Consider the following 115343-nt stretch of genomic DNA (forward strand, 5'->3'; position numbering starts at 1 on the left):
CGAAGTCGTCGGGCCAGCGCTGGGCCTGGATGAGGGCCTCGCGGCCACCGTTGGAGCAGCCCTCGAAGTAGGTCTTCTCGGAGTTCCTGCCGTAGCGCTCGCGGATGATGTCCTTGGCGAAGGGCAGCACCCGGTGGATGGAGCGGTCGGCGAAGTCCGCGAGCTTCTCGGAGTCCAGGGCGAAGGCGCCGTCGAAGACCTCGCCGGTGTGACCGCCGTTGGAGGCGATGGCGGCGTAGCCCTGCGCCGTATAGACATCCGTCGGGGCAATCACGCCGTCGAAGCCACCGCCCCCGGAGTAGAGCGTCTTCCCGTTCCAGTCGGTGGGCAGGCGCACCTCGAACTGGAGATCGGCGGGGAGTTTGCCGGTGACCTTGCAGTACTCGGGCAGGGTGCTGGAGGCGGCGACGAGCGTGGCCTCGGTGATGCTGGCGCCCTCGAAGGTCTTCTCGCCGAGGCGATCACAGCGCTGCTGGGCCGTTTGCTCGGGGGGCGTCGGCGGCGGGGTGGTGCAGCCGCCGAGCAACAGCGTCATCGCCACCATTGGTGCCGCCCCCTGCTTCATCTTGTTTCGTCCGCTCATGGTGTCTCCCTGGGATCGTGGTCCGCCCGTATAAGAGCACCGCTGAGGCCAAGGTCGTGCGTGAAGGGCTCGTTCCGCGCCGGAATGGTCAACAGAAACCTCGACCCGCGGAGATGCGCGGAGGGTTCAGCCCTCCTTGAGCCGGTTCATGACCCAGTCCACGAGTTCGTCTTCGCTCTTGCCCGCCAGCGGGATCGCCGCGAGCGCTTGGCCAGTCACCTGACCCTTGGGGAACGTCTTCAGATTACCGGGGGCGTTGTAGCTCTCGGCGTCTGAATGGCTGCCGACGCCAGTGGCGAGGATGAGGTGACGACTCTCGGAGTTGGGGCTGTGCAGCATCTTCCGGATGGAGCCCCGGAGGTCGTCCGCCCATTGCGCCTGAGCCGGCGCGTCCATGCCTCTGAGAAAATGATCGCGCTGCAGGGGCGCCGCGAGCGAGTAAGCCGCGTTCCGGGCATCGGTAGCGTTTTCTCCAGAGCGGATTCCAAGTTTTTGATCTTGGATCTTCCAGAGATCGTCCAGCGAGAGCTGGTGCGTGGAGGGCGGAGAGGAGGTCCGCGGCACGCTCAGTCTTTCCAGGCGCGCCGCCAGGTTTTCGTATCCCTGCGTTGGCGAGGAGGGCGCGGAATTCCTCGGGGACGACGAGGTTGAGTAGACATTGCTCCGCGTGGGCGTGTGCGGGGTCGACGCGTTCAGGGCCGTCAGTCGCGCGAACAGTTGGGCCTCGCTCGGCTGGGAAGTGAAGGCGTCGCGTGGCGGGCTCTCCGTGCTCGTGGTGGGCACGCTGGGCAGGTTCAAGAGCGCGGAGAGGTCAGGCGCAGCGGGGACGTTCTGCGCAGCCTGTTGCGTCGGGGAGTTGCTGCGCGGGGAGTTCGCGGGACTGGTGGTGCGGAGATGGGGGGAGCCGGAGATGCGATCGCTTGGCATGGCGGAGTCCTGGGCAGCAGGGGTTTTGATGAACAGCGTAACGCAACAAGCGCTCGCGGAAGGCTCAGGCCCCGTAGACGTCCCGCGCGGCCGTCAGCGCGGCGCGCAGCTTGTGCTGCCCCGCGTCCTCCGCGAGGGAGCGCATCTCCACCGAGACCCAGTGGCCGTAGTGGACCTCCCGCAGGGCGGCGACGAAGCGCGGGTGGTCCACCGTGCCCGAACCGAGCGGCGCGAGCTGGGACTCGCTCGCGTGGAAGTGGCGGGCCGAGCGCAGGGCCTCGAGGAGCCGATCGTCGAAGGACTCCTGGCTCAGGGTGATGCCGCCCGCGTCCAGGTGCAGGCAGAAGCCCGCGCTGCCCACCTTGCGCACCAGCTCCAGTCCCTCGCGCGAGGTGGTGACGAAGTCACACGCGTACACCGTGGGGTTGGGCTCCACGCACAGTGTGGTGCCGTGCTGAAGCGCCACCTCGCCCAGGGCGTGGAAGAACTCGCAGGCGATCTCCTCGGCCTCGGCGCGCGGTCTCGCCCCGACCTTGCGGTTCTTCGGCGAGCCGAACACCAGCGCCTTCGCCCCGAGCTGTCCCCCGAGTCGGATGATGCCGGAGAGATACTCGCGGGTCGCCGCGCGCGTGGCCGCGTCGTCGAAGATGGTCAGGTCCGCGCGGCCAAAGAGCAGCGCCTGCATGGCCACGATGGGCAGGCCACGCGACTCCCACCACTCCCGGCAGACCCGGATCTCCTCGGGCGTGGCCTTGAGGGGCTCGGACCAGATGGCGGTGGGGGCGAGCTCCACGCCCTGGAAGCCCAGCTCGCGCAGCATGCGCGCCACGTCCTCGTTCTGCTCTCGCGCCCAGGCGATGTTGGAGGCGGCCAGCTTCATCCCCGCGCCTCCTGGGCCCGGGCTCGCTGGGCCGAGGCCACGAAGTCCTTCATGGCCCCGAGCACCTGGCCCCGATCGTACAGGTAGCCATGGTGGCCGCCGAAGAGTGCCGCGTGCTTGCTGCGCATGTCGTAGCGAGGCGCCGCGCCGGGCATCCGCTGCACGAACTCACGCCCGAAGGCCTCACGCGCCAGCTCCTCCACCCCCGTGGGCTCGGTGGCGAGGTTCAACACCTTGAGCCCGTGGCTCAGGGCTCGCTCGATGTCGCGCCAGATGTTGTTCAGGTCGTAGAACTGGAAGACGCCCGCGGTGTTGATGGCCTCCAAGCGGTTGCCGTGGATGAGATCGAAGATGACGTTCTTCTTGAGTCCCGGACCGAACAGACCAGGCAGCCGGACCACGAGCGCGTCGAAGCGCTCCAGGATGAACTGCTCCAGCAGGTGGCGGTTGCGTCCGTAGGCGCCCCCCTTCGACGGGTCGATGGGTGAGTCCTCGTCCACGTCCACCGGGGAGGGATACACGTCCACGGTGGAGATGAGCACCATCTTGCGGGCGCGCACCTCGCGCAGGTCCTCCATCAGCCGCTGGAGGATGGCCAGGTCCTTCTCCGGCTCCGCGTTGGCCTTCCACTTCTCCGCGGGAGCGCCCGCGCTGACGAGCAAATCGAACGAGCGGCCCCGGATGGAGCCGATGTTCTTGGAGTTGTAGAGGTCCGCGAAGGCGTGCTGGCGCAGGAGGTTGCCGCCCACGAAACCGCTATGGCCAATCAGGGCATCAGACACGAGGTTGCTCCGGGTTCCCGGGGTGGTAGCGGTGGAGGCAGGCCTCCATGAGCGTGCGCAGCACCAGCAGGTTGCCGCGCACTCCGCTGATCTTCGTGGGCGTGGGACCGTGTCGCGGGTAGCGGCGAGCCACGGGCAGTTCCGCCACCCGGAAGCCGAGCTCCGGCGCGCGGATGGCCAGGTAGTAGTGCAACTCGTAGCGCGAGAATACCTCGCGGAAGGGCGACACGCGCGGATCCAACAGGAAGCGCCGACTATAGGCACGAAACCCGTTGGTGGTGTCCGTATAGCGCACGCCCGAGGCGAAGCTGATGAGCGGCGCATGGAGCAGCTTGATGCCCAGCCAGCGCATGGGCGGGGTGTTCTCGGCCACGCCGCCGGGGATGAAGCGCGAGCCCTGGAGGTGATCGCCTCCCGCGGCAAGGGCCTCGACGAACCGGGGGATGGCGTCCGGGTCGTCCTTGTTGTTGCCATCGATGGTGATGACGCCTTCGTAGCCCTGCTCCAGCGCATAGGCGAGACCCATGCGCATCTGCGCGCTGAGCTTGCCGGGGCCGGTCTTCACCAGCACGGTGCGCACGCCCAGGGGGCCGACCACGCCGCCCTCCACCGAGCCGTCCGTGCTGCCTCCATCCGCGATGAGCACGTCCACGTCTCGGGTGAAGGGCCGCATGCGCTGAAGTTGCGCGTGCAGCTTCTTGCCCTCGTTGATGACGAAGATGCAGACACAGTAGCGCGAGCGCTTCTCGTGCAGTTCGTTCACCGTGTACGTGGGAACCACCCAGTCCTGGCCCGTCGACTCACCCATGGGACCTCTCCTGCGCGACAATGGATTCCTTGACGATGTTGGTGCGCCGCTCGTCCGCCACGAGCACATTGCTGTTGCGCTCCTCGAGCACGTGGTACAGCGGCCGTTCTCGCGACTCCTCCAGAATGCGGCCCACGTACTCGCAGAGCACGGAGAGGCAGAGGAAGAGCAGGAAGAACATGCCCGAGGACTGCAACGACATCGTCGTCCAGCCCTCGGCCACCCGGTCGCGCAGCAGGTATGTCCCCAGGACATAGCCCATGTAGAGCAGGTTCAGGCCGCTCGCGCCGAGCCCCAGCCAGCTGATCCAGCGCAGAGGGTGCGTGGAGTACGACACCACCATGGCGATGGCCAGTTCCACCGACTCCCAGAAGCCACGGCCCTTGCGCCCCAACCCCTTCCGCCAGACCAGCTCGTAGGGAAAGCTCTGGCTGGAGAAGCCCACGTAGAAGCTCTGCAGCCGCAAGTAGCGGTACTTCTCCTTGATGCGGATGACGGCGTTGACCGCCTGGCGGTTGAGCACCCGGAACTGGGTGGAGTTGGGCTCCAGGCCTCCCTGGAACAGGTGCTTGCCGGCGCCGTAGAACAGCGACGCCCCGATGCGCATCCAGAACGGCTCACCCGAGCGATCCTTGCGCACGCCGAACACCACGCTCGCCCCCGCGCGGGCCTGGGCCACCATGGCGGGAATGAGCCCGGGGGGATCGCACTCGGGCATCATCACCACTGTGAAGTCCCCGATGACCGTGTCCAGGCCCGAGGCGATGGCGATCTCCGCGCCGAAGCGCCGCGACAGCCGGATGTAGCGCACGCACGGGTACTGGGAGAGCTCCTGGGCCACGCGCCGGGCGGTGTCATCCTTCGAGCCGTCATCCACCAGCACCAGCTCGTAGTTGGTGTAGTGGCCCTGCAGCACGGCCATCACCTCGGCGATGAACTCCGGGACGATGGGGCCACAATCGTGGAGCGGCACCACCACCGATACGAAGCAGTCCACGGGTGCCATCAGCTCAGCTCTCCTCGGCCCCTCAAGAGATCGATCTCCTGAAGCACGTCATAGATGTTGTCGATCTTCCCGCCCATGACGCAGACGAGGTTCTTCAGGCCATGGCCCCAGCGGAAGAGGATGGGGCGGCTGTCATCCACCTCGCTGGCGGGCAGCACCGTCTTCACTTCCCACAGCGAGTCCATGTGGCGTGCGTCGCGCAGGGCCGGCATGTACCGGCTCGCGTCCCGGATCATGTACTCGAAGCGCGTGTCGGGCAGGTTGTTCACGAGGTAGTGGTGCGCATCGATCCGGCACCCGTCGGTGCCATCGAACCAGTAGTTGTGCGGGGTGTAGCGCACGTGGCTGAGCGTGTGAAGTCCACGCGAGGGAAAAGGCATGGCCGAGAAGAACGGCCCGCACATGACCGTGACGCCGAAGTCCTTGAGCGGAGCGGGCATGTCGACGAGCGCCATCTCGGTCAACTCGTACTTGAGCGGGAGCGTGGGCAGGTTCGAGTTGGCCAGCACCGGATTGAGCCGGGCATAGGTGCAGTTGAAAACGTAGCGGGCGACCACCTGATCTCCTGCCCCCTTGTCTTGCAAGGACACCTCGATGAGTTCGTCAGCCCGTGCCTGGAGCTTCACGGCCTCGGTGTTGAGGCGGACCTCGAGCCCCGCGGCGCGCAGGTCTCGCCACGTGCGCTGGCGCAGCTTCACGGCGTCGAAGGCGATCTCGCGCACCCGGAAGACGTCCTCGATGAGCGCCGGGTTGAAGAGCGCGCGCACGTCACGGGGCGCGGGCTCGAGTGGGGCGCCAATGCGCGAACAGAACGTGCGGAACTGTTCGGCCGTCACGTGCGAGAAGGTGGTGGCGATTGCGTAGTACTTGTCGAAGCCGTCCACGACGCACTCGGCGTAGTCGCCGACGAAGCGGTCGAAGTTGACGCGCGAGCGCAGGGCGGTGAGCAGGCTACGCGGGTAGTGGTAGCCATTGTGGACGCGTGCCTGGTTCGAGTGCGAGGCGCGCTGCAGCAGCTCCGGCTCCTTCTCCACTACCAGCACGCGGCCCAGGAAGCGAGACAGGCCGAGGGCGAGACTACAGCCGAAGAAGCCGCCTCCAATCACGACCGCGTCGTACTCGCTGGAACCCGTCAAGAGGTGCGTCCCCCCATGGGGGCCCAGCATAGACCATGCAGCACTCCGCCCCGTCAAGCAGACGGGGCGGCCCGCTCCGGCGCCACGCGGGGGGGTCTCAGTCCACCAGCTTGAGGAACCGCACGTCCTTCACGGTGTACAACTCACAACCTTCCACGGAGTTGAAATCCAGGCGCAGGCGCCGCACGGGTGCACCCCTCGCCCAATCCGGGTGCGAGCCCAGCGGCACGAGCAGCGTCCCCGGCCGCGCGTCGAAGAAGAAGGAGTGGGCCTCGGAGAAGTCGCCTCCCGCCTCGGCCCAGAAGACCTGACCCCGGGACCGGCCATCCGGCGCATCCGCGCACTCCAGTTGGAAGGAGACGAAGTCGAACCGCGCGCTCGGGACCGCCTCGGGCAACTCCCAGACCATGAGGGGGTCGGCTCCCGAAGCGCTCAGCAGGCCCTGGGCCGAGGACTGGAGTCCGAACAGCTGGGGCACCCCCGTCACCTCGATGGAGTCCTCCGCGAAGCGCCGCCGCAAGGTCTTGACGCTGTGACCCCAGCTCACCGGGATGCTCTTCAAGTCCTGGAGGTGGAAGACCGACGCGAGTGCCTGGCTGGACGCGGCCGGCTCCTGTTCCAGCTTCAACATCCGGGCCCGATCCTCGCGCAGGAGGAATTGAAACCCGTCGCGCGCGTGGAAGACGTAGCCCCGCTGCACCAACCAGCGGTAGAGCCGGTAGGAGCGCAGCGACGCCGGACCGCCATCAAAGCTCATACGGGGCCCAACCCAGACCACTGGAGGCGGCTCGCGCTCCAGGGCCGCCAGCATCCGCTTCTGGGCCGCGGCCCCGATGGCGGTATAATCCGAGACGTAGCCCGTGGTGACCCGATACCCCAGGTAGTAATAGAAGGACGACAGGTTGGTGAGATCGAAGTACGTCTCCCCGGGAAGCAGCAACGCACCCAGGGTCCCCTTCAGCCGGAGCAGCGGCGCCAGCGCGTCCTGGGGCATGAACATGCGGCCCAGTCTCGGCAGGCCGAGCTGCTCGCCCTCCAGGAGGGGAACCCCCACGGGCACGAGGATGGGGTTGAGCTGCTGGAGCACCTGGGCCCGGGGGGACACGTAGGTGAGCGTGGACTTGAGGCCCAGCAACACGGCGACGCCGAGAATCAGGCCGCCGCGCGCCGCGCGCACGCGGGTCTCGAGCACCAGGCCCAGCGGGATGAGCGAGCCGAGGGTCAGCACCGACATGGCCCCCGTGCGCGACAGGTGTCCGGGATCCATCCGTCCCATGCTGTAGGGAATCATCAACACGAGCAGCAGCAGGCTCACGACGTTCAGCGCCGCCACGCTCCTGCCCTCCCACGAGCCCCGGGGCCACACCCACCGGGCCCGGCAGCTCAACCACCCCAACCCCACCGCGCCGAACAACCAGCCACCAATCCACAGCAGATCCCACATGAGGAACTTCCCGGCGAACCAGCTGGGGACGGCCTGGAGGTACTCGAACCAGGAGATGCCGTAGGCGGTGGCGTTGGCCGAGCCGTTGTCACGGATGAACTCCACGAGGCCCAGCAGATAGCGGGCGCACAAGGCTCCCACGATCGCCACGGCGAGCGCGCCGCCCACGAGCCAGGCCCTGCGCCGCTGCCATAGCTCGCGCCACGCGCCGCTCGCGACACTGCGCCAGGCCATCATCCCGGCCATGGGCAGCGAGGCCACGCCGAGCGCGCCGCCCGTGGACGGATTGTAGAAGCCATGCAGCACCGACAACCCGCCCCACACCAGCAGCCAGGGAATGGGCCGGGCCAGGAGCCAGGGCAGCACGAGGATCAGCAGCACCGGAAGCGCGAGGAAGTGGCGATCTCCCGCCTGCAGCGAGAACACTGCCAGCACGAGCGCCCAGCCGCCACCGACTACCCGGTGCAGCAGGTAGGCCGTGAGCCCCACCACGAGCGACGACCAGATCATGAATCCATGTACGAAGGAGGACGCGGTGCCCTCGAGGAACAGGGCGTTGATGCCGCCGTACACCATGCCGAGCAGCCACTGCAGGGAGATGAAGCCGAAGTAGAAGTCCTGCTTGTTGTCGACGATCTGCTGCCAGGGCGTGAGCAGCTCGCCCAGGTGGAAGTGATCGAGAAACACCAGCGTGCTGAAGACCGGTTGGCGGTGCACCAGGAAGATGCTGACCGCCACGACGAAGGGCCAGGTAATGAGCGTGCGCGGCTCCAGTGGCTCCGGTTCCGCCGGAGGCCGCGTCATTCGCAGACCCACGCTGAACATCGCCGCGAGGATGAAGAGCCCGAGGAGGAACACCGTGAACGCGGGCACGTTCATCCGCGTGATGTGCTCGCCCTGCTGGTAGGCATCCTTCAAGAGCACGAAGAGCAGCAGGGGCGTCAGCGCCTGGGCGCCCAGGACGTACCGCCGCCAGGAGTCACGGCTCCACCGGCGAGACAAGTAGGGGGACAGCACGGTCACCGCGACCATGAGCCCCAGCGCGGACCTGCCCAGCCAGTCCGGCAGATCTGGATTCAAGACGTGGGGAGAGCTCAACTCCTTCAACACATACAGCCCCACGCCGGAGAACCACAGCCCGGCGCCTAGCAACAGGGTGGCCAGGTACTCGAGGGAGAAGGCCTCCAGGTCCTTCACCTTCAGCACGACGCGCGCCCACGCATGGCTCAGGCCCACGCTCGCCGTCAGCACTCCTGCGCCGATCAACTCCTCGCGCGGCGCGGCTCCGCGCGTCACCCAGAGCACCAGGGCGTAGAGGATCGACGCCGCGCCGAGCCACATCGCCAGCGGACCCCGCCGCGACGAGGGCTCCCGGTCCTCGAGCCACGTGAAGCGCAGACGGTTGAGCACGCCCGCCACGACGAAGAAGACGGCGAAGACCAGCAGCAGCGACCCGTAGATGACGGTGAAGTCAAAGTCCTTGTAGGAGTTCGACCACGTAATGCTGCCCACGATGATGTCTGGGTACGACTGCGAACCCGAACGGGACCAGAGGCGCAGCAGGTTCCGCCAGGATTGGTCGAAGAGGAGCCCGCCCAGCACCAGGCTGACGAGCAGGGATGCCGTCGCCACCCTTCGGGAGCGAGGAAGAAGACCAGTCCTCGCGCTCGCAACCGTTGTATCCGCGTGTAGCATCGCGCGGAAGGGAGCATGAGGAGCCGGGACTTGGCAAGCACCGAAGCTCTATCACGGCCCTACCGAGAGTAGGCTCCACGGCGTCTTCGCTCCAGGCGCGGGATCGCGGCCATTTCTGGTCCCCCAAGCAGGCCAAGCAGGGGCGAGGCGGGCCCCGGAGGCTCGAGCCGCCCCAGCCAAGAGCGCCCGGCCCCTGCCGCGCACCTCTTGGGAGCGCGGCCAGGGTCGGCGTGTACCCCAAGGGGCCGAGTGGCTTCCTGGCGCACGGCTCGGGCGGCCCCCAGGCGCATCAGCCTCGTGGTGTGATTTCCTTCCGTCAGTTCCGAGGCGCGGCGAGCAACTGCCCCCCAGCGTCCCCCGTCGTCAAGTTCCACCGTCGCCAGTTCCAGGGAACCGACTACGATGGGCGGCTATGACTCTACTGCTCAGCGCTACTCCCGAATACCTTCAGCAATGCCGCGATGCACAGGCTCGGGAGCAGGCAGCATCGCTGATCGCCACCAACCAGTGGGCCCATGTAGACAAGGCACAGGCGCACCACGATTTCCAGCGTCTCTACGGTGAACTGGCGCCGCTCATTGGCTACAGCGAGCCGTCTTCACCCGCGGTCCAGCAACTGATGGCGCGGCACTACGCGATCGCATCCCGTTTCTATCCCGCGTCACGGCAGGCCTACGTCGGCACTGCGCTCTTCTATGCGGAGAACGCTGACATGAAGGCGTTCCACGATGCCTACCACCCCCGGCTCGTAGAGTTTTTAGGCGAGGCGATGTTCGTCTACGCGCATAGCGAACTTTGAAGGCCCACATGGCCGCATGAGCGCTGAAGCCCTTCTTCCGGTTCCCCGTGCTGACGCACCTGCTGATGGGCCAGCTGATGCCGTTGAACGAGGCGAGGGCCCAGCTCGGTCTGTCCCCCTATCGTGGCCGCTCGGCGCACCTCGTCCAGGCCGCGGCCTCGCCCAAGCTCCACATCATCATGGGCCACCGGAGACTCGCCGGGGGCATTGCGCTGCGCGACAACCAGCTCTTCGTCGGGCCGACGACCGCCAACAGCTCCACGAGCCGCAAGGAAGCGCCGCACGTCGAGCCCGGGACCGTGATCGTCAGCACGACGACGACCCATGCGGACAATGGCTTGTTCCGGCGCGTGTTGGAGGCGGTCTCGCCCATGAACGTCCCCGTGCTCGCCACGGCCGCGGGGGCCCAGGACATCCCCTCCGGCTGGTCATCCCCCTCGTTGGAGACCAGACCCTCAACGCGTCGAGCGCGCGGGGCTAGGGGAACGTGGACGTCGAGAGCATTTCCGCCGCGGCCTAGACTCCTCTCCCCCCATCACTCTTCTGGAGCTCGAGGTGTGGACCTGGCTGTCCCGCTCGTGCACGTCGATGCCGATGTTCTCCATCGCCTCCCCCCACTTCGGCGGTCACGTCCGCGCCGCCGAAGTGAGGGCTCGGTGGGCCTCCACGCACATGGCCGGCCAGCCGCTTCATCACCGCTATACGTCCCGGCTCTACTGCTGCCAGACCGTGACGTTGGAGCTGCCGTTGCTGCCGAAGCCCTCGGTCGCCAGGACCTGATAGTTCATGGTCCCGAGGTTCATGCCCAGGTTGCGCCAGGCGTTGACGTGATTGGCGAAGGTGATGGTGTTGTTGGTGCCAGTGGGGCGCTTGGAGGTCCGCACGCTCCAGTACTGGTAGAAGGTGCGGGTGCCCTCGATGGAGGGGGCGTTGACCCGCTGGGTCCGGAAGATGTTGTAGGTGCCGCCGTCGGTGTTGACGGTGCCCAGGAACGTGGCGCCGCTGCCGGGCGGAGTGAAGCTGCCCCAGTTATCGACGACGTAGTACTCGATCAGCGGGTTCGTCGACCAGCCATAGAGCGTCAGATAGCCGTTCGAGCCGGCGTTGAAGACTCCGGCGTTGTAGCCGACCACCCGGTTGGTCGAGCCCGTGGCCCAGCCCTTCCCAGCCACCATGTTGCCGCTCGAGCCGAGGCTCCAGGTGATGCTGTAGTTGCCATCGCTGCCCAGGTTCAGGCAGCCCGACCCGGAGTCCTTCCACATCGTATAGAAGTACCCGTTGTGGGTGCCCGTTTGATTGTTGCACACGCTCTGTGCCTGCGCGCTTCCAGCAGAAGCCAGGGCGAATACAACAGGCAGAGCATATGACAACACAAGCCTCTTCAGTCGCGTGAGCGTCATTTCGGTCTCCCCAGAATGTCTGTTGTTGATTGTTCTCGGCGCCGTCGGTTCGTGACCCTTGAGGGCGCCATCAATTAATTACATGCGCTTCCCCGTGTGGTCAAGCCTGTTGATTCTGAAAGCAGAACGGGGAGCCAGGTGGCTCCCCGTTCCCTCGCCGTCAGCGCATCGGCTTGATCGTTCGAATCGAACCGTCAGGATTGTAGTTCAGCTCGTTCACCTTGACGTTCCGCAGGTGCGTCTTACCCGAGAGCTGGGTGTCGTGGTAGAACAGCCACCACTTGCCATCGTGCTCGACAATCGAGTGGTGGTTGGTCCAGCCCTGCACCGGCTCCAGGAGCACACCCTGATAGGTGAAGGGTCCGTACGGGTTGTCGGCGACCGCATACACCAGCCGGTGGGTGTCGCCCGTGGAGTAGCTCAGGTAGTAGCGGCCCTGGTGCTTGTGCATCCAGGAGCCCTCGAAAAAGCGCCGGTCGGAATCGCCGCCGAGCAGTGGCTTGCCGGCTTCGTCGACGATGGAGAGATCACGTGGAGCCTCGGCGAACGTCAGCATGTCGGCGTTCATGCGCGCGATCTTGGGCATCAGCGCGGGCTTGTCCGGCTGCTTCAGGTCGGTCACCGAGCCGTTCTGCTCGTAGGTTCCGCTCGCCCAACGCTGCAGTTGGCCGCCCCAGATGCCGCCGAAAATCATGTAGGACTGCCCGTCGGTATCGGTGAACACCGCCGGGTCGATGCTGAAGCTGCCCTTGAGCGGCTCCGGCTCGGCCTTGAACGGCCCCTCTGCCCGGTCAGAGACCGCTACGCCGATGCGGAAGATGTCCTGTTTGTCCTTGGCCGGGAAGTACAGGAAGTACTTGCCGTCCTTGTATGCGGCATCGGGAGCCCAGAGCTGGCGGCCGGCCCAGGGGATGTCCTCGAGCCGCAACACCACGCCATGGTCGGTGACTTCCGCCCCGACGCGCTCCATCGAGAAGACATGGTAGTCGCGCATGGCGAAATGGCTGCCGAGGTCATCCTCGGGCACGCCCGCCTCGATGTCATGGGACGGGTAGAGATAGAGGCGGCCGTTGAAGGCGTGGGCCGAGGGATCGGCGGTGTAGATGCTCGAAATCAGTGGTTGATTCAGGAATTGGGGATCAGCGGGCGTCGCCCGTTGGGCCGTGGCACAACCGCCCGCGGCGGCGCTCAGCAGCCCTGTCGCCGCAGCGGCACGCAGTTTGGTCAGCATGTCGTCTCTCTCCTCTGTGACTGATGAGGTTCAGTCGGCTCGGTGCAATCAGATGTAACGGTTGACCAGGTTTTCCAGCGCCTCCTGCCGTCCGGAAACCGGAGTCACGTCTTCATTACGGCTCAACACGCGCTCGGAGAGCGCTTCCAGTGAGAGGCGACCCTCGAGCGCGTCTCGCCCGAAAGATGTCCGCCAGCCGGCGTAGCGCTCACGAACGGCCTTGGCGAGCCGGTCATCCTCGATCATGCGCGCTGCGACCAGGAGTGCCCGGGCGCAGAGGTCCATTGCTCCGACGTGGCCGTGGAACAGGTCGGTCGGATCGATCGACTGGCGCCGTACCTTGGCGTCGAAGTTCAACCCGCCGGTCGTGAAGCCGCCACCCTGCAGCACCGAGTAGAGCGCGATGGCGGTTTCGGGCAGGTTGTTCGGGAACTGGTCGGTGTCCCAGCCCAGCTGGGGATCCCCCCGGTTCATGTCCAGACTGCCGAAGATGCCGAGCGCCTGGGCCAGAGCGAGCTCGTGCTCGAAGCTGTGGCCGGACAAGGTCGCATGGTTGGCCTCGATGTTGACCTTCACCTCCTTCTCCAGTCCGTAGCGCTTCAGAAAGCCGTAGACCGTTGCCACATCGAAGTCGTACTGGTGCTTGGTGGGCTCGCGCGGCTTGGGTTCGAGAAGGATGGTGCCCGTGAAGCCGATACGGTGCTTGTAGTCCACGACCAGGCTCAAGAAACGCCCGAGCTGGTCGAGCTCCTGCCGCAGATCCGTGTTGAGCAGCGTTTCGTAGCCCTCGCGCCCACCCCACAGGACGTAGTTCTCGCCGCCCAGTTGCAGGGTTGCATCGATCGCCGCCTTGACCTGCGTGGCGGCCATGGCGAACACCTCCGGGTCGGGATTGGTGGCGGCCCCCGCCATGTAGCGACGATGGCTGAAGAGGTTCGCCGTGCCCCACAGCAACTTGACACCGGTGCGTTGCTGGTGTGCGGCGAGGTGTTCCACCATGTGACGGAAGTTGGACAGGCTTTCACGCGGCGTGGCGCCCTCTGGCGCGACATCGCGGTCATGGAAGCAGTAGTACGGGACGCCGAGCCGACTGAGAAAGTCGAACGCGGCCTCGGCCTTGCGCACCGCGAGCTCCATGGGGCTGCCGCCGGTGAACCAGGGCCGCAAGAAGGTTTCGCCCCCAAAAGGGTCCAGCCCTGTCCACACGAAGCTGTGCCAGTAACACACGGCGAACCGCAAATGCTCTTCCATGCGCTTGCCAAGCACGATGCGGTCCTTGTCGTACCAGCGGAAGGCCAGCGGGTTGTTGCTTTCGGGCCCCTCATAACGGATTGGCTTGATCTCGGCGAAATAGCTGCTGCTCATCAGTAGGCCTCCTGCTTTCAGCGGGATGAAATCATCGGGGGTTCAGGCGCTTGAGCGCGGGGTACAGCGCGCGGAAGCGCTCGTGGCGTTGCATCAGGTACTGCCGATGCTCGGGCGCGCGAGGCCGCCAGCGTTGCGCCACGGGGGGAGGGCGGCACACCGCTGCCTCGTCGCCACCCACGGAGAGCCAGGCCAGACGGGCTGCACCGAGGGCCGCACCTGCCTCGCTGCCTTCATGGGTCACAAGCTCGAGGTCGAGCACGTCTGCCAGCAGTTGCGCCCAGCGTTCGCTGCGTGCACCGCCGCCCACCAAGGACAAGCGCTCCACCGCGGTGCCACCCTGCCGCAGGGCGAGCAGGCCATCGCGCAGGCCAAAGCTCACGCCCTCCATCACCGCATACGCCACCGACGCCGCTGCGTGTTCGTTCAACAGGCCAAACAGCACGCCACTGGCATTCGGGTCGTTGTGAGGCGTGCGCTCGCCGGACAGGTACGGAAGGAAGAGCGGCGCATGGTGCATCGCGTCGGGGGTGAGTGAATCGATGTGTGCGAGGAATGCCGACACGTCGGCGTGTCCGGTGAGCCTCGCCGCCCAGGTGAGGCAACTGGCGGCCGACAACATCACGCTCATCTGGTGCCAGCGCCGCGGGAGCGCATGGCAGAATGCGTGGACGGCCGACCGCGGGTTGGGCCGGAATCGGTCATTGCAGACGAAGAGCACGCCCGAAGTGCCGAGCGACAAGAAGCCCTGGCCCGGCTCCACCGAGCCAATGCCCACCGCGCTCGCCGCGTTGTCTCCGGCGCCTCCCGCCACCACCGCGGTCCGCGGGATGCCCCAACGACGGGACCATTGCGGAAGGATCCGCCCGCTCGGCTCGCTCCCCTCGACCAGCCTGGGCATCTGATGCCGGTGCAGGTCGCAGGCCGCGAGGAGCTCATCGGACCAGTCGCGACGGGCAACGTCGAGCCACAGTGTCCCCGCGGCGTCCGACATCTCGCTCACCTTTTCGCCTGTCAGTTGTAGGCGCAGCCAGTCCTTTGGCAGCAAGACGGTGGCGATTTGAGCGAATGCCTCGGGTTCATGGCGCCTCAGCCACAGCAACTTCGGCGCCGTGAACCCTGGCATTGCCAGGTTGCCCGCGAGCTCGGTGAGGCGCGGCGCTCTGCGCATCAGCTCCTCGCATTCGGCGCCGCTGCGTCCGTCGTTCCACAGGATGGCCGGCCTCAGCACCCGGTCGTGCGCATCAACCACCACTGCGCCGTGCATCTGGCCCGACAGCCCAATGGCTTCGACAGCGCGCAGGGCCGCCGGTTGGGCCGCGGCCAGCCCATCCAGGGCGCGGCACGTCGCGTCCCACCATTGCTGGGGGGCCTGCTCCGACCACAGCGGATGCGGTCGCGAGACAGCGAGAGGCTCGCGAGCGGTGGCCACGATCCGTTGGTCACGGTCCAGCAGCAGCACCTTCACTTCAGAGGTACCGAGGTCTATGCCGATGAACATGCTTTGCCCTCTGCCCGGTCAACGAGCACGGTCGGCCTATGCGGGCCCAATGGAGGCCGCGGAGGAAGTGGGCGTCACCTGGGGGAGCGCGGTGGCGTGCTGCCGCTGCGGCGGGCGACCGAGAATGATCATGCTCAGAACGTCGTCTTGCGTCAGGTCCGCCACACGCTCGGTGCTCACCACCTTGCCGTTCTTCATCACGGTCACGCGGTCGCAAACCTCGAAGACGTCCGGCATGTCGTGGCTGATGAGGAAGATGCCGATACCATCGGCTTTCAGGCGACGAATCGTATCCATCACCATGCGTGTCTCCGCCGGGCCGAGGGCCGCGCACGGTTCGTCCATGATCAGGATCCGCGCATTGAAGTAGAGCGCTCGCGCGATCGCCACCGTTTGCCGCTGCCCACCGGACATCGCGCGCACCGGCTTGCGCAGTTCGGTGAAATGGGGATTCAGCCGCTGAATGATTTGTCGCGCCTCGTGCTGCATCCGGGGCGTGTTCAGGGTCCTCCACGGTGTCATCAGCTCGCGGCCGAGGAAGAGGTTGGCCGCGGCATCGAGGTTGTCGGCGAGCGCCAGGGTCTGGTGGATGGTTTCGATGCCCGCGGCACGCGCCTCTCGCGGACTCCCGAAACGCATCGGCCGGCCATTGACGAGGATTTCGCCACTGTCCGGGGGGTACACGCCGGACAGCATCTTGATGAGCGTCGACTTGCCGGCCCCGTTGTGGCCGAGCAGGCCCACCACCTCTCCCGCGTGGAGGTCGCAATTCACTCCATCGACGGCCATGACGCCGCCGAAATGCTTCGTGACCTGGCGAACTTCGACCAGGGGCCGGCGACCATCATGGCCAATCATCGAGTGCTCCGTCGGTTGTAGACCACGTCGAACCACACCGCGGCAATGAGCACCAGGCCGATGAAGATCTGCCGCTTCGCGCTGGAGACATCCATGAGCACCATGCCGTTGTCCAGGCTCTGGATCAGCAGCGCCCCCACCACGCAACCCGCGATCGAGCCCACGCCGCCCGCGAGCGAGGTGCCGCCGATCACCGCCGCGGCAATCACGTACAGCTCCGCCATCTGCCCCATCGAATTCGCCCCCGAATTCAGGCGCGCCGTCGTGATCATCGCCGCCAGTGCGGCGAGCGCGCCCATGAGCATGAAGAGGTAGAGCATCACGCGGAACGTCGGTATACCCGAGAGCAACGCGGCTTCCGGATTGCCGCCCAGTGCAAACAGGTAGCGTCCGAAACGGGTGCGCTCAGCGATGAAGCTCATCACGAACACGACGGTGATGAAGATGAGGACCGGCACCGCGATCCCTTTTCCTACCCGGTTCTGCTGTGCATCGAAGCCGACATCGCTGTTCATCACCGCGACGAACGCTCCAATCGCGCCGCATTGCAACACCACCCGCAGCACGTCGGCCCACAGCGGGGGCTGTTCGGCGCCGTAGAGGGCGCTCGTGCGACGCACGTGCCAGCGATGCCAGACAACGGCGATGCAGGTGAGCACGCCCAGTGCCGAACTCCAACTCACGCCGATCGAACCGGACAAGCCGCCACCGAGGACCTGATAGTTGGTATGCAGCGGCGCGATGGTCTGCCCGTCAGCGACGAGGAAGGCCGCACCGCGATACATCAGGTAGCCGGCCAACGTGACGACGAAGGCAGGCACCTGTCGATAGGCGACCCACCACCCCTGAAAGGCCCCGACGGCGACGCCCGCCGCCACGCCGAGCGCGATGCTCAGCAGCCAGCCCCAGTTGGCTTCCGGAGGAAACCACTGCACCTGGCTGTAAGCGATCAGCATGCCGGTAAAGGCGAGCAGCGAACCCACGGACAGGTCGATCTGCCGGGCTACGATCAGGAACACCATGCCACAGGCCATGATGCCGGTCACGCATGTTTGAATTGACAGGTTGTAGAGATTGCGCGGCGTGAGGAAGGTGCCTTCGGTCAGAGCCGCCAGGGCGGCCCAGACCATGAGCAGCACCAGGACCATTGAACTGAAGCGCGGGTCAAAGCCCGTCTTGCGGAGAAGGATTTGCATCGCGAGGGCGTGTTCTGGGAGAGACGGCCTCGCGGCGCTCGTCGCCGCCGCGAGGCCGAGCGGTTTCTTACCTGCAGGCTTTCGGCGCCTTCGCGCCGCTCGCGCCCGCGCACACCTGCTGTCTGGTGGCCCAACCCGAGTTGAGGACGTGGTCGAGGTTGTCCGCTGTGATAGGTACCGGCTTCAGGAAGACCGCTGGAATGGGCAACTTCTTGGTACCGCCGTTCCAGATGGTCGCGCCCTGAAGTGTCGACGGCTTCGTGCCCTTGGTCATCGCGACCGCGAAATTGGCCGCCGCCTCGCCCAGCACGCGGGTGTCCTTGAACACGGTGACCGTCTGCTCGCCGCGGGCAATCCGGTTCAGCGCTGCGATGTCGGCGTCCTGGCCGGACACCGGGACTCCGGTCAAGCTCTGCGCCTTCAGGGCCGCGACCGCGCCTCCAGCAGCACCGTCATTCGAGGCCACCACCGCGTCGACCTTGTTGGAATTGCGCGTGAGGATCTGCTCCATGTTGCGCTGAGCGACTTCCGGCGACCAACCTTCGGTGTACTGCTCGCCCACCACCTTGATTTTTCCGGCCTGGATGGCGCTTTGCAGGACCTCGAGCTGGCCGCGATGCAGGAAGTCCGAGTTGGGATCGGTCGGCGAGCCCTTGATGAATGCGTAGTTCCCCTGTGGCTTGACCTTCAGCACCTCGCGGGCCTGGATGCGGCCCACTTCGACGTTGTCGAACGTGACATACAGCACCCCTGGGTCCTGGATGAGGCGGTCGTACGCCACCACCGGAATGTTCTCCTGACGAGCCCTCTGCACAGCGGGCAGAATGGCGTCGGAGTCATAAGCAAGCACGATCAGCGCGTTGGCGCCGCGCGAAATCAGGCCCTCCACGTCCGACAGCTGCTTTTCGTTGGAACCCTGCGCGTCGGCGCTGATGTACTTCGCACCAAGCTTCTGCAAGGCCGCCTTGAGCGCGGCCTCGTCGCGCTTCCAGCGCTCTTCCTGGAAGTTGGACCAGGAGACGCCTACCACCAGGCTCTCTGCGTTTGCGACTCTCGGCACGGCTGCCATGACGGCGAGCCACAACAGGGTGGCCCCGCGGTTCAGTCTCATGTGCGTCTCCTCTGGCGCGCCCCCTGGCGCCTTCGCGTTGATATCGCCGAATTGGTTTGTTCGATGAACAAACCATAGAGCCGAACGCCAGGCCCGTCAATCAGGAGAGTAATGGGAATCAGCAGAGGGCCCCCTCATCGCATCATGAGTGCTGTCGCTAGCGAATTCGACATAGCGCGTCATTCATTGCCCGCGTGGCCGTGGCAACCATCGGCCGTGAGCGCGCACGGGCCCGGATGGGAGCTGGAGTACACCATCAAACAGATGGGCTGGCTGCTCTCCAATGCGGGGAACGTCTCACAACTGTTCGCCTCAGGAGTGCCGATGATGCTGACGCAGCGCGCCGAAGCAGAGGTGGTGCTCGACTGGACGATTTTGACTGCGGTTGTATTTTTTTTGTGCACTGCCGATGGTGAAAGCACATCGGCGCTCAACCGAGGCCCAGACGACCCGCGGGGGGATGACGTCAGGCCATCAGGGCTTCATGCAGCACTGCACCCGCGGCGCCCACAGCGCAAGCATTGATGCCGAAGCGGCAATGCCGTACTTCGGTGGTGTGGAAGGCGTACCGCGCCTGCAGCCCCGCGAAGCACTCGCGGGCCGCATCGAGAAAGACCGGGCCGAGCTGTACCATGGGGCCGCCAAGCACGAGGACTGCCGGGTCGAGCATGTTGCAGATGTTCTGCATCAACATGCCCAGATAGCGCCCTGCACGACGCGCGGCCGCCACTGCCGTCGCATCGCCCCCGGCCACCCGACGCGCCAGTTCGTCGATTGGCAGCACGGGGTCTGGGGTGCCCGTAATATCAAGACTGACTGCCCGCTGTGAGATGAAGGTTTCGGAGCAGCCACGGCTACCGCACCGGCACGGCGGTCCGTCGAGTTGCAGCACCGTATGGCCGACTTCCCCTGCCGTGCCGTCATGACCGAGGTGGAGCCGATCGCCGAGAACGATCCCCCCGCCTACGCCAATGCCCATGCTCAGGTAGACGAGTGAGTTCGTCTGGGCGCCAGTTCCAAAGACGTACTCGGACAACGCCGCGGCGTTGGCTTCGTTCAGCACCTTCACCGGCGATTGGCGTACGCCGACTCTCTTCAACGCCTCACACAGCGGCTGCTCGATGTCCTGGTGGTGCCAGCCGAGGTTTGGCACCACGCCCACCCGATGACCGTGCACATCTACGGTTCCTGGAACTCCGACGCTGATCCCCAGGACGCGCCAGCCCTGGGCGCACAGCGAAGCGTCCTGTTGAGCGATGAGCCCGGCAAGCGCCGTGAGCGTGGAGCCCAGGTCCGAGGGCGAATACGGTTGCTGACGAGAGCCGAGCAGTTCCCCCTGGAGGTTGCACGCGACCACGTTCAGGTAGTCCACGCCGATCTCGGCACCTATGAGCGCCAGGCGAGAGGGGTCGAGCCGCAGGGGCGTTGGGCGCCGGCCCACGGCGCTGGATGCGGGCGCCTCGGACTCGCACAACCAGCCCTCGTCGATCAAGTCCTGTACCAGCAGGCTGACGGTGGACTTCGTCAGCCCACTGCGCTTGGCGAGGTCCGCCCGCGACAGGCCCGCCTCCTGCCTCACCAACCGGAGTATCGCTGCACTGTTGATTCGCTTGATGAGGCTCTGATTGCCCGTCAGGGCTTCTGCATGTCCGGAAGGCGGCACGTGAAAAAGGGCGAGAAGGAGTTTATTCGAACATTAGACCAAATGCCTCGGGAAGAGGCCTAGGGAAAAATGGGGGCGCATGGGCGGGTGGCGAGGTGGGTAGCGAGATGGGCGGTTCTCCTCTGAACAGCGCCCCTCACTTTCCCCCCCCCGCCGCGTCCCCGGCCCGAGGGGTGAGCGCCTGCTGCGGACCGCCAGCGCCATCACCCGCGCCATCGATGTGCCCCTGACCCTCGACATGGAGCGCGCACCTCGACGTCGCTGCTCGCCCTCCCGGTGCACCATCGCCTGGCCGCCGGGAAGCCGGACGAGCCGGCGGATCTGATGGAGCTGCACGGCGAGCGCGTGAGCCTCGTGCTCCGCCCCGGCGCCCCCGGACTCCACGGCGGGGCGCGCTGCCGGAGGCGCCCTGCCCGGGGTGCCCGTCGCGAGGGTGATGCACACGCCAGTGCTTGCCGTGGGAACACCGGCTCTGCACGGCGCCCGCTTCGCCGACCTGTTTCTACGCAGTCAGCCCACGCAGGTGCCGCTCCAGGATGGGAATCATTTCCCTCACCTTGGGCGAAGAAAGGCGCTGAGGAGGATAGACAAGGTGCACCGGCGCATACTCCGTGGCCCAATCCGGAAGTACCCGGACGAGCCTCTTCGTGGTGAAGTCTTCCTTGCGCAGGGGTTGGGGCACCAAGGCCAACCCCGCCCCGTGCCTCACGAGGCTCAGGATCCAGGAGAAGGACGTGGACGAGACCACGAAATCCGGCTTCAACCGGACGGCCTCTCCGCCCGCCGAGCGAAGGTGCCACGGCATGTCGCCCTTGTTGCCCTTATTGAGCACGAAGCCGATGCACGGATGCGCCACGAGGTCTCGCGGGTGCTGAATGGCCGAGGCGCCCTGGAGATAGCGGGAGCTCGCCACCACGACCGAGTTTCCCACCCCGAGGCGCTTGGAGCGCAGGCTGGAATCTTCCAGGTGCCCTCCCCGGATGGCGATATCGAATCCCTCGGTGATGAGGTCCACGTAGCGATTGCTTAGATGGGTCTCCACCTTGACCTGAGGATACTTGTTCCGAAACTCGCTCACGGCGGCGGAGACCTCCGAGGACGGAAAATCCGCGGGCGCGCTGATCCTCAAGGTACCGGTGGGCTGCCGCCGGGTCACCGTGGCTCCCTCGAAGGCACCCAGCAGGGTCTGGATCGCGACTTCGGATTCCTTGAAGAAGGCGGCGCCCTTGTCCGTCAGTTTCAACTTCCGGGTGGTTCGGGTCAGGAGACTCACCCCCAGGGTCCTTTCCAGGCCAACCACCCGGTCACTCACGGTGGAGACGGAGAGACCGAGGCTCCGAGCGGCCTTGCTGAAGCTTCCCGCCCTCACCACGTTCACGAAGATCAGCGCTGCATTCAAATCCGGATTCATTTTTCGCCTATCCGGAAAATATATTGAGATTCTTCGCCCTTCTCAAGGGAATCCGTCGGGCCAAGAATGGGGGTATCCAATGAGCGAGACCCCGATGACCAAGACCATTGCGAAGGAATCCATCCAGCAACTCTTTACCGAAGCCCGCACCCACCATTTCTGGCAGGACAAGCCCATCGCGGAGCAGACCCTGCGGGAGCTCTACGAGCTGATGAAATGGGGACCCACGTCGGTGAACTCCGCGCCAGCGAGGATCGTGTTCGTGCGGAGTGAGTCGGAGAAGGCCAGACTCTATCCCGCCTTGATGGGGTCCAACCCCGAGCAGGTGAAATCGGCCCCCGTGACGGCAATCATCGCCTACAATGAGAAGTTCTACGAAGATCTGCCCCGGCTCTTTCCGAGCTATGATGCGAGGCATTTCTTCACCAATGATCCCAAGTTCAGCTACGACACCGCCTTCCGCAACAGCTCCCTCCAGGGCGCCTACTTGATTTTCGCGGCCCGCGCGCTGGGCTTGGACGCCTGCCCCATGTCAGGCTTCGACAATGCGGAAGTGGACAGGGTCTTCTTCTCGGGCACGGCCCTCAAATCGAACTTCATCTGCACGCTCGGGTACGGTGACAGTTCGAAGCTCTACCCGCGGGGACCGCGCCTGGCTTTCGAGGAAGTGTGCACGATTGTTTGATCGCCCCCGTTCCATGGCGGTCACGAGTAAAACAAGGAGGACAGTGATGCTCACTCGAATGGGGAGCCGGTTCACCGCGGTCATGCTGGGACTGGTGCTGGGGGGCGCGGCCCTGGCGAAGGAGCCGGCGAAGCAGCAGGTGAAGGAGTCCTCGAGCAGGTCGGCCATCCCCACGCGACTGGACGCGGTCATCGATGGGGCGCTGGCCGACAAGCGGTTGGTGGGCACGGTGGTCTTGGTGGCTCGGGATGGACAGGTGATCTACCACCGGGCCGCCGGGCAAGCCGACCGCGAGGCGCACGTGCCCATGCGCGAGGACGCCGTCTTCCGGCTCGCGTCGGTGAGCAAGCCCCTGGTGTCCGCGGCGGCGATGGCGCTCGTGGACCAGGGCAAGCTCGGGCTCGAGGATCCGGTGACGAAGTGGCTGCCCACGTTCCGGCCGAAGCTCGAGGATGGCCGCGAGCCCGTCATCACCGTACGGCAGTTGCTCACCCACACGGCGGGACTCGACTATGGCTTCTTCCAGCCGCCGGCGGGCCCCTATGCGCGCGCCGGGGTGTCGGACGGGGTGGATGAGTCCGGGCTGAGCCTGGAGGAGAACCTGCGCCGCCTCGCCTCGGTGCCGCTGGGGTTCGAGCCGGGAACCCGCTGGCACTACTCGCTGTCCATCGACGTGCTGGGCGCGGTGGTGGCGAGCGCGGGCGGCGCGCCCCTGCCCCAGGTCGTCGAGCGGCTCATCACCCGGCCCCTGGGCCTACGTGACACCGGGTTCGTGGCGAAGGTGCCCAAGCGGCTCGCCACGCCCTATGCGGACGGCAAGCCCGAGCCGGTACGCATGGGAGCCCACCACGAGATGAGCGTGGGCGGCGTTTCCTTCCGCTTCGTTCAGGGCCGGGCACTCGATTCGCGCGCGTACCCCTCTGGAGGCGCTGGCATGGTGGGCAGCGCGGGTGAGTTGCTGAAGTTCCTGGAGGCGGTACGCACGGGAGGCGCGCCCTTGTTCCAGTCGTCGGCGACGGCCGCCGCGATGCTCGCGCCCCAGACCGGTACGCTGGAACTCCCCAACGAGCCGGGATGGGCCTTTGGCTTCGGCGGCGCCGTGCTCGTGGATGCCACGAAGGCGGCCACGCCCCAGTCCCCGGGCACCTGGCGGTGGGCCGGCGCGTATGGGCACACATGGTTCGTCGATCCGAGGCGCCGCCTGAGCGTGGTGGCGCTGACGAACACGGCCATCGAGGGCATGTCGGGCGCGTTCCAGCGCGACCTCCGGGATGCCGTCTACGCCGGGCTCGCCGCGGAGGCATCGACTCCCCCCGCCCCCGCTCGGTAGAGGTGTCCGGCCGGCGGCTCAGCCCTCGTAGGTGGTGATGTCCACGTAACTGGGGCAAGCCCATTCGCGTGTTCGGAGAGCCACTTGTACAGCCAGGACTGCTTCCAGCGGGCCTCCTGCGCCGATTCCGCGCCCAGCCTGTCCTTGCCCTCGCTGGTGACGAAGCCCACGGCGGTGCCAGTGGTGTGATTGCTGAAGCCAGGGACGGGTACAGCAACACGCGGTCGACTCGCGCGAAGCCAACCGTCTCCCGGTACAGCGGCACGTTGCCACCGCCTCGGATGAAGGCACCGAAACCTTCCGCCGACACGTAGACGTTGTGCTTGCCCTCCCGGACCACCCGGGCGAGGTAGGCCGCCGCCGCACGGGGCGGGGCAGCGGCGCTTCCGCTCCCGGCGGAGCAAGCCTACCTGAGAGGAGGAGTCAGTTCATGCCCTCCGCGCGGATTGTCCATGGGCATGGAGGGTCATGGCAGGGATGCGGGCTGTTTCCCGGGTGTGTGGTTCTTTATCATCGGCCCCTCTCATGCAGAACGCAGGAGCACCATGAACAAGCCCGAATTTTTCGTCACCCCCGGCTATGGGGACCGCCAGCTCGAGGGCATGCATTACTCCCAGGCGCTGAAGATCGGCAATCGCGTCGAGACCTCGGGTCAGGGCGGCTGGAACGACGACTGGGAATTTCCCGAGTCGCTCACCGAAGAGATCGCCCAGGCGTTTCGCAACGTGGGTCGCACGCTGGCGACCGCGGGGGCGGGCTGGGAGCACGTGGTGCACGTGAACTCGTATCACCTCGGCTTTCCGCCCGAGGTCAACGAGACCATGGTCAGGCTGTTTCGCCACTACATGCCCAATCACGCGCCCATCTGGACTTCGCTCGGCGTCGCGGCGCTGGGCGATCCGACGATGCGGGTCGAGATCCGCGTGACGGCCATCGTGCCCTGACGCGAGCTTGTCCGTGCCGTCGCGCCAGCCCTCGGGCAGGGGCGGCACGGGCGCCATCCTCGCCGCGCCGCCGCGCTACGGGTCGACCGCGGGCGCCGCGTCGCCGAAGGTCTGCCTGACCCAATCGACGAAGACCTTCAACCGGGCATGCTGATGCCGGTTGGGCGGATAGATGACATGGAGCGGCAGCGGCGGGCGCGTCCAGTCTTCCAGCAACGGCACCAGTTCACCCGAATCCAGATAGGGCTGGACACAGCGCCGCAGGTGCTGGCCGATGCCCAGGCCCGCCAGCATCAGCGCGAGCAGGCCGTTGCCTTCGTTGGTCGAGAACTCGGCGGCGACGATGTCGTGGCGTTCGGCGCCTTTCTGGAAGATCAACGGATCGGCCTTGCCGGTGGCGGCGAAGAAGTAACCGGCCCGCAGGTGGTGGCGTTCGAGCTCACGAGGCGTGGCCGGCGTGCCCATGCGTTGCAGATAGACGGGCGACGCGCAGGTGACGTACCGCAACTCGGTGAGCGTGCGCCTGACCATGGCCATATCGCCCAGCTTGCCGGCGCGCAGCACGCAGTCCACCCCTTCGCCCACGATGTTGACCGTGCGGTCGCTGATGCCCAGCGCGATCGTGATGTCGGGATACTCGCGGTGAAAGTCAGCCAGGGCCGGGATCAGCAGCGTGGTGGCGAAGGTGGCCGGCGCATCGACGCGCAGGTGGCCACTGGGCTTGAGCTTCCTGCCGCGCACCGCGTGGTCCATGGCGTCGAGCTCGGCGATCAGGCGCTCGGCGCGGCGGTAGTACTCCAGTCCGTCCGAGGTGACGGCGAGCGCACGGGTGGTGCGATGCATCAGCTTGATGCCGAGATGCTTTTCGAGGTCGGTGACCAGCTTGCTGATCGTCGAGCGCGGCTGGGCCAGCTGGTCGGCCGCGCGGCTGAACGAGCCGGTCTCGACGACGCGCACGAAGGCGCGCATGGCCAGGAGTTGGTTCACGGGAGTGAGCCGCCGAGGGGAAACATACCGGCGGATTCTCCATGAGGATGCACGGGCCCGCGAAGCGCGAAGAGTGTCCGCGAAGAGTGTCAGACGAGCTGCTCCCCCAAGCCATCCTCCCGCGGCAGGAGCACCTCCTGATGCGCACCCCGCGGGGGCTTGCGCGGCGGGGCCACCAGCAGCAAGAGCGCGAGCAGCGCGCACAGGCTCGTCACGACAGGGAGAAGGAAGGGGCGCGACTTCATGGCGAGGGCCATCAAAATGGAAAGGACACCTGGAGCATGTCCAGATGTCCTTGGCACTGTCAGCACTGGCCGAGCCGGGTCAGTCCCGTGCTCGGACGAGCATCAGGTGTTGCAGTCGACGTCGTTGTAGGAGAGGTAGGGCGCACCGGCGACGGCCACCGTCTCGTCGTTGTTGCCGCAGGCCGAGCCGATGGAGGAGGTGTCCTTGGTCGAGATCCACCAGGTGTCGATACCCGTGGAGTCGTTGTCGACGTTACCGGCGGCCAGACCGGAGATGTTGCAGCCGATGCCCGTGGTGCAGCCACCGAGGCCGGGCATGCCCGGGTTCGCGCCCGCGCCCGTGTACGACGGGCTCGTCGGGGGAGCTTCCTTGGGCGTCGCCGAGCCCTGGAACTTCGCGCTGTCCACGGTGATGCAGTTGGCGTTCGCGGTGTCGGTCACGCCCTTCGCATCACGCACGATGCAGGTCTTGCCGGCGGTGCCGAAGTAGTAGGCGTAGCGGTTGCCACGCTCGGGCGAGAAGCCCACCGTCTGCACGTTCTCCGAGTACTTGTCCTTCTCCTGCAGGTAGGCGCGCTGCGAGGTGAACCAGGCCTTCAGGTTGGCCTTGGCCTCACCCTGCTTGGAGCGGGCCTGGAACTTGATGAAGTTCGGGATGGCGATGGCGGCGAGGATGCCGATGATGGCCACCACGATCATGAGCTCGATGAGCGTGAAGCCGCGGTTCTTGCGAACGAAGAGACGGTTCATGGGGTTTCTTTCTCGGAACGGCAGGGGGATGACGGCCGAAGCCGTGACGAATGGATAGCATGATCAGTGCCAGCGTCAAAACACGTTGGGCCGGGCTGCTACGCGCAGGACGTTCGCACTGGACATGGCTTCTATCCAGCCTGTACGCATGCAGATGAGACGGATCCCGCCGTGCCGCCGCGCTGCTCGAACGGGCTGGACGATGATGGAGATGGGTTACCGATGGCCGACTCGCCTCCTGAGCACAACCGCGACGCCCTCGCGGACGTCCCGTCTGGCGACATCGAGCGGGCGCGCGCGCTGCTCGCGAGCGTCCCCAGGGCGCCGCGCAAACCCTCGAAGGAGGCCCGCCGTCTGGTGCTCGCCCTCGCGGGGCCCCAGCGCGTCACGTTCTACTCCAGCCTGGGCTTCCTGCTCGTGGGCCTGCTCCTGTGCGCCATCTTCCAGGCACCTCGGGCGGTGGGCGACCTGCTGCTGGACCAGCACTCCTTCGAGGTCCCCGGCGTCGTCGACTCGGTGGAGGTGGGCAGTCGCAAGCGCAAGCCCCGTCCGCCCGTGTACTGCGCGCGCTTCCACTCGGAGGACGGCGGGCTGGTGGGCCGCAGCTGCGAGCCGGGCGGCAGCTTCCAACCGGGCCAGCGCGTGATCCTCGAGCGCCGCGGAGGCCAGGCCCGCATCCGTGGAACCACCCTCACTCCCATGGGGCGCCTGGGGGGGGCTCGTCCTGCTGTTCCCCCTCGCTGGCGGCGTGGGCCTGCTGCTCGTCTTGCGGACGAACCACCGTGAGTCGCGCGCGGCCCGCGTTGGCATCCCCATTCTCGCGCGGGTGACGTACTTCGGCGACGGAAGGCCGGTGCGGAAGAAGGGGCCGCCGCCCACCGAACTGCGCTGGAGCTTCATCGTGCACGGCGAGCGGTACGAGGGCCGCTTCTCCCTGGACCACGCGTCCGAGTTCGACTTCCTCCCCAGCCGCGACGTCATCGTCGTGCTCTACGACCCGGCGGCTCCGGCCATCAACACCGTCTACGTGCCCTAGTCCTACCTGAGCTGAATCGCGAGCCGGGTGACGGACAACGCCCCGCGTGGCCGTGCCCGTCCGCGCTACCGGAGCCCAGCGAGCGTGTACCCCAAGGGGCCGAGCGGCTTCCTGGCGCACGGCTCGGGCGGCCTCCGGCCGCGGCCCTGCTCGGCTCCTCCGCTCCAGCCCTCACCCGCCACATGACTTCTCTCCCGCCTATACGCGATCTTGCACGCGGCGGCTGTATTCCAGCGCCCCCCGTCGTCAAGTTCCACCGTCGCCAGTTCCAGGGAACCGACTACGATGGGCGGCTATGACTCTACTGCTCAGCGCTACTCCCGAATACCTTCAGCAATGTCGCGATGCTCAGGCTCGGGAGCAGGCAGCATCGCTGACCGCCACCGACCAGTGGGCCCATGTAGACAAGGCACAGGCGCACCACGATTTCCACCCGGCTCGTAGAGTTTTTAGGCGAGGCGATGTTCGTCTACGCGCATAGCGAACTTTGCGAGTGATGGGGTCCGGGCGGCAGCGACGAATCCGAGCCGCAGAGCGCCACCAAGACCGCTTCGGCTTCTACACCTCGGCCGCGTTCCTGCTGGAGCGCATCCTGGCGGAGGTCAGCCGCGTTCGACGCACGCAACGGGACGCAGCGCTTCTCGCGGCTGCTGGCTCGCAACCGGGTGCTGGCGGACGAAGTCCAGCCCTTCACCCTGGACTGACGGAGCGCCGCCACGGCCTCTCGCCGGAGCAATCCCGGCGAGGGCCGCGGCATGGCTACCGGGGATGAATCACTCGACCCAGCAGACCCACTTGTTGGCGGGCCTTTGCTGGCACAGACACTCGGCGATCGCGCCGTCGGGCATGGCACATCCAATCACCGATTCCGGAGTGCAGATCTTGCCGATGACCTCATCACAGGACTTGATGAGCTCGGCGGAGACCTGGCCGGGCTGCTCCAAGACTTCCGCGGAGCCTTCCGGCACTTCGCCTCCGCCGCAGCCCACTCCGAAGATGGAAACGACAGACACAAGCGCGAGCACACGTAGAACCATGAGTCGAACTCCGTTCGCGGGTGGAGCGGCCATGGAACTGCGGGTTCGGACCCGGGTCAAGAATTACCGACAACTCTTTTTTCCTCTGTTTTAAGACGAACCCAGGGATGGCTCAGGCGGGAGGCCGGCTCGGCAGCCGCACGGTGAGGCGGAGTGACGGCCACGACGGAAGGGGTCGAAGAGGTGCGGGAGCACGTCCGCGGGGATGGCCGGCCCCGGGTCGTGCACACTGATGCCGGCCCGGCGGCATTGACCGTCCTCCAGGAACTGGGCGCCTTCGTGACCCGGAGATGGGGAGGTCACGGCGGCCTTCCCCGGTTGAGGCCGAGGGGGGCGTGCTCCTCTGCGTGGCATACCTTCAGCCCTCGATCTTGCGGAAGCGCGGTTGCAGGACCCCCTCGTGCTCGACGTCCTCGAAGAACATCATCTTCGGCCGCACCCAGAACCCGGTGTCGGGATGGAGCTGGCGGTACACCACCAGCTCTTCCTCCGTCTCGCTGTGCCGTGCATAGCAGATCACCTCGTACTCGCCGCCGCGGTAATGGCGGAAGCGTCCGAGGGGCTCTTGAGGCAGGGGCTGCACGGGGGGATGGTGAGACATGAATGTCTTTCTCGCGCTGAAGGTCGAAAGGAACGGTCGCCAGCGCCAGAAAGGGTATCAAAGAACTCGAGCGGCGCGACCCGGCACGACTGAGACACAATGGGGCCATGCCCACCACGTCCTCCCTCGGACTCGAGTACACCCCGCTCGAGCCCCTCTTCCAGGAAGATCCGTTCCCGTTCTACGCGCGGCTGCGCCGCGAGGCCCCTGTCACCTTCGTCCCCGCCTTCCAGCTCTGGCTCGTCAGCCGATACCAGGACGTGATGGCGGTCCTGAAGGATGCCAGGCGCTTCAGCTCACGAGACACGCTCCGTCCCCCCGTCGAGCCTCCCCCCGAGGTGTGGGCCATCCTCGAGTCCGCGGGCTACACGCCGGACTACCCCCTCCTGGGTGATGACCCGCCCGCCCACACGCGCCTGCGCACCCTCCTGGGCAAGGCCTTCACCCTCGCTCGCATCCAATCCCTGGAGCCGCGAATCCGGCGCGTCACCACCACCTGCCTCGACACGCTGACGAGCGGAGAGCGCAACGCCGACATCGTCGCCCGGCTCGCCACCCCCGTGTCCATGTATGTCACGACGGAGTTGCTCGGCATCCCCGAGGCGGACCACGCACGCATCAAGCAGTGGTGCGAGGACGAAAAGCTCTGCTTCACCCCCCTGCCCCTCGAGCAACACCTGCACACCGCACGGGGCGTGGCCAACTTCCGCCTCTACCTGCGCGACCTCGTCGAGGATCGCCGCGAGTCACCACGCGATGACCTCATCTCCTCGATGCTCGAGGCGAGAACCGAGGGGGAGCGCCCCCTCACCACCGAGGAGCTCGTGGCCCTGATCTCCGTGCTCTTGTTCGCCGGCCACGAGACGTCCACCAACCTGCTCACCAACGCGCTCCACCACCTGCTGCGCCACCCCGGCCTCTGGCGGGAGCTGCGCGAGGACACCTCCCTCATCCGCAACGCCATCGAGGAGACGCTGCGCTTCGATCCCCCCATCGTGGGCATGATGCGCACGACGACGGAGCCCGTGGAAATCGCGGGCACGTCGCTGCCCAGGGGGAGCCGGGTGTTCCCCCTCTTCGCCTCCGCCAACCGCGACGAGCAGCTCTTCGAGCAGGGTGAGCGCTTCGACATCCATCGCCCCAACGCCGCGCGCCACCTCGGCCTCGGCCACGGCATCCACTACTGCATCGGCGCACCGCTCGCGCGGCTCGGGGCTCACATCACCCTCGAGCTCATGCTCGAGCGTCTTCCGGACCTGCGCCTGTCTCCCGGCGCGCCCGTCACCTACCTGCCCAGTCTCCTCCACCGCGGGCCCCGCCAGCTCCTCATGGAATGGGGCGCGTAGACTGGTGGCTCCTACAGCGCTGGGAGCGCGGCCAGGGCCGACGTGTACCCCAAGGGGCTGCGCGGCTTCTCCACCGCCTGGCGCACGGCTCGGGCGGCCCCGTCAGCGGCCCTGCTCGGCCCCTCCGCTCCAGTCCACCACCTCTCCACAGGCCTTCAATTGCTCGGTGCCGGTGTCTTCGCAGTTCGTGGCGCCATCGTAACTGGATGAGGGCGATGGGGCCGCCCGACCTGACGAGGGTGCTGCCCGAGAGCGCCTCGGAGTCGCACACCGAGGTCGGACACCCTTTTCGCCTTTTGGTTCCCATGAATCGCGGCTCGCGCATTAGCCGACAGAAGAGAAATCCTTTCGGAGGGAGTCCCCATGAATGTTCGGAGTCTCGGAGCTGTCCTTTTCCTTTTCCTGTCCGCATGTGCCGCGGGAACCGTGGACGATTTCGCGGGCCAGGAGGAGTTCCCGGGTGAGCACCAGGCGCTCGAGGGGGGCGAAGTCTCGCTCTTCCCGGACTCGGCCCGTCCCGCGATCCCCATGGACAGCGATACCGGCGCGGTGGAACTCGGGATGAAGTTTCGCCTGTCCGTCCCGGGTACGATCCGCGGCGTGCGCTTCTTCAAGGGCGGGGCCCAGAATGCCGGCCCGCACCGCGTGAGTCTGTGGAGCCGGGAGGGCTCGAAGCTCGCGGAGGCGAGCTCCACGAACGAGACGACGGCCGGGTGGCAGACGGTGCGTTTTGCTTCACCCGTCAAGGTCAGCGCTGGGACGACCTATGTCGTGTCGTACTATGCCCCGGCCGGACGGTACGGAGCCACGGTGGGCGGATTCAACTCGGAGAAGTCGCGAGGACCCATTCGCGGGCTCGTTTCGGGCGCGGACGGGGTGAACGGCGTCTACCGCTACGGCGGTGGATTTCCGACGCAGGGTTACCAGAACACCGACTACGCAGTGGACGTGGTCTTCCTTCCGGAGGGCACCGAAGAAGACACCCAGGCGCCCAGTTCGCCCGCGGGGCTTGTCGCGTCCGCGGCCTCCTCGACCACCATCAACCTGGGCTGGAACGCCTCGACGGACAATGTCGGTATCGCGGCCTACGATGTCTTCCGCAATGGCGTGAAGATCGCCTCCACGGCGAGCCTCACCTACGCGGACACCGGTCTCACGGCGGACACGAGCTACGGCTACTTCGTGAAGGCGCGGGATGCTGCCGGCAATCTCAGCGCAGCCTCGAACGGTGTCACGGCGACGACCGGGTCCACCTCGACGCCGTCCGGCTTTCCGAACGCGAGCAATACGGGCGTGCCGACGGGAACGCAGCTCACGCCCTACACCGGCCCGTGCACTGTCACCGCGGCCAATATGGTCATCGACTCCAAGACCGTGAACTGCGATCTCGTCATCCGCGCGTCGGGCGTCACGATTCGCAACTCGAAGATCAACGGTACCGTCTCGACCGAAGAGAACTCCACCGGATACTCCTTCACGCTCACCGACTCTCACGTCGACGCGGGTGATCGCATCGTCACGGGGGTGGGGGCCGTGAACTTCACCGCCGTCCGTGTGCACGTGGAGGGGGGCAATCGCTCCATTCACTGCTGGAGAGACTGTGAGATTCGCGATTCCTACGTTCATGGCCAGATGACGGACGAAACGGGAACCGCGCATGAGTCTGGCATCCGGATGGGAAGAAACGCCACCATCCGGCACAACACCATCACGTGCGATGCACCGGACGTGCCGCCCGACGCGGGCTGCTCGGCGGCGCTCACCGGCTACGGCGACTTCGCCCCGGTCGAGAACAACCTGGTGGAGAACAACTACTTCCCGGGCACGACGGGAGGCTTCTGCGCCTATGGCGGGTCATCCCGGGGCAAGCCGTACTCGGACTCGACGAACAACATCCGCTTCATCGGCAACGTTTTCGGTCGCGGTTCGAGCGGACGCTGTGGATATTACGGGGCCATCACCAGCTTCGACACCTCGGAGCCGGGGAACGTCTGGTCCAACAACACCTGGGAGGACGGAACGGTCCTTCTCCCCTCGAACTAGCGAGGGCCCCAGGCATCCCGGAGGTCTCAATCGTGCCGCTCGATCGGGACCTCCACGCCCGTGGCCTCCCAGACGTTTCCCGCGGCGGACAGCTGCGTCCGCGTGCTCACGAGCACGGCACAGTCGAAGACCGTCTGGGCGCCGAAGACGTTGTTGCGCACCACCATGCCTGGAAGGCTCGCTCCGCCCGAATGTCCGAGGTTCACGATGCAACTGCCGCGGTCGAGACGGTTGCGCTCGATTCTCACGTCGCGCGTCGGTCCGTCCTGCTGGTTCACGAAGACCGCCGCGCCGGCTTCTTCACCCGGACCGTGCACATTGCTGTCGTAGATGCCGATGTCGCGCCCCTCGAAGACGCTGATGCCGTACTGGGCGCCCACCGGGTCGAGCGCGTGAATCCACGAGCTCTCCACCCGCGCGCCGGACTTCAGGTTCATCCCGACCACCACCCCGTGCACGTCGAGCCGGCGCGCGGTGAAACCTCCGCCCATCACCCCCCACTGGAGCGTCGAGGACTCCTCGGCGAAGACCTCGATGTCTTCCAGCAAGACGCCCGTCGCCCCCGCCACGCTGATGATGCCGTCAATCTCGCGTGGCACCGGCGCGTGGACCACGCATCGGCGAACGGTGACGTCGTTCGCGCGGATGATCAGCCGACCGCGAATGTCCCGGTCCTCGAACACGGTGCCCGGTGTGTCCAGCACGACGTCCCCCTCGTGCCGGACCAGGGACGAGCCCGCGGGAACTCCGGTGTTCCGCGGACCGGGGAGGGCCGGGTTGGCCCGGCAGGAGACGTTGGCCGGACATGCCTTGCACGCGCCGTCCTCGCACCGGAAGCCATCCGCACATTCGATGGGCTCGGTGCACACGGGCTGCGCGAGCCCGAGATTCTCGAGCACGGAGAGGTGGCCGAAGCTCCGCGTCCCTTCGCTCCAGGAGCCGGCCATCGGGGCTGGAAGGCCGTCTCGGGTCACACGAACGAGTGAAGCGGGGCCACGGTGGCCCGGTGCCGATTCGGCGCGCATCTCGGCCTGGGCGGGGAGGGCGAGCGTCCGTGCCGATGGCTCCAGTGCATAGGTCATTCCGACCGACCAGCCCTGCACGCCGAGTTCCCGGATCGAGACCGTCTCCTCTCTTTCGAGCGCACCCGGCGGAAGGGTCACCCGGACGCGGCCATCGCGGGAGGTGACGGTGCCCCCTTCGCTCCCGATGACGCGAACGTCGGGCCGCCCACGTGCATCGAATAGACCCTCGCCGCACGCACCCGCGAGCAAGGCGAGCGCCGCGACGAGGAGGGGAGCACGCATCAGAGCCGGAAGCCTAACCCGGTGATGGCTTCGAACCCAGGCCGCAGAACAGCCTGGCCATTCAGTTTGAACGAGGCGGCCTGCGCCTCGGCCTCCGTGAACCAGGAGACCCGGCCCGCGAGGGGAAGCGCATAAGAGAGCACCGCACCGGCGCGCCCGCGGAACGCCGTCCCCGCCGACGTGCTCGCCACCGACTGCCTGACCGCATCCGCGCCCAGACGGCCGCCGACCTCGAGCCCCCGGATGGGAAGGCGCCAGAACCACGCGACGTCACCTCCGAGGCTCCGGAGCCCATAGGGCAGCCCGTCATCCAGGCCCCGGCCGTCCTGGTATCTCGCGCGGATCCGCAGCGTCTGGGATGCGCCCACCGCGAGGTCGCCTCCCAGCAGCAGCGCGGGCGCGAGCCCCATGCCCCGAAGTGGAGGCGTGTTGAGGCCGACCGCGGCGAGGAGCTCCAGCTCCCGGCCGAAGCCATTTCCCGGGACCTCGTCGCCTTTCTCCCCGCGCTCGGCGAAAGGACGCTGTGTCATCGTGATCGTCGTGGCTGTCAGCTCCTCCCCGTGCGTGAGCACGAAGGCTGCGGTCCGCACGTCGTCCGCCGTCGTGCGAATCAGGCGGTAGCGTCCGGCACGCAGTGCGAGACGCCGTGGTTTCACCGGGTCCTCGCGGATCTCCAGCACCTCGCCGAGCCCCTCGTCGCGCACGACGAGCCAGCGCTTGTCGGGCTCTGTCCCGGGGGCGAAGACGAGACGCGCATCCGCACGGCGCAGGTCGGCGAGCACGAGGTCGCCCTTGCCCTTCAAGTCCATGGCGTACGTCGGCCGCTGGGCGACTCCCGAGATCTCGGCCGTCTGCGAGACGGTCTTCGCATAGGCGTAGCGATAGGCCTCCTGAAGCGTGATGCGACCATCTCCATCGGCATCCGCCGCACCGCGAAGCCCGGCCGTCAGGTGGTGCGTGAAGAAGCTTCCGCGAAGCTCCGCGCTTTCGAGCGCGTTCTCCCCCGGGCCGGAGGACGCGACGATCGCGGTTCCATCGGGTGAGTCGTCGCTCGTGACGTTGAGCTCGAACCCGCTGGGCAGGGCCTTGGCCCCCTTCGTGGTGACGAGCCCTCCGGACCTGCACGCATCCACGATTGCAAGCCGCACGTGCGCGCGCGAGGCCCCGAGCAGCTTCCGGAGCTCCGCGAAGGCGAGACTCTCTCCCCCGAGCTCCAGGCCTTGCTCCGTGGCATGTCCGGACCAGTAGAAGAGCAACAGCGTTCGCCGCGAGGAGTCACGGGCCGCCCCGGTGATGCGCTGCTCGAGCGCGCGCATCTCGGCGAGAAGCTGCGCGCGGGTGGGGTGATGAAGCACGCGGACGTCCTCTCCGCGAAAGCCCCCGATCTCCCGCAGCGCGTCCGCGAAGCGCGAGGCATCCGCCTCGGCGAAGCGGAGGCGCGAATGACTCGGCGCGCCCACGTTGCTGCCGACCGCGAGGGCAAAGCGCCGCTCGGGCATCTGGGCCATCGCGGAAGCAGCGCAGAAGACCGCGGCGAGCAGCGCGAGCCGGCTCATGGAACGCCTCGCTCGAGCAGCACCGTGGCGGTTCGAGCGCCGGGAATGTGAATCGCCGCGGGGTCACGCACCGGGCTCCCCTGGAGTGCCTGTTCCACGACGGCCCAGCTCAGGGGCTCCTTCGAGATCACCGCCCAGATTCGCTCGGGTCCTTCGGTCGCATCGAGCACCGCGCCGCCTGGAAGCAGCTGCGCACCCTCAACCGCGAGCGGCGTCGTCCCTTCCGCGGGCGCGAGGCGCGAGACGGTGCCCGTCGAGTCGACGGAGGCAATCCAGACGAACGCCCCTGGGCCGGGAGCCACGTGGAAGCGCAGTTCATCTCCTGGGCGTACCCGTTCCCCCTGCGTCGCTGCTCGCGCCTCGCCCTGTCCTCCGATGTAGACGGTGAGCACCTCGCCCTTGGTCGCATAGAGTGGGGCATCCGGCGGCGTCGGGCGGAGGAAGAGCAGGGCTGCTCCGGCGAGGGCCGCTAGCGGCAGCAGTGGCGCCCATCGCCTCACCGACGAGGTCCTTGCCCGGGTCTTCGCCATCAAGCGAGGGCTTTCGCGAGCAAACGCGCGTGCGGCCTTGGCGGCGGACCGCTCCCACGTCTGGCAGTGGGCGCACCCGGCGATGTGCCTGGCGGTCGCGGGGTTCGCGGTGAGCAGATGCTCCTCGAGCGCGAGGTCGCTCGGGCACTGCGCCGTACGTGGTGCGTTCATTCGAAGAGCTCCCGACGTGCATTCGCCAAGAAGAGCTGGATGCGCTTGCCGATCGTCTTGCGCGAGAGGCGAAGAAGCTCGGCGGCTTCCTGCTGGGAGTGGCCGTCGACGAGCACGAGCCACGCGACCATGCGCTCGTGCTCCGTGGCGCAGGAGAGCGCCTTGAGGGCCATCTGCCGGTCGGCCACCTCCGCGAAGCTGTCCGTGGGCGCCGGCGCGTCGTGGTTCAGCTCCGTCCCACTCGCCGTCTCCCAGGCATCGTCTCGCAGCTGGGCGAAGCACACCCGCGTTGCGACCACGTAGACCCAGCGAAGCTGTTCGGGCTCCGGGGGCAGCCGGGAGCGGTGACGGACCAGCTGCATGAAGACCTTCTGACAGGCGTCCGACGCCTCGTCCGGATTGCGCAGGATCTTCAGACAACGGCGGTAGATGGCCGGTCCAAGCCTACGGCAGACCTCGCTGAGGGCATCTCCGTCGTGCATCAGGCAACCCGAGAAGGGGAGGGGGGAAGTCCATCTCGGCGATTGGAGCGTACACCCAGCCTTCGAGCACAGGAAGGCAGAGAAGGTGTCAAAGGACTCGTTGCGAGTCTGACACCCTTCTCGCGGGGGGACTCCTCACCGTCCTCAGCGTTCGGCGATGTCGGCGCTCCGCGGGTACGGGGACGCTCCGACAATCGCGTCCACGGTCCAGCCCCTGTTGGCTCCGTGGCCTTTTTCGTCGCAATCGCCGTCGGTGTGGATGCCCATCAGGTGGCCTTGACGGTTGAGCACGCCAGCGCCGGAGCTCCCTACCAGCTACGCGGCTTCTCCACCGCCTGGCGCACGGCTCGGGCGGCCCCCGACAGCGGCCCTGCTCGACTCCTCCGCTCCAGCCCACCACCTCTCCACAGGCCTTCCATCCTTCCTATGCTCTGCGATCCCCTTCTTCACATGGAACTTCGCGGTGCCGCCGGAGACAGTCGGGCAGGAGTACTCGCAGCTCCAGATCGACGAGTTGAACTGGTCGAAGGTGTCAACGAAGGGAACCGCATTGGCATTGAAGGCAAAGGCCGTGAACAAGGCCAGTGTTGTCTTACCGGTCGCGGATCGCCTGGTGGGCGCGCATCCTGATGCTCGCGACGCTGATTGCGCTTGGGGGTGTTGCTGACGGGCGGATGCCGCCGACCCCTACGCGACCGGCTGCCTCAGGATCGTGCGCAGCTTCGCCGGCTCGACCTTGCGGAAGTCGCTGAGGTAGATCTCGTGGTGCTTGCCGGTCATCGTGAGCCCCTCACCCGGGATGAACTCGTGATGCATCTTCTCGAGCACCGGCGCCTCATCGTCGAACGAGCCGACGTGCAACGTCTGTACGCATCGCCCCTCGTCGAGTATCTCGAGACGCACCTTGTCGAGACTCGTCGGCCGGTCTCCGGCGGCGACCTTGGCGACAGCGGCGTCGAACATCTCGGGCGTGATCCAGTCTGGCACCATGATCATCGCGGTCCAGTCCCACTTGGACTTGTCGCGCGAGGATGTGAACGACGCCATGTTGTCTGACCACCACAGCGCTTCGAGCGGCATCACAACGTAGTCGCGCCCGAGCTGCTGCTTGCTCGCGAATTTGAGTTTGTACGCGACCGGGTATAGCGCGGAGATCGCGTCGGTGTACTCCTGTGCGGTGTTCGGGTCTCCGTGACCGTCCACCATGAGGTACTGCGTCGGTGGAACGTCGATGATCCGGTAGACACCTCGCTTCGCCTGATAGGAATCGAGCGTCTTCTTGAAATCGATCTTCTGCTCGGACATGTCGCTGATTTCGCGGCTCCGCGTTGCGAGCCACATCCTTTCTGATTCAAGGAGGGTCAGGGAGTAGGAGAAGACGGCTTCCGCGTTGCCCGGAAGCGGGCGCTGGGCCGAGCACGTCTCCGTGACGGTGGCAATCCGCTCCTCGATGGCAGCGAGTCTCCGCTCGATCGATCACCTGTTCCAGTTCATGGCCATGACTCGGCTTCTCGAGCAGGCGGCCGAGGATCGTGAGCTCCGCCGGGGTCAGTGCCATGCCGTTATTCTAGCGCAGCCGTCTCGCGGCGGGCAGCCACACGGCCCGCTTCGTCCTCCGGGGCCCGAGAGGGTAAAAGAACTCGAGCGACGCGATCCGGCACAACCCGCGGTGGGAAGGAGAAAGGCGGAAAGCATGGGCGGAGGGCCCGGGCAGTGGCTCAGGACACCCGGACGCGCTTCGGCACCTCGACGTGGTCCAGGTCCCGTACCGCCACCACGTCCTCCACCACCGTCCGCGCCTCCCGCACGAACGCGTGCGTGTCCTCGTAGCGCTGCGAGAAGTGCGCGAGCGCGAGCCGCCGCACCTTCGCGTCCCGCGCCAGCTCCGCCGCCTGCTTCGCCGTCATGTGGAAGTGGTCGTGCGCTTCCTGGTGCTCGCTCTCGAGGTACGTCGACTCGCAGACCAGCAGGTCCACGCCCTCGGCCAGCCGCGCCGCGTTCGCGCACGGGCGCGTGTCCATGATGAACGCGAACGCCTGTCCCTCGCGCTTCTCACCCACGTCCTCCAGACGCACGGTGCGGCCTCCCACCTCCACCACGCCCTTGCGCTGGAGCTCCCCGACGATGGGCCCCGACAGCCCGTGCTCCTGGAGCCGGCTCGCGATGAGCTGCACGCGCGCGTGCTCCTCCAGCCGGAAGCCGAAGGTGTCCACCGAGTGCTCCAGCCGCGCCGCCGAGAGCGTGAAGCCCTTCGTCTCGACGAGCGGACCATCCTTCGTGATGGGCCTGGGCGCGATGGTCGCCTTGTCCGCGAAGATGGTCGCGTGCCGCAGCCGCTCGAAATAGGCCTGCCCCGAGGCCGGGTAGTAGACCTCGACGCAGTGGGGCACCGTGTCCAATGACAGGCGCTGGATGATGCCGGGCAGCCCGAGCGCATGGTCTCCATGGAAGTGGGTGATGCAGATGCGCGTCACCTGGCTCGCCGAGAGCCCCGCGTGCAGCATCTGCCGCTGCGTGCCCTCTCCCGGGTCGAAAAGGATTCCCTCGTCCTCCCAGCGCAGGAAGTAGGCGTTGTGGTTGCGGTGACGCGTCGGCACCTGGCTGGCGGTCCCGAGGACGATGAGCTCCCGATTGGACATGACGTGTCTCCCGCGCGTGGCGCGACTGGTGGGACCCCGGACGGCGCCTTGTCCCCACTCCTGACTTCTAGCCCACCCGCCACGCCCCGCCGTCGCACCGTGGGTTGACCCGGCGCGACTTGTCTCCCGGGATACTTCCCGGCAAACTCTCCACAGGCCTTCAATCCTTCCTATGCTCTGACCGCGTTTCGCTGGGTGCCGCCCTTCGCACAGAGGCTCGTGAGGGATGCCTGGGTGCGATGGGCACTTGAGGAGGTGGGCCTTCACCTGGTCGCTGCCCGCCCGGAGCTCGAGGCCTACCGCCAGCGCTGCGAGGCCCGGCCCACCTTCTAGATCAGTTCCGCGCTGGGACGCGGCAGCACGGAGGGGATGACGACTGACGAGTTATGCTCTCGGATGATCTTCCAACCGGCACCGCTACAACGCCACACAAGGGACGACCGGGTACGGATGCGGGTGACCTTGCCGTCGGCGGCCTCGATGAGCGCCTCGAACTCGAGTGTGGAGGCAGTCAGGTCGCCGGAGCCGGACGCTACTTCCGGGCCGTTGACGACGTGATGGCGCACGCTGCGCAGCGCGGAGAAGCTCGGCTCCCAGAACGTTCCATACTCTTCAGCGCTGTGCGCCACGCGCTTCTGAGGGTCGAAGTCGTCGTAGAGAACGACGTCATGGGCCGAGAAGTCATAATACTTTCCGAGCTTCTCACGGAAGATGAACGGCCCGTCGCCGACCTGCTTCTCCCAGCCGACGAGAATCCACTCACGATGTAGCTCCCCCACGCCGACGGGGCCGCTCGCCGGGCAACTGGAAGAGCCGGCAACCTGCGCGGCTGTCTTGTCAGTCCTCATGATCTTCTCCTCTTGTAGTGACAGCTGCCGCGGGCGCGAGCTCGGCACCGCGGCCCCGTCACGATGAAGAGAATCTACGACAGCCCTCCCCGCACGATTGAGTTATAGATTGTGAATGGACAGGTAAGCGCTGCTTGACAATGTCGGGCGTGCTCACTGTTCCCGGTTCTCTTCGTGCCAGACAGCACGGCGGCCCTTCCGCTCGCTCCCGACTGGGCCGGGCCGCTTCTCCGGGTGGGGCGCCTGCCCGCAGGGGCTCGCCAGTCCCTCGGAGCCCAAGAGGAGGGGGTTGTCGGGGGGGGCCCGGTGCAGGTGGGGGCGCGGACGCGAGCTCCCGGCAGCCCCCCAGCAGCAGGAGCAGGACGCCCATCTGGATCCACGACAATGCCCTCATCTGCTCCCCTTCATGAGCCTGGTGGCACGTTCCTTCAACTCCTGTACGTGCCGAGCGGCCTGCTTCGTCCACTCCACTGCCCAGCCCTTCGAGCCCATGCGCGTGATGGCCGCCCGATGGCCAGGGAGCCAGGCCTGGACGTGGTTCCTCATCCATCCGGCGTTGCCCTGGGGGTCAATCCGGGCGGGGTGCAGGAAGTAGTGGGAAGCGGTGAGCACCACGTTGTCCGCGGTGGCCTTGCCGCTCCACGCGCGTTGGATGACTTTGCCCACGTCCAGCACGGCGCCCGCCGCCAGGGCGGCCGCGAGGGCGTGCAGTGGGTGGTCATCATGGTCCTTGGCCAACTGCGTGTGTGTCGGATTGGTGCTCGAGGGATCGCTCAGGAAGACGGTCTGCGCATCGTCGAGGAGGTTGGCCGCGGATTGGATGTTACCTCCCAGACTGGCCTGGAGGGAGCTCATCACCATGCCCACCGTCTCGCAGCTCAAGGTGGCGAGGGTGGGGTGAGCCTTCTCCAAACCATTCCACCATTTGGACAGGCCGCCCAACGTGTCGCGGGTCTCCATGTATCCCTGATCCTCCAGGATGATCAGGGCGATCTTCGTTGCCGAACTCGTCTCGCCCGGGATGCACGCGTGCTCCTTCTGCATCGATTCGGCGATGCCCAGGGTAAGGCTCGCCATGGTGTCCAGTCCGCCGAACTGACCACTGGTCAGGACCAGGGCGGAGGCATCACCCGCCTTTGCACCCTTGGAGGGCACCCAGGGTTCCACCCAGGCGCCGAGTTGGATGAGCATCAGTTCCACGAAGTTCGTGTGACTGAAGAAGTCCTCCAGGGTGTGCAGCGCATGGCCGAAGTGCCGTAAGCCGTCATCCGTGCGCCCCAGCTTCACGGCCGTGCGCAATTGGGTGCTCATGTAGTGGAAGGCGCTGTAGGACGCCTCCGAGACGAGGTCCCCCGTAGCGCCAGGAATCTGGATGAGGCCGGGCGAATCCTGGCTCGTGAAGATGTAGCTGCGGCCATCGCCAGTCCTCTTTCGGCAACCCACCTGGGTGTAGAGCTGCCGGGAGACCTCGTCCTTGACGTCGGTACCGAAGTTATGACGTGCCAATGCCTGCCAGGTGAGCCCATTCGCGCGGGCGATGCTGTCCAGCGTTTCCCCGTCCTTCACGCGGTGAGTACGCGGCGGCCGGCCTCCGGACAAGCCCCCGGTGCGAATGAAGTTCTTCATCCGTAGGGAGTTGATGGCCAGTTCCTCGGCGCGGCAGGCGCCCCGGAAGGCGGGATCGATGGCACGGGCGTCCGTGATGCCGTTTGGATTGTCGATGTGCTCTTCGTTGCGGTAGACGCCCAGACGTTGGGCATCCACCCGGAACTTGGGCTCGTTCCCGAACTTCTCTCGTGCCATGACATCCACGATGCGCGTGATGGATTCTCGGGACAATTTCGCGGTGACCCGGGTACCCTTCTTGCGGACCAGCTTGGGGTCGACGAGCTGCGAATGGTCGCGCAGCCAGTTGCCAAAATAGATGGCTTTGAGGTCATCGAGGTTGAATTTGGCGTCTTCTAGAGCATCCTCAATGGACTCATGTCCGAAGGAGCCCTCGCGTCCGGAGCCACGTCCCGCGCCGAAGTACTCCAGGTCTCCCGAACGGGCATCCTCCCTCTGCGCTGAATCGTTCAGGAAGCGTTGGACGGCTGTCGTCATCTCCGCGAACTTCACATCCAAGGCCACCGAGCTCCTGGCGGTGGTGTAGCGGGCGAACTCGCGGTGCTGCTGCCCTCGACTGTATCCGAAGTCGATGAGGGCATAGGCCACGCGGGCCCCCTCATCGAGGAGTGCATCTCCTCCGACGGAGGAGTAGTGCGTGCGCAGCAGCCGATCCAGATGATGGCCAAACTCCTCGATGAGACACACGAGCAGCTTCCATGCCTCGATGTTGTCGCTCCGCGCCTGGAGCACGAGCCCACGGGAGATGAGGATGGAGCGGCTTGGACCGTGGTAGGCAGCCAGATGTCCATCGAGTTCATCGCGGACGATGACAATCCTGGGTGTAGGCAGGGAGCTATTGAGCACGGCGGAGCGCAGGCGCTGGATGGCGGTTGGAGGGATGTCCTCGCCGAAGGTGAGCTGGAACCACGACAGCAACTCCTCCGGCGTCATCGACGTGATGAGCGAGTGCAGTTCCTCGAGGGCCAAGGTGCTCTGGAGCGCTTCGCCCTCCACGGTGACCCATGTAGGCGTGACCGAGGAGTTCCCGAAGGGTTTGGTGCGAGGCCGAGGCACCAGCGTGTTGTGACGAGAGAGCGAGTCCGTGGAAGGAGACTCAAGGGGTGGGGAGAGGGGGGGGACGGAAGGGTCTGCCCGCGGAATGCTCAGCACCTGCCCTACCCAGAGCAGACGGGCGTCCTGGATGCGGTTGGCGGCGACGAGCGACTCCAGCGAGACTTGGTAGTCCTGTGCCAGCAGGGAGAGGGTGTCCCCTGAGCGAACCCGATGCGTTCGAGGCGTGAGTCCCAGTGGGGATGATGGAGGGGACGCGTTATGCGAGGGCTTTGGAATGAAAGTGTGGTTTCGTGGATTGCCCGCCATGGATGTCCCCCCCTTGCGTGCTCACCTGCGCGCATCGGTTGCGCCGCTACTGTGGCAAGGTGGAAGAGGGGGAACAAGGGCCTACGACTGATCGGTTCGCACAAGCGTTGTTGGGACCAGCAGTGCGACCGCTAACGATCACTTCGAGATGCTGAAGGCCGTGAGAGAGCGGTCATGGCCATAATCGAGCCGCACATAAAAATCTCCCATGTAGTAGCTGAATATCCCGCCCATGTAGTCGCGGGCGAAATCAGAGCCTTTCTTGTCCCGATTGATTTCATGGATTTTAGACCGGCTGGTGACGGCGGCGCCATCCACGAGGAGTCGGCTCGTGAAGGTCTTGCGTGGCCAGTGCTCGGGCTCTCCCTCGGTATGCGGGGAGTGCCTCGTGCGGCCCAGCAGGACCTCGAAGGATTCAGGCCCGGGGTCCTTGGGGTCTCGATCGAAGAGTAAAAGACCCAGCTCGTCCCAGGTGAGGATGCCGTCCTCCTCCCGGCTGGGCGGACCGAGCACTCGCCGCCAGGCTCCGGTGTCCTCCCAGGGCAGGAGTTGCCCGTTGTAGCGCAGGGTGGTTCCCTCCACGGTGAGGAGCGGGTTCTCGGGAGTTCCGGGCGCGGGCGGGGGCGCGGGCGCGGGTTCCCGGCAGCCTCCCAACATCACGAGCAGGATACCCATTCGGATCCACGACGCGGCTCTCATCCTCGCTCCTTTTCCTCTGCCCCCGGTACCCACCGCTGCTGCGCTCCACGTCCGCCTCGAAGAGGAGGCCCCATGTCGCGGAGCCTCCTCCTCGGGTGACGGCTACTTCTCGCGGCCTTCCTTCCACGCCTGGAGCAGCTGCTCATAGGGCACGGTCTCGCCCTTGGGCTTCTCGTTGGCGAGCTTCGGCTTGGGCGCGCCCGGCGCGTCGAACCAGAACTTCGCGTCCTTCACCTCGTTGAGCTTGGGCGGGCAGTTCTTCATGCCCGCGCGCTCCAGGCGGCCGAGCACGTCGTCCATCTGCGTGGCCAGCGTGTCCATGGCCTCCTGGGGCGTCTTCTCGCCCTCGACGGCGAGGCTGATGTTCTGCCACCACAGCTGCGCGAGCTTCGGGTAGTCCGGCACGTTGGTGCCCGTGGGCGTCCACGAGACGCGCGCGGGGCTGCGGTAGAACTCCACCAGGCCGCCGAGCTTCTCCGCCACCTTCGTCACGTGCTCGGAGCGGATGTCCGAGTCGCGGATGGGCGTGAGCCCCACCATGAACTTCTTGAGCGACGTGGTCTTGGCCACCACGAACTGCGCGTACAGCCACGCGGCCTTGCGGCGCTCCAGGGGCGTGCTCTTGAGCATCGTCCACGAGCCCGTGTCCTGGTAGCCGAGCTTCATGCCCTCCTCCCAGTACGGGCCGTGAGGCGAGGGCGCCATGCGCCACTTGGGCAGGCCCTTCTCGTCCACCACGGACAGGCCCGGCTTCATCAGCGGCGCGGTGAAGCCCGTGTACCAGAAGATCTGCTGGGCGATGTTGCCCTGGCCCGGCACCGGGCCCGCCTCGGAGAACGTCATGCCGGCCGCCTGGGGCGGCGCGTACTTCTTCAGCCACTCGATGTACTTGGTGAGCGCGTACACCGACGCGGGGCCGTTGGTGTCTCCGCCGCGCGCCACCGAGGCGCCCGCCGGGTTGCAGCCCTCCACGCGGATGCCCCACTCGTCCACCGGCTTGCCATTGGGCAGGCCCTTGTCGCCCGCGCCCGCCATGGACAGCCACGCATCCGTGAAGCGCCAGCCCAGGGACGGATCCTTCTTGCCGTAGTCCATGTGGCCGTACACCTTGACGCCGTCGATCTCCTTCACGTCGTTGGTGAAGAAGTCCGCGATGTCCTCGTACGCCGACCAGTTCACCGGCACGCCCAGCTCGTAGCCGTACTTCTTCTTGAAGCGCTCGCGCAGGTCCGGCCGGCTGAACCAGTCGTGGCGGAACCAGTACAGGTTGGCGAACTGCTGGTCCGGCAACTGGTACATCTTCCCGTCCGGGCCGGTGACGAAGCTCTTGCCCATGAAGTCGTCGATGTCGAGCGTGGGCAGCGTCACGTCCTTGCCCTCGCCCAGCATGAAGTCCGTGAGCGGCACCACGTGCCCGTAGCGCACGTGCGTGCCAATCAGGTCGCTGTCATTGACATACATGTCATAGATGTTGCGGCCCGACTGCATCTGCGTCTGCAGCTTCTCGATGACATCGCCTTCCTGGATGATGTCATGCTTGAGATTGATGCCAGTAATTTCCGAGAACGCCTTGGCGAGCGTCTTGGACTCGTACACGTGGGTGTCGATGCTCTCGGACACCACGTTGATCGTCTGCCCGCGGAAGGGCGCGGCGGCCTCGCGGAACCACTTCATCTCCGCGAGCTGCTGCTCACGGGTGAGGGTGCTCGGCTGGAACTCCTCGTCCACCCACTTCTCGGCGGCCTTCTCCAGGGCGGCCAGGTCCACCTGCTGCGGCTGCGCGGTGGCGGCGGGCTTGTCTCCCTCCGCCGGCTTCGACTCCTTCTTGCAGCCCGCCACCGGAACGGCCAGTGCCAAGGCCAACGTCCACAAGGTCTTCTTCAACGGTCTACCCCCAGCGAGAAACGAAGACGAGGAACATCAACGACAGAGAGGTGGCCACCCAGACGGACGCATCCGTCAGGCCCACCCAGGCGAGGTGCAGGAAGGCGCTGCCCAGCAGCCCGACGAAGAGGCGGTCTCCCCGGGTGGTGCTCATGGGCAGCAGGCCCTTGCGAGGCAGGGACGGGGAGCGGATTCCCCAGACGGTATAGGCCGCGAGCACGAGCGCGATGAAGCCGAAGAAGCCGGCCGTGGGCGGCGTCCACGCCATCCATTCCATGTCCATGGGGCTCACACCCTTCCCAGGGCGAAGCCCTTGGCGATGTAGTTGCGCACGAAGTAGATGACCACCGCGCCCGGCACGAGCGTCAGCACGCCCGCCGCGGCCAGCACGCCCCAGTCCATGCCCGCCGCGCTCACCGTGCGCGTCATGGCGGCGACGATGGGCTTGGCCTCCACGGACGTGAGCGTGCGCGCGAGCAAGAGCTCCACCCAGCTGAACATGAAGCAGAAGAACGCCGTCGCGCCCACGCCCGAGCGGATGAGCGGGAAGAAGATGCGCAGGAAGAAGCGCGGGAAGCTGTAGCCGTCGATGTACGCCGTCTCGTCGATCTCCCGGGGCACGCCGGACATGAAGCCCTCGAGGATCCACACGGACAAGGGCACGGTGAAGAGCATGTGCGCGAAGGCCACGGCCCAGGGCGTGTCGAACAGGCCGATGCTCGAGTAGAGCTGGAAGAAGGGCAGGAGGAACACCGCCGGGGGCGACATGCGGTTGCTCAACAGCCAGAAGAACAGGTGCGTGTCGCCGAGGAAGCGGTAGCGCGAGAAGGCATAGGCCGCGGGCAGCGCGAGCAGCACCGAGAGCACCGTGTTGATGCTCACGTAGGTGAGCGAGTGCACGTAGCTCATGCTCCACGAGGGGTCCGTGAAGATGGTGGTGTAGTTGTCGAGCGTGGGCGAGCGCGGCCAGGCGGAGAAGTCGCCCAATATCTCCTCGTTCGTCTTGAGCGACATGCACACCAGCCAGTAGATGGGCACGAAGCTCAGCGCCAGATAGAGGGGGACGGCGAGGCGTCTCATCGCGCCTCCTTCTGGTGGGTCATGGCGGTGTAGAAGACGTAGCTGAAGAGCAGCACGATGAGGAAGTAGACGAGCGAGAAGGCCGCCGCCGGGCCCAGGTCGAACTGGCCCACCGCGAGCCGCGTGAGGTACTGGCTCAGGAACGTGGTGGCGTTGCCGGGCCCACCGCCGGTGAGCACGAAGGGCTCGGTGTAGATCATGAAGCTGTCCATGAAGCGCAGCAGCACCGCGATGGTCAGCACGCCCTTGAGCCGTGGCAGTTGGATGTAGCGGAACGTGGCCCACACCGTGGCGCCGTCGATGCGCGCCGCCTGATAGTAGGCCTCGGGAATGGCTTGCAGGCCCGCGTAGCACAGGAGCGCCACCAGGGGTGTCCAATGCCAGACATCCATGAGCAGCACCGTGAGCCAGGCGTCCAGGGCGCTCGCCGTGTAGTTGTAGGAGATGCCCAGCGCGTTGATGGCCACGCCGAACAGGCCGATGTCACCCCGGGCGAAGATCTGCCAGATGGTGCCCACCACGTTGAAGGGGATGAGCAGCGGCAGGCCCACCAGCACGAGGCTCGCGGACGCGGCCCGTCCCGCCTTGGGCAGCACGAGCGCGAGCGCCACGCCGAGGGGAATCTCCAGCGCCAGCACCGCCAGCGAGAAGCCCAGTTGCCGGCGCAGCGCGCCATGCAGCTCGGGATCTCTCAGCACCTTGCGGAACCATTCCGTGCCCACGAAGACGCGCTGGTCGGGGCCGAGGATGTCCTGCACCGAGTAGTTCACCACCGTCATGAGGGGAATGACGGCGCTGAAGGCCACGGCCACCAGCACGGGGGCGACCAGGAGCCAGGCGCTCTGTCGGGTGGGTTTTTCCATGAAGGGGGATCCTGAAGAAGGGGGTTCTCGTTCGGGGTTTCAGGAGACGGCTCGGCCCGCGGCGTACAGCGTCGTCCAGGGAGGCGGTAGCTGCAGCCAGCACGTCTCTCCGGGAGCGAGCCGCTCGTCCTCGGGCAGCCGCACCTTGAGCGTGCGCGTGCCCAGCCGCGCGGTGGCCAGCTTGTGCCGTCCCAGGTCCTCGACCTGCGTCACCTCGACGCGCACCGAGGAGGGGGTGCCCTCGGGGACACGCCGGAGGAACTCGGGCCGGATGCCGAGCTGCAACTCGCCCCCGGCCGTCCGCGCCCGCGCGCACACGCCCGCGTCCAGCGCGAGCCGTTGTCCTTCCACCACCACCGCGCCGTCCTCCACCGCGCACGGCAGCAGGTTCATGCCCGGGCTGCCGATGAAGTAGCCGACGAAGGTGTCCAGCGGACGCTCGAACAGCTCGCGCGGCGTGCCCACCTGCACCACCCGGCCCTGGTTCATCACCACCACCCGGTCCGCCAGCGTCAGCGCCTCCACCTGGTCGTGCGTCACGTACACGAGCGTCATCTTCAACTGCTCGTGCACCTGCTTGAGCTTGCGGCGCAAGAGCCACTTCACGTGCGGATCGATGACCGTCAGCGGCTCGTCCAGGAGGATGGCCGCCACGTCCCGGCGCACGAGCCCCCGGCCGAGCGACACGCGCTGCTTCATGTCCGCGGACAGGCCGCTCGCGCGCCGGGGCAGGTCTCCCGTGAGCTCCAGCAGCTCCGCGACTTCCTCCACCCGCGCGCGCGCCTCGCCCGGGCTCATGCCCCGGTTGCGCAGCGGGAAGGCCAGGTTCTCGTGCACGCTCATCGTGTCGTAGATGACCGGGAACTGGAACACCTGGGCGATGTTGCGCTGCTGGGGCGGGGCGACGGTGACGTCCACGCCATCGAAGAGCACCTGGCCGCGCGAGGGCCTCAAGAGCCCGGAGATGATGTTGAGCAGCGTCGTCTTCCCGCACCCCGAGGGGCCGAGCAGCGCATAGGCGCCCCCGTCCTCCCAGACGAGCTCGAGGGGACGCAGCGCGTAGTCCGCGTCGGTGGTGGGCGAGGGGCGGTAGGCGTGGGCGACGCCGCGAAGCTCAATCCTGGCCATGCGCGGCCTCCTGGCGGGCGAGGGGCGGCGCGGCCACGAGCCGGCCTCCGGGGGCGAAGACGAACAGGCGCGAGGGCGGAGCGAACAGCTCCACGGGCGCGCCGAAGGGATGGCGGTGCACCCCGTCCACCTGGGCGGCGAGCGCGAGTCCGGCGTGCGCCGCGTGCAGCAGCGTCTCCGAGCCGCTCACCTCCTCCAGCTCCACGTGCGCGGGGATGCGCACGTCGGTGGGGGAGGAGGGGGCCAGTCGCAGGTGGTGGGCGCGCAGGCCCAGGCGGTAGCGCCCCGGCGCGAGCCCCTGGAGGTGGCCGGACAGGGGGAAGTGCACCTCGGGGGACAGGCGCAGGCGTGCGTCCTGGGTCACCTCCGCGTCCCACAGGTTCATCTGGGGATCGCTGAACACCTGGCCCACGTGCTCGGTGACGGGGGCCTGGTACACCTCCAGCGTGGGGCCCGTCTGCAGCACGCGCCCCTCGTGCAGCACCACCGTCTGGCCGCCGAGCAGCAGCGCCTCGGTGGGCTCGGTGGTGGCGTACACCACGACGGAGGGCCGGTCCTGGAAGAGCTGGCGGATCTCCGTGCGCAGCTCCTCGCGCAGCTTGTAGTCCAGGTTGGCCAGGGGCTCGTCCAGCAAGAGCAGCGAGGCGTCCTTGGCGAGCGCGCGCGCCATGGCGGTGCGCTGTTGCTGGCCTCCGCTCAGCTCCGCGGGCAACCGCTGCAGGAAGGGGTCCAGGCGCAGCGCCGCGGCGGTGTCGCGCACGCGCCGGTCCAGCGCCTTCGCGTCCAGCTTGCCCGCCAGCCGCAGCGGCGAGGCGATGTTCTCGTAGACGGTGAGGGAGGGGTAGTTGACGAACTGCTGGTACACCATGGCCACGTCACGCTCGCGCACGTCCACGCCGGTGACGTCCGTGCCGTTCACGCGCAGCGTGCCCCGGGTGGGCTTGTCGAGTCCCGCGAGCAGCCGCAAGAGTGACGTCTTCCCCGCGCGCGTGCGGCCCAGCAGCACGTGGAAGGAGCCGGGTTCGAGCGTCAAGTGAATGTCCGCGAGGTGGGTCTCTCCGCCGACCACGCGCGTGATTGCGTCCAGCTCGATGCCTTGCTTCACCAGATGTATCCCTCGCTGCTCCAGGCCGGTGTCATCGCGCGCGCACTGTAGAGAGAAGGTTCTCGCCCGGTCCAGGGTCAGGCGAGTAAGGAGGCGGAATGTCTCGCCGTCCAGATTGTTGGAGGGTCCTCATGCGTCCAAGGAAAACCCGCATGTTCCGTCGTCTCGCCCTGTTGGGGCTCCTGTCCGTCTCCGCGTGCAACCTGGAGGAGATCCTCGAGCCCGAGCCGGGTTCGCCCGCGAACACGGGCACGGTGAAGGGCACCCTGACGCCCTTCCGTCTCCAATCCGCCACGTCCCCGGCCGCCTGGCCCGAGCAGTTGAAGGATCCGGCGATCCGGCGGCGGCTGTCCGCCTCCCTGACGCGGGCCGTCACGGCGCAGCGGGCGGCGCGGCGCTCGGCTCTGTCCGCGGAAGGGACGCCAGGCGTGGACTCCGTCCCGGGTGAGGTCATCGTCCGCTTCGAGGAGGCGAACCTCTCCGAGTCCGAGGCCCTCTCGCGCGTGCAACTCTCCGGCTACCGCGCGGTGTACAAGGGCGCCATCACCGAGTACCTGCACCTCATCGGCTACGCGCCCCTGTATCCCGGGGTCATGCGGGCACTCGCGACGGAGGCGCTCGCCCAGTCCGTGCAGGGCATGCGCGGCGTGCGCTACGCGGAGAAGAACGCCCGGGTGTACGCCTTCAGGACGCCCAATGATCCGGGCTACTCGCGCCAGTGGCACTACCGGATGATGAACCTGCCGGCCGCCTGGGACATCACCACGGGCTCCACCAGTGTCGCCGTGGGCATCATCGACTCGGGCATCGTCCGGCACCCGGACCTCAACGGCCGTGTCGTGCAGGGCGTGGACCTCATCTCCGATGTCGCCACCGCGGGAGACGGCGACGGGCGCGACATGGATGCCACGGACATGGGCAAGGACCAGCCCAACGGAAGCTCCTCGTGGCATGGCTCGCACGTGGCGGGCACCATCGGCGCGGTGTCCAACGAGGGCGCGGGCGTGGCCGGGGTGACCTGGGCGGGTCCCCTCGTTCCCGTGCGCGCGCTGGGCAAGGAGGGCGGCTCGTTCGCCGACATCGCCGCGGGCATCCAGTGGGCCGTGGGCCTGCCGGTTCCCGGATTGAGCACGAACCGCAATCCCGTCCAGGTCATCAACATGAGCCTCGGCGGGGAGTCTCCCCCGAGCCAGGTGCTCCAGGAGGTCATCGACAACGCCGTGTCGAAGGGCGTCATCATCGTCGTGGCGGCGGGCAACGACAACGTCGACGCGAGCGCCTTCTCTCCGTGCAACCAGGACAACGTCATCTGCGTGGGCGCCACGCGCTTCAACGGCAAGCGCGCCAGCTACTCCAACTACGGCGCCGACGTGGACGTGATGGCCACCGGCGGTGAGGTGTCGGAGGACCTCGATGGGGATGGCAAGCCGGACGGCGTGCTCTCCCCCATCCTGGACGACGACAACACGCCCGTGTGGGCCTACTACCAGGGCACCAGCATGGCCGCGCCGCACGTGGCCGGCATCGTGGCGCTGATGAAGGCGCAGAACCCGGCTCTCACCTCGGACGAGGTCGAGCAGATCCTCATCGCGACCGCGGATCCGGCGAGCAAGTGCGGCGAGGGCTGCGGCGCGGGGCTCGTCAACGCCCAGGCCGCCGTGTTGGCGGCCAAGAACGGGTTGGATCCGTCACGCCCATCGGAGCTCGGAGTGGGGGCCAACCAGATCTCCTTCCTGGGCACCAGCACCCAGTCGCTCGCGGTGCGCAACCTCGGCGGCGGCTCGCTCAAGGTGAGTGTGAAGGCCTCGGGGACGTACGCCTCCGCGCTGTCCTTCCCGAGCGGCAACACCGTCACCGTGTCCGCCTACCGCTCGGCCTCGCTGCCGGTGGCCGTCAACACCTCGGGCCTGTCGCGTGGGGAGTACCCGGCGCAGCTCACCCTCACGGGTGACAACGGGCAGTCGGCCACCGTGGCGGTGAAGATCCAGGTGGGCAGCCTCGAGGACAAGGACATCATCCTCGCCTTCTTCTTCGAGGACGCCGCGGGCGAGCTGAAGCTCGAGGAGGAGGGGTTTGCGCTGGTGCCCGCGTCCAGTGGCTACTCCTACAGCATGAAGCTCACTCCGCGCACCTACCTGGCGATCGCCACCATCGACGAGGATGGGGACGAGGAGTTCTTCGAGGACGGAGAGCGGTTGGGGGCCTGGCGTGACCCCGCCAACATCGAGCCCATCGAGGTGAGCACGGGCCGGACGGTGAGTGGCATCAACTTCGCCCTCACCCCCACCGAGTCCTCCCCCGACTAGCCGCCTTGGCCAAAGGTGGACACTTGCGGGCCGGGCGGGTTCCCCGGCCTTCTCCCCACATCCATTCTTGGAGGGGTGTTGCTTTCCCTCGAATCCCCGAACCTGTTGCAGTCGTTGAAGGCCGGAACCCGACCCCACCATGAGCGCGCCGAGAGCGTGGTGCGTCTCATGGCGCCGGACCTCTCCGTGTCCGGCTACCGCGCGCACCTGGAGGCGCTCCACGCGCTCCATGCCTTCCTGGAGCCGGCCGTGGCCGAGCACCTGGAGGTGTCCCATCCCGAGCTGCGCGTGAACGAACGCCGCAAGCTGCACCTGTTGCGCGAGGATCTCCTGGCGCTCGGTCACGACGAACTCTCCCTGGCCCGGCTGCCGCCCCTCGCGCACCCTCCCGCCGTGCCCGGGGTGCCCGAGGCGCTCGGGGCCCTCTACGTGTTGGAGGGCTCGACGCTGGGAGGTCAACTCATCCTGCGCCACCTCGTGCGCCACTTCGAGGGCACGCCCGTGGGGCGCTTCGCTTTCTTCCGGGCCTATGGTGAGGACGTGGGTCCCATGTGGAAGTCCTTCGGTGACGCCCTGCTGCGCGCCTGTCCCGAGCCCGCTCTCGCTCCCCGTGTCATCCGAGGGGCTCAGGCCACGTTCGACGCTTTCGAAGCCCGTTTCCGTGAGGTCGCCCGTTCATGAATCCCCCTGTCTCCCAGACCGAACTCACGGAATGTGACCGCGAGCCCATCCACCTGTTGGGCGGCATCCAACCGCACGGCGCCCTGGTGGCCTTTTCCGAGCCGGACCTCACCCTGCGGGTGGTGAGCGCCAACATCGAGGCCTGGTTGGGACGGGCGCCCCAGGCCCTGCTGGGCCAGCCCCTGGCGGAGTTCCTCCACCCCACGTCGCTCGCCCTGCTCAACCGGGCCCTGTCCCAGCAGGGCCCCAGCGGCACCCTGCGCATCGAGGCCGCGGGGCACGCCTTCGTGGGGCTCCTGCACCGCAGCGATGGGCTGGCGGTGCTGGACCTGGAGCCCGTCAGCAGCGACTCCGGCGAGGAGGGGGCCCTGGTCATGGTGGATCAGATCCTCTCGCCCCTGACGCGGGCCAAGGGGCCGCGGGCGCTCCTGCAGGAGGTGGCGGGCGCGGTGCGCACGCTCTCCGGCTTCGATCGGGTGATGGTGTACCTCTTCGACGCCGACTGGCACGGCGAGGTGGTGGCCGAGAGCCGGGACCCGGAGATGGACAGCTTCATGGGGTTGCACTTCCCCGCGACCGACATCCCCGTGCAGGCCCGTGCCCTCTATGTCCGCAACACCCTGCGGCTCATCGCCGACGCGCGCGCGCGGCCCGTGCCGCTGGTGCCCGCGGTGCTCCCCGAGTTGGGGCGGCCCTTGGACCTGTCGGGCGCGGCCCTGCGCAGCGTGTCACCGGTGCACCTGGAGTACCTGGCCAACATGGGCGTGGGCGCGTCCATGTCCATCTCCCTGCTGCGCGAGGGCTCGCTGTGGGGCCTCATCGCATGCCATCACCGCACGCCCTTGAAGGTGCCGGCCGCCGCGCGCCGGGCGTGCGACGTGCTGGCCCGGCTGGTGTCGCTGCAACTGGCGTCCGAGGAGCGCGCCACGATGGCCGCCGAGATCGCCCGCCGGGCGCAATTCCAGACGCAGTTGATGGAGCGCCTGTCGGTGGACTCGAGCTCCCTGCCGGTGTCGCTCTCGCGCGAGGCGGACTCGGTGCTGGGGCTCACGGGCTCCACGGGCGCGACGCTCCTGCTCGGTGAGGCGCCCATCCTCATGGGGGCCACGCCCACCCTGGACGAGGTGAAGGCCCTGGGCGAGTGGCTCGCCCGCCAGCCCTTCGAGGGCACCATCTTCCACACGGAGCGGCTCGGCCAGGTGTATGAACCCGCGCGGGCCTACCTGGACGTGGCCAGTGGCCTGCTCGCGGTGCGTCTGGATCCGAGCGCTCCCCGCTTCGTCATCTGGTTCCGTCCGGAAGTCACGCGCACCGTCACCTGGGCGGGCAATCCGCTCAAGCCCGCCGTCCAGGGCTCCGGCACCCAGCGGTTGCATCCGCGCGCCTCCTTCGAGGCCTGGCAGGAGACGGTGCAGGGGGCGAGCCTGCCATGGACACCGGAGGACCGGACCGCCGCCGCCGGACTGCGCGGGGCCCTGGTGGGCGTGTTGTTGCGCCACGCCGCCGCCCTCACGCGCTCCAACGCGGAGCTGGATGCCTTCGGTGGCACCGTGGCGCACGACCTCAAGGAGCCCCTGCGCGGCATCCAGCAGTACGTGAGCTTCCTCCTGGAGGACGTGGGGGAGGTCGTGGGCAGCGAGGGGCGCAAGCAGTTGGAGGAGGTGCGCTGGCTGGCCGGGCGCACCCAGGGGCAGATGGAGGCGCTCTTCGAGTACAGCCGGGTCGGGCGCGTGGAGCTGTCCTGGGGCCAGGCGGACATTCATGAAATCCTGGAGGACGTGTTGACCATCGTGTCGTCACGCATCCAGGAGAACCAGATCGAGGTGAGGGTCCCTCGCCGGCTCCCCGTGCTGGCGTGCGACCGGGTGCGCATCCACCAGGTCTGGTCCAACCTGCTCACCAATGCGGCCAAGTATCACCAGGCAGGCAAGCCTCGCTGGGTGGAGGTCGGCTTCATCACCCCCGAGGAGCCCCTGTCCAACCCGACACGCCGACGGGCGGATGAGTACGTTTTCTACGTGCGCGACAACGGCATCGGTATTCCAGAGCGGTTCCACGAGACCATCTTCGAGATGTTCCGTCGCCTGCATCCCGCGCATGCGTACGGAGGAGGCAATGGGGCGGGATTGTCCATCGCGCGCCGGCTCATTCAATTGCATGGTGGCGATCTGTGGGTGGAATCCGCGCCCGGCCAGGGCTCCACCTTCTACTTCACCCTGGGCAAGGGGCCCGGATGATGGATGAGCTCAAACGGCCAGTGCTGCTCGTCGAGGACAGTGATCCCGACGCCGAAGCGTTGCAGCGCCTGTCGCGCAAGCTCTCGCTGTCGTGGCCCATCACTCGGGTGGCGGACGGAGAGTCGGCGCTCGACTATCTGTTCCATCGGGGCGCGTACGTGGATGCGCCCCGGCCCATGCTCGTCCTGTTGGACCTGCACCTGCCCGGAGTCGGAGGACGGGAGATCCTCTCCACGCTCAAGGCGGACGCCCACCTGCGCTCCCTGCCCGTCATCATCTTCTCCAACTCCAAGCGCGTGGAGGACGTGGATGGTGCCTATGAACTGGGCGCCAACAGCTATCTCTTCAAGCCCAGCGGGCTCGAGGAACTCGAGGACGTCGTGAACGCCCTGCATCACTTCTGGTTCAATGTCGCGCGGCTTCCCGGGCTCGGAGGCTTGTCCCCGGGATGAGTTTGCGCGTACTCCTTGTCGACGACAGCCTGGCGGATCAGCGGGCACTGCGGCGAGCCTTGGAGAAGGACACCGGGACGCGCTGGGAGGTGGAGCTCGCGGGCTCGGCCGAGGAGGCACTGGAGCGGCTCCACCACCCCCCGATGCCGGATGCCCTGGTGCTGGATTTCCACCTGCCGGGCATCGATGGCATCTCGCTGTTGCGGGGGCTCAAGGAGCGCTACGGCGAGCAGATGCCGGCGGTGATCGTCTTCACGGGCAGCGGCAACGAGCGCGTGGCGGTGGACGCGATGCGCGCGGGTGCCCATGACTACCTCCTCAAGGATGGTTTCTCCCCGGAGCGCCTGCGCCACAGCCTGCACAACGCGGTGGAGTCCATGCGCATGACGCGCGAGCTGGAGGAGCGGCGCCTGCGGGCGGAGGTCGCCGAGCAGGCGGCCCGGGCGGCGCTGGCGGTGCGCGACGAGTTCTTCGCCATCGCCACGCATGACCTCAAGGGCCCGCTGCAGAGCATCCTCCTGAGCACCCAGCTCCTGCGGCGCCAGCTCCCCCAGGAGGCGCAGACGCCGGGCGTGGAGGCGCGGCTGGCGCAGATCCTCCGGGGCACGCAGCGCATGAGCGAGCTCATCGACCACTTCCTCGCGGTGTCCAAGGGCGGCGAGCGGCCCCTGCATCGCGAGTCGGTGGACCTGCTCGCGCTGGTGCGCACCAAGGTGCGCGAGCTGGGGCCCCTGGCGGCCACGCACCCGGTGCAACTGCACGTGGAGGGCATGGACTTCCGGGGCCAGTGGGACGCGTCGAGCCTGGAGCGGGTGTTGGACAACCTGCTGGGCAACGCCGTGAAGTACTGCCCGCGCGGAGGCACCATCGACGTGTCGTTGAGCGAGGAGTCCTCCGGTCCGGAGGGCTGGGTGCGGCTGTGCGTGAGGGATCAGGGCATGGGCATCCCCGCGGAGGATCTGCCCCACATCTTCGAGCGCTTCCGCCGCGGCCGGAACGTGGCGCCGGCCATCTCCGGCAGCGGCGTGGGTCTGGCGAGCGCCTACCGGATGGTGATGATGCACGGAGGCACCCTCACCGTGGAGAGCGAGGAGGGACGGGGCTCGGCCTTCACCGTGCGCCTGCCCCGCGAGACGCTCGCGCGGGGGACGAGCCCCAATTCCGAGGCCCACCCCTGAGCCGCTCGGGCGCGCTTCAGGGCGAGGAGGGCAGGCTGCCGCGCAGCATGAAGAAGATGACCACGCCCGTCACGGACACGTAGAGCCAGATGGGCGCCAGCCACCGCGTCACCTTGCGGTGCTTCTCGAAGGCGTTGCGCCACGCGAAGTAGAAGGCCAGCAGCGCGCCCGGCACCACGGCGGTGGACAGCAGCACGTGGCTGGCCAGGATGAGCAGGTACACCACCTTGAGCGCGCCGCCGCCCGCGTAGCGCGTGTCCCCGTGCACGTAGTGGTAGGCCAGGTAGCACACCAGGAAGAGCGACGAGGAAGCGAAGGCGGACACCATGAGGTACTGGTGCGCGCGCCGGGCCTTCTGGCGGATGGCCACCCAGCCCGCGGTGAGGAACGCCGCCGCCAGCGCGTTGAGGCTCGCGTTCACCGCGGGCAGGAAGCGCAAGTCCACCCCTCCCACCGTGCCCCCTCGGCGGATGAGCAGCAGCCAGGCGAGGAACGCGAGCGCCGCGGTGGAGACCACCGCGGTGAAGATGTAGAAGGGACGATCGTTCTCCCCCCGCGACAGGGGGGCACCGGCGGCGTTGGACATGGCTTGTCTTTTGACCCGGCCGCGCCCCCGATGCAACCGCACCGCGGGAGCGTGATTTTCCCGTCTAATAGGAAAAGGCCACTTGTTCAGTAGTTTGAATTCATGGCATAAAGACCAACCGCGGTTTTCCCCCACCCGCAGTCTCAAGGAGGTGCCCGTGCCCTTCGCACGCAGCGTCCTCGTCCCCCTGGCCGCCATACTGCTCCTCGGGCCAACGCCCGTTCTGGCCGAGGATGGGCCCGTGTGCGCGCCGGTCACGAAGCTTCCCCTGGAGCGCTACCTGCGCCAACTGTCATTGGATCTGCTCGGCCGCCCGCCCACCGTGGAGGAGTACGCGGCGGTGCGGACCAAGGGCGAGGTGTCGGTCGAGGACGTGCGCTCGATGATGAACTCGGAGGAGTTCTACACGCGCATGCGCGGCTATCACCGCGCGCTGCTCTGGAGCAACATCAACGGCAGCGTCAACAACAACACCAACTCGCGTCTGTATGGCAAGGGGGACGCGACGGAAGCCCTGTCCATGCGCGGCAACAGCAGCGTGTCGTTGCGCGGGGCCAATGGCATCGGTTGTGACAGTTACATCCCCCAGGACTCGTGCGCCACCGCCCCCCGGCAGGATCCGCACGCCGAGCCCACCACGACCAAGGCCTGCTACGACGCGCGGGGCGTGCCGCTGCCGGTGAGCTGGGATTACGACACCACCTCCTATTACCAGTGCAGCCGGTTGGATCTGGTGCCCAACGCCGACCCGACCAAGGAGCCCGTCCCCGATCCAGCCATCAACTCGTGCGAGGCGGCGACGAAGAAGGCGAAGGATCCCCTGAATCCCAAGTACATGTACTTCTGCGACATGCGGCGGGTGGGCACCGCGCTGGTGCCGCACCTGTGCAAGCCGCACCCGGACAAGACGTCCACGTCCGCGCTCACCGTGGAGGCGACGGACTCCTCGGGCAAGGTGGTGTCCTTCAAGCATGCCAATCCGAGCGACACCACCACGCTCACCCAGCTGGACCGGTGCACGCTGACGATGAATCCGCGCAACGGCGTGGAGGGCACCTACGTCCCGCAGCGCGGGTGCTTCCAGCGCGAGGGGTACGTGACGCGGCCCGCGCCCTTCTGGAACCTCGGTGGGCCGGAGGTGCGCATCTGCGCCATCGAGGCGCAGGAGCGCTCGGTCAACCCCTGGACGCTCGAGTCGTGCACGACGGCGCGCTTCAATGGTGACCGCAGCTGTGGGTGTGGCGAGAAGATGCGCCGCTGCGAGGACTCGGCGACCGCCACCACCGCCGCCGTCACCCACTCCTCCCGCGTGTCGGCGATCAACACCGAGCCCGAGCTCATCGCCGACGCGGTGTTGCGCAACGACGAGCCCTATTTCAACATCCTCACCACGCGCCGCTCCTTCGTGAACGGCCCCCTGTCCGAGCTGTACCGCGATCCCCAGCAGGGCGTGGGTGTCTTCTCCCTGTCCTCACCCGCTCCCGCCGAGTCGATGCCGATGCTGCCGTTCGCGGACGCGAACACGTGGCGCGAGTACGTGCGCGGCCCCCAGCACTCGGGCGTGCTCACCACGCCGGCCTGGCTCTACCGCTTCCCCACCCAGCGCGCGCGCGTCAACCACTTCTACTCGGCCTTCCTGTGCAAGGCGTTCGTGCCCTCCAACAACCGCCCGCCCGCGGCCGAGGACGCGTGCAACCGCGACAACAACCTCGCCACGCGCTGCGCCTGCAAGGACTGCCACGCCACCATCGAGCCCACGGGCGCGCACTGGGGCCGCTTCGCCGAGCGCGCCGCGCTCTACCTGGAGCCCTCTCGCTTTCCCCGCTTCGATCCCAAGTGCTACGACTGCGCCCTCGCGGGCAACACCTCCTGCGGTGGCGAGTGCTCCCAGTACGTGATGCAGGCCTATGACGAGGAGGGCGCGCGCTCGCTCGGCACGCTCACCTCGTTCCTCTACCGCAACGCCGCCGAGGAGCAGAACATCGAGGGGGGGCCCCAGCTGCTCGTGCAGCGCCTCTTGCAGGGCGGGGACCTGGAGCGCTGCGCGGTGCGGCGCATCTGGGAGGAGTTCCTCGGCCGCCCCATGTCGTCGCAGGAGCAGGCGCTCTATCTCGAGCGGTTCTCCGCGGACTTCGCCGCCGACAACCACCGTCTCAAGGGTCTCATCGAGCGTCTGATGCTGTCGGACGCCTACCGGAGGATCGACTGATGCGCCGCCTGCTCCTGCTCGCGCTCGTCGCGCTCGGCACCGCCGCGTGTGACCAGAGCGGTTCCCCTGGCACGCTCACCCCCGTGGACGTCCAAGAGCCCCCCGATGACGGCCTCCATGGCAACGGCGGCGTGGTTCCCCTGCCGGATCCGGAGCAACAGGACGGCCGCGTGGGACGCTCCGCGCGCCGCCTCACCGTGGATCAGCTCGGCGCCTCCATCCAGACGGCGCTGGGACAGCCCTGGTCGAAGCTCAACAGCCGGGCGGCATCCCTGGGCCGCGCGGACTTCGCGCTCGTCAACGCGGAGAGCACCGAGGCCAACCTCGTGTTCGCCAAGTTCCTCGAGGACGGGGCGCGCGAGGTGTGCGTGGCCCGGGCGGGCGCGGACCTGAAGCTGACCGTGGCGAAGGATCGGGTGCTCGCCCGCACGCTGCCCGATGGCACCGTGGGCGACCTGCGCAAGCTCACCGACGCCCAGGTGCGCGAGCTGCTCGTGTACCTGTCCACCCGCTTCTGGGGCTCGCCGTTGCATGACGAGGAGCTGACGCGCTGGGCGGGCTTCTTCACCAAGGCGGCCGCTCGCGCCGAGACGATCAAGAAGCGGGATCAAGCCCTCGCGGCCCTCTGCATCGGTCTGATGACCGACTCCCGCTTCCTCACCTACTGACCGCTCCGGGGAGACGCACCAATGAAGAAGAACCACGACACGTCCGCCGGACGCCGCACCTTTCTCAAGGCCGCCGCGGGCTTCATGGGCACCACCCTGTTCGGGAGCACGCCCTTCCGCGCCTTCGCGCAGAGCACCTCGCTCAAGCCCTCTGATCGCTGCTTCGTCTTCGTCTACTTCGATGGTGGGTGGGACCAGCTGCTCGCCTTCGATCCGAGGGATCCCAACGTCTTCACGCCGGACCGGGTCTCCCAGACGCGCATCCAGCCGGGCTACAGCTTCACCGATCCGAGCATCCCCACCCGGCCCATCGTGCCGGGCAAGCGCCCGGGCGCCGCCCTCTCCAACATCACCTTCGGTCCGGCGGTGGGCGCCCTGGCGGACCACTACGATCTCATGACGGTGGTGCGGGGCATCAACATGACCACGCTCGCGCATGAGGAGGGCAGGCGCTACTTCATCACCGGCAAGCGTCCCATCGGTGCCGCGGCGCGGGGCTCGTCCACGGCCACCGAGGTGGTGGGGCAGATGGCGCCCCCGGTGCCCATCCCCTCCATCGCCTACAACGTGGAGACGTACAACGACCGCTACCCGGGCTCCGCCAACGCGCTCAAGGTGAGCAAGTCGAGCGACCTGCTGCTCGCGCTCGCGCCCAGCCCCACCCAGCTCGACAGCGAGCTGGAGAAGCAGCTCGTGGACTTCAGCGGCCAGCCCATCTCCTGCGAGGCGGCGGCCTATGGCGCCGGTGGGGTGGGCACCATGTACTCGTCGAGCCGCGGCCAGATGCGGCAGGTCATCTCCAGCCGCCTGGACAACGCGTTCCGCTTCGAACAGAACACCGATGAGGCCAAGGCGGTGCGGCTCGCCTACAAACTGGGCGAGAGTGGTCCGTACGACGACGCGGCGGGACGCGCGGCGCTGGTGGCCACGGCGCTCAAGAAGGGCATCAGCCAGTGCGTGTCCATCAACCTGGCGGGGGGCCTGGACACCCACTTCGGCTCGCAGACGACGCATGCGCTCAACCTGCGCAAGGGCTTCGAGGCGCTCGCCCTGCTGGTGAATGACCTGCGCAACACCCCGCACCCGTACAAGGCCGGCGACACCTTCATGGACCACACCACCATCCTGGTCTACTCGGAGTTCGCTCGCACGCCGCTGCTCAACGCCGCGTCCGGCCGCGACCACCATCTCACCAATAGCTGTCTGATGATGGGCGCGGGGCTCAAGCACAACACGGTGTTCGGGCGCAGCGGTGACATCGCCATGGCACCGGCCGTGGTGAACCTGGGCACCGGCGAGTCGGACCCCATCAACGGCCAGAACATCCTTCCTGATCACATCATCGCGACGGTGCTGGCGTCCGCCGGGCTGGACTACAGCATCACGCGTGTCGAGCCCCTGCGGTCCCTGTTGGCGTGACGTGATGAAGAGCCAAGCCTCGAACTTCGAGTGCCGTGTGCCCTGGCGGACCTGGGGGCGGCGGTGGGTGTGTGTGGTGGGGATGGGGCTGTGGGGGTGTGGCCCGTCCGTCGCGGTGGATCGTCCGAGCCCCGTGCCCTTCCAGCCCACGCTGGTGAAGGCGCAGGCGGACGTGGCGGCGGCGCCGGGCTTCGCGGACCAGACGGGGGGCGGCATCTTCGCGACGGCCTCGGGCCAGGCCATCCGCCTGCGGCTGGATGGGACGCGGGGCGCGCTGGAGAACCATCCCGGCAACCGGGTGGCCCCGGGGCGGGTGCACGCCGCCTTCCGGATGGGGACGAACTCGGCGCTGGTGGAGGCCTCCAATGGTCTCTTCCTGGCGCAGGCGGGCTGGCTCATCGCGCCGCCCTGGCGCGAGCTGCTCGGCCCGGGGCTCAATGCCACCGCGTCGACGAGCGAGGGCGTGGCGTGGCTCGCGCACGAGTCGGGCCTGTACCGGCTGCGCGACGGCCAACTCGCGGCGCTCAAGGTGGAGGGGCAGACGCTGGATGGCATCACCTCGATGGTGGCGGCCCCGGTGGACAAGGTGGCCTCGGCGCTGTGGCTGCTGCGCGAGGGTGAGCTGCGCGTCGCGGTGCAGACGGCGCCGGACGTGTGGCAGGTGCGTCCCGCCACGCTGCCGCTCGGGGACGGCGAGCGCGTGGTGGCGCTGGTGGGCCTGGGCGCCTCGGAGAAGGGAGGGGCGGAGGCGTGGGTGATGACGTCCGAGCGGCTGCTGCGGCACACGGCGCGGGGCTGGCGCGCGGTGTTGCTGGAGCGGCCGCCCACCCAGGTGCTGGCCGCGGGCCGCTTCGTCTGGGTGAAGTCGGGCGACGCGCTGCTGTCCTATGACGCGGACGCGGACACGTGGGGGAGCGCCGCCCACGTGGACACCCGCGAGTTCCGCTTCCTGGCGGCCGATGAGAGCGGCTGCGCGTGGGTGCAGCTGGGCGCGGACACGCTGGCGCTCAGCTGGGGCCCGGTTCCCCGGGTGATTGGCGTGTACGAGGGCATGACGGTGGTGCAGGACACGCTGGTGGTGAGCGCGCGCGTAGCCCCGGGCGCGACGCCGCCCGAGCGCCTGTCCTTCGAGGTGGGGGGCGCGGAGGTATCCGTGGAGGGGCCGGCGTACAGCCTCGGGGGCGTGGAGGCGGACGGGACGCTCCGCTCCTATTCCTTCGCGGGCCTGGCGGCGGGCATGCACACGCTGAGCGCCGTGGCCACCTACGCGGATGGTACCCGGGCCCGGCGCTCGGTGGCCTTCTCCTACGAGCCGCTGAGCACGGTGGTGCTGGGCTGGGACAAGGACATCCGCCCCATCCACCAGGCGCGTTGCGCCAAGTGCCATGAATCGACGGGGCCCGGCCGACGGCTGTCCACGTACGAGCTGTGGAAGGAGAACTCCTCCCTCATCATCGCGGCGGTGCGCGAGCAGCGCATGCCCGCGGACGGTCCGTTGGATCCGCAGCTCATCACCCTCATCCAGCGCTGGGCCGCTACCGGCGCCAACCCCTGAGCCGCTCCCCCATGAATCGAATCTTCCGAGCCTCGCTCGCGCTCGCGCTGCTGTCGTCTGCCTGCCAGGACCCCGGCGAGGATCCGATGGATGCCTGCGTGGGCCTCGCGCCCCTGGCCCTCACCGCGGACAGCACCCAGGTGCGCGTGAACGCGGGCGCCAACCTCAAGGCCACGGGCGGCAGCGGCTACTACACCTACCGCCTCGAGCCGGGCGGCTCCTCGGGCCAGGTGAACGGCTCGCGCTTCGTCGCCGGCCCCACGCCCGGCACGGACACCGTGGTGGTGGAGGACATGCGCTGCCCCGGCGACGCGCGGCTGCGGATGTCCGTGGTGGCGGCCTTCGGCGTGGCGCCCACGCGGGCCACGCTCAAGCCGGGCACGAGCTTCCAGGTGGAGGTGTCGGGCGTGTTGGGCTCGGCCGTCTTCTCGTTGGACGGGGGGCCCACGGGCAGCACCGTGTCGCCCACGGGCGTGTACACGGCCGGCCAGGGCGAGGGCGTGGACCTGGTGCGCGTGCGCGATGACCGCTCGGGTGACGTGGCCCAGCTCCAGTTCGAGGTGCGCAAGGACGCGATGCTGCGGGGCAGCCCCGAGTTCCTGGGGCTGCCGGCGGGTTCGTCCATTCCGCTGCGGGCGGAGGGGGGCACCGACCGGATGCTCTGGGCGAAGCTGTCGGGCCCGGGCCGGGTGGAGGGCGGGCGCTTCGTGAGCTCGCCGGAGGAGACGGGCACGGCACGGGTGCAGGCGACGGACGCGTTCACCGGCGAGAAGGCGACCCTGTCGGTGCACGTGATGACGGAGCTGACGCGCGAGACGCAGGCACACGGGCAGCTCTCGGACATGGCCTCGGTGGTGACGGCGGACTTCGATGGGGATGGGGTGGAGGACGTGGCCGTGGGCCGGCGCGAGAGCGACCTGGGCAAACCGTCCGGGGGCGCGGTGTTCATCTTCAAGGGCAGCTCGTCGGGCCTGCCCGCGCAACCCACCTGGGTGCTCGTCGGGGAGACGAACTCGGCCCTCTTCGGCGACACGGTGCTCGCGGGGGACCTGGACAAGGATGGCCGGGCGGAGCTGGTGGTGTCCTCGCCGGGCGCGGACACCACCATCGCCGACTCGGGCGCGGTGTACCTGTACCGCTTCGGCGAGAAGGGTCCGGAGCGCATCGGCAATCCCGTGACCAACACGGGCCGTGGCTTCTTCGGCTCGGGTCTGGCGCTCGCGGACATGGACGGGGATGGGGATCTGGATCTGGTGGTGGGCTCGCCCCTGGCGGACCTGGTGCCCGGGTCGGGGTCCAGCCGCGGCGTCGTGGACATCTACCTGCTCACCCCGGGCCAGACGGTGCCGCAGCTGTCGGCCACCCGCCTGGGCGGCATGGATCTGGGCAAGGGCGGCACGCTCGAGTCGCGCAAGGGCACGGACCTGGGCCGCGCGCTGGTGGTGGCGGACCTGAACGGGGATGGGCTGGGAGACCTGGCGGCGCTCAGCAAGGCGTCGCGCTTCAACGCGGATGGCTCCACCGAAGAAGTGATGCAGCAGACCGTGGCGGTGTTCTTCGCGCGCGGGGACGGTGAGCGCATCCGCTCCGCGCCGGACCTGATCGTGCTGCCCTCCAACTACTCGGCGGACAAATTCGAGGGGACGTGGCGGCTGGCGGCGGTGCCGGGTGAGGGCTCCCGGCCTCCGCTGTTGATGGTGTTGTCGGACAAGGCGGACGCGCCGGACCTGCGCACCAGCGGTGGGTTGGGCTCGATGATCGACGCGGGGGGCGCGCTGCTCTTCGACCTGAGCACGTACAAGCCCCAGGGCGCGCCCGCGGCGGCTCCCGTGCAGCTCAAGCGCGAGGCGGCCTTCGCCCGGCTGTATGGGGACGCGGGCAACGCCACCGCGGGGCGGAGCTGGGCGGTGATGGACGTGGATGGCAATCCCGGTCCGGAGTTGCTGCTGGGCGAGCCCTTGGCGTCCCCGAGCACGCCGCTGCGCTGGGCGGGGAGGATCATCGTCCACCCCCTGGCGGCCCTGACCAAGGGCGCGGTGCTCAACAAACCCCTGCTCGCCCTGCAGGGGCAGACGAAGTCGGATACCCTGGGCGCAGGGCTCGCGGCGTGGTCGCTGCCCGGCACCTCGGCGCTGGTGGCCTTCTCGGGACGGGCCTCGGGTCCCGGGCTGGCCTTCACCGGCCGCGTGGATGCCTACCTCAAGGCGGGGTCCTCGCTCGCCGAGTGGACGCGCACGAGCGCCCTGGTGCCGGCGCGGCCGAGTAAGGAGCGCTACGGGGAGGGCGTGGCGGTGGCCAAGGGGGCCCAGGGAGGCGCGGTGGCGCTGGTGGGCTCGCAGGGCTGGGGGGGTCCGGGGACCAACGAGGATGGCAACGACCTGAACGCCGGCCGCGCCTGGGTGCGGGATGCCACGCGGTCCACGATCGCGGCCGAGGGCGCTTCCGCGCCGCTCTGGCGCGGGCGCGGCGTGGGCTCGGACGTGGCCTTCACGGACTTCAACGGGGATGGGCGGGCGGACGCGGTGGTGGGGGCGAGCAACTTCACCCAGCCGGGCGCCAACGTGCGTGCCACGGAGATCACTCCCTACTTCGTGGAGAAGGCCGCGTGTGTGCCGGCGTCGAGTGTGGATGGCATGGGGGGAGTGCTGGTGTCGCTCGGCCAGGCGGACGGCACCTTCAAGCAGGCCTACTGGCTGTGGGCTCCGGAGGACTTCGCCAACTGCACCGACACGGGCTCCGCCTGTAAGCGCCGCGCCCTCGGACGCTCCGTCCTCGGGGGCTTCGACTTCAATGGCGACGGCAAGCAGGACATCGGCGTGCTGCGCAACAACGGCTTCGAGCTCTTCCTGGGCCGCGCTCCGGATGACGCCTCGCTGGCGAAGCTGTCCATGGGGTGCGATCCCGTCTACTCATCGCCGTACTACGACCGGCAGACCTCGGTCCCGGCGGCGCTGGGCGACCTGGATGGTGACAAGTGCGACGAGGTGGCGTGGCGCTCCGCGGATGGCTCGGCGTCCAACGTCATCATCCTGTTCGGCTATGACGCGAGTGGCGCGAAGTGCGCGCGCAAGGTACCGACGACGGTGCGTCTGGCGGATCGCCAGGCGGATGCCCCGGGTCTCTACGCCGGGCTGGGGGGCTCGACGGCGCGCGTGGGCCGGGTGCTCGGCAAGAGCGGCGCGGACTATCTGGCGGTGACCGCGACCAACATTCCCTATGAGGGCGTGACGCAGCCGTCGGTGCTGCTGATCGACGTGGCGGAGGTGAGCAAGCGCCGGCCCACCACGGGCGAGGTGAACGTGAAGGCCGTGGACCTCAATCCCATCATGGTGGTGAGCCCGACGCGGGCCGTGAATTTCGGAGCGGTGGTGCGCGGCAACGTGGACCTGACGAACGATGGCGTGCCGGAGTTGATCGTGAGTGCCTCGGGCGCCTCGGTGTCCTCGGATGGTGGGGGCGCGGTGTTCGTGTACCAGGGAGGGCCGGCCGTCAAGGGCGCGCCCTCGCCCTGGCTCCTGCTCACGGGCGACACGGCGGAGCGCTCCAACTTCGGCCAGTCCCTGGCGCTCACCCCAGGGGACGGCAAGACGCCGCCCACGCTCGTCGTCGGCGCGCCGCTCAGCTACCGCACCGGCGCGGAAAACGGCACGGCGTTCATGTTGCCGCTCACCTTCTGACGCTCCGCCCCCGTCCGTCAGGGATGGGGGTGCACGAAGATCTCTTCGTCCTCCGGGGGCGCGGTCCTTGGCCCCCGCTGGAGCTCACCGAGGCCCACGCTGCCCAGCAGTCGCTCCTGCGCGTCCAGGACGAACAGGCGGCGCACGCGCAACCGCCGCATCCGCTCGGCGACCTCTTGCACGTCCTCCTGGGGCTCACACCCCGGTACGTGCCGGGCCATCACCCGGACGATGGGCGTGGCGCGCGCATCGAACCCCAGGGCCAGCCCCCTCACGACGATGTCGCGATCGGTGACGAGGCCGACGACCCGCTCGTCCTCGACGACCGGAAGGGTGTCCACGTTGAGCAGCCGCATCATCTCGGCGGCGGCCATCAGCGTCGTCTCCGGATGGGCGGAGACCGCGTCCGGGGTCATCACCTCATGAATCTTCACGGCACACCTCGCGCCCGGTGGAAGAACGGAGCCCGGCCACCAGGGTGTGCACTCCCGCCGTGAAATGCCAGGCGTCCCATGGGCCCGCCCACCGTTTTCCCCGGGTGGCCGTGAGGCGCCCGTCCCTCCGCCCGCTGTCCGGACGGGCACCGGGAAGGTGGGATTGGCCGGACGGGGCGCCCGAAACAGATTTGCGCGAACCGCGAATTCTGGATGGGGAGGACTCGAGATGGCGATCATTCCCGAGGTGGAGAAGCTCAGGAGCCTGGCTCAACTGGACGTGGACGCGGTGGGGACCTACGAGGCCGCCATCGCCCGCGTGAAGGATCAACTGGTGCGCGAGCGCCTGAACGAGTTCCGCGTGGACCATGTGCGGCACGTGCAGGATCTCAACGCGTTCATCCGCCAGCAGGGTGGAGAGCCGGTGGAGCTGCGGCCGGATTTCAAGGGCGCGGTGATGAAGGGCATGACGGCCATCACCAGCATGATGGGGACCGAGGCCGCGCTGGTGGCCATGCTCGGCAACGAGGAGCTGACCAACCGCACCTACGAGCTGGCGCTGAGCTTCGACTGGAGCCCCGAGGTGCGTCAGCTCATCGAGCAGAACCGCAAGGACGAGGAGCGGCACCTGGCGTGGATCAAGGACGCGGTGCGCCTGCGCCCCTGGACGAGGGACGAGGCCGGGGCCCACGTCTGATGTGATGCGCCGGGCGGAGCGCTCCGCCCGGGGCGCTCTTCCCCTGGGACAAGGCCGTCCGAGGGGGTCTACAGTCCCCGCCCGGGCGCCGCGTGACGCGCGGTGGCCCGAGCCTCGGAGGCCCTCCCGATGAGTGACACCCTGCCCGCGCTGCGCGCCACGCTGGCCGAACTGGTCGCGGTGGACACGACCTCTTCCCGCTCCAACGCGCCCCTGGTGGAGCTGGCGCGGAGCAAGCTGGAAGCGGTCGGCTTCCAGGTGGAGCTGGTGCCCTACCGGGACGATGCCGGTGTGGAGAAGGTGAACCTCATCGCGGTGCTGGGCGGCTCGCCGCGGGAGCCGGCCGCCCTGGTGCTCGTGGGGCATACGGACTGCGTGCCGTACGACGCGGCGTGGACGGACGCGCTGCGTCTGACCGAGCGCGAGGGGCGGCTGTATGGCCGGGGCGCGTGTGACACGAAGGGCTTCATCGCCTGCGCGCTGCACGCGGTGACCCATCTGCCGCGGCCGCCGAGCGCGCCCCTGATGGTGCTGCTGACGGCGGACGAGGAGCTGGGGTGCGAGGGCGCCAAGCAGCTCGTGACGCTGGGCAAGGGCCGGGCGCGGCATGCCATCGTCGGTGAGCCCACGCGACTGGTGCCGGTGCGCGCGCACAAGGGGTATTGCCTGGCGGAGGTGGAGGTGCTGGGCCACGAGGGGCACAGCGCCTATCCGGACGAGGGCGCCTCGGCCATCTTCCGCGCGGGGCGCTTCCTGCAGAAGCTGGAGACCCTGGCGCGCACGCGCCTGCGCGAGGACCGGGACGACGCCTTCGAGCCTCCCTTCACCACGGTGAACGTGGGCCGGATCGGCGGCGGCAAGGCGTCCAACATCATCCCCGGCGCGTGCCGCTTCATCGTGGAGTGGCGGCCCATTCCGCGTCAGCCCCAGGAGCGGGTGTTGGAGCTGCTGGAGTCCATCCGCCAGGAGCTGGTGCGGGACGAGCCCGGCTATGAGGCGCGGATCCGCCTGGTACGGGCCGAGCCCGCGGTGGACACGCGCGCGGACGCGGAGGTGGTGCGGGTGCTCGCGACGCTCTCCGGCAACGCTCCCATCACGGTCCCCTTTGGCACGGAAGCCCCTCAACTCACGGAACTCGGGGCGCAGGCGGTGGTGTTCGGCCCGGGCGACATCCGCGTGGCGCACCAGACGGGGGAGTATGTGCCGGTGGAGGACCTGGTGCGGTGCGAGGCCTACCTCTCCCGGGCCATCGCGCACTTCTGTGGGGACGGCTCCTCGCGTGTCGGGCAATAGGCACCCAGGCGTCCGCTACCCGCTCGGGCCCATCCCATGACGTGAATGAGCTGGGGGGGCATGTCTGGCGGGCGGGCTCCCCGCGTATGCTCCGTTCCGGGGCGGGGGAGTGGGGGAGCGCATCCGCACAAGAGGGTTCCTCTTGGGATGGAAGGGACGACGCGGGAGAGGGTCGCGGGGGCGCGTGTTCCCGGCCCCTGGCCTCCCTCGGCGAGCCCGCTTGATTGCCTGAGCTCGGAGCGGACCATGGTTGCATTCACGAACAGCCTCAGCACGACCGGTCGTGTCCTTCTGGTGGATGACAGCATCATCGCCCTCGAAACCATCGGCTCGCGTCTGAGGGAGAGCGGGTTGGAGGTGGCGATGACGACCTCGCCCCTGGAGGCGCTGGCGCTCGCCACCGAGGGCCCCCAGCTCTTCGATCTGCTCATCCTGGACGTGATGATGCCGCAGATGAACGGCCACGAGCTGACGCTCCAGCTCCGAGCCCATGCGCGCACCCTCAACACGCCCATCCTCCTGCTCACCTCGCTCGACTCCACGGATGATCGCGTCACGGGGCTGAGGGCGGGCGCCGACGACTTCTTCACCAAGACGGCCCCCGACGCCGAGATGATCGCCCGCGTGCGCTCGTTCATCTCGCTCGGCAAGATGCGCGCCCAGCTCCAGGCCCAGCACGAGGCCATGGCGCGCGTCATGCGTGAGCCGGAGGCGCCCCTGCCGCCCCAGGCCCGGGTGGAGATCATCCACCACACGCCCGTGATGGGCGAGCGGCTCGCCCGGGCGCTGCGCGGCTCACCCCTGTGCGGCGACTTCCACCTCACCCTGCGCGCCCCGTCCCAGCAGCGCCTGACCACCACGGAAGCGGACCTGCTCGTGGTGAGCTACCCGGTCGCGCTCGAGGGGGAGCAGCCGCTGCTCAAGCGCTTCGGCTTCGACGAGGAGGCGCCCGCCATCCTCGTGGTGGACGAGGTGGAATCCACCTCGCGGCGCGTCGCCTCGTTCGACTCCGGCGCCGACGACTACCTCACGCTGAACACGCCCATGGCCGAGCTCATCGCCCGCATGGGGACGGCCCTGCGCCGCCAGCGCCGCCAGCGCCAGCTGCGCACCTCGCGCGACCGCGCCATGCTGGTGGCGGTGACGGATCCGCTCACCGGGCTGTACAACCGCGCCTACTTCCACGAGGCGCTCGGCGTCGAGTTCCGGCGCGCCCAGCGCTACAAGCACCCCATGGCGCTGGTGCTGTTGGACCTGGACCACTTCAAGCAGGTCAACGACACGCTCGGCCACACCGCGGGAGATCAGGCCCTGCGCGAGGTGTCCACGCGGCTGCGCCAGACGGCGCGCTCCACGGACGTGGTGGCCCGCCACGGCGGTGAGGAGTTCGCGATGATCCTCCCCGAGACGGACCTGGAGCAGGGGTTGCTCGCCGCCGAGCGCTTCCGGGCCGCGGTGGAGGGCGCCGTGGTGAAGGGCGCCAGGGGCGGCAGCCGCGCGTTGACGATCAGCGCCGGGGTGGGCTGCTACCCCGCGCACGCCTCGTCCGTCACCGAGCTCATCGAGCTCATCGACGCGGCGCTCTACAAGGCCAAGCGCCAGGGCCGCAACCGCGTGTGCGCCGTCTCCAACGTCCCCGAGGCCCCGGTGGTGGCCGCTGCTCCGCCGTCGGCTCCGCCTCCCAATCCCCTGGAGCGGCTGCGCCGGCTGGTGGCCGAGGACCTGGAGGGCCCCCTGTCGGCCACGCGCACGGCTGCTCGCATGCTGCACGAGGCCAGTGCTCCCGGTGATGCCCTGCACATCCTCACCGCCCAGCTGCGCCAGTCTTCCGACGACGTCCGCAAGGAACTGCTCGCGGTCATGGACGAGCTGTCCCGCAACATCCTCGAGTCCAGGCGTGACTCTCACTAGTCTTTCGGGCATACGCTTGGAGCTTCAACCTCTATTCCAGGAGAACCCGAATGCGGTCCAGGCTGCTGATCTCCCTCTGCACGTTCATGCTCACCACCGGTTGCGTCACCCAGGGCAAGTACGACCTGGCGATGCAGAACGCGCGGACGCTCGATGAACAACTCCAGGCGGAGAAGGCGGGGCGCACGGCGGCCGAGCAGAAGGTGGGGCAGCTGGAGGAGCAGGTGAAGGGGCTGGAGGCGGAGAAGGAGGCGTTGAACACGCGCCTGAACACCGCCGAGGCCGGGCTGTCGGCGGGCACGGCCGAGCGCCGGGCGCTGGAGCAGAAGAACGCGGAGCTGACGGCGCTCAACCAGGAGCTGGCGCGCTCGACGAAGAAGCTCGCCGAGGCCAAGGAGGCGCTGGAGAAGAAGAGCGCCGAGTACGAGAACCTCTCCAAGAGCCTGGAGCAGGAGATCGCCGAGGGCAAGGTGGAGCTGTCCGAGCTCAAGGGCCGGATGACGGTGAACCTCAAGGACAAGATCCTCTTCGCCTCGGGCTCGGCGCGGGTGGGCAAGGAGGGGGAGGCGGCGCTGAAGAAGGTGGCCGAGGCGCTCAAGGGCGTGCAGGGGAAGATCATCCGGGTGGAGGGGCACACGGATGACGTGCCCACGGATCCCAAGGGGCCGTTCCCCACGAACTGGGAGCTGAGCCTGGCGCGGGCGATGGCGGTGGTGCGGGCGCTGCAGGACTCGGGCGTGGATCCGACCCGGCTGTCCGCCGCGGGCTACGGGCCCTACCAGCCCATCGCCGCCAACAACTCGCCGGAGAACCGCAGCCTCAACCGGCGCATCGAGATCGTCCTCGCGCCGGGCGAGCAGGCCGCCGCGGCGCGCTAGGACGCCTCACCTGTCCGCGCGGGCCCGTCCGGCTCCGAAGACGGAGTAGAGGACGGGCAGCACGAGCAGGGTGAGCACGGTGGAGGACAGGAGGCCGCCGATGACGACGGTGGCCAGGGGGCGCTGCACCTCCGCGCCCACCCCCGTGTTGAGCGCCATGGGCAGGAAGCCGATGGCGGCCACGGCGGCCGTCATCAGCACCGGCCGCAGGCGTGACAGGGCCGCTTCGCGCAGGGCCTCTGCGAGTGGCAGGCCCCGCTCGAGCAACTGGCGCACGCGGCTGACGAGCACCATGTCCCCGAGCACCGACACGCCCGAGAGGGCGATGAAGCCCACGGCCGCGGAGATGGAGAAGGGCAGTCCTCGCACGAGCAGCGCCAGGACACCTCCCACCCAGGCGAAGGGCACGCTGGCGAGGATGCGCAGCGCGTCCAACACCCGGCGGTAGGTGACGTAGAGCAGGGTGAAGACGAGCGCGAGGGCGAGGGGCACCACGATGAGCAGCCGCGCCCGGGCGCGCTCCAGGTGCTCGAACTGCCCGCCGAAGCGGACGGAGTACCCGGTGGGCAACTCCACCTTCTCCTCCAGGGTCCGGCGCACCTCGTCCACGAAGCCGCCCAGGTCACGGCCGCGCACGTTGGCCTGGATGACGAGGCGGCGCTGGCCTCCCTCGCGCTGGATGGTGGTGGGACCGGACACCTCCCGGAGCGTGGCCAGCCGTCCCAGTGGCACCCGCTCCCCACTCGGAGCCGTCACGGGCACGGTGGCGAGCCTGGCCGGCTCCTCCCGGTACTCCCGCGCGAGGCGCACCGCGAGGGGGAAGCGCCGCTCGCCCTCGCGCACTTCGCCCACCCGGCGCGTGCCCACGGCCTCCACCACGTCGAGCACCTCCCGGGCGGGAATGCCGTGGCGGGCGATGGCCGCGCGGTCCACCGTCACCTGCAGCACGGGCTGGCCCGTCACCTGCTCCACGGTGACGTCCGCCGCCCCGGGGATGGCTCGCACCACGGCCTCCATCTCCCGCGCCTTGGCCTCGAGCACGTCCAGGTCGTCTCCGAAGAGCTTGATGCCCACGTCGCCGCGCACCCCGGCGATCATCTCGTTGACGCGCATTTCAATCGGCTGGAGGAACGCCATGCGCATGCCGGGCAGGTCCGCCAGCTCCGCCTTCATCTCCGCGACGAGCTCCTCCTGGGTCTCCGCCCGCTTCCACTCCTCCCGAGGCTTCAAGGTGATGAAGACATCGGACAGCTCGATGCCCATGGCGTCCGTGGCGATCTCCGCCGTGCCGGTGCGCGTCCACACGCGCTTCACCTCGTGCGGGAACTTCTCGCGCAGCACCTTCTCGATCCGCCCGCCGTAGCGGATGGACTCGGTGAGGGACACCTCGGCCAGGCGCACGGTGTTGATGACGAGGGTGCCCTCGGAGAGGCGGGGAACGAACTCACTGCCCAGTTGCGTGGCGGCCACGAGGGCCCCCACTCCGAGCAGTCCCGCGCCGGCGAGCACGGTCCGGGGATGGGCGAGGGCCCCATCGAGGACAGGCCGGTAGCCGCGCTCGAGCAGGAGGATCAGCCGTGGCTTGCGCCGTGCCCCCGCCCCCCGCTTCAGCGCGAAGGAGGCCAGCACCGGCATGAGCGTCAGGGACAGGAGGGCCGAGCCGAGCAGGGCGAAGAGGACGGTGAGCGCCATGGGGCGGAAGAGCCTGCCCTCCACGCCCTCCAGGGTGAGCAGGGGCAGGTACACCACGGCGATGATGAGCTCGCCGAAGAGGGTGGGCTTGCGCACCTCGAGGGCGGCATCCCGGATCACCCGCAGCGGCTCATGGTCCGGGGGGGCCTCGGCGAGCCGCCGCTCCGCGTTCTCCACGAGGATGACGGACGAGTCCACCACGAGGCCGAAGTCGATGGCGCCCAGGGACATGAGGGTGCCGGCGATGCCGAAGCTCAGCATCGCGTTGAAGGCGAACAGCAGGGACAGGGGGATGGCCGCCGCCACGATGAGGCCCGCGCGCCAGTGGCCCAGCGCGACGAAGAGGACCGCGATGACGAGCAGGGCGCCCTCGAAGAGGTTGGTGCGCACCGTGCGCAGCACCTGGTCCACCAGCTCGGTGCGCTCGTAGACGGGCTCCACCTGGACGTCTCCGGGGAGGCTCCGCTGCACCTCCTCCAACCGTTGGGCCAATGCCTTCGTCACCGTGTGGGAGTTCTCTCCCACCAGGAGGAAGCCCAGGCCCAGGACGGCCTCGCCCTCGCCGTCCGCCGTGGTGGCGCCCCGGCGGATCTCCCCGCCCACCTCCACGCGGGCCACGTCCCGGATGCGCACCGGTACGCCGTTGCGCGCGGCGATCACCACCTGCTCGATGTCCTCGCCGTCCTCCAGCGCGGCCACTCCGAGCACGAGGCGTGCCCCGCCTCCCCGTTCCACCACGCCGCCGCCCACGTTGGCGTTGTTGGCCTCCAGGGCCCGGTAGACGTCCCCCAGCGAGAGGTTGAACTGTTGGAGGCGCTGGGGCTCCACCACCACGTGCCACTGCTTCTCCTCGCCGCCCCAGGCGTTCACCTCCGCCACGCCCGGCACGCCGCGCAGCCGTGGGGCGATGAGCCAGTCATGAAGCGTGCGCAGCTCGGCGAGGCTCCGCGTCCGGCTCTTCACCAGGTAGTGGAAGATCTCCCCGAGTCCCGTGGCCACGGGCCCCAGGGTGGGCCGCGAGAGGCCCGCGGGGAGTTCGACACGGCCCAGCCGCTCGGCCACCTGCTGCCGGGCGAACCACGGGTCCGTGCCGTCCTCGAACTGGAGGGTGACCTGGGCGAGCCCGAACTTGGAGAGGGAGCGCAGCTCCCGCACGCGGGGCAGTCCGGCCAGGGACTGCTCGATGGGGAGGGTGAGTTGACGCTCCACCTCCACGGGGGTGAGGGCCGGGGCGACGGCATTCACCTGCACCTGGGTGGGGGTGGTGTCCGGAAAGGCGTCCAGGGGCAGCTCCCGGAAGGCGAGCACGCCCGAGACGATGAGGGCCAGCGCCCCCCCGAGGACGACCCCGCGGTGCCGCAGCGACGCGTCGATGAGCCAGGTGAGCATGGCCGCTACCCGCCTCCTTCCTCGCAGCAGCCCGCGCCGATGGAGCCCTTGAGGATCTCCGTCTTGAGGAGGAAGGCGCCCGTGGTGACGACCTCCGCGCCGGGCTCGAGGCCCTTCACCACCTCCACGTGCTCCCGGGTGCCGGCGCCCAGCTCCACGGCGACGGGCTCGTAGAGGCCCTCTCCGGTCTTCACGAAGACGAGGGGGCGCCCCTCGGCGTGCTGGAGGGCGTCGCGGGGCACGAGGAGCGCGTCGTGCGGGGAGGACACCCGTATCCGGGCCCGGACGAAGAGGCCCGCCTTGAGCGCATGGTCCGGGTTGGGCAGCTCCACGCGGGCGCGCACGGTGCGGGTGGCCGGGTCCACCGAGGCACCTACGCGGGTGAGGAAGGCCTCGCGTGTCTCTCCGGGAACGCCCTCGAAGGAGAGGGTGACGGGCTGACCCACGCGCACGGCCAGGGCGTCCGTTTCGGGCACCTCGAGCTGGGCCCAGAGGGTGTCCAGGTCCGCGAGCTGGAGGAGCGTCTGTCCTCCCGCGACGTGCCGGCCGGGCACGGCATCCCGGGCCACCACCGTTCCCGCGAAGGGCGCCTTCAGCGTGAAGAGCCCCTGCTGACTGCCGGTGGAGACGCCCGCGGCTCCCAGGGCCGCCCGAGCCGCCTCGCGCTCACCCTCGGCCGCCGCCAGCTCGGCCTGGGCTTCTTCCAGGGCCTGCCGTGGGCTGATGCCCCGCTCGACGAGGGTCTGCTCCCGGGAGACCGCCGCGAGGGCCGCTCGGACCCGGGCCTGTGCCGCCGAGAGCCGCCCTTGATCCTCGCCGACGGTGGCGGACGTCACCACCGCGAGGGGTTGGCCCGCCTTCACCTCGTCGCCGACATCCACCCGGACTTCCATCACCAGGGCATCGCTCCGGGTCGACAGCCGCGCCAGCCGGTTCTGGTTGAAGTCGAGCTGTCCGAGCACCTCCAGTGTGCGGGCGAAGGGCCGCCGCCGCACGCGCTCCGTCCGGATGCCGGCCTCGCGAGCCGTCTCGGCCGAGGCGAGGCGCACGCGGGTGCCGGGCTCGGGGAAGACGGGCGGTTCGGCGCCCGCGGCCTTCACCTTCTCCGGGTGGCAGTAGGGGCACACGGACTCGGGGTAGCCATGCTCGCGGCAGTAGTCCCCGGCCTCGATGAACTTCGCCACGAGCTCCGGGTGGCACCTGGTGCATTGGGACTCCGGCACCGCGTGCTCCTCGCACCAGTCCCGCGGAGTGGAGGGCCGCGAGGTGAAGGTGAGCTCCGGATGGCATTGCTTGCAGTGGGACTCCGGCAGACCGTGCTCCTCGCACCAGTCGCCCTGGGCCTTGAAGACGTCGATGAACTCCGGGTTGCACTTCGTGCACAGCTCCGCGGGCACGCCGTGCTCACACAGCTTCACCTCCTGGGCCGTGGCGGCGGGCACGGAGGGGGAGCCCGCATCGGCGGGAGGCGGGGAGGACTTCTCCGCCCCGGCGGGCTTGGAGCCGCTCGAGCAGGCCGCCGCTCCCAGGGCGAGCAGGAGCGCCACGAGCCTCGGGCCGATGCGGGGGCGCATCTACTTCACTCCCTTCTGGGCCAGCTCGGGGTGGCAGAGGACGCACTGGGATTCGGGCCGCTCGTGCTCGGCGCACCAGTCGCCCTTGGCCTTGTAGACGGCGGCCAGCTTCGGGTTGCAGCGGGCACAGAGGCTCTTCTGGACGCCGTGCTCGCACGTGGCCTTGCCGCTCTCGGTCTTGGCGGCCTCGGGGGGCTTCTTGTCCTCGGCCAGGGCGGGCAGGGCGGGGGAGACGAGCAGGGACACCACCACGGACAGCGAACGCAAGGAACGCATGGAGGAACTCCGGCCGTGCGCCTTCCCAGGGAAGGCCTTCCACGGCGGTGAATGCCCCGCGCGGGATGCACGGGGAGACGGGGACTGGGGACGCGAAGACGCGGGAAGGACTACTCACGAGGCCCGACGGGGCCCGTGGCATGGAGCGCTGGACACACCTCTCCCGCGGGGAGCGAGGATCAGGCTCTCGGAGGCTGGAAGATGTCCGTGCCCACCGCGAGGAGAGCGGGCTCGCCGAGGGAGACGAGCGCCTGTTCCGGCGGAGTCACTTCGGCGAGCATTTCCAAGACGGGCGTGGCGGGGATCGCCCGGAGAGGGCAGTACGGGCACAGGCCGCAGTCACCCGCGCAGTCGGCACACGGGCCGTCGTCCTCTTCGCCCGCACAGTCCTCGACTCCGTCGCCGACGAGGGCGAGTGTCTGGGGGACCCCTCCGGTCGTCAGCATCAGAAGGAGGGCGATGAGGCGGAGGAACAACGGCATCGGTCCCCTGGGTCCTACCGGTGACGTGTGGGGCGAGTCAATGCACCGGGGCGGGGTCACGTGCCGGGTGCTCCTCGGTCAGCTTCTCCAGGAGGCGTCGCATCGCTCGGGAATCCCACTCCCGAGGGCCTTGGAAGCGGGCGACCAGGCGTCCGTCCACCACCAGGATGCTCGTGGGCAGCGTGTCCACGCCGAACGCGTGAGCGGCGCGCTTGCCCGCGTCCAGACGCAGGTGCAGGGCCGGGTCGGGCGGTCCTCCGAGGAACGTCTCCACGGCTGGCATGTCGGCGTCGTGACTGAAGAGCAGGACCTGGAGTTCCTCGGGAGGGTGCTTCGCCAGGGCCAACAGCCCGGGGGTTTCCTCGCGACACGGGGGGCACCACGATGCCCAGAAGACGATGAGCCGGGCGCGTGCATCCGGAGGGGCTTCGAGTGCGGGGGCGGCTCCTTCGAGTCGCAGGTAGCTCGGGGGTGGCTCGCTCTGGCAGCCCGCCGTTAGCGCCACCCATGCGCCAAGGAGGGCACTCACTACTCTGGGCATGATGAGTCCTGGGAGGGAGGTTAATCGTCCGCCGATGACGCCAGGGTGCGAGCGACCATGCTCAGGGCCGCCAGTTGCTTGTCGTCCATCTGGCGCAGCGTGCGCATCAGGCGGCGCATCCCCGGCGATTCCTCCACCGAGGGGGCGGGCCGCTCCTTCAACCAGGCCGCCTTCTCCCGGAACTCCAGGGCGAGGGCCTCATCGGCGTCCATCTTCAACACCCCACACAATGCACGAAGGATCGGGACGCTGGGCGTCAGGTTGCCGCGCTCCATCCGCCCGTACACCTCCGTGGCCACCCCCACGCGCTCGGCCACGTCCGCTTGCGTCCATTGCGCCCGGGCGCGGGCCGCTCGCAGCGTTTCTCCCAGATGCACGGTGAGCTTCTTCTTCGTCATCGACTCGTTCTTCACCGCTGCTCCCTCCGCGTGCTCCTCCATCCCGTCGTGGCTTGCTCCTCGGAGGTGAGCCGCACGCAGTGCGCCGCGGAGAGGACGTGCTGGGTCCTGGGAGCCACTTGAAGGTCTTCCAAGGTAACACCGTGGAAGGTGGAAGGGAAGGGATGGGTGACCGGAGAGGTCAACCTCGGGGCTCAACCTGATGGAGTAGGATTCATCTTTCGGGGCCCTGATGCAGTAGTGCTAATTCCCCATTCCCATGCCGGAGCAGCTCAAGACCTTCTTCGATCGGAGCGTGGTGGAGCGCATCGCCACCATGCTGCGCGCCGCCCATCCCTCCTTCCCGAGGCAACGCTTCCTGGCCGAGGCCACCGAGGGACTCGAGGCACACGAACTCATGGGCCGTGCCCGCCACATCATGCGGGCGATGCACAGCTCTCTCCCCGCTGACTTCGAGGACGCGGCTGGAATCCTCCTGCGGTCGCTCGGGCCGGAGCGCGAACGCGCGGAGGGCCAGGGGATGGACGTCTTCATCTACCTTCCTCACACCTTGTACGTCGCGGAGCATGGCCTCGGCCATTTCGAGACGTCGATGCGAGCCCAGTACGAGCTCACCAGGCGCTTCACCGCGGAGTTCTCCATCCGGCCGTTCCTCGAGCGCCATCCGCGAGAGACCCTGGTGCGACTCTCCCAATGGGCGAAAGATCCGAACGTCCACGTCCGGCGGCTCGTCTCCGAGGGCTCGCGGCCCCGGTTGCCCTGGGCCTCCCGGCTCCGAGCGTTCCAGGAGGATCCACGTCCGGTGCTGGAACTGCTCGAGTTGCTCAAGGATGATCAGGAACTCTACGTCCGGCGCTCCGTCGCCAACAACCTGAATGACATTGGCAAGGACCACCCGGATGTCCTGGTGGACACCTGCGCACGGTGGAAGGAAGGCGCCTCGGCGGAGCGGCTGTGGATCATCCGCCATGCGCTCCGCTCCGCGGTGAAACGAGGGGACACCCGCGCGCTCTCGGTGCTCGGGTTCAGCGGCGGCGGAGCGCTCGAGGTGACGGCTTCATTCCCATCCAAGCGGGTCCGGATCGGCGAGAACATCGCGATGACCTTGTCCGTCACCAACCGCTCGGAGACGCGACAGCAGGCCATCGTCGACCTCGCCGTGCACTTCATCAAGTCGAACGGCAAGGCCAGTCCAAAGGTCTTCAAGGGGGGCAAGGTCGATCTCCTCCCCGGTGCGTCCTGCACCCTCGAGAAGACGATCTCCTTCGCCACGATGACGACGCGGAAGCACTACGCGGGCACGCACCGGGTCGAGGCGCTCGTGAATGGCCGGGCCACCGACCTGGGGAGCTTCACCGTCCTTGGTTGATGCCCCGTATGCCTTTCGAATGGCGTCCACCGTCTGGCTTTTCCGAGACGGTGGACGCTGACCTCGGCTAGGGCATGCGACCGCCGATGGGCTGGTCGTTGAGGAGCAGGAGCATGCCGCCGTCCGGCGAGGGCTTGAATTTCACGCTCATGCCCTCGAGCAGGCCGAACTCATCCCGCTCGACGAAATCATTGTCGCCGTAGGCCTCCAACTCCCCGCGGACGGGCGGCCTGGCCGCCTCGATGGTCAACCACAGGTGGCCCGCCTCCACGAAGACGGTGAGCGGGCCTATGGCCGTGTCGTAGGTGCCCACGTAGTTCCGCCACACGGTGGTGTCCGGCACGAAGGTGCTGGGCGCCCGGTCATTCGACACGGGCTTCGTGGGCTCCTTTCCGGACAGCAGCGCGACGACGCCCGTGCCCACCTGCTCCGTGACCGGTGTGTTGAGGTTGCTGAGTACTCCCACGGCCACACCCTCGGAGGGAATCAGGTTGAAGCTGGAGCTGCTGGTGATGGTGTTGCCTCCATGGGACACCCGCTTCCGGCCAGACTCCTCGGAGATCACCCAGCCCAGCCCGTTGGCGGACGGCCCGTTGCTGGTCATCACCGCGGGCTGCCACATCCGCTCGATGCCCTGCGCGGAGAGCACCCGCCCACCAGGCGCTTCGCCCCGGGCGAGCAGGGCCGAGAAGTAACGGGACACATCCTCGGCGGTGGTGTGGGTCGCCGAGCCCGCGGGCACGTGTGCTCTCGACCACGGCGGGGCCATCGTATGCAGCTGTCCCCGCGTCCACGTGTAGCCCTGGACCACGTCCTGCTCTTGCTCGGGGACCGCCCCCATGAAGGTGCGGCGCATGCCCAGCGGCTCGAAGACGGAGTCGGCCATGTGTTGCTCGAAGGGCCCGCCCGCCACCGTCTGGACGATGAGACCGGCCACCGCGAGTCCATCGTTGGAGTACGCCTCTTGCTGCCCTGGCGGGAAGTGGAGCTTCACCTCGGCGAGTGAGCGCACCAGGCGCTCGAGGGCCTCGTCATCATGGTCGCCATCCCAGGTCATGCCGTTGGGCAGGCCGGAGGTGTGTGACAGCAGATGCTTGACGAGGATTTGCTCCTGGAGCCCGTCCGCCGTGCGGAACCAGGGCAGGTAGCGCGTCACGGGAGCATCCAGCTCCACGGCGCCCGCCTCCACCTGCTGCATGAGCGCCAGGGCCGTCATCGCCTTGGTGGTGGAGCCGATGGACACCAGTGTCTTCGGCGTCATCGGCTGGTTCTTCTCCACGTGGGCCAGACCATAGCTCTTGATGCATACGGGCTGGCCACCCTGGAGGATGACGAGCGAGAGCCCCGGGATGTGTCCTGTTCGCATGCTCTCGGTGACGAAGGGATCGATCCGCTCCTTCATCGCGGTGGGCAGGGCGTCGCACTGTCCCGGGGACGGGTGGTCCGTTCCTGAGCACCCGGAGTTCAGGAGGGAGCCGAGTAGAAGGGGAACAAGGGCGCGCTTCATCATCACGGGACCTCTGCCCCCCGCGATGCGCGGGGGAGCGGAAAGTGAATGGAGTCTCGAATGGAACACCCCAGAAGCGGCGAGGTGTTACTCCCCGCTTCAATGGCTTTCCGCTGGAGATTCCAGCTGCAAGCGAACGCCCTTGGTGTACAGGAATTGCGTCTCTCCCTGCCGCTCGAAGCGCACGACCTCGCCCTTGCCACGGCCCAGCCCGAGCACGATGGCACGCTCCTCACCCTCCGGCTTCAGCAGCAAGGTGGAGGCTTCTCCCGGCATCGCACTGTAGATCTCCAGGAGGAGGCAGCCCTCTCCCTGGCTCAGCCTGGCCCTCTCGAAGAACTCCCGGGGCCCGCCCTTCGGCACGCCGTACTGACCCAGCCGGCGCTTCCAGGACTCGGTCAGCTCGGAGGGAGTGATGCGCTCGCCCAGGAACTGGCGGCCGCTCCACAACAACCTGGGCTCGGAGCCCTGGCGCAGGACGACATCATGGCCGGCGATGCGATCGAACGAGAGCCACAGGGGCGTGCCCTGGAGTTCGGTCTTGAAGAGGCCCTGCTGGTGAGGCGCCAGGACGAGCCGGAGAGCGGTGAGGTTGGCCACCAGGTCTCCATTCTCCACGGCCACCTTCATCGGGCCCAACTCGGTGGCGTACAAGCCCTCCAGCGCCCGGAGCTCCTCCACTGGCCGGGTGACAGGCTGCACCTGGGGCTCTCGCGGACGGGCCACCACCTCCAATCCCGTCTTGGCCTTCAAGGCCAGCGCGAGCGCCTCCTCGGCGATGAATGGCGAGAACTCACGGGCGGCATCGGTATTCGTGAGCACGATCACGCCCAGCTTGTGTTCGGGCAGCAGCGCCAGCATGGAGCGGAAGAACAGGGTCGCGCCACCGTGGTGAACGAGCCGTGCGGACTGGCCGTTGGCCAGCGACAGGTCGTCCAGGAACCAGGTGATGCCGACGCGGGTGTCCAGGTCCAGCGGAGCGCCGACGTTCTGCTGCCGCCACATCTCCCGCAAGGTCTCCGGCTGCACGATCGTCGTCTCTCCCGCCTTGCCGTTCGCCAGCAGCATCTTGATGAAGCGGCTCATGTCCAGCACCGAGCTGCGCATGCTGCCCGCGGGGCCTTCGCCGTCCAGCCAGTGCGGCGGAGCGTGACTGGTGGCCAGCGACCCATGGCCCACCGACATGTTGGGCACCATGTGAGGCTCCACCCGGAACGAGGACTGGCTCATGCCCAGCGGGCCCAGCAGGTTCTGTTTCATCGCGGCGGTGAACTCCATGCCCGAGGCCATCTCCACCGCTCGGCCCGCGACCACGAGGCCGGTGTTGGAGTAGGCCCAGATCTGCTCCGCCGGAGCGGTCTGATGTTCCTGCCGGAGCAGCTCCATCCGCTCCGGGAGCGACAACACCTTCGGGGTGTACGCCCCGACGTACTGCTCGGGAATCCCCGCGTGGTGCGTCAGCAGGTTGCGCGGGGTGATGGGGCCGCTCTCCGGGAAACGCGACTGAAGGGTGAAGTCCGGGATGAGCTCCTGGATGGGCCTGTCCAGCGCGACGCGGCCCCGCTCCACCTGCTGCATCACCGCCGTGGCGGTGAAGAGCTTGCTGATCGAGCCGATCTCATAGAGGGTCTCGGCGGTGGCGGGACGCCGCGCGGCTTGCTCCGCGAAACCGAAGCCCTGCGCCCACACCACCTCCTGGTCATCCACCAGCGCGATGCTCAGCCCGGGGACCTTGCCCTCCGCCATGCCAGACTCGATGAGCCGGCTGACCTCCATCTTCACCTCGGCGTAGGGATCCTTGGGTTGTTCGGCTGGGGGGTTGTCGCCATCGCAACCGGCGGCCAGGAGGCCGAAGCCGAGCAGCGCCGTGCAACCGTAGAGTGTCTGCCTGCGTGAGAAGGTGTGTTCGCGGTTCATGCGTCGCTCCTGTGTTCCAGCACGCTCTGGAACACCGCGACTGCGCGAAGCTGTCACCCGCGCCTGCTCGATTCTTCCGATGACGCAGCGCGGCCCGTCCTCGTCTGCCTCCATCGAAACTGAATTCAGTCAAAAAAAGACATATATCCACTCGAGCACAAGAGATTAGCGGAATATGAGAAAACGAGGCGCCCTGACGGAGATGGTCAATGGCGCCCCCAGGGGTTGGGCTCGAAAACGCCATGAAACCCGGAAAAACAAAGGAGCCACTCAAGCGGAACCTGGGATCCTGTCCAGCGCGAGCGAATGCAATGGATTGACGAGGTTCTGCGAGGTCTGTACGGTGATGGACAAACCCCTGGACATCGGAGTCGAACATGAAGCGCTCGCTGCTCATTCTCGCAACACTTGTCTTTTCCGCCGTGGCGGGTTGTGGAGGAACGGAGTTCGAACAAGGAGAGGAGTCCCTGACGCAAGACGAGAGTGCCCTTTGCGCCACGAGCGACTCGTGCTCGTATCTCCATGGGCAGGACTGCACGCAACCTGGCCTCACGCGAAAGTGCTGTGTCAGTGATTCCACCGTGGAGAAGACCTGTATGTGCACCGCCTCTCCGCGGAAGTGGGCCTGCCTCTGATCGGGCGCCTGTAGGTTCAGGGTCGCCCGTCCACGACGTGGTGCACGGGCGCACCTCCGCACCTGGCTGGAAGACCGCGACCTCGCGAATTCCATATCACGCCTGCACGGACAGCCCGTTGTCGTTGGACACCGCTCGATTGCCCTCACAGGGGCTGTCGCGGTGGGCGACATCGTTGAGCTGCGGAGCGGGGCCCGGCCACCACCCCGGCTGGAACCCATGCTGTCCCTGACGGTGGAGGAGATCGTCTCCCGTCTGGAAGCGGAGCTGTCACGTGTCGGCACCCGCCTTCCGAGTAGGACGGTTAGTGTAATTTTCCAGGCCGGTTGTTATTTTCTCAGAATCTGTGGTAAATCCTGAATCGGGTTTTCGCGGGTTTTCCCGGGCGGCCCGTCATTCCACCCCGAAATGGAGCATGCGCGACGGCGTTGCCGAGAGGCCGCCGTGCGTCCACAGACCATGAGACAGAGCAGACATCTGAAACCAAGAGCCTTGCTTCTCACCGTACTGCTGGGAAGCGCCCTCACGGCCTGTGGTGGGATTGAGCAGGAGGAATCCTCTCCGCAGCAGAAGATGGCCCAGGCCGGCCGCGAGTTCATGGCCCGGCAGGGTGGCGAGGCCAGTGAGCAGCTCTACGCGGAGCCCATGGATCCCTATGGCTACTGCGGCGACTACATGTGCTCGATTGACGAGCAGGGCTGGTGCCCCCAGGACTGTGGCTACTCTTCCTACTGCGGTGACGGGTACTGCGACGCGTCCTACGGTGAGGATTGCTCGACCTGCGAGATGGACTGCGGCACCTGCTACAACCCGGACATCCTGAACGTGCCGGGCATGCCGCAGAAGGCGCCCATCGGTGACCTGTATGCGAAGTCCCAGCAGTTGGGTGTATCGCCCATGGTGGCGGGTGTCCCGAACATCGACACGTACCTGCAAACCCAGTACAGGCTCAGCTCGTTCGCCTATCCCACGGGCACCTCCGGCGTGCAGGACTTCGTGAACAAGCTGTTCCAGAGTGGCATCTGGGCCAACGGCGGTCCCACCCAGACGGTCACGCCCCTGGCGCCTGATGCCAATGGTTGCCAGCTGCGCCAGGTGGACGCGAGCTACAACCCCGAGGAATTGGTGAACTTCGACGCGGGCGCGGGTCTGCTCTTCCCGTCCGCGCTCAACCAGGGCCGGTACATCAACCTGGGCCTGGGTTCGCTGTCGCCCATCCATGTGCCGTATACCCAGCGCAAGCCGGTGAACCTGGTGGCCACCTTCTTCCAGTCGGCCACGGCTCCCGCCGCCACCGCGACGGACGTGTATGGCGCCGTCGGCCAGATGATCCAGTCGGCCCAGGCGCAGGGCGGCGTCACCCAGTCCACGGTGTACTTCGACATGCAGAGCGCCTCCACGCTGGAGGAGGCCGCGGTGAAGTTCAAGCTGGACGCCAAGGTGCTGGGCGGCAACATCAACGCCACCTTCAGCTCGCTCAACACCAACCAGAGCAACACCGTCTTCGTCCGCTTCACCCAGAGCCTCTTCACCGTCTTCCAGGACCTGGGCGGCTACACGCCCGCCGCGGGCCAGTTCAACGGCAACTTCGGCACCTCGGACCTGGAGACCCTGGGGAACATGGGCGAGCTGGGCTACGACAACCTGCCCACCTACGTCCGCGCGGTGACCTACGGCCGCATGCTCATCTTCTCCGTGACGTCCACCTCCTCGAAGCAGGATCTGCAGGCCGCCGTCAACGCGGTGTACGGTAGCACCAGCGCCTCCGCGAGCGCCGATCAGAAGAAGCTCATCAACGAGAGCACGCTGCGTGTCTTCGGGTACGGTGGCCCGGCCGAGCCCCAGGTGGCCACCATCAAGTCCGGCAACTGGCAGGACTACTTCACCCTGGTGAACGTGCCACTCGTCACCCTCAAGCCCGTGGGCTACGAGCTGCGGCGGTGGGATGATCAGTTCGCCACCATGTCGCGCACCACCAGCTACACGGAGCGCACCTGCCCCGGCGTGAAGAAGATCCGCGTGGAGCTGTCCGACTCGTACAAGGAGAGCCGCGCCTATGTTCGCAAGACCGGCAGCACCGTCTTCAATGAGGTCATGTACTCCAACGGCTACGCGTCCGGGGAGATCAACCAGCACCTGATCGGCTCCGATGACGAACTCAAGGTGACGATGACGGTCGGCCAGCCCGGCTTCCTCAAGTCCTACCAGGGCCGGGTGCGCCTGAAGGTCTTCGTGGACAACGTGCTGAAGTTCGAGGACTACTACTCCTGCACGTACTGCCACTCGAAGGATCCGGTGTGGGTGCTCAACGTGAACCAATACACGGGTGATGTCATCCGCCGGTACTGAGGAAGGTCGATGCAGGACGGAGCGGGCCCGCGCGGAGCAATCGCGCGGGCCCGTCTCGTTGCGGGGTGGGGGTCGAAGGACTCGTCCCCACGCTTCATCCCCTACGAGTTCTCTGACACCCTGCCCGGCACTCCGCCCGGGTGGGGGTCGCCCGCTCGGATGCGGACAGCGGAGAGCACACCCGACAGCACGAGCACGAGCGTGCCCGCGAGCGGCACCACGAGCAGTCCCACGCGCAAGCCCACGGCGTCGGCGACGAGCCCGACGATCGGAGGCGACAGGAGGAATCCGAGGCGCATCAGCCAGCTGACGACGGTGAGGCCGGTGCCGGCTCTCAGGCCGGGCAGTTCGTCGGCGCCGTGCATCGCGGCGGGCACCAGCGTCGCGACGCCGAAGCCGGCGAGTGCGAAGCCCGCGATGGTGCCCGGCACCGAGGGGAACAGCAGCGCCGCGCCCATGCCCGCCGCCGTGGTCGCTCCTCCTGCCCGGGCGACGGCGCGCTGGCCGAATCTGTCGACGAGACCGTCGCCGAGCATCCGCCCGATGAACTGCGCGCCCACCAGCGCGATGAAGCCGAACGAGGCGACGGCGACGTCGGCGCCGAGCGTGCCGGAAAGGTAGACGGCCGCCCAGGTACTGCCGGCGTCTTCGACGAGCGTGCCGCCGATGGCGATCAGGACGAGCGCCGCGATCATGAGCCAGATGCGACCAGGGCTCATCGCCCCGCGCCGTGTCGGGGAGCCGTCGGCCCGTGCGGCTTCTTCAGTGCGCTCGTCGGGCTCGATGGGCTCCGGGCCGGGGAGCGTGAAGCGCAGCGCCGTCAGCGCGACGACGGCGAAGAGCAGGGCCGAGATACCCAGATGCACGCCCCGCGGCACGTCGAGGCCCGCGGCGAGACCGCCCATGAGGCCACCGGTCACCGCGCCGATGCTCCAGATGGCGTGAAAGGAGTTGAGGATGGACCGGCCGTGGAGCCGCTGCACACGCAGACCGTGCGAGTTCTGCGCCACGTCGGTGATGGCGTCCATGCAGCCCCCGAAGAAGAGTGCTCCGGCGAGCACCCCCCATGAGGGAGCGCTCCCCGCGAGCAGCACGCCCGCGCTCGTGAGCAGCGTGCCCGCCACGGCGACCCGCGACGAGCGGAAGCGGCGGATGAGTGCTCCGGCGGCGAGCCCGGCCATCAGGGCTCCGCAGGGGAACGCCGCGACGGCGAGCCCGTATTCGGCGTTGCTGAGCCCGAGGTCGGCCTTGAGTTGTGGATAGCGCGGCAGCAGGTTGGCGAAGATCGCGCCGTTCGTGAGGAACAGCGCCGCGACGGCGGCGCGGGCCGCCCGGAGCCGGCCGGGCGCCAGGGGAGGAGAGGGAGGGGGCATGAGGGTCCAGGTTCAGAGTGAGAGGATGCGGCGCACGGCGTCACGCGTGACGGCGCGGTCGCGCGGGGTCGGGTCGAGACTGATGTGGATGAACAGCCCTTCGATCAAGGCGTCGAGCTCGTACGCCGTCCTGGCGTCGACGAGCCGCTCGAGCACTTCGCGGCTCCGGCGCATCCAGTCGTGGGTGATCTGCCGGAAGGCGGGCTGGCGTGCGGCGAGCGTGTAGAGCTCGAGCGTGAGGACGAGGTCGTCCGCGCCAGTCGTGAGCTCATCGTGCACGAGGTGGACGACCGCCGTGGCCAGCGCGTCGAGGTCGGTCGCCGCCTCGAGGCGCGTGGCGAAGCGCTCGCTGAGGCGCGTGGCGAAGCGGGTGAACGCCTCGCGCAGCAACTCGTCCATGCTCGTGAAGTGGTAGGTCATCGAGCCCAACGGCACCCCGGCGCGGTCGGCGACGCGACGGTGCGAGGTGCCGGCGACACCGCCCTCGGCGATGACCGCGAGTGCGGCGTCGATGATGCGGTCTCGTCGATCGGGGTCGTACCGGCGGGTCGCCACTCCTGTCTCCTGGTTTCCGGGCATGAGGGGCACGCCCGTGAAACAAGCCTTGATGCGTACGAACGTACATATCGTCCAGCATCAGGGCAAGACCCTGTGCATGCGGGGCGGCTGCTCGCCGCCACGCCAGGCGGCCGAGGCCGCTTCGACCCTCCGCCTTTTCAGGGAGAGAGAGGAAGGAAGCGCGTCTTCGTGAGCTGCTCCGAGCGTTCCCACAGGGCGCGCGCCCCTTCGAGGTCACGCATTGACGGCCATGACTCTTCTCTGCGCGCGGGGTCGGTCTTCCCCTTGCCCGGGCCGTAGACTTCGCCGCTTCGCACGTTCGCGCCATCAGCCGCTTCGAGGGTCGGCAACGCACCATTCGCCGCGGGCCGGCCGAACAATGCGCTGATCGCGCGTGACACGACGCCCATCCACCCCGTCGGCTTCTGCTGCATCGGCGTCGCCGCCACCCCCGGGTGCGCGAGCACGCTCTTCACCGGCGAGCCCTTCGCGCGCAGCCGGCGATCGAGCTCCGCGCCGAACAGCGCATTGGCGAGCTTGCTCTGCATGTACGCGGTGCCCTGGTTGTAGCCCTGGCTCGCGTCGAGGTTGTCGAGGTTCATCTTCCCCTTGCGGCCGAAGCCGGAAGACACCGTCACCACTCGCGGGTCGGTGCCCTTCTCGAGTTGCGGTAACAGCAACGCGGTGAGCAGGAAATGCCCGAGATGGTTCGCGCCGAACTGCGCGTACACGCCCTCGGCCGTCCTGCGCAGCGGCGCAGTGCCGAGGCCGGCGTTGTTGATCAGCACGTCCAGCCCGAGCTGCTTCGCGCCGAGCGCACGCACGCTGTCGAGGTCCGCGAGATCGACCTGCTCGAGCTCGAGCACGGCCTTCGGGTGCTCACGGAGGATCTCCGCCCGTGCTGCTTCTCCACGGCCAAGGTCGCGCACCGCCATGATGACGCGCTCGTTCTTCCCCGCGAGCGCGCGCACCGTTTCCAGACCGAGGCCGCTGTTGGCCCCTGTGACGAGATGAGTTCTCATAATCGGATAACTAATCCGCTTCAGGTGTGATGCAATAAAAACGGATTTAGTATCCGGTTGCTCGTGCTAACCTCCAGGCATGGCCTCGAAGCGGTCGGACGCGAAGCAGAACCGGGCGCACCTGCTCGCCGTGGCACGCGCCATGGCGAAGGACGGCGAGGTGCCTTCCTTCAACGAGCTGGCGAAGAAGGCCGAGGTCGGTGTCGGCACCGTGTACCGGCACTTCGCGGATCAACAGGCGCTGCTGGCCGGGCTGGTGGAAGAGCAGCTCGAGGATTTTCGAGTGCTCATCGAGCACGCGGTGGCGAATGAAGACGTCAACGCCGCCTTCGAGGAGCTGTTCCGTGGGGCCGTCGAACTCGTCGTTCATCGGCCGCTGGTGGCGAGGGTGCTCGCTGGCTCGAAGGACGAATTCCGCGCGATGGAAACGAAGGCGGAAGCCGTCGTCACACGCGCGAAGAAGGCGAAGGTGATCCGACCCGACGTGGGGGTGAGTGATTTCAAGCGATTGGTCTGCGGCATCGAGCTCGCGGCACGGATGGGTCCGCGGCCAGGAGAGGCCGCACGGCGCTACGTGGAGATCGTTCTCGCTGGCATTCGCCTGTGAGGCAGCGCCGTGAAGGATGACGCACGAAAAGTGTGTGAGAATTCTCTCTCCGTGCACCCTTCGAATCAACCCGACGGTGCACGGACTGGAGATCCTCCGTGACGACTCAACGTGTGAACATCCTGGCGCCCGAGTTCCGGGCCAACCCCCATCCCCGCTATGCCGAGCTGCGCCGCGACACCCCTGTCGTCCAGGTGGAGCCCGCCGGGTTCTGGGCCCTCTCCCGTTATGAGGACGTGGCCTTCGTCATCAAGAATCCGCAGCTCTTCTCCTCGCAAGGGTTCAAGGCGGCGTGGCAACCGGAGTGGGTGGGTTACAACCCGCTGGCCAACTCGATGCTCGTCCTGGATGGGGCGGGGCATACCCGGCTGCGCACCCTGGTGAGCCGGGCCTTCAACGCCAGCGCCATCAACCGGCTGGAGGTTCGCATCCGGAAGCTCGCGAACCGGCTCGTGGATGAGCTGGCGGAGAAGGGCGAGGCGGACGCCGTCTCCTCGTTCGCCATGCCGCTGCCCGCCTTCGTCATCGGCGAGCTGCTCGGGCTGGATGTCTCCCTCCATCATCGGTTCAAGGACTGGTCGGACGACATCACCAGCGTCACGCCCGTGCCCCACAGCCCCGAGCACGCCCAGCGCACGCTCACCTCCATCGCGGACACGACGCGCTACATCTCCGAGGTCATCGAGGCCCGCCGCCGCTCGCCCGCCGATGATCTGGTCAGTGATCTGATCCGCGCCGAGGTGGAGGGTCAATCCCTGACGGATCAGGAGATCGTCGACTTCCTGGTGCTGCTGCTCATCGGGGGCCTGGAGACGACGGTCCACCTGCTGGCCCACTCCCTGCTCTTCCTGGCCGAGCGCCCGGAGGAGCTGGCCCGGTTGCGCGCACAGCCCGCGCTGCTACCAGGGTTCGTCGAGGAGATGCTGCGCTACGAGGCTCCCGTGCAGGCCCTGCTTCGCGTCGCCACCTCCGACGTGACGCTCTCCGGGGTGAAGATTCCCCAGGGGGAAGTGGTGCTCGCCCTCCTCGCCTCGGCCAACCGGGACGAGCGCCACTACTCCGAGCCGGATAGGTTCGATCCCCACCGCGGGCAGCCCGGTCTCTCCTTCGGGTATGGCGTCCACTACTGCATTGGCGCACAGCTGGCCCGGATGGAAGCGCGCTGCGGTCTGGAGGCGCTGCTCTCCCGCTTCAGCGGCTTCACACGCACTTCCTCGGAGCTGAGCTGGGGCCATGCCATCACGGTTCGTGGACCCCAACACCTGTCGCTCCGGTTCATCCCCGCCTGAGGCGGCTTCGACGGCTACAGGGCTCGGACTGAGAGAGGACCTGCGCGGGGACCGTCCACACTCCAGTCATTGGCGGCGGGGGCGCCTGGACGACCTGGAGCGACTGCGACGTCGCGCTTCAGGCGGTCTCCGAGCCGCTCGGTCTCGCGTGGCGCGTGAACTTCGTCCGGTGGGGCAGGGCGGGTCCTCGCGTATCCTGGACGTGAACCGCAAAGGAGTCGCCCCGTGCTCAAACTGCACCACCTCGTGAACTCCCGTTCGCAGCGCATCCTCTGGCTCTTGGAGGAACTGGGGCTCGACTACGAGCTCGTCACCTACCCGCGCGACCCGAAGACGAACTTCGCGCCCGCCGAACTCAAGGCCATCCATCCGCTCGGCAAGTCTCCGCTCCTCGAGGACAACGGACGGGTGCTCGCCGAGTCCGGTGCCATCATCGACTCCGTCGTGCGCCGCCATGGCCAGGGCCGACTCTCGCCCGCGCCGGACTCGGCCGAGTACGACGTCTACGTGCACTGGCTGCACTACGCCGAGGGCTCGGCCATGCTGCCCTTGATTCTCGGGGTCTACATGGGACGTCTGGGCGAGGCCGGCGCGCCGCTCAAGCCGCGCATCTCCAGCGAGGTGTCGAACCACCTGGGCTACATCTCGGGAGCGCTCGGGGAGCGGGACTACCTGGTGGGCAACGACTTCAGCGCCGCCGACATCCAGATGAGCTTCGTGCTGGAAGTGGCGCGGTCCACGGGCGCCCTGGAGTTCTTTCCCAATCTCGGCGCCTATCTCGAGCGGTTGCACTCCCGCCCCGCCTATCAGCGCGCCCTCCAGCGTGGCGGGCCCCTCGACATGGGCGGCCAGGGCAAGCGCTGACGATTCAATCGACGCGCCCATGTACGCCACGCGTCCGTGCGGTGACTCACGGCGCGCGGCGCGAAGGAATTGACACCTCCAATGCGAACCCTCTTCTCCGTCCTGTTGCTGCTCGCACTCGTCACCCCCGTGCGCGCCCGGTCCGCGGAGGTGCGGAAGACTCCGCGAAGCGCTCCCGCCGCCGCGATGGACGCGCTGCTGGCGGGGAAGTTCCGGGCGGACCAACCGGGTGCCGTGGTGTTGGCGGTGAAGGAGGGCAGGACGCTGTTCCGGAAGGCCTACGGATTGGCCAGCGTGGAGCTGGGCGTCCCCGTCAAACCAGATACGGTGTTTCGCATTGCCTCCACCACCAAGCAGTTCACCGCCGCGGCCGTGCTCGAGCTGGTGGAGGAGGGCAGGGTGGACCTGAAGGCTCCCCTCCGCCGCTACCTCCCCGAGCTTCCGGCGGGTTGGGCTGCCATCACCGTCGAGCATCTCCTCACCCATACCTCGGGGCTCCGGGAGTACTCCCGCGCGCCGGACTTCCGCATGGAGGAGCCGGTGACACCCGCTGGGCTCCTCGCGAGGCTGGAGGGCTGGCCGCTCGAATTCGAGCCCGGGACGCGCTTCGCCTACAACAACTCCGGCTACATCCTTCTCGGGCTCCTGGTGGAGCGGCTTTCCGGCCAGCCCTACGAGACCTTCTTGAAGGAGCACTTCCTCCAGCCGCTCGGCCTGACGCGCACCGCATTTCCCACTCATGGCGAGCTGGTCCCAGGGCTGGCCTCTCCCTATTCGAGTGGGCCCAGGCCTGCTCCCGTCGTGAGTCCGAGCCCCGCGGGAGGCCTGGTCTCCAACGCGGATGACCTGGCGGCCTGGACCCTGGCCCTCCATGGCGGCAAGGTCCTCTCGCCCGCGAGCCTCCAGGTCATGACGACGCCGTTCCACCTGAAGGATGGGCAGGACACCCGCTACGGCCTGGGCATGCGCATTGGCGAGCTGCACGGGCAGCCCTACATCCACCACAGCGGAGACAACCCGGGCTATCACGTGCAGGTCGCGGCGCTGCCCCGGTCCAGGGTCGCCGTGGTCGTGCTGATGAACGGGGAGGAGGGGGAGGTGTCACCGGAGTTCCTGGCCAAACGCCTCGCGGCGCTGGCCATCGGGCAACCCCTGACGGAGCCCACGCCCTCGGTGGTTTCCGTGGAGGTGCTCCAGGCGCTCGTCGGGCGCTATCGCAGCGGGGACGCCGTGCGCACGATTCGTCTGCGGGACGGTCACCTCTACAGCGTGCTCGGGGAGGGGCCGCCGGGCCTCATCCAGCCCCTGTCCCCGACGGAGTTCTTCTTCCCGGACAACTCCGACCTGCACCTGCGCTTCACCCTGGAGGCCGGACGGGCCGTCGCCGTCACGCGTCTGTCGGATGGGGGCTCGCCACAGGTCTTCCTCCGTGAGCCCGCGGAGTCGAAGCCGTAGGCCTGGAGGCCAGGGCGCATATAAATATAAGGAGGGGGCGACAGGGGTGTGAGCCTTCTTCAAGGAAGAGGAGCGGAAGCACGCCGCCGGTCCGAGGTAGGGCGGCCCGCGTCAGGCCCTGGCGCTCACCAGTGGCAGCTCCAGGGTGAACACGGCGCCCCGGCCTCGTCCCTCACTCTTCGCCAGGATGGAACCGCCCAGGGCCTTCGCCGTGAGGATGCTGCCGTGCAGGCCGAAGCCGTGCCCTTCCTCCTTGGTGGTGAAGCCGGCGCGGAAGAGCATCTCCAGGTTCTCCGGCGCAATCCCCACCCCGTTGTCTTCCACGGAGATCCGCAGCAGCTGCTCGCCACTTTTCTCGAGCTTGAGCCGGAGCCACTTCTCCTCCTGCCCGCTCCCACTCAGCGCACTGGCGGCGTTGCTGATGAGGTGGGTCAGGATCTGCACCACCTTGCTCCGCTGGAGGAGCAGGGCCGGCAGTGCCTGGTACTCCTTGATGATCCGCACCCGCAGCGGCTCCAGGACGGGGGTGTTCATCCGCAGGGCGTCGTCCAGCAGATCCTCCAGGTGGACCCATTCCGGGGCCTCCGAGATCCCGACGTAGGCCTGCTGTGTCCGCACCACCTCGTTGAGGTACTCCACGCTCGCCACCATCGCGCCCACCTCGCCTCGCGTGAACTCCAGATCCTGCTGCATCGTCGCCGCCAGCTTGGAGAGGTAGGCGGGCAGCCCTCTGCCAGCCGTGTCCTTCTCCAGGAACTCCCCGAGGTCCTGCTGGTGCGCCTGCAGGAGCGCCGCGGTCTGCGCCAGCTTCGGCACGCGGAACTGCCGCAGCTTGGAGGCCACGATTCCCGCCGAGGTGTTGATGCTGTTGAGGATGTTCCCCGCGTGGTGCAGTACCTCCGCGGCGATCTCGGCCTTTCCAGCGCGCCGCGCGGTGTCCAGGAGCTCCGCCTGGGCGCGCCGGAGCTCGCGCGCCCGCTCCTCGACGCGCTGCTCGAGTTCGTCGTGCGAGCGCCGCAGCGCCTCCTTGGCCTGCTGCACGCTGGCATAGAGCCGCGCGTTCGCCAGCGAGATCGAGGCCTGCGACGCCAGAACCTCGAGGACCGCGAGCCGGCTCGGGGTGAACACGCCCGCGGCCAGCCTGTTCTCGACGTAGAGGACGCCCACCAGCTTCGCCTGGCCCATCACCGGCATGCACAGGATCGACCGGGGCTTCGCCCGGACCACGTACTCGTCCGAGGCGAACCTGTCGTCGGTCCCCGCGTCCTCGAGGATGAGACTCTCGAGCGAGCGTCTGACGTAGTGCACGATGGAGTGGGGCAGGCGGGCCGACGCCTCGAGCGGCACCGGCTCGGCGTCGACCTTGATCTCCTCGCGATCGACCTCCGCCCCCGCTTCGATGAACAGGGTGTCGTCACGGGTCAGGAGGAGATACCCCCGCTCCGCCCCCGCGCTCTCGAGGAGGATGCGCATCAACGTCTTCAACAGGCCCGCGAGGACGATCTCCTTGGAGATCGCCTGCTGCGCCTTCACCACCGTCATCACGTTGAACGCCTCGTCCGTGGTCGCGCTCGTGCCGGTGGTGGTGTTTCCGGACCTGAGCAGGTGCGGGTACCTCATGTCGAGCCGCTTCACCTTGCCGTGCGCACCCCATTGCAGCCAGGCGCGCCGGGCCTCGCGCAGGTACGTGTCGGCGACGGTCTCGACTCCACGGGCTCGATAGAACTCCGACGCCACCTCGTACGCGAGCGCCTCGCACTGGGTGAAGCCATTCTGGCGAGCCCGGGAGATGGCCTCTTCATACCGCCGCATCGCCTCTTCGGTGTTCCCCCGGAGCCGGGCGAGCTCCGCGGAGATGAGCGCGTACGCATGGCCAAAGTTCGCGGGGCCTGTCTCCGCCCACTCCTGGAGCACCGCATGGTCGGCCTCGAGCTGGCGGAGGTAGTCCTGCTGCTCCGCGGGCGTGACCGCGTCGTAGTGACGGGCCAGCGCGAGCGCCGCGTGATAGTGGTACTCCGCGACTCCCACCTGGCCGGCGTAGGCGAAGAGAAACGCTCTGCCCTTCAGGGCCATCTCCACGGCACCCCGAGCGTCTCCGTAGATGAGCGCGCAGAGCAGCCGGTACCTGTAGAACATGAACGCAATGAAGGGGACGGCGCGCAGCCCGGTCACGCTGTCCGGCGCAACCGGTGGGGCCTCTGTTCTCTGCTGCAGACACTCCACCACCGCGTGGAGATCCGCGATGGCCAACCACACCGCGTCGTTTCTCGTGCGGTGGAGGAAGTCCAGGGAGGTCTCGGCCTCGGAGGAGACGTCTTCGAGGTGGTCTCCCATCATGAACCGGAACACCACGAGGTTCATGACGGAATAGGAGGCGAAGGTGAGTTCACCGGTCTGGCGTGCGGCGGACCAGCTCTCCCGGAACAGCGGAAGCACCTCCCGGAGGTGCTGGATCCGGTGGTTGATGAAGCCACCGATGACGAGGCACACCTTCGCCCTGCTCCCGATGATGCCTCGTCTGTCCATCAGGTCGACCGCGAGCGCGCCGAGGCGGACCGCCTCGCGCCACTTCTTGAGGACATGGCCCATGGCCTGCCCGAAGACGGCGTAGCCCATGACGGAGACGTCCGCGTTTCCGTAACGGAGGCTGGCACCGACCATCTGGCAGGCGAGCAGATCGTGCAGATCCGGGTTGATGAAGTACGCAGGTGGCAGGACGGCCGCGAAGAGCGCCAGGAGCGCCCTCTGGTCCGGGTCCGTCATCGGCGCCAGATCCAGGAGTGACTCGAGCTTGCGTTGCTCCAGCTCCTCCCAGAGGGCCTGCACCGTGGCTCTGAGTTCTTCGGGGTTGGGCCGCGGGGGCAGCTCGAGCCCGAACCGCCGCGCACAGGAGAGCGCCGCCTCGACGGCCTGGGGGAACTCGCCTCGGGTCCCGTGGAGGTCCACCTTCAAGCGGTGCACGTCTGCTTGCTCCGCCCGGGTGCGGACGCGCGTGATGAGGGTGGTGATCCTCGCCTCCGCCGCCCCAAGCTGCCCGCTGATGAGCTCGCACTGCGCCCGCTGGAAGGTGAGCTCGTAGGTCAGCTCATGGTGGGACTCCCACCCGTTCGGGCCCACGAGGTCACAACCGGTGGCAAGGTAGCTCAACGCAGCCGCATGGGCCGCCGACCGGATCGCGCTCTTGCCTGCCGCCAGGTTGAGCCGCGCCAACTCGAGCGTCTCGTCTCCGTCGTCGATCAGCGCCGCCGCGAGGTTGAGGTGGTTGACGAGCTCGAACACCGCCGACGGCCGGCGTGCGCGCAGCATCCGTCCGATCCGCAGGTGCAGCGCGATGCGCTGAGCCTCTGGGGTGAGGAGATAGGCGGCCTGCTGGATGCGATCATGCAGGAACCTGTACCCGTGCTCGGAGCGAAGGATCAGCCGCTCCTTGATGGCTCCGAAGAGCCTCGCTTCGAGCTCCTCGAGGGGGCTCCGCACCAGTTCGGAGACGTCCGCGGCATCGAAGGTGTTGCCGATGCATGCGGCGACCTCGAGTGCGTCCTGGGTGGGGGAGGGCAGCTCCCTCAGCTTCGCGACCATCAGATCGACCACGTTGTCGGTGAAGCCCTGGGCCTGGATCCGCGCGAGCTCCCAGCGCCACTCGCGCGCCGCCGCGTCGAACTGGAGGAGCTTCTCCCGGTGGAGGGTGCTGAGGAACTGGGTGAGGAAGAACGGGTTGCCTCCGGTCTTCTCGAGGAGCAGGTGAGCGAGCGGCAGCACCCGCGCCTCGTCGGTGTGCAGCGCATCCGCGAGCAGGCGCTGGGTGTGCTCGCGCCCCAGCGGCGAGAGCACGATCGAGGAGATGGGGACCACCCCCCGGCGCAGCGAGTCGAGCGCCACCATCAGCGGATGGGAGGGGGGCACCTCATTGTCGCGGTAGGCGCCAATCACGAACAGGCAGCCTGCCTCCGGGGCGGGGATGACGTACTGGAGGAGGGCGAGGGTTGCCGGATCCACCCACTGGAGGTCATCGAGGAACAGGACGAGCGGTCGCTTGTCGGGGCTGAGCGCGCCGAAGAAGCGGGTGAAGACCTCGTGGAGCCGGTTCAGCGACTCGGCCGGGCCCAGCTCCTCCACCGGAGCCTGCTTTCCGATGATGAGTTCGAGCTGGGGGAGCATGTCGACCACGAGCTGGCCGTTCACGCCGAGCGCTCGCTGGATGCGCTCCTTCCATGTGGTGATCTCCGCTTCCCCTTCGGCCAGGATCTGCTGGAGGCACTGCCGGAGGGCGGACACCAGGGTGGAGTAGGGACCCCCGGTGTTGAGCTGATCGAACTTGCCGGACGCGAACAAGCCGCGCTCGCGCACCAGCGGCCCGAAGACCTCTCTCACCAGCGACGACTTGCCGACGCCCGAGTACCCCGAGATGAGCGCCAGCGCGCAGCGTCCCGCTTGGACGCCCCGATCGAACGCGCCGAGGAGCGCCGACACGTCGTCCTCACGGCCGTAGAGCTTCTCGGGGATGCGAAACCCATCCAACGCATCCTCGGAGCCGAGCGGGAATGGATCGAGCGCCGCACCCGAGTCCCAGCGCGCGGCGCACTGCTCCAGATCCGCCTTCAGTCCCTCCGCGCTCTGATACCGATCCTCGGGGGCCTTCGCCATCAGCCGGGCCACGAGCCGCGAGAGGACCACCGGCACGCTCGGGTTCAACTCGCTCACCGGCCGGGGAACCACCGCCAGATGGCAGTGGAACCACCCGAGCACGTCCTCCGCCGAGAACGGAGGCACTCCCGCCAGCATCTCGTAGAACGTGATGCCCAGCGAGTACAGGTCCGAGCGGTGATCGACCACGCGGTTCATCCGGCCTGTCTGCTCGGGCGACAGGTACGCGAAAGTCCCCTCTACCGTGCTCGCGGGGCGGAAGGACGGATGCTCGAGGGGGAGCGCCGACGCGATTCCGAAGTCCGCGATCTTCACCACGCCTGTCGCATCGTTCACGATGACGTTGGCCGGCTTGATATCGAGGTGAACGACCTCGCGGCGGTGGACATCGGCGAGGGCGGAGGCCATCGAGATCGCGAGCCGCAGGAAGGAGCGGAGCTCGATCGGGCCGGAGAGCAGCCGATTGAGCGAGTGACCCTGGAAGTCCTCCAGGACCAGGGCCGCGGTACTCGGCAACCGCAGCAGCTCCAGGGCCTCCACGACATGAGGCGAGCCCTGACACTTTCGGATCAGCCCGAACTCGCGCTCCAGCCGCGCGATCCCTCGCGAGTCCACGTGCGCCATCTCTGGCATCTTGATGACGACCGGACGTCCGTCCGCCTGGCGCGAGGCCCGAAACAGCGTGTGCTTCGCCCCCTGGTGGAGCACCTCCAGGAGCGAGTAGTTCGGAATCGTTGGCAACATTCGTGAACGAGAAGGCTAGGCGGCCCGCCGCCATTTCGTCACCTGAGGCAAGGTGAGGACGCTCAGCCGGAGTCAGAGGGAGCTGAGCCTCAACACCCCGCGGCCTGAGGTGGCCTTCGCGCCAGAGCCAGGCTCGCACCTGCCGCGGGCAATCCCAGGTGCTCCACAATCGCTCGCCCCCCTGCCGCGTTCTTCACGTCCGCCAAGACCTGACGCCTGCCTCCACACCCATGGGACGCCTCGCGCTTCGTGCGAAGCCCCTCAAGAAAGGCTTTGAAGGGCTTTCATCTCGTTGGGGTTGGAGCAGAGAGGCAGAGGAAGGCCGCTGACGGGAGCCCAAGAACTGTGCGCCAGGCTGGTGCTCGCTGCGTGGAGCCCCCAGGGTGCACCCGCCTGCCCAGGCCTCCCTCCCAGGAGGGACGCCGCGGCCTGATGGCCAGGTGCTCCGCGGTGCCTTCGATGGTCCATCTGATGAAATCAGAACAACAACGTCTCTTCCATGTTGGGAGGACGTACCTGATCTGGGGGAGGACGTGACGACGATTTCACTTCGGGTATGATCACGGCCCGCCATGCGCTTCCGTCCCTACGCCAAGATGCCCTCCGCAGGTGAAGTACGAGAGCAACCCGTGCCGGGGGGAACCTGGGTCGCACTGGAGAAGATCCATGGTGCCCAGCTCGTGCTCGCGGTGCACGGCGCGGAGGTCTCTTTCGGCAAGCGCAAGGCATGGCTCGCCGAGGAGGATCCGTTCTTCGGCTGGCAGTTGCTGCGGGTGCAGCTGAGCGCGGGCGCGCGATCCCTTGCCTCGAAGGTGTGCGAGCCGGGGGGGACGGTGTACCTCTATGGCGAACTCTTCGGGGGCCATTACCCGCACCCAGAAGTGCCGGTGGTGCCCGGGCTGTCTCCTGTTCAGACAGGCATCTGGTATGCGCCGGACCTGCGCTGGTCCCCCTTCGATATCCTCGTGGCCCGCTCGGAGGAAGACGAGGGGGTATTGCTCGCCCACTCGGAGGTGGAGGAACTCGCCCGGCACGAGGGCTGGGTGCCGCCTCCCGTGGTTCGCCGGGGGACCCGCTCGGAGATGGGTGGCGTGCCAACCCGCATGCAGACCCGCATCCCCTCCCTGCTGGGGCTTCCCGCCATCCAGGGCAACGTGGCCGAGGGCCTCGTCATCAAGAGTGATCAGCGCCTGCCGTGGGCCCAACGCACCGCCTTCAAACGGAAGATCGAGGAGTTCAACGAAGCTCGCTTCGATGAGAGCGAGGCCTGGGATCCCCAGCGGCGGCTCTCCCTGGCGGAGTTGACCCTCTGGGCCGAGCGCTTGATCAACCCGGCGCGCATCGCTAGCGCGGTGTCGAAATGGGGCTGGGGAGACAGGAACAACCTGCTCGACGAGGTGATGCTGGACGTCCGCGTGGACCTGGAGTTGGCGTTCCCCCTCGCGTATCGATCGCTCGACACCGTGCAGGAAGAGCAATTGGAGGCACGCATCCGCCAGTGTGCTCTTCCGCTTCTTCAAGAGGTACCCAGCACCAACCGACGGCAGGGGGAACGATGAGCAATACGTTGAAGGGAGGGTACAAACGAGGGGATCACCTCTTCAATCATGGCTTGACCAAGCTGGGCTTGGATGAGCCGACGAACCTGGTGCTTCTCTCCGCCTTGCGCGAGTTTCAGCACGGCCTGCATTGCATTGAGCGCGAGGGTGGCTTCAACCTCGTCGTGAACAAGGGCAATCACGCGGCGGATGAGAACTCGCAGCTCTTCGGAGAGACGGTCCGCGATCTGCGTATTGCCTGGAGCCAACTAGATACCCTGCTCTCGAGTTCTGGTGCCAAGACACAGCATCGCGCCCAGGTCATTCGCAGACTGGAAGAGACGCTGGAACAACTCAGACTCAACAGCTTCGACCCCGATGCGGCCAAGCTCTTGCTGAAGGAGTCGAGCCATACGGAACGGCGAGTGCTCGACGAGAAGATCGCGCGAGTCAAAAACGAGCTGCAGGAACTCCTCGGCGCTTTCCTGGGGCAGATCCTACGGTTCATGCCGACGTCCAGCGCCGTGGGGCAGAGCAAGAACCATTATTGAGACGGGGAGGCAATGGCCGCGGTTGCGCGCCTGGAGCGAAGACGCCGTGGAACCTCGTGAGGCTTGCTTCCAACAACCGCAGCACCCGGTGGCTCGGTCGTCCGGTCCTGCTCCGCGCTTCCCCTGCCGGGCTGGAGCATCTCGCGGGACGCCTCGAGGGTCACGTGCGCGTCGAGCCCCACGTACACGCCACCGGTGACGAGGAGGATACACCATGCATGGTGTGAATGCACTTCCAGTGTCTCAAGCCGGGGTTAGAGTACGTGCCCATGCCGTCTTTCGACTCGAACCTCTTCCCCCTCTGGCTCGTCCAGGTCCTGTGTGCGCTCTTCCTGGCCATCACCTTCCTCCAGTCCGGCCTCGACAAGGTCATCGACTGGAAGGGAAACCTGGGGTGGCTCACCGGACACTTCTCCAAGAGCCCCCTGCGTGGCGTGGTGCCGCTGATGCTGGCCACCCTCACGGTGCTGGAGCTGGCCGCCGGCGGGGTGAGCGCGGCCGGGGTCGTGTTCCTGGTGCTGTCCGGTGGCACACGGGTGGCCATGTGGGGCGCGGCCCTCTCGGGGCTCTCCTTCGTGGCCCTCTTCTTCGGCCAGCGCATGGCCAAGGACTACGCGGGCGCCGCGGGCCTGGTGCCCTACTTCCTCGTCTCCCTGGTGGGCCTGCTCACCCTGCGCGGCTGAAATGAAGAGCCCGACTGTCATGGCGACAGTCGGGCTCCGAATCAGGCGGACTTCAGCTCAGTCGCCGTAGACCTGGGTTTCGTAGGCTGTTCAGGCATGGGTATCAAGAAGCAATTGCCTCTTCGCCACGACGAGCCAGGTCACTCCGCCGAGCAGGACCTTCCCCTCCGTCCGATGGGGCTGGCATTCGCGGGCAACCTCCTCCTCCCACGCCCGTTGCGTCTCCGGTGGCAGTTGCTCCACGAGCTTCGCCACGGGGCCCCCCAGCTCGCGAATCCATCGCACGACTCCTGCCTCATCCTCGGCTTCCATCACGGGCACATGCATGGACTCGACGTGCTCCATGACGAACCCGGTGCGCGTCAACAGCGGGCGCAGGAGTTCGGGGTTGGAGAAGCGGTACGAAACTCGATGTTGGAGAGGGCCTGGGCGCGTGCCTTCTCCCGTGCGACCTCCAGCATGCCGTCGGACAGGTCCGTTCCCAGCACGAAGCCGGAGGGGCCCACCCGGTGCGCGGCGCGCAGGGAAGGCTCACCCATCCCCGAAGCCACATCGAGCACCCTCATGCCCGGCCGAATGCTGGCGAGATCGAGCATCCGCTCGCTGACGGACGCCGTGAGGCGGGACTCCATCTCGTCGTACCGGCGGATGGTGGTGAGGCGCTCGGCCCACCAGGACTGCTGCGGTGGTCTCTGGGTGGTCATGTCTTTTTCACCGGTCTGGGAAACGTGCAGCCGGGTCTGGTTGTTGTTGGCCAAAGAATAGGTTTCAAGCTTCCTCATCGGGCAAGAGCGTGCGCAGCAACTCGTCGTCGGGGCCGAGCGGGCGCCAGCCAGGCTGCGGTGGTGTGGCGAGGAGCGCATCGCTGGCCTTGTCGGCTCGGTCCCTATGGGTTTCTGGGGTGTCGGCAAACCACGAGCCGAGAGCCTTGGCCACCTTGAATCGGTTGGCGTCGTCCAGCACTGCGGGCCAACCGTCCGGGACGCTCTGGGACCACAGGCGCACGAATACATCTCGCACAAAGCGAGTGACCTGCTTGCTCCGCTCCGCCTCGGCGAGCAGCCCGCGCAGCACCTGCACTCCGGCGACGTCGTCCTCGCCAAGCTCCTTGGCCAGTGTCGCCAGCGAGGCGGTGGGGCGCGCATCAGCGAAGGCGGTGAGCGAATCGTAGCCACGCTCGCGGACCCGCTCGAACAGGCGGACCGCCCAGTTGCCCCGCCACTCTTGTCCGCCGCTCATTGCTCTCTCCATCGCTTTGAACTGACGGGCCCCATCGTGTCATACCTCCATGGAGGCTAGGTGAGGTGACGAGATGACGAAGTTCTACCGGCTCCGAGCGCCAAAACAATCAAGGTACACAGGTCACCTCAGCGCTACGCACAAGTGGGCCCTTCCCGGGCTTCGCTGCCCTGAATGTAAAGCCACCTGGGCCGGGGGCTTCACCGCGTACCCGGGCGTGGACATGTCCGCCCTTCCCGAGCGCGGCGAGTACGAGGCGCCCAGACCGGAGCCCTTCGACGAGTTCACGCGGCTACGTGAGCGGGTGCGGCCCCTCGTGCCTCCCGAGAGCCCGTTGCTCCCTGGAACGAAATTCGGCCCACTGGTGGGCACTGCCACTGGCACCTTCAGCCCGCTATTCTTCTACTACGCCGAGATGCCATTGGTGCATCCCGAGGCACTGGATCGGCTGCGGGACGCGGGAGTGCGGGGCCTACGAGGATTCCGAACGGAGTTGCGCTTCCGTCAGGGGAATCCCCCCGAGCTGCTGGAGTTGGAGATTCCCCCTCATGGCGGGCTACACCCGGACTGCACGCCGGAGCGGCCCCCCAGGTGCTCCAAGTGTGACTGGGACGATTTCGCCTTCCCGGAGGATCCCATTCTGGATGCAGCGTCGCTTCCGGCTCACACTGATGTGTTCCGGCTGAGCGACTTCGAGACCATCTTCATCGCCACCGAGCGCTTCGTGGACACGGTCAGGCGCCTTGATTTTGAGGAGGTCGACTTCCGCGAGTTGCCCGTTCGCTGAGGTAGACTGTTCGGGCCATGGCTCGCCGCAAACAGGCCGACGAAAGCACTGTCAGCATCCGCAACCTCATTGGTTCTGGAAAGGACTGAGGCAAGAGGAAAGGTGGCGTGCGGTGCGGGGACTGGTGGTGGAGGCGGATGCCGAGGCTCGAAGCCAGGGCTCGTCCGTGTTGGGAGCGCGAGCGTTGAGCACGCAGTACTCTCATATCCAGCCCGAGATCCTCAAGCGGAGCCCGGTGCCGTCTCCTCTCTTCGATGACTTCACCAGCTCGCGTTTGGATGGAGGTGTCCCATTCGATCAGAATGTGGATGGTGGGACCGGACAGGACGCAGGATGAAAGTTCCTGTCAACCAGGAAGCTGCCTCGGGCATTTCCAAGCCACCAAGTAGCCTGATGAGCCAGATTTCGAGGGAGATCAACAACTTGGCACTCATCCAGCAATGAACTGTGCAATCACGCCTCTACGGCTGTCTCGACGACTGGAGTCGCATGATTGGCTCCCATGGCCTTCCACCGCGGGTACGGATCCCGCCTCCTGAAGGAAGACGGAGCACAAACACACGTCGTTCCAATTCAACCGCGATACCACGCCATCCAAAAACTGGCGTCAGTCCCGGAGCGTAGGATGGTGGAGAAGGATAAACTCGCGTGAGACGCTATTTCTTACTCTCCATCAGACCCCAGTACTCCGAACTCATTCTCTCTGGAGAGAAGAGGTTCGAGCTTCGAAAGCGGAGGATGGGGACCAATCCGGGAGATGTCGTGGTGATCTACACGTCATCGCCCACCCAGGCTCTCACGGGCGCGTTCCTCGTCCAGGAGGAATTCGAGATGCCGGTGGCTACGCTCTGGAAGCAGCATCGGTCCGTCCTCGGCATCCAGGAAGAGGACTACACCGAGTATTTCCGCAACACGGACCGTGCGGTGGCGATCGCCATCGGACGAACGGTGACGCTTCCGCCCATTTCCCTCGACGAGCTGCGGCGGGTCCGGCCTGGATTCACGCCGCCACAGAGCTACATGTACTGCCCGGAGCCGTTCACTGCGCTCGTTCCCAACGGGACCCTGCGAAAACTCCTCCGCGCGGCCTGACAGTTCCTCGTGCATGGCCTTAATGCTGGGGCTGGGCGCAGGTGAAGAGGTCGCGCATCACCTTCTTGGCCTCGGCGATGAGCGCGGGGCCCTTCACCTCGGCGCCGAGCTTCACCAGCAGCTTCATGTCCGGAGTCAGCCGGTAGTAGCCCTTGGATCGCTGCACCAGCGCCAGCAGCTTCGCGCCATCCAGCAGCGCGTCTCCGCCGAGAATGACAGACAGCCGGCCCGGTCCACCTTCCAGCCCGCGCACGCGCAGCTCGCGCATGTCGATCTTCACCAGCGCCTGCTCGCAGAGGTTGTCCACCTCGTCCGGTGCCTCGCCGAATCGGTCCACCAGCTCCGAGCGCAGGTCTTGCACCTCGTCCGGCGTGCCCGCCTGGCTGAAGCGCTTGTAGAACACCAGCCGCTGGTGCACGTCCGGGACGTAGTCGTCGGGGATGAGCGCCGCGATGGGCAGCGTCACCTCGGGCTCGATGCGCACCTGGGGCGGCTCACCCCGCACCTCGGCCACCGCCTCCTCGAGCAGCTGCGCGTACATGTCGAAGCCAATGGCCGAGATGGAGCCCGACTGCGCCGCGCCCAGCAGGTTGCCCGCGCCGCGGATCTCCAGGTCATGGCTGGCGATGGAGAAGCCCGCGCCCAGCTCGGTGAAGCGCTGCAGCACCTCCAGCCGCCGCTGCGCGTCCTTGCTCACCGTTCGGCGCGAGGGCACCAGCAGGTACGCATACGCGCGCTCGCGCGAGCGGCCCACGCGTCCTCGCAACTGGTAGAGCTGCGCGAGGCCAAACGTGTCCGCCCGGTCCACGATCATCGTGTTGGCGTTGGAGATGTCGATGCCGCTCTCGATGATGCTCGTGCACAGGAGCACCTGGTAGCGCTTCTCGGTGAAGTCGAGCATCACCTTCTCCAGTTGCCCCTCGCCCATCTGCCCGTGCGCCACGCCAATGGTGAGCTGGGGCATCAGCTCGCGCAGCTGCTTCTCCGTGGCGGGCAGCGACTCCACCCGGTTGTGCACGAAGAAGACCTGGCCGCCGCGGGCCAGCTCCCGCTCGATGGCCTCCTTGATGGTGGTCGGGTCGTACTTCATCACGAAGGTGCGGATGGCGCGCCGGTCCTGCGGCGGTGTGGCGATGATGCTCATCTCGCGCACGCCCGACATGGCCATGTGCAGCGTGCGCGGAATGGGCGTGGCCGACAGCGTCAGCACGTCCACCTGCGAGCGCAGCCGCTTGATCTGCTCCTTGTGCTTCACCCCGAAGCGCTGCTCCTCGTCCACCACCAAGAGCCCCAGATCCTTGAACGCCACCTCCCCGCCCAGCAGCTTGTGCGTGCCGATGAGGATGTCCACCTTGCCCTCCTTGGCGCGCTTGAGCAGCTCACGCACCTCGGGCGCCTTCTTCAGGCCGGAGATGACCTCCACCGTGACGGGGTAGTCCTTGAAGCGCTTCTTGAACGACAGGTAGTGCTGCTGGGCCAGCACCGTGGTGGGCACGAGCACCGCCACCTGCTTGCGATCCAGCGTGGCCTTGAAGGCGGCGCGCATCGCCACCTCCGTCTTGCCGTAGCCCACGTCGCCGCACACGAGCCGGTCCATCGGCTCGCTCTTCTGCATGTCCGCCAGCACGTCCTCGATGGCCTTGGCCTGGTCCGGCGTCTCCTCGAACTCGAAGTCCGCCTCGAACTGGGCGAAGTAGCGGTCCGGCGGCGAGAAGGCGTGTCCCGGGTGCGCGCGCCGCGCCGCCGCGATGTTGAGCAGATCCGCCGCCATCTTGAGCAGCTGTTCCTTGACCTTCTTCTTCGTCTTCTCCCAGGACGTCGTGCCCAGCTTGTCCAGCGTCACCTGGGAGGGATCTCCCCCGGTGAACTTCTGGATGAGCCGCATGCGGCCCACCGGCAGGTAGATCTTGTCCTTGCCCGCATACTCGAGGACGAGGAAGTCCCCGGGCACGTTGTTCACCTGCATCTTCGTCAGGCCCTGGTAGCGGCCGATGCCGAAGTCGGTGTGGACGATGAGATCGCCTTCCTTGAGATCCTTGAAGCCCGCGGCGAAGGCATCCAGGCTCTTGGAGCGCCGCGCGCGGCGGCGCGAGCGGGCGCCGAAGATCTCCTCGTCCGACAGCAGCGCGAAGCCCCCGGGGCTCGGGTCCACGAAGCCGTGGCTCACCTCGAGCGCGAAGAGGTGGGCGGAGATGGCGGGCTCGTAGAGCCGGGCGGCGTCCGCGAGCGGCTCGGTGTGCACGCGCACCATGACGTTGCGGTCGAGCAGCAGTCGCTTGAGCCGGTCCGCCTGGCTCAGGGTGCCACACGCCACGGCGCAGGCGATGTGGCTGTCGCGCCAGCGCTGGAGCCGCTCGATGAGCGGGGTGAGCGCGCCTTCCTCTCCGTGGTGGGCGAGGATGGCCTCGCGCACGTCCTGGGTCGTGCCGTACGAGAAGTGCACGGGGGCCTCGCCCTGGGAGAGCGACAGGCCTCCACCCTCCATCACCCGGAAGGCGCGCAGCCGCTGCTCGGCCTGCTCCCGGGTGAGGAAGTGTTGCTCGGGCGGCAGGGCGAGATCCTGCCGCTCGTGGGCGGCCTGGGCCGAGCGCGTGATGTCGGCCCACAAGTCCTCGGCGGCGCGCTCGAGGCTCAGCGGATCATCCAGGTAGAAGAGCGGCTCCGCGCTCCACTGCGCCAGGTAGTCGAAGACGGTGCCGAGTCCTCCCGGGAAGAAGCCGGGCAGCAGCGCCTCGAGCCCGAAGCCGGGCAGTCCCTCGTGGAGGGCATCGAGCTGCTCGCGCAGCTTCGAGGTGGGCAGGTTGATGCGATCGGCCACGGCGCGCGCGGCCGCCTCGGCGTGCACGCGCGTCTTCTCGGAGAAGATGACCTCGCGCGCGGGCAGGAGGATGATCTCCTTGAGCGGATCCACCGTGCGCTGGGTCTCCGGATCGAAGACGCGGATGGACTCGATGGTGTCGCCGAAGAACTCGATGCGGACGGGCTTGTCGTAGAGCGGGCTGAAGACGTCGATGATGCCGCCGCGCACGGAGAACGTGCCCAGGTCCTCGACGAGGGGGCTGGACTGGTAGCCCATGTGGGCGAGCTTGCGCGCGAGCTCGTCGCGGTCGAAGTCCTGGCCCACGCTCAGCCGCTCGGACAGCTCCTTCATCACCTGGGGCGGCAGCACCTTGCGCAAGAGTCCGCGCAGGGACAGCACGAGCGCGGGTGCGCGGGTGCCCTGGTTGAGGTGGAAGAGCGCGCCGAGCCGGTCCGCGACGACGTCCGCGTCCGGGGAGAGCTCGTCGTAGGGGAGGACTTCGTCCGCGGGCATCCGCAGGACACGCGGCTCGCGGGGCGTGCCCGGGCCGCCCAGGAAGAAGGCGAGATCGTGGGCGAGGGCGTCCGCGGCCTCCTCATCGGGGGCGATGCACACCAGGGGGGCCTTCAGGGTGCGCAGCAGCCGGGCGAGCGCATAGCCCCGTCCCGCCCCCTGCAGTCCCTGGGTGCGGACGCGCTGGCCGGGGCGCAGCAGCTCCACGACGCGCGCCACGGGGTCACCGGCCACTGGAGGCGCGCGGAGGCCCTCCGCATCGAGCTTCTGGGTAAAAGGAGTGTCCATCCGGAGACGCCACGAGGCGTGTTCCGGTAATTAGGAGCCGGACCCCAGGGGGTCAACGGAAGAGCGCGGGAAGCGACGGATGCAGGTCATCCGGGGGCCCAGGCGCCCGGTTGGCTACGCGTGTACCACCGTGAAGTCCTCGTCATCGTCGTCCCCCCCGCCGCTGCCGCCGTCCTTCCCACCCCCACTGCCCCCCTTGGACAGCGAGGTCCCCGTGGGCTGGGTGCCCTCCGGGTCCGGGTGGGCCGTCGGGCGGTCGGACAACCGCGAGGCGAAGGTCAGGGCGAGCAGGGAGACGAGGGCAAAGGTCAGGGTGCGCATGGAACTGCCTCCTGCCCGGCGGGGACGCCGGGCTTCCTGGGTATATTCAGCCCCGGGCGGCTCAGCCCTTCTGGAACCCGCGGACGTACGCCACGAGGGCGTCGATCTGTTGAGGGGTCAGCTTGTCCTTGTAGGCCTTCATCTTCTTGTTGTCGCGAGAGCCCTCGGCGATGACCTCGCGGATCCGCGCGTCCGTCCAGGACTTCTGCCAGGAGGGCAGGGACAGGTCCTGGATGGCCTCCTTCTTGCCCATCTGGGTCTGCCCCTTGCCGTCCGGGCCATGGCAGGACTTGCACTTGGCCGTCCACGTCTCGGCGACGGTGTCTTCCTGGGCCTGGGCGGCGGTGGCCGCGAGGGAGAGCATCAACAGGGCGAACCGGAACTTCATGTGGGACCTCCAGTCGGGCGTCGGCCCGGCGCGATGTGTGGATGTCAACTCATCGGGCCAGAGATGGCCAGGGAGAATCCCACCCGCTTCCCGGGTTTCCCTGGGTGGCCGTCGAGGCGGCGTGCCAGTCGGGCGGAGGCTTCCCCGCTCCCCCCGCGCGGAGGTTCACGGAGGGTCAAAACAACAGCGTCCGGCCCGGGGGAACGAGCCACACCTGCTCCAGGAGGTTCACCGCGCCCTGGTCATGGGCGTCATGCCGCACGGTGACGGCCTGGATGCCGAGCAGCACGGCGAAGGCCGCCAGCCCAGCCAGGAGAGGAGCACGTCCGGGCCGCTCCCCGGCCGAGGCCAGACGAACGAAGACCCAGAGCGCCACGCCGAGCAGCACGAGCCCCAGGGCGAGGCCCGCCACCGGGTTGGGCAGGCCGAGCAGGTTCAGCACGTTCGGGGGCACGTAGCCGGCCCGGAGCAGCGGCACGGCCAGCCCGAGCACCACGTTGGAGACGTCGTCCGGGACGTAGTTGACGAAGGTGGCCAGTCCCGTGAACACGATGGAGGTGGTGCACAGCGCGGCGGCGACGCCTGCCCAGGCCCTCCGTCGCGCGCTCCGTGCGTGCTCCAGCAGCAGGCCCACGGGCAGCAGGAGGAAGGGCACGAGTCCCGTCAGGTGGCGGGGGCCCGTCGTCCAGCCCCAGGAGTCATAGGAGAAGGACGAGGTGAAGTAGGTGTAGCCGAGCAGCAGCGCCACCGTGAGCCCCAGGTGCGCCCGCATCTCCGGGCGGGTGCGCGCCTCGCGTGCGAGCACGCCCAGTCCGGGCAGCGCGAGCAGCAGGAAGGGCGAGAGGGTGAACAGGCCCCGGAGCGGGGAGAAGAAGGAGAGGGCGAAGGCGCGCGGATCCGGGTAGCGGATGCCGAGGAAGCCCCCCAGGTGCCAGGGCTGGTAGGCCGCGTCGTTGAGGTGCTTGTACCCCGTCTCGAGCGGGTGCCCGAAGGCCGCCTGGTGGTAGAGCATCAACCCCGCCACGAAGGGCAGGGCCCCGAGCACGGCGAGTCCGGTGCCCTGGAGCAACCGGCGCGCGCGGGCCCGGGAGGGCTCCTCGCGCCAGAACACGCTCAGCGCGGCGTACAGCACCAGGCCCAGCACGCCCAGGCCCCCGGTGTACTCGGCGGCCAGCGTGGCGCCCGCGCAGGCTCCCGCCACGAGGTAGCCCCACGGCTTCCACTCGTCGCGCGCCACCCGCCACAGCGCGTAGAAGCCGCCGAAGAGCAGCACCGCGGTCGTCTGATGGCTCATGAAGAGCAGCGAGTAGCTGAACGCCAGCGAGCCCAGCCCGTAGGTGATCGTCACCGCGTCGGCCACTCCAGCGGACACGTAGGCCCCGAGGAAGCGGCGCACGAGTCCCAGCAAGAGCAGCGTGGGCAGCACCGTGAGCACGAGCCGGCTGAAGAAGACGAGGGGCACCTCGCCCACGGAACGGAGCGTGCCGCCGCCCGCCGCGCGCAGCACGCCGTAGACGGGCACCGCGGCGAAGGACAGCAGCGGCGCCTTGGACGGGTAGTACTTCCCGTCCTTCACCGACAGGTCCCCCACGTAGCCGAAGTCACGCAGCGCCCGGTTGATGTCGAGCGTGCCGTACTCCACCAGGGCGCGTGTCTGCCACAACCGGCACAGCTCGTTGGGCGAGCGCAGGCCGGGGTGGTACGGGAAGAGCAGCACGTACAGCGCCACCAGCGCCGCCAGGACTGCTCGGGACGGGACGCTCACAGCGCGTCGCTGCCGCGTTCCCCCGTGCGGATGCGCACGGCCTCGTCCACGGGGATGACGAAGATCTTCCCGTCGCCGATCTTCCCTTCCGTGCCGGAGCGCGCCGCGCGCACGATGGCGTCCACCACGCGCTCGGCCAGGTCGTCGTCCACCACCACTTCCACCTTCACCTTGGGCAGGAAGTCCACCACGTACTCGGCGCCCTTGTAGAGCTCCGTGTGGCCCTTCTGCCGGCCGAACCCCTTCACCTCCATCGCGGTGAGGCCTCGCACTCCCACCTCGTGCAGCGCGTCCTTCACGTCGTCGAGTTTGAACGGCTTGATGATGGCTTCGATCTTCTTCATTGCGCACCTCCCGTGGCCCGCGCCACGGCGAAGAGGCTCATTCCCACGGGCAGCGTCACCCGGCTCTCCGCCTTGGCGAACAGTGGGGCGAGCCGATCATAGACCTTGAGCTGCAACTTGGGCACCGAACGACGACGCATCACCCGGCTGTTCATGAACCAGCCGGGAACACCCACCAGGTTCATCCACTCCAACGTCTCCACCTCGAAGCCGTTGCCCTCCAGCACCTGGAGCAGCCCCTCCTTCGTGTAGCGGCGGTGGTGGCCCACGGCCTCGTCGATGCTGCCAAAGAGCCGCGGCAGCGCCGGCACGAGCACCACCACGCGTCCCCCGGGCGGGAGGATCTGCCGGAAGCGGCGCACCGCCGAGGCGTCGTCGGGGATGTGCTCCAGCACGTTGGACAGCACGATGGTGTCCAGCCGCTCGGCCTTCAAGGACTCCCAGTCGGCCAGCGCCACGTCCGACAGGTAGGGCCGGACATGGGGGCGGCCCCGGAACTTGTTCTTCAGCCGGTCCACGTAGAAGCGGTCCACCTCGAGCGCGATGAGCAGCTCCAGCCCCGGCTCCAGCTTCTCGGTGATGGTGCCGATGCCCGCGCCGATCTCCAACACGCGCCGGCCCAGGTGCTCGCGGAATCGCTGGCCGAGCCACGCGTTGTAGTTGTTGGCGCCGTCCATGCGCTCGAGCGTGGTGTAGCCCTCGTGCTGGTTGTCCGCGTCGTCGCGCACCGTGGCGTAGCGCACGAGCGTGCGCAGCCGCGACCACTGGGACGCCAGGGGCTGGTGCGGCGGCGTGTCCAACCCCACCGGCACCTCCGCCAGCCGGTAGAGCTGCGCCGCCAGCTTCACCACGATCTCCGCGTCCACCGCGTCGTCGTCGCTGGTGAGCGCCACGGACTTGAGCGCCTCGGTGCGGAAGGCGCGCTGGCCACAGAGGGGATCCGTGAGCGTCACGTCGGTGACGAAGCGGGTGATCTGGCCCAACGCCCGGTCCGCCAGCACGCTCGCGCCGAGCCCCGTGCCCGCGCGGTTGCCGAACACCGCGTCCGCCCGATCCTCCTGGATGGGACGGCACAGCGCCTCGCAGGACTCCAGCGAGTAGGCCCCATCCGCGTCCTGGAGCACCGTGATGCCGCCCTTGACCCGGTCCAACGCCGTCCGGATGGCCACGCCCTTGCCGGCCACGCCCGGGATGACCTGTACGTTGGGGGAGGAAGGCGCGTCCAGGGGACCGTCTCCCACGAGGATGACCTCGGTCTCGTTCCGCTGGGCGAGCGCCCGCGCGAAGCGCGACGCGGCCGGAGCGGACAGGGGGGTATAGGGGATGACGATCGATACGGAGGGGCTCACGGCTTCGTGCCTATCACAACCCCGGGCTTCCGCGTGGGAGGGGACGCACTCTTCGGAAAGGCGACATCCGAGGCCGCCCGGTCTCACGGCGGCTTGTCCCGTGAGGGCGGGGCGCCAGGTTGCGGCCTTCTCCCCTTTCGAATCGAAGGTGGACCCGGTGTCGAATGACTTTCCACCCGCCCCCTGGTGGCTCCGCGGACAGATGTATGCCTCCCTCTGGTGGGTGCCCGCCCAGCGCCTCCAAGCTCCGCCCGGCACGATCTTCCGGTTCTCGCCCCGGCTGCTCCGAGGGGCCGAGTGGTCCATCCCCCAGGACAGTCCCCTGGCCTCGCTCGGCCTCGCGGGCGCGCGCCCGTGGGTGAGCTTCCAGGCCCGGGACTTCGAGTGGACCCTGCCCGCGGCGGTTCCCGTGGACTGACTCAGGAACTGGGGGCCACCACGCCCTTGTTCTGGCGGAAGGGCTGGGCCTTGCCGTACGTCAGCGAGCGCCACAGCCACTCGGCCGGACCGAAGCGGAAGCGGGCGAGCCACACATGGCTGAAGGCCACCTGCACCGCGAAGACGGCCAGGGTGAGCGCGATGCTCGCCGCGGGGCCCACCCGGCCCATCAGTCCCAGGCCGAAGCCGTAATACATCAGCAGGCTGAGCACGCTCTGGGCGAGGTAGTTCGTCAGGGCCATGCGGCCCACGGGGGCGAGCACCCGCAGCCGCCGCTGCCACCTCTCGCGCTGGAAGAGGAGCACGAGGCCCGAGGCGTAGAAGGCGGCCAGTCCCAGCTCGGCGAGCTGGCGCACCGGGCGCAGGTAGTACTGGGACAGTCCCTGTGCATCCAGCAGCTTCTGGCGGATCAGGTACTGCGCCCCGAGCGTGGCGATCGTGCCGAGCGCTCCCACGACGAGGCTCCAGCGCAGCAGCGCGCGGAAGAAGGGCAGGTGCCGGGACACGTCGTGGAAGAGGCGCCGCCGTCCGGCGAGGAAGCCCAGCAGGAACCGGCCGAAGAGGGCACACAGCATGGGCGGCAGCCGCCGGACGAACTCGCCGAAGTAGAACCGGGCGTGGGCGCCCACCACGTCGGGGTAGCTGCCATGCAGGAAGGTGTCCAGTCGCTCGGCCCGGTTCGCGTCGGCCTGTTCCTTCAGCACCCGGGCCGCCTCCGTCCCCGCCGCGGGTCCCGGCCCGGACAGCCACTGCATGCCGGCGGCCACCCCGATGGGAATCACGAGGATGAGCAGGGTGGCCCAGACGAGCAGCTCCTTGTCCGAGCGTCCTCGGAACAGCAGCAGCAGCAAGCCCACGGGGGCGTAGGTGGTGAGGATGTCGCCGTACCAGATCCCCAGCAGGTGCACGGCGCCAATGAGGAACAGCACACACAACCGCCGCGTGTAGAGCGGAGCGATGGAGGCCCCGCGCGCCTCGGCCCGGAGCAACTGCACGGAGAAGCCCAGTCCGAACAGGAACGAGAACAGGGTCATGAACCGGCCGTTGACCAGGGCCGCGATGCCGTGGATGGCGAGCACGTCCCACCAGGGCGTCCCCGCCAGGGGGGCCTCGAGCTGTGCGCGCGGCAGGAAGGCGCGGCCGGTGAACCACCCGAAGACGTTGGACACGAAGACTCCACCCAGCGCGAAGCCGCGCAGCACGTCCAGCAGGACGAGCCGCTCGCTGGCGTCGATGGGCCGGGCCTCGTCCGCGAGGGCAGGGGAGGGGGGCGGGTTCATGGCCCCCTGGTTTCTATATCGTTCGGAGGATGGCGGGGGCCGTGGTCTTCCGATTGCGTCCCGGGCGCGGGAGTCGCTAAAGCGCTCCCATGGCCATCAGTCTCCTCGACACCTTCCGCGTCCTCTCCTCGTTCGATCCACCTCGGGGCTCGCTGCGCGGGGCGCCCTGGGAGCAATACGTCGACTGGGCCATCGCCCAGGGACTGGCGCCGCTGGCGTCCTACAACCTCGAGTACCGCCTGCCCAACTCGGGGGCTCCAGAGTGGGCGAGGGATCGGTTGCTCAGCATCTACTCGGGCACGGTCAACGACAACGTCATGAAGCTCGTCAACTTCAAGCAGTGCGTGGACGAGCTCGAGGGCCGCCAGTTGCTGTTGATCGGTGCCGCGTCCTTCGCCGACTCGCTCTACCCCCATGTGGGCTTCCGCCCCGTGCTGGAGGTCCAGGTGCTGCTGCGGCGCATGGACGTGGAGGGCTTCACCGGCTACCTCGCCCAGCACGAGTTCCGCCCCGAGCCGGACGAGCCGCTCCACGGCGCCCAGAAGGTGCTGTCGGATACCCGCACCCCCATCTTCCTCTACGCCGACGTGCTCGGCTCCCAGCGCCAGGTCGAGCTGCGGGGCGTCTTCGAGCGCGCCAGTCCCCTGAAGATGTACGGCCCGTCGTTGTTCCGTCCGGACCTGGAGGACGCGCTGCTGCTCGTGTGCCTGGAGCATGCGCGCGAGGGCTACCAGGTGCCGTGGTTGTCCTTCGTGGACCTGCGCGAGCTGGTGCTGGGGGCGCCGTCGATGGGCGGCGTCTACTCGCGTCCCCTGGACGTGGCGGCGCTGCTGGAGCGGGCCCGCGCGTGGCGGCTGGAGCGTGCCCTCTACTCCTCGTTGTCCATCGTCTCGCGGCTCTTCCCCGAGACGGCCGCCCTCATCACGCCTGCTCTCCCGCCCCTGCGCCGGGCGACCCGGGAGCTGCTCGATCGGCTCGTCGTCCTTCCCGCCAGTGAACCCGGAAAGATGAGCCATGCGCG

Annotated in this window: 99 protein-coding genes (2 of these 99 running past the window's edge); 35 read left to right on the top strand and 64 right to left on the bottom strand. The window is 67.9% G+C overall.

The genetic code is table 11. From position 1 onward, the window contains the following. From D187_RS23050 to D187_RS23085, 8 genes are all read right to left on the bottom strand, one after another. Nucleotides 1-583 carry the beginning of a tannase/feruloyl esterase family alpha/beta hydrolase gene (locus D187_RS23050; protein WP_002625705.1) on the bottom strand. It extends 944 nt beyond the left edge of the window, so 583 of the gene's 1527 nt are visible here — the first part of the coding sequence; it begins with the start codon at nt 581-583; its stop codon lies beyond the left edge, outside the window. 126 nt (nt 584-709) lie between these two features. After that, nucleotides 710-1510, bottom strand: a complete 801-nt coding sequence (locus D187_RS23055) for a hypothetical protein (RefSeq protein ID WP_043431254.1) — start codon at nt 1508-1510, stop codon at nt 710-712. A gap of 64 nt (nt 1511-1574) precedes the next feature. Further along, nucleotides 1575-2390, bottom strand: a complete 816-nt coding sequence (locus D187_RS23060) for a sugar phosphate isomerase/epimerase family protein (RefSeq protein WP_002625700.1) — start codon at nt 2388-2390, stop codon at nt 1575-1577. Then, nucleotides 2387-3172 (bottom strand): NAD-dependent epimerase/dehydratase family protein, encoded by a 786-nt coding sequence (locus tag D187_RS23065; RefSeq protein WP_002625699.1) that lies wholly within the window; start codon nt 3170-3172, stop codon nt 2387-2389. Before D187_RS23065 ends, D187_RS23060 begins: the two co-directional genes overlap by 4 nt. Beyond that, a complete protein-coding gene (locus tag D187_RS23070) occupies nt 3165-3980 on the bottom strand; it encodes a glycosyltransferase family 2 protein (RefSeq protein ID WP_002625698.1) in 816 nt (271 codons plus the stop codon). The genes D187_RS23065 and D187_RS23070 overlap by 8 nt, the downstream gene beginning before the upstream one ends. After that, nucleotides 3973-4986, bottom strand: coding sequence for a glycosyltransferase family 2 protein (locus D187_RS23075; protein WP_002625696.1), 1014 nt, complete (start codon nt 4984-4986; stop codon nt 3973-3975). The genes D187_RS23070 and D187_RS23075 overlap by 8 nt, the downstream gene beginning before the upstream one ends. Further along, complete coding sequence (locus D187_RS23080; protein WP_043431292.1) at nt 4986-6122, bottom strand: FAD-dependent oxidoreductase; 1137 nt, start codon at nt 6120-6122, stop codon at nt 4986-4988. Before D187_RS23080 ends, D187_RS23075 begins: the two co-directional genes overlap by 1 nt. A gap of 97 nt (nt 6123-6219) precedes the next feature. Continuing rightward, nucleotides 6220-9198, bottom strand: coding sequence for a hypothetical protein (locus D187_RS23085; RefSeq protein WP_002625694.1), 2979 nt, complete (start codon nt 9196-9198; stop codon nt 6220-6222). A 475-nt stretch (nt 9199-9673) separates the two neighbouring features. Between D187_RS23085 and D187_RS23090 the strand changes: the two genes are divergently transcribed. Further along, the gene (locus D187_RS23090; protein WP_002625693.1) at nt 9674-10060 is read left to right on the top strand and encodes a TipAS antibiotic-recognition domain-containing protein; all 387 of its coding nucleotides are present in this window, start codon (nt 9674-9676) and stop codon (nt 10058-10060) included. Between the two features lie 118 nt (nt 10061-10178). Here D187_RS23090 and D187_RS23095 read toward each other — a convergent pair whose 3' ends face one another. From D187_RS23095 to D187_RS23140, 10 genes are all read right to left on the bottom strand, one after another. Continuing rightward, complete coding sequence (locus D187_RS23095; protein ID WP_043431255.1) at nt 10179-10475, bottom strand: hypothetical protein; 297 nt, start codon at nt 10473-10475, stop codon at nt 10179-10181. A 298-nt stretch (nt 10476-10773) separates the two neighbouring features. Continuing rightward, nucleotides 10774-11367: a glycoside hydrolase family 11 protein gene (locus D187_RS23100; RefSeq protein WP_002629910.1), complete on the bottom strand. Its 594-nt coding sequence runs from the start codon at nt 11365-11367 to the stop codon at nt 10774-10776. Nucleotides 11368-11620: 253 nt separating this feature from the next. Further along, a complete protein-coding gene (locus D187_RS23105) occupies nt 11621-12691 on the bottom strand; it encodes a glycoside hydrolase family 43 protein (protein WP_002629909.1) in 1071 nt (356 codons plus the stop codon). Between the two features lie 48 nt (nt 12692-12739). Further along, nucleotides 12740-14056 carry a xylose isomerase gene (xylA, locus tag D187_RS23110; protein WP_002629908.1) on the bottom strand — a complete coding sequence of 439 codons (1317 nt, stop codon included), beginning with the start codon at nt 14054-14056 and terminating at the stop codon, nt 12740-12742. A 31-nt stretch (nt 14057-14087) separates the two neighbouring features. Then, nucleotides 14088-15557 (bottom strand): xylulokinase, encoded by a 1470-nt coding sequence (gene xylB / locus D187_RS23115; protein WP_002629907.1) that lies wholly within the window; start codon nt 15555-15557, stop codon nt 14088-14090. A gap of 36 nt (nt 15558-15593) precedes the next feature. Next, the gene (locus tag D187_RS23120; protein WP_002629906.1) at nt 15594-16415 is read right to left on the bottom strand and encodes an ATP-binding cassette domain-containing protein; all 822 of its coding nucleotides are present in this window, start codon (nt 16413-16415) and stop codon (nt 15594-15596) included. Then, on the bottom strand, nt 16412-17611 hold the full coding sequence (locus tag D187_RS23125; RefSeq protein WP_002629905.1) for a sugar ABC transporter permease: 1200 nt from the start codon (nt 17609-17611) through the stop codon (nt 16412-16414). Before D187_RS23125 ends, D187_RS23120 begins: the two co-directional genes overlap by 4 nt. A gap of 67 nt (nt 17612-17678) precedes the next feature. Next, nucleotides 17679-18722: a D-xylose ABC transporter substrate-binding protein gene (gene xylF, locus D187_RS23130; protein WP_002629904.1), complete on the bottom strand. Its 1044-nt coding sequence runs from the start codon at nt 18720-18722 to the stop codon at nt 17679-17681. A gap of 466 nt (nt 18723-19188) precedes the next feature. After that, entirely contained in the window at nt 19189-20385 is a 1197-nt protein-coding gene (locus D187_RS23135) for an ROK family transcriptional regulator (protein ID WP_076606207.1), read from the bottom strand. 502 nt (nt 20386-20887) lie between these two features. Continuing rightward, a complete protein-coding gene (locus tag D187_RS23140; protein WP_002629902.1) occupies nt 20888-21796 on the bottom strand; it encodes a LysR family transcriptional regulator in 909 nt (302 codons plus the stop codon). A 94-nt stretch (nt 21797-21890) separates the two neighbouring features. On the opposite strand from D187_RS23140, the gene D187_RS23145 reads away from it, so the two are divergent. The 3 genes from D187_RS23145 to D187_RS23155 all read left to right on the top strand — a co-directional run bounded on the left by D187_RS23145 (nt 21891) and on the right by D187_RS23155 (nt 24755). Beyond that, nucleotides 21891-22481, top strand: coding sequence for a malonic semialdehyde reductase (locus D187_RS23145; protein WP_002629901.1), 591 nt, complete (start codon nt 21891-21893; stop codon nt 22479-22481). 46 nt (nt 22482-22527) lie between these two features. Then, complete coding sequence (locus D187_RS23150) at nt 22528-23811, top strand: serine hydrolase domain-containing protein (protein WP_002629900.1); 1284 nt, start codon at nt 22528-22530, stop codon at nt 23809-23811. A gap of 545 nt (nt 23812-24356) precedes the next feature. Continuing rightward, on the top strand, nt 24357-24755 hold the full coding sequence (locus D187_RS23155) for a RidA family protein (RefSeq protein ID WP_002629899.1): 399 nt from the start codon (nt 24357-24359) through the stop codon (nt 24753-24755). Nucleotides 24756-24830: 75 nt separating this feature from the next. Here the strand turns inward: D187_RS23155 and D187_RS23160 are convergent, their stop codons facing one another. The 3 genes from D187_RS23160 to D187_RS23165 form a co-directional block, all read right to left on the bottom strand. Beyond that, the gene (locus D187_RS23160) at nt 24831-25742 is read right to left on the bottom strand and encodes a LysR family transcriptional regulator (RefSeq protein ID WP_002629898.1); all 912 of its coding nucleotides are present in this window, start codon (nt 25740-25742) and stop codon (nt 24831-24833) included. A gap of 89 nt (nt 25743-25831) precedes the next feature. After that, complete coding sequence (locus tag D187_RS55400; RefSeq protein WP_162159674.1) at nt 25832-25987, bottom strand: hypothetical protein; 156 nt, start codon at nt 25985-25987, stop codon at nt 25832-25834. 102 nt (nt 25988-26089) lie between these two features. Beyond that, nucleotides 26090-26737 carry a prepilin-type N-terminal cleavage/methylation domain-containing protein gene (locus tag D187_RS23165; RefSeq protein ID WP_020918216.1) on the bottom strand — a complete coding sequence of 216 codons (648 nt, stop codon included), beginning with the start codon at nt 26735-26737 and terminating at the stop codon, nt 26090-26092. Nucleotides 26738-26959: 222 nt separating this feature from the next. Between D187_RS23165 and D187_RS23170 the strand changes: the two genes are divergently transcribed. Both D187_RS23170 and D187_RS23175 read left to right on the top strand, forming a co-directional pair. After that, nucleotides 26960-27523: a hypothetical protein gene (locus tag D187_RS23170; protein WP_002628044.1), complete on the top strand. Its 564-nt coding sequence runs from the start codon at nt 26960-26962 to the stop codon at nt 27521-27523. After that, nucleotides 27504-27773, top strand: coding sequence for a hypothetical protein (locus tag D187_RS23175; protein ID WP_155893528.1), 270 nt, complete (start codon nt 27504-27506; stop codon nt 27771-27773). Before D187_RS23170 ends, D187_RS23175 begins: the two co-directional genes overlap by 20 nt. Nucleotides 27774-28546: 773 nt before the next feature. Here D187_RS23175 and D187_RS23180 read toward each other — a convergent pair. Beyond that, nucleotides 28547-28741: a hypothetical protein gene (locus tag D187_RS23180; protein WP_002628046.1), complete on the bottom strand. Its 195-nt coding sequence runs from the start codon at nt 28739-28741 to the stop codon at nt 28547-28549. A gap of 427 nt (nt 28742-29168) precedes the next feature. Continuing rightward, nucleotides 29169-29411: a DUF1653 domain-containing protein gene (locus tag D187_RS23185; protein ID WP_020918218.1), complete on the bottom strand. Its 243-nt coding sequence runs from the start codon at nt 29409-29411 to the stop codon at nt 29169-29171. A 107-nt stretch (nt 29412-29518) separates the two neighbouring features. Between D187_RS23185 and D187_RS23190 the strand changes: the two genes are divergently transcribed. Both D187_RS23190 and D187_RS50250 read left to right on the top strand, forming a co-directional pair. Next, nucleotides 29519-30757, top strand: coding sequence for a cytochrome P450 (locus D187_RS23190; protein ID WP_002628048.1), 1239 nt, complete (start codon nt 29519-29521; stop codon nt 30755-30757). 426 nt (nt 30758-31183) lie between these two features. Then, complete coding sequence (locus D187_RS50250; protein WP_051256485.1) at nt 31184-32800, top strand: DUF4082 domain-containing protein; 1617 nt, start codon at nt 31184-31186, stop codon at nt 32798-32800. 26 nt (nt 32801-32826) lie between these two features. Here the strand turns inward: D187_RS50250 and D187_RS23205 are convergent, their stop codons facing one another. From D187_RS23205 to D187_RS23275, 16 genes are all read right to left on the bottom strand, one after another. Continuing rightward, the gene (locus tag D187_RS23205) at nt 32827-34107 is read right to left on the bottom strand and encodes a right-handed parallel beta-helix repeat-containing protein (protein ID WP_002628050.1); all 1281 of its coding nucleotides are present in this window, start codon (nt 34105-34107) and stop codon (nt 32827-32829) included. Then, on the bottom strand, nt 34107-35663 hold the full coding sequence (locus D187_RS50255) for a caspase family protein (protein WP_002628051.1): 1557 nt from the start codon (nt 35661-35663) through the stop codon (nt 34107-34109). The genes D187_RS23205 and D187_RS50255 overlap by 1 nt, the downstream gene beginning before the upstream one ends. Beyond that, nucleotides 35660-36364 carry a hypothetical protein gene (locus D187_RS23215; RefSeq protein ID WP_043431257.1) on the bottom strand — a complete coding sequence of 235 codons (705 nt, stop codon included), beginning with the start codon at nt 36362-36364 and terminating at the stop codon, nt 35660-35662. The genes D187_RS50255 and D187_RS23215 overlap by 4 nt, the downstream gene beginning before the upstream one ends. After that, entirely contained in the window at nt 36361-36846 is a 486-nt protein-coding gene (locus D187_RS23220; protein ID WP_002628053.1) for an RNA polymerase sigma factor, read from the bottom strand. Before D187_RS23220 ends, D187_RS23215 begins: the two co-directional genes overlap by 4 nt. A gap of 315 nt (nt 36847-37161) precedes the next feature. Further along, complete coding sequence (locus tag D187_RS55405; protein WP_155893529.1) at nt 37162-37425, bottom strand: hypothetical protein; 264 nt, start codon at nt 37423-37425, stop codon at nt 37162-37164. A 108-nt stretch (nt 37426-37533) separates the two neighbouring features. Then, nucleotides 37534-38151, bottom strand: coding sequence for a GyrI-like domain-containing protein (locus D187_RS23225; protein WP_002628054.1), 618 nt, complete (start codon nt 38149-38151; stop codon nt 37534-37536). 413 nt (nt 38152-38564) lie between these two features. Next, nucleotides 38565-39485 carry a ribonuclease Z gene (locus D187_RS23230; protein ID WP_002628055.1) on the bottom strand — a complete coding sequence of 307 codons (921 nt, stop codon included), beginning with the start codon at nt 39483-39485 and terminating at the stop codon, nt 38565-38567. 329 nt (nt 39486-39814) lie between these two features. Further along, a complete protein-coding gene (locus tag D187_RS23235) occupies nt 39815-40333 on the bottom strand; it encodes a YybH family protein (protein WP_155893530.1) in 519 nt (172 codons plus the stop codon). 390 nt (nt 40334-40723) lie between these two features. Next, the gene (locus tag D187_RS23240) at nt 40724-42928 is read right to left on the bottom strand and encodes an HET-C-related protein (RefSeq protein WP_245591794.1); all 2205 of its coding nucleotides are present in this window, start codon (nt 42926-42928) and stop codon (nt 40724-40726) included. A gap of 531 nt (nt 42929-43459) precedes the next feature. After that, the gene (locus D187_RS23245) at nt 43460-43996 is read right to left on the bottom strand and encodes a DUF7738 domain-containing protein (protein WP_002628059.1); all 537 of its coding nucleotides are present in this window, start codon (nt 43994-43996) and stop codon (nt 43460-43462) included. A 126-nt stretch (nt 43997-44122) separates the two neighbouring features. Then, nucleotides 44123-45904 (bottom strand): ABC transporter substrate-binding protein, encoded by a 1782-nt coding sequence (locus tag D187_RS23250; protein ID WP_002628060.1) that lies wholly within the window; start codon nt 45902-45904, stop codon nt 44123-44125. Nucleotides 45905-45908: 4 nt separating this feature from the next. Next, nucleotides 45909-46187 (bottom strand): DUF2160 domain-containing protein, encoded by a 279-nt coding sequence (locus tag D187_RS23255; RefSeq protein WP_002628061.1) that lies wholly within the window; start codon nt 46185-46187, stop codon nt 45909-45911. A gap of 5 nt (nt 46188-46192) precedes the next feature. Then, nucleotides 46193-46984 carry a carbohydrate ABC transporter permease gene (locus D187_RS23260; protein WP_002628062.1) on the bottom strand — a complete coding sequence of 264 codons (792 nt, stop codon included), beginning with the start codon at nt 46982-46984 and terminating at the stop codon, nt 46193-46195. Next, nucleotides 46981-47847 carry a carbohydrate ABC transporter permease gene (locus tag D187_RS23265; protein ID WP_002628065.1) on the bottom strand — a complete coding sequence of 289 codons (867 nt, stop codon included), beginning with the start codon at nt 47845-47847 and terminating at the stop codon, nt 46981-46983. The genes D187_RS23260 and D187_RS23265 overlap by 4 nt, the downstream gene beginning before the upstream one ends. A gap of 39 nt (nt 47848-47886) precedes the next feature. Beyond that, nucleotides 47887-48975 (bottom strand): ABC transporter ATP-binding protein, encoded by a 1089-nt coding sequence (locus D187_RS23270; protein ID WP_002628067.1) that lies wholly within the window; start codon nt 48973-48975, stop codon nt 47887-47889. Next, nucleotides 48962-50080, bottom strand: a complete 1119-nt coding sequence (locus D187_RS23275; protein WP_043431259.1) for an ABC transporter ATP-binding protein — start codon at nt 50078-50080, stop codon at nt 48962-48964. The genes D187_RS23270 and D187_RS23275 overlap by 14 nt, the downstream gene beginning before the upstream one ends. Before the next feature lie 152 nt (nt 50081-50232). Here D187_RS23275 and D187_RS23280 point away from each other — a divergent pair, with 152 nt between their 5' ends. From D187_RS23280 to D187_RS23300, 5 genes are all read left to right on the top strand, one after another. Then, entirely contained in the window at nt 50233-52386 is a 2154-nt protein-coding gene (locus tag D187_RS23280; protein ID WP_002628074.1) for a S8 family peptidase, read from the top strand. Between the two features lie 75 nt (nt 52387-52461). Next, nucleotides 52462-53067, top strand: coding sequence for a biliverdin-producing heme oxygenase (locus D187_RS23285; protein ID WP_438356963.1), 606 nt, complete (start codon nt 52462-52464; stop codon nt 53065-53067). Beyond that, nucleotides 53064-55304, top strand: coding sequence for an ATP-binding protein (locus D187_RS23290; protein WP_002628076.1), 2241 nt, complete (start codon nt 53064-53066; stop codon nt 55302-55304). Before D187_RS23285 ends, D187_RS23290 begins: the two co-directional genes overlap by 4 nt. Beyond that, nucleotides 55301-55756: a response regulator gene (locus D187_RS23295; protein WP_063725012.1), complete on the top strand. Its 456-nt coding sequence runs from the start codon at nt 55301-55303 to the stop codon at nt 55754-55756. Before D187_RS23290 ends, D187_RS23295 begins: the two co-directional genes overlap by 4 nt. After that, entirely contained in the window at nt 55753-56934 is a 1182-nt protein-coding gene (locus D187_RS23300; RefSeq protein WP_043431261.1) for a hybrid sensor histidine kinase/response regulator, read from the top strand. Before D187_RS23295 ends, D187_RS23300 begins: the two co-directional genes overlap by 4 nt. A 16-nt stretch (nt 56935-56950) precedes the next feature. Here D187_RS23300 and D187_RS23305 read toward each other — a convergent pair whose 3' ends face one another. Beyond that, entirely contained in the window at nt 56951-57520 is a 570-nt protein-coding gene (locus tag D187_RS23305; RefSeq protein WP_002628079.1) for a DUF420 domain-containing protein, read from the bottom strand. A 157-nt stretch (nt 57521-57677) separates the two neighbouring features. Here D187_RS23305 and D187_RS23310 point away from each other — a divergent pair, with 157 nt between their 5' ends. From D187_RS23310 to D187_RS23330, 5 genes are read left to right on the top strand one after another with little or no spacing between them, the layout of a single operon-like run. Continuing rightward, nucleotides 57678-59729, top strand: a complete 2052-nt coding sequence (locus tag D187_RS23310; protein ID WP_002628080.1) for a hypothetical protein — start codon at nt 57678-57680, stop codon at nt 59727-59729. Next, nucleotides 59729-60397 carry a hypothetical protein gene (locus D187_RS23315; protein ID WP_002628081.1) on the top strand — a complete coding sequence of 223 codons (669 nt, stop codon included), beginning with the start codon at nt 59729-59731 and terminating at the stop codon, nt 60395-60397. Before D187_RS23310 ends, D187_RS23315 begins: the two co-directional genes overlap by 1 nt. Nucleotides 60398-60418: 21 nt before the next feature. Next, on the top strand, nt 60419-61816 hold the full coding sequence (locus tag D187_RS23320) for a DUF1501 domain-containing protein (protein ID WP_002628082.1): 1398 nt from the start codon (nt 60419-60421) through the stop codon (nt 61814-61816). A 4-nt stretch (nt 61817-61820) separates the two neighbouring features. Then, entirely contained in the window at nt 61821-63371 is a 1551-nt protein-coding gene (locus D187_RS23325) for a hypothetical protein (protein ID WP_245591795.1), read from the top strand. An 11-nt stretch (nt 63372-63382) separates the two neighbouring features. Further along, nucleotides 63383-67048 carry an FG-GAP-like repeat-containing protein gene (locus D187_RS23330; RefSeq protein ID WP_002628084.1) on the top strand — a complete coding sequence of 1222 codons (3666 nt, stop codon included), beginning with the start codon at nt 63383-63385 and terminating at the stop codon, nt 67046-67048. 17 nt (nt 67049-67065) lie between these two features. Here the strand turns inward: D187_RS23330 and D187_RS56410 are convergent, their stop codons facing one another. Continuing rightward, entirely contained in the window at nt 67066-67482 is a 417-nt protein-coding gene (locus tag D187_RS56410; RefSeq protein ID WP_002628085.1) for a CBS domain-containing protein, read from the bottom strand. Between the two features lie 229 nt (nt 67483-67711). Here D187_RS56410 and D187_RS23340 point away from each other — a divergent pair, with 229 nt between their 5' ends. The 4 genes from D187_RS23340 to D187_RS23355 all read left to right on the top strand — a co-directional run bounded on the left by D187_RS23340 (nt 67712) and on the right by D187_RS23355 (nt 72261). Then, the gene (locus tag D187_RS23340; RefSeq protein ID WP_002628086.1) at nt 67712-68179 is read left to right on the top strand and encodes a ferritin-like domain-containing protein; all 468 of its coding nucleotides are present in this window, start codon (nt 67712-67714) and stop codon (nt 68177-68179) included. A gap of 129 nt (nt 68180-68308) precedes the next feature. Next, on the top strand, nt 68309-69472 hold the full coding sequence (argE, locus tag D187_RS23345; protein WP_002628087.1) for an acetylornithine deacetylase: 1164 nt from the start codon (nt 68309-68311) through the stop codon (nt 69470-69472). Nucleotides 69473-69718: 246 nt separating this feature from the next. Continuing rightward, nucleotides 69719-71383: a diguanylate cyclase gene (locus tag D187_RS23350; protein WP_020918221.1), complete on the top strand. Its 1665-nt coding sequence runs from the start codon at nt 69719-69721 to the stop codon at nt 71381-71383. 50 nt (nt 71384-71433) lie between these two features. Further along, nucleotides 71434-72261 (top strand): OmpA/MotB family protein, encoded by an 828-nt coding sequence (locus tag D187_RS23355; RefSeq protein ID WP_002628089.1) that lies wholly within the window; start codon nt 71434-71436, stop codon nt 72259-72261. A gap of 6 nt (nt 72262-72267) precedes the next feature. Here D187_RS23355 and D187_RS23360 read toward each other — a convergent pair whose 3' ends face one another. The 6 genes from D187_RS23360 to D187_RS23385 all read right to left on the bottom strand — a co-directional run bounded on the left by D187_RS23360 (nt 72268) and on the right by D187_RS23385 (nt 78655). After that, entirely contained in the window at nt 72268-75342 is a 3075-nt protein-coding gene (locus D187_RS23360) for an efflux RND transporter permease subunit (RefSeq protein WP_002628090.1), read from the bottom strand. Nucleotides 75343-75347: 5 nt separating this feature from the next. Further along, the gene (locus D187_RS23365) at nt 75348-76916 is read right to left on the bottom strand and encodes an efflux RND transporter periplasmic adaptor subunit (RefSeq protein ID WP_002628091.1); all 1569 of its coding nucleotides are present in this window, start codon (nt 76914-76916) and stop codon (nt 75348-75350) included. Beyond that, on the bottom strand, nt 76917-77192 hold the full coding sequence (locus D187_RS23370; protein WP_002628092.1) for a hypothetical protein: 276 nt from the start codon (nt 77190-77192) through the stop codon (nt 76917-76919). Between the two features lie 179 nt (nt 77193-77371). Next, nucleotides 77372-77674: a hypothetical protein gene (locus D187_RS23375; RefSeq protein WP_002628093.1), complete on the bottom strand. Its 303-nt coding sequence runs from the start codon at nt 77672-77674 to the stop codon at nt 77372-77374. Nucleotides 77675-77711: 37 nt separating this feature from the next. Next, entirely contained in the window at nt 77712-78215 is a 504-nt protein-coding gene (locus D187_RS58835; protein WP_043431262.1) for a TlpA family protein disulfide reductase, read from the bottom strand. A 20-nt stretch (nt 78216-78235) separates the two neighbouring features. Further along, nucleotides 78236-78655 carry a helix-turn-helix transcriptional regulator gene (locus D187_RS23385; protein ID WP_002628095.1) on the bottom strand — a complete coding sequence of 140 codons (420 nt, stop codon included), beginning with the start codon at nt 78653-78655 and terminating at the stop codon, nt 78236-78238. A gap of 217 nt (nt 78656-78872) precedes the next feature. Between D187_RS23385 and D187_RS23390 the strand changes: the two genes are divergently transcribed. Next, nucleotides 78873-79982 carry a DNA alkylation repair protein gene (locus tag D187_RS23390; protein ID WP_002628096.1) on the top strand — a complete coding sequence of 370 codons (1110 nt, stop codon included), beginning with the start codon at nt 78873-78875 and terminating at the stop codon, nt 79980-79982. Nucleotides 79983-80049: 67 nt separating this feature from the next. Here D187_RS23390 and D187_RS23395 read toward each other — a convergent pair whose 3' ends face one another. Next, nucleotides 80050-81384, bottom strand: coding sequence for a serine hydrolase (locus D187_RS23395; RefSeq protein ID WP_043431263.1), 1335 nt, complete (start codon nt 81382-81384; stop codon nt 80050-80052). A 204-nt stretch (nt 81385-81588) separates the two neighbouring features. Continuing rightward, the gene (locus tag D187_RS23400) at nt 81589-83406 is read right to left on the bottom strand and encodes a serine hydrolase domain-containing protein (protein WP_002628098.1); all 1818 of its coding nucleotides are present in this window, start codon (nt 83404-83406) and stop codon (nt 81589-81591) included. A 1127-nt stretch (nt 83407-84533) separates the two neighbouring features. Here D187_RS23400 and D187_RS23405 point away from each other — a divergent pair. Next, nucleotides 84534-86390, top strand: coding sequence for a thiol-activated cytolysin family protein (locus tag D187_RS23405; RefSeq protein WP_002628099.1), 1857 nt, complete (start codon nt 84534-84536; stop codon nt 86388-86390). A 101-nt stretch (nt 86391-86491) separates the two neighbouring features. On the opposite strand, the gene D187_RS23410 is transcribed toward D187_RS23405, so the two are convergent. The 3 genes from D187_RS23410 to D187_RS23420 form a co-directional block, all read right to left on the bottom strand. Beyond that, complete coding sequence (locus D187_RS23410) at nt 86492-87763, bottom strand: MFS transporter (protein WP_002628100.1); 1272 nt, start codon at nt 87761-87763, stop codon at nt 86492-86494. A gap of 12 nt (nt 87764-87775) precedes the next feature. Continuing rightward, entirely contained in the window at nt 87776-88318 is a 543-nt protein-coding gene (locus D187_RS23415) for a TetR/AcrR family transcriptional regulator (RefSeq protein WP_002628101.1), read from the bottom strand. A gap of 161 nt (nt 88319-88479) precedes the next feature. Beyond that, entirely contained in the window at nt 88480-89343 is an 864-nt protein-coding gene (locus D187_RS23420; RefSeq protein ID WP_051256487.1) for an SDR family NAD(P)-dependent oxidoreductase, read from the bottom strand. A 79-nt stretch (nt 89344-89422) separates the two neighbouring features. Here D187_RS23420 and D187_RS23425 point away from each other — a divergent pair, with 79 nt between their 5' ends. The 4 genes from D187_RS23425 to D187_RS23440 all read left to right on the top strand — a co-directional run bounded on the left by D187_RS23425 (nt 89423) and on the right by D187_RS23440 (nt 93558). Next, the gene (locus D187_RS23425; protein ID WP_002628103.1) at nt 89423-89950 is read left to right on the top strand and encodes a TetR/AcrR family transcriptional regulator; all 528 of its coding nucleotides are present in this window, start codon (nt 89423-89425) and stop codon (nt 89948-89950) included. Between the two features lie 98 nt (nt 89951-90048). After that, nucleotides 90049-91239 carry a cytochrome P450 gene (locus tag D187_RS23430; RefSeq protein ID WP_002628104.1) on the top strand — a complete coding sequence of 397 codons (1191 nt, stop codon included), beginning with the start codon at nt 90049-90051 and terminating at the stop codon, nt 91237-91239. 225 nt (nt 91240-91464) lie between these two features. Beyond that, the gene (locus D187_RS23435) at nt 91465-92103 is read left to right on the top strand and encodes a glutathione S-transferase family protein (protein WP_002628106.1); all 639 of its coding nucleotides are present in this window, start codon (nt 91465-91467) and stop codon (nt 92101-92103) included. An 81-nt stretch (nt 92104-92184) separates the two neighbouring features. Beyond that, nucleotides 92185-93558, top strand: a complete 1374-nt coding sequence (locus D187_RS23440) for a serine hydrolase domain-containing protein (protein ID WP_002628107.1) — start codon at nt 92185-92187, stop codon at nt 93556-93558. A 111-nt stretch (nt 93559-93669) separates the two neighbouring features. Here D187_RS23440 and D187_RS23445 read toward each other — a convergent pair whose 3' ends face one another. Beyond that, a complete protein-coding gene (locus tag D187_RS23445) occupies nt 93670-98946 on the bottom strand; it encodes a trifunctional serine/threonine-protein kinase/ATP-binding protein/sensor histidine kinase (protein ID WP_002628108.1) in 5277 nt (1758 codons plus the stop codon). A gap of 572 nt (nt 98947-99518) precedes the next feature. Here D187_RS23445 and D187_RS23450 point away from each other — a divergent pair. Next, nucleotides 99519-100505: an RNA ligase family protein gene (locus tag D187_RS23450; protein WP_002628109.1), complete on the top strand. Its 987-nt coding sequence runs from the start codon at nt 99519-99521 to the stop codon at nt 100503-100505. After that, nucleotides 100502-101035, top strand: coding sequence for a hypothetical protein (locus tag D187_RS23455; RefSeq protein ID WP_043431265.1), 534 nt, complete (start codon nt 100502-100504; stop codon nt 101033-101035). Before D187_RS23450 ends, D187_RS23455 begins: the two co-directional genes overlap by 4 nt. Here D187_RS23455 and D187_RS59570 read toward each other — a convergent pair. Further along, nucleotides 101029-101268, bottom strand: coding sequence for a M57 family metalloprotease (locus tag D187_RS59570; RefSeq protein WP_081713822.1), 240 nt, complete (start codon nt 101266-101268; stop codon nt 101029-101031). The genes D187_RS23455 and D187_RS59570 overlap by 7 nt on opposite strands. A 36-nt stretch (nt 101269-101304) precedes the next feature. On the opposite strand from D187_RS59570, the gene D187_RS23460 reads away from it, so the two are divergent. Beyond that, nucleotides 101305-101718 (top strand): hypothetical protein, encoded by a 414-nt coding sequence (locus D187_RS23460; protein WP_002628111.1) that lies wholly within the window; start codon nt 101305-101307, stop codon nt 101716-101718. 90 nt (nt 101719-101808) lie between these two features. Here the strand turns inward: D187_RS23460 and D187_RS58065 are convergent, their stop codons facing one another. The 3 genes from D187_RS58065 to D187_RS23475 form a co-directional block, all read right to left on the bottom strand. After that, the gene (locus D187_RS58065) at nt 101809-102003 is read right to left on the bottom strand and encodes a hypothetical protein (protein WP_245591796.1); all 195 of its coding nucleotides are present in this window, start codon (nt 102001-102003) and stop codon (nt 101809-101811) included. Between the two features lie 77 nt (nt 102004-102080). Then, the gene (locus D187_RS58070) at nt 102081-102422 is read right to left on the bottom strand and encodes a methyltransferase domain-containing protein (RefSeq protein ID WP_245591797.1); all 342 of its coding nucleotides are present in this window, start codon (nt 102420-102422) and stop codon (nt 102081-102083) included. A gap of 64 nt (nt 102423-102486) precedes the next feature. Continuing rightward, nucleotides 102487-102957: a hypothetical protein gene (locus D187_RS23475; RefSeq protein ID WP_002628114.1), complete on the bottom strand. Its 471-nt coding sequence runs from the start codon at nt 102955-102957 to the stop codon at nt 102487-102489. Nucleotides 102958-103030: 73 nt separating this feature from the next. On the opposite strand from D187_RS23475, the gene sitI6 reads away from it, so the two are divergent. Beyond that, nucleotides 103031-103744 (top strand): SitI6 family double-CXXCG motif immunity protein, encoded by a 714-nt coding sequence (sitI6, locus tag D187_RS23480; RefSeq protein WP_043431267.1) that lies wholly within the window; start codon nt 103031-103033, stop codon nt 103742-103744. Nucleotides 103745-104392: 648 nt separating this feature from the next. After that, a complete protein-coding gene (locus tag D187_RS23490; RefSeq protein WP_155893531.1) occupies nt 104393-104836 on the top strand; it encodes an ASCH domain-containing protein in 444 nt (147 codons plus the stop codon). Between the two features lie 19 nt (nt 104837-104855). Here the strand turns inward: D187_RS23490 and mfd are convergent, their stop codons facing one another. From mfd to D187_RS23520, 6 genes are all read right to left on the bottom strand, one after another. Beyond that, a complete protein-coding gene (gene mfd / locus D187_RS23495) occupies nt 104856-108437 on the bottom strand; it encodes a transcription-repair coupling factor (protein WP_002628118.1) in 3582 nt (1193 codons plus the stop codon). Nucleotides 108438-108551: 114 nt separating this feature from the next. Further along, complete coding sequence (locus tag D187_RS23500; RefSeq protein WP_002628119.1) at nt 108552-108758, bottom strand: hypothetical protein; 207 nt, start codon at nt 108756-108758, stop codon at nt 108552-108554. 61 nt (nt 108759-108819) lie between these two features. Further along, nucleotides 108820-109146 (bottom strand): c-type cytochrome, encoded by a 327-nt coding sequence (locus tag D187_RS23505; protein ID WP_002628120.1) that lies wholly within the window; start codon nt 109144-109146, stop codon nt 108820-108822. 175 nt (nt 109147-109321) lie between these two features. Next, complete coding sequence (locus D187_RS23510) at nt 109322-110911, bottom strand: hypothetical protein (protein WP_002628121.1); 1590 nt, start codon at nt 110909-110911, stop codon at nt 109322-109324. Further along, entirely contained in the window at nt 110908-111255 is a 348-nt protein-coding gene (locus D187_RS23515) for a P-II family nitrogen regulator (protein ID WP_002628122.1), read from the bottom strand. Before D187_RS23515 ends, D187_RS23510 begins: the two co-directional genes overlap by 4 nt. Continuing rightward, entirely contained in the window at nt 111252-112604 is a 1353-nt protein-coding gene (locus D187_RS23520) for a bifunctional glycosyltransferase/class I SAM-dependent methyltransferase (RefSeq protein ID WP_002628123.1), read from the bottom strand. The genes D187_RS23515 and D187_RS23520 overlap by 4 nt, the downstream gene beginning before the upstream one ends. A 202-nt stretch (nt 112605-112806) precedes the next feature. Between D187_RS23520 and D187_RS23525 the strand changes: the two genes are divergently transcribed. Next, nucleotides 112807-113022, top strand: coding sequence for a hypothetical protein (locus tag D187_RS23525; protein ID WP_002628124.1), 216 nt, complete (start codon nt 112807-112809; stop codon nt 113020-113022). A 1-nt stretch (nt 113023) separates the two neighbouring features. Here D187_RS23525 and D187_RS23530 read toward each other — a convergent pair whose 3' ends face one another. Further along, nucleotides 113024-114322 (bottom strand): DUF418 domain-containing protein, encoded by a 1299-nt coding sequence (locus tag D187_RS23530; RefSeq protein ID WP_002628125.1) that lies wholly within the window; start codon nt 114320-114322, stop codon nt 113024-113026. A gap of 89 nt (nt 114323-114411) precedes the next feature. On the opposite strand from D187_RS23530, the gene D187_RS23535 reads away from it, so the two are divergent. Then, nucleotides 114412-115343, top strand: the 5' portion of a protein-coding gene (locus D187_RS23535) for a nucleotidyltransferase family protein (protein WP_002628127.1). 40 nt of this gene lie beyond the right edge of the window; only the first 932 of its 972 coding nucleotides appear in the window; it begins with the start codon at nt 114412-114414; its stop codon lies beyond the right edge, outside the window.

Origin of the sequence: Cystobacter fuscus DSM 2262, assembly GCF_000335475.2 — a bacterium.
Lineage (GTDB): Bacteria > Myxococcota > Myxococcia > Myxococcales > Myxococcaceae > Cystobacter > Cystobacter fuscus.

Excerpts from the sequence above, each read along its gene's own strand:
- D187_RS23170 (WP_002628044.1), top strand. The coding sequence starts at position 26,960 with ATGGCCGACTCGCCTCCTGAGCACAACCGCGACGCCCTCGCGGACGTC.
- D187_RS23220 (WP_002628053.1), bottom strand. The coding sequence starts at position 36,846 with ATGCACGACGGAGATGCCCTCAGCGAGGTCTGCCGTAGGCTTGGACCG.
- D187_RS23260 (WP_002628062.1), bottom strand. The coding sequence starts at position 46,984 with ATGAGACGCCTCGCCGTCCCCCTCTATCTGGCGCTGAGCTTCGTGCCC.
- D187_RS23325 (WP_245591795.1), top strand. The coding sequence starts at position 61,821 with ATGAAGAGCCAAGCCTCGAACTTCGAGTGCCGTGTGCCCTGGCGGACC.
- D187_RS23445 (WP_002628108.1), bottom strand. The coding sequence starts at position 98,946 with ATGTTGCCAACGATTCCGAACTACTCGCTCCTGGAGGTGCTCCACCAG.
- D187_RS23070 (WP_002625698.1), bottom strand. The coding sequence starts at position 3,980 with ATGGGTGAGTCGACGGGCCAGGACTGGGTGGTTCCCACGTACACGGTG.
- D187_RS23215 (WP_043431257.1), bottom strand. The coding sequence starts at position 36,364 with ATGAACGCACCACGTACGGCGCAGTGCCCGAGCGACCTCGCGCTCGAG.
- mfd (WP_002628118.1), bottom strand. The coding sequence starts at position 108,437 with ATGGACACTCCTTTTACCCAGAAGCTCGATGCGGAGGGCCTCCGCGCG.
- sitI6 (WP_043431267.1), top strand. The coding sequence starts at position 103,031 with ATGACGAAGTTCTACCGGCTCCGAGCGCCAAAACAATCAAGGTACACA.
- D187_RS23290 (WP_002628076.1), top strand. The coding sequence starts at position 53,064 with ATGAATCCCCCTGTCTCCCAGACCGAACTCACGGAATGTGACCGCGAG.
- D187_RS23150 (WP_002629900.1), top strand. The coding sequence starts at position 22,528 with ATGCTCACTCGAATGGGGAGCCGGTTCACCGCGGTCATGCTGGGACTG.
- D187_RS23235 (WP_155893530.1), bottom strand. The coding sequence starts at position 40,333 with ATGAGGACTGACAAGACAGCCGCGCAGGTTGCCGGCTCTTCCAGTTGC.
- xylF (WP_002629904.1), bottom strand. The coding sequence starts at position 18,722 with ATGAGACTGAACCGCGGGGCCACCCTGTTGTGGCTCGCCGTCATGGCA.
- D187_RS23360 (WP_002628090.1), bottom strand. The coding sequence starts at position 75,342 with ATGCTCACCTGGCTCATCGACGCGTCGCTGCGGCACCGCGGGGTCGTC.
- xylB (WP_002629907.1), bottom strand. The coding sequence starts at position 15,557 with ATGTTCATCGGCATAGACCTCGGTACCTCTGAAGTGAAGGTGCTGCTG.
- D187_RS23385 (WP_002628095.1), bottom strand. The coding sequence starts at position 78,655 with ATGGAGGAGCACGCGGAGGGAGCAGCGGTGAAGAACGAGTCGATGACG.
- D187_RS23270 (WP_002628067.1), bottom strand. The coding sequence starts at position 48,975 with ATGGCCAGGATTGAGCTTCGCGGCGTCGCCCACGCCTACCGCCCCTCG.
- D187_RS23375 (WP_002628093.1), bottom strand. The coding sequence starts at position 77,674 with ATGCCGTTGTTCCTCCGCCTCATCGCCCTCCTTCTGATGCTGACGACC.
- D187_RS23315 (WP_002628081.1), top strand. The coding sequence starts at position 59,729 with ATGCGCCGCCTGCTCCTGCTCGCGCTCGTCGCGCTCGGCACCGCCGCG.
- D187_RS23395 (WP_043431263.1), bottom strand. The coding sequence starts at position 81,384 with ATGAAGGAGCGGATCGATCCCTTCGTCACCGAGAGCATGCGAACAGGA.
- D187_RS23165 (WP_020918216.1), bottom strand. The coding sequence starts at position 26,737 with ATGAACCGTCTCTTCGTTCGCAAGAACCGCGGCTTCACGCTCATCGAG.
- D187_RS23475 (WP_002628114.1), bottom strand. The coding sequence starts at position 102,957 with ATGAGCGGCGGACAAGAGTGGCGGGGCAACTGGGCGGTCCGCCTGTTC.
- D187_RS55400 (WP_162159674.1), bottom strand. The coding sequence starts at position 25,987 with ATGAAGTCGCGCCCCTTCCTTCTCCCTGTCGTGACGAGCCTGTGCGCG.
- D187_RS23500 (WP_002628119.1), bottom strand. The coding sequence starts at position 108,758 with ATGCGCACCCTGACCTTTGCCCTCGTCTCCCTGCTCGCCCTGACCTTC.
- D187_RS23105 (WP_002629909.1), bottom strand. The coding sequence starts at position 12,691 with ATGCTGACCAAACTGCGTGCCGCTGCGGCGACAGGGCTGCTGAGCGCC.
- D187_RS23370 (WP_002628092.1), bottom strand. The coding sequence starts at position 77,192 with ATGCGTTCCTTGCGTTCGCTGTCCGTGGTGGTGTCCCTGCTCGTCTCC.
- D187_RS23400 (WP_002628098.1), bottom strand. The coding sequence starts at position 83,406 with ATGAACCGCGAACACACCTTCTCACGCAGGCAGACACTCTACGGTTGC.
- D187_RS23390 (WP_002628096.1), top strand. The coding sequence starts at position 78,873 with ATGCCGGAGCAGCTCAAGACCTTCTTCGATCGGAGCGTGGTGGAGCGC.
- D187_RS23525 (WP_002628124.1), top strand. The coding sequence starts at position 112,807 with ATGTATGCCTCCCTCTGGTGGGTGCCCGCCCAGCGCCTCCAAGCTCCG.
- D187_RS23295 (WP_063725012.1), top strand. The coding sequence starts at position 55,301 with ATGATGGATGAGCTCAAACGGCCAGTGCTGCTCGTCGAGGACAGTGAT.
- D187_RS23410 (WP_002628100.1), bottom strand. The coding sequence starts at position 87,763 with ATGCCCCCTCCCTCTCCTCCCCTGGCGCCCGGCCGGCTCCGGGCGGCC.
- D187_RS23190 (WP_002628048.1), top strand. The coding sequence starts at position 29,519 with ATGCCCACCACGTCCTCCCTCGGACTCGAGTACACCCCGCTCGAGCCC.
- D187_RS23505 (WP_002628120.1), bottom strand. The coding sequence starts at position 109,146 with ATGAAGTTCCGGTTCGCCCTGTTGATGCTCTCCCTCGCGGCCACCGCC.
- D187_RS23450 (WP_002628109.1), top strand. The coding sequence starts at position 99,519 with ATGCGCTTCCGTCCCTACGCCAAGATGCCCTCCGCAGGTGAAGTACGA.
- D187_RS23075 (WP_002625696.1), bottom strand. The coding sequence starts at position 4,986 with ATGGCACCCGTGGACTGCTTCGTATCGGTGGTGGTGCCGCTCCACGAT.
- D187_RS58835 (WP_043431262.1), bottom strand. The coding sequence starts at position 78,215 with ATGCCCAGAGTAGTGAGTGCCCTCCTTGGCGCATGGGTGGCGCTAACG.
- D187_RS23145 (WP_002629901.1), top strand. The coding sequence starts at position 21,891 with ATGACCAAGACCATTGCGAAGGAATCCATCCAGCAACTCTTTACCGAA.
- D187_RS23060 (WP_002625700.1), bottom strand. The coding sequence starts at position 2,390 with ATGAAGCTGGCCGCCTCCAACATCGCCTGGGCGCGAGAGCAGAACGAG.
- D187_RS23230 (WP_002628055.1), bottom strand. The coding sequence starts at position 39,485 with ATGTCCAATCGGGAGCTCATCGTCCTCGGGACCGCCAGCCAGGTGCCG.
- D187_RS23365 (WP_002628091.1), bottom strand. The coding sequence starts at position 76,916 with ATGCGCCCCCGCATCGGCCCGAGGCTCGTGGCGCTCCTGCTCGCCCTG.
- D187_RS23225 (WP_002628054.1), bottom strand. The coding sequence starts at position 38,151 with ATGTCCGAGCAGAAGATCGATTTCAAGAAGACGCTCGATTCCTATCAG.
- D187_RS23420 (WP_051256487.1), bottom strand. The coding sequence starts at position 89,343 with ATGAGAACTCATCTCGTCACAGGGGCCAACAGCGGCCTCGGTCTGGAA.
- D187_RS50255 (WP_002628051.1), bottom strand. The coding sequence starts at position 35,663 with ATGAGCCGGCTCGCGCTGCTCGCCGCGGTCTTCTGCGCTGCTTCCGCG.
- argE (WP_002628087.1), top strand. The coding sequence starts at position 68,309 with ATGAGTGACACCCTGCCCGCGCTGCGCGCCACGCTGGCCGAACTGGTC.
- D187_RS23440 (WP_002628107.1), top strand. The coding sequence starts at position 92,185 with ATGCGAACCCTCTTCTCCGTCCTGTTGCTGCTCGCACTCGTCACCCCC.
- D187_RS23185 (WP_020918218.1), bottom strand. The coding sequence starts at position 29,411 with ATGTCTCACCATCCCCCCGTGCAGCCCCTGCCTCAAGAGCCCCTCGGA.
- D187_RS23305 (WP_002628079.1), bottom strand. The coding sequence starts at position 57,520 with ATGTCCAACGCCGCCGGTGCCCCCCTGTCGCGGGGGGAGAACGATCGT.
- D187_RS23455 (WP_043431265.1), top strand. The coding sequence starts at position 100,502 with ATGAGCAATACGTTGAAGGGAGGGTACAAACGAGGGGATCACCTCTTC.
- D187_RS23320 (WP_002628082.1), top strand. The coding sequence starts at position 60,419 with ATGAAGAAGAACCACGACACGTCCGCCGGACGCCGCACCTTTCTCAAG.
- D187_RS23255 (WP_002628061.1), bottom strand. The coding sequence starts at position 46,187 with ATGGACATGGAATGGATGGCGTGGACGCCGCCCACGGCCGGCTTCTTC.
- D187_RS23355 (WP_002628089.1), top strand. The coding sequence starts at position 71,434 with ATGCGGTCCAGGCTGCTGATCTCCCTCTGCACGTTCATGCTCACCACC.
- D187_RS23425 (WP_002628103.1), top strand. The coding sequence starts at position 89,423 with ATGGCCTCGAAGCGGTCGGACGCGAAGCAGAACCGGGCGCACCTGCTC.
- D187_RS23120 (WP_002629906.1), bottom strand. The coding sequence starts at position 16,415 with ATGATTGGCCATGATGGTCGCCGGCCCCTGGTCGAAGTTCGCCAGGTC.
- D187_RS23265 (WP_002628065.1), bottom strand. The coding sequence starts at position 47,847 with ATGGAAAAACCCACCCGACAGAGCGCCTGGCTCCTGGTCGCCCCCGTG.
- D187_RS23280 (WP_002628074.1), top strand. The coding sequence starts at position 50,233 with ATGTTCCGTCGTCTCGCCCTGTTGGGGCTCCTGTCCGTCTCCGCGTGC.
- D187_RS58070 (WP_245591797.1), bottom strand. The coding sequence starts at position 102,422 with ATGACCACCCAGAGACCACCGCAGCAGTCCTGGTGGGCCGAGCGCCTC.
- D187_RS23530 (WP_002628125.1), bottom strand. The coding sequence starts at position 114,322 with ATGAACCCGCCCCCCTCCCCTGCCCTCGCGGACGAGGCCCGGCCCATC.
- D187_RS23095 (WP_043431255.1), bottom strand. The coding sequence starts at position 10,475 with ATGTCCTGGGCCCCCGCGGCCGTGGCGAGCACGGGGACGTTCATGGGC.
- D187_RS23340 (WP_002628086.1), top strand. The coding sequence starts at position 67,712 with ATGGCGATCATTCCCGAGGTGGAGAAGCTCAGGAGCCTGGCTCAACTG.
- xylA (WP_002629908.1), bottom strand. The coding sequence starts at position 14,056 with ATGAGCAGCAGCTATTTCGCCGAGATCAAGCCAATCCGTTATGAGGGG.
- D187_RS23300 (WP_043431261.1), top strand. The coding sequence starts at position 55,753 with ATGAGTTTGCGCGTACTCCTTGTCGACGACAGCCTGGCGGATCAGCGG.
- D187_RS23140 (WP_002629902.1), bottom strand. The coding sequence starts at position 21,796 with ATGAATCCGGATTTGAATGCAGCGCTGATCTTCGTGAACGTGGTGAGG.
- D187_RS23205 (WP_002628050.1), bottom strand. The coding sequence starts at position 34,107 with ATGCGTGCTCCCCTCCTCGTCGCGGCGCTCGCCTTGCTCGCGGGTGCG.
- D187_RS23055 (WP_043431254.1), bottom strand. The coding sequence starts at position 1,510 with ATGCCAAGCGATCGCATCTCCGGCTCCCCCCATCTCCGCACCACCAGT.
- D187_RS23245 (WP_002628059.1), bottom strand. The coding sequence starts at position 43,996 with ATGGGTATCCTGCTCGTGATGTTGGGAGGCTGCCGGGAACCCGCGCCC.
- D187_RS23125 (WP_002629905.1), bottom strand. The coding sequence starts at position 17,611 with ATGCAAATCCTTCTCCGCAAGACGGGCTTTGACCCGCGCTTCAGTTCA.
- D187_RS23155 (WP_002629899.1), top strand. The coding sequence starts at position 24,357 with ATGAACAAGCCCGAATTTTTCGTCACCCCCGGCTATGGGGACCGCCAG.
- D187_RS23350 (WP_020918221.1), top strand. The coding sequence starts at position 69,719 with ATGGTTGCATTCACGAACAGCCTCAGCACGACCGGTCGTGTCCTTCTG.
- D187_RS23460 (WP_002628111.1), top strand. The coding sequence starts at position 101,305 with ATGCCGTCTTTCGACTCGAACCTCTTCCCCCTCTGGCTCGTCCAGGTC.
- D187_RS23330 (WP_002628084.1), top strand. The coding sequence starts at position 63,383 with ATGAATCGAATCTTCCGAGCCTCGCTCGCGCTCGCGCTGCTGTCGTCT.
- D187_RS23090 (WP_002625693.1), top strand. The coding sequence starts at position 9,674 with ATGACTCTACTGCTCAGCGCTACTCCCGAATACCTTCAGCAATGCCGC.
- D187_RS23515 (WP_002628122.1), bottom strand. The coding sequence starts at position 111,255 with ATGAAGAAGATCGAAGCCATCATCAAGCCGTTCAAACTCGACGACGTG.